Below are 115,343 nucleotides of genomic sequence, written 5' to 3'. Positions count from 1 at the left end.
ACGGTGGTGTCGGTGAAGAAGCCGTACGACTTGCCAGGCACGATCAGCGAGCCGGAGGTCAGCTCGCTCTCGTTTCGCATCACCCGGTCGAGGCTGGATTGCGTGTAGTCCTGCAGGCGGGCGTGCATGTCCACGATGGCTGGCTCCTCAAGGGTGCAGGGACGTCAATTGCCGGACGCGTCAGCGACCTCGATGGACTTCGCAACCATACCGATGATGTTCCGCGGCTGCATATAGGTGACCCGTACACGGGCCTGTGTGTGCTGCAGCGGCGCCAGCTGCTCGGGCTCCGCCATCGAGCCGTGGCCCAGGGTGAACAGGTGCGATACGCCGTTCTCGTCGGTCAGTTGGAAGCGGCTTTCCTGCACGATCGTCACCTTCCCGGTCATCGTCGGCATCGTCACCACTCCTTGCGCGGCCACACGTCTCACCTGTCCGTGCGTCGGGCGCGAACAACTCGTGATAGCCGATCCAGTTGCGATCCGGCGTGGAAACGTGCAGCGTCGGTGGGCAATCGGCAGCACGGTGACGTGCCTGTTGGATTGGCTGGATTGGGAGACCGCGGGTGAAGAGGCTCAACAAGGGGATCGGCGCCCGCACCCGGGACTTCCTGCGCGACTGGAGCCTTCCCCGCCAGCTCGCCGGCGAGAACCTGTTCACCGACGCCTCGCGCAGCCACGCCTCCGACACGCTGCGCCCGCGCCTGGAAGAGGCCGACCGTGTCGGGACGAGCGTGTGCCCGTACTGCGCCGTCGGATGCGGCCAGCTGATCTACGCCAAGAACGGCAAGCCGATCCATATCGAGGGCGATCCGCGCAGCCCGGTGAACCAGGGCACGCTCTGCCCCAAGGGTGCCGGCACGCTCGGCATGCTGCTGTCGCCGGAGCGCGTCGCGACCACGATGTATCGCGCCCCCTACTCCGACACGTGGGAAGAGAAGCCGCTCGACTGGGCGATGGAGCGCATCGCGCAGCTCACCAAGGAAACCCGCGACGACACGTTTGCCGAGACGCTGCCGGATGGGCGGGTGATCAACCACACGCTGGGCCTCGGCTCGCTCGGCGGCGCCACGATGGACAACGAGGAAAACTACCTCATCAAGAAGTTGTTCAACGGCGGCCTGGGAATGGTCTGTATCGAGAACCAAGCCCGAATTTGACACTCCTCATCGGTGCCCAGTTTGGGTACCTCCTTCGGCCGCGGCGCTGCCACCATGTCCCTGTGGGATCTGGAAAGCTCCGACTGCATCGTCGTCATGGGCTCCAACATGGCGGAGAACCACCCGATCGCCTTCCGCTTCGTGGTGGAAGCCAAGCGTCGTGGTGCGACCATCATCCATGTCGATCCGCGCTTCACCCGCACGTCGGCACTCGCCGACATCCATGCGCCGATCCGCACCGGCAGTGACATCGCGTTCCTGGGTGGCATCATCCACTACGTGCTGGAGAACGATCTCTGGTTCAGGGAATACGCGCTGAACTACACCAACATCGCCCACATCATCGAGGACGGCTATCTCGGGCCGGACGATAATGACGGCGTGTTTTCCGGCTTCAACGAGGCGAACGGCTCCTACACGACCGACACCTGGCAGTACAAGGGCAAGATCGTGCCGTCCGCGGTGTCCGAACATCGGGCGCACGAGGAGCACAAGAACGAGGACGGCGAGTACGAGGCGATGACCGAAAGTCGCCCGCCGGTCGACATGACGCTGCAGCACCCGAACTGCGTGTACCAGATCCTGAAGCGGCATTACGCACGCTACACGCCCGAGATGGTCGAGCAGATCACGGGATGCCCGCAGGAGACATTCCTGCGAGTCGCCGACAGTCTTGCGCGCAATTCGGGCCGCGAGCGCACCGGCGCGTTCTGCTACGCGGTCGGCTGGACGCACCATTCGGTGGGCGTGCAGATCATCCGTGCCGCGACGATCGTGCAAAGCCTGCTGGGCAATGTCGGGCGTCCCGGCGGCGGCATCATGGCGTTGCGCGGCCATGTCAGCATCCAAGGCTCGACCGACATCCCGACGCTCTACAACATGCTGCCGACCTACCTGCCGCAGCCGAACGTGATGCAGGAACACGGCACGCTCGAGAAATACCTGCACACGGAAACCCCCACCACCGGCTGGTGGGCGAACATGCCGAAATACATGGTGAGCCTGCTAAAGGCCTGGTACGGCGAGGGCGCCACCGCAGAGAACGAATACGGCTACCAGTATATCCCCAAGCTGACCGGCGACCTCTCGCAGGAGCCGATGACGCTCGCGATGTCGGACGGGATGGTGAAGGGACAATTCATCCTGGGCCAGAACCCGGTGGTGGGCTCGGTCAATTCCGACATGGTGGTGAAGGGCTTCGCCAAGCTCAAATGGATGGTCGTGCGCGACTTCGCCATGACCGAGACTGCGAACTTCTGGAAGGACAGTCGCGTCGTGCAGCGCGGCGAGCTGACGCCGGACCAGATCGGGACCGAGATGTTCTTCCTGCCGGCGGCGATGCCGGGCGAGAAGGACGGCACCGTCACCAACACCAGCCGGCTGGTGCAGTGGCACGACATGGTCTGCGAGGCGCCTGGCGACAGCCGGTCCGACCTCTGGTTCATCTACCATCTCGGGCGTCGGCTGAAGGAGCTTTATGCCGACAGCACCGAGCAGCGCGACCAGGGTCTGCTTGCGCTGACGTGGGATTATCCGGTGCGGGGCGAGCGGCTAGAGCCCGATCCGGACGCGGTGCTGCGCGAGATCAACGGCTACACCGTCGCCGACCGCAAGCAGGTCGCCGGCTTCACCGACCTGAAGGATGACGGCAGCACGGCCTCTGGCGGCTGGGCGTATAGCGGCATCTATCCGGCCGACGGCCAGAACCTCTCCCGCTCGCGCAAACCGGACCTGCCCGGTGGACCGAACAGCCATGCCGGCTGGGCGTACTCGTGGCCGTCGAACCGCCGCACGCTGTACAACCGCGCGTCCGCCGACCCCGAGGGCAATCCCTGGTCGGAGCGCAAGAAGAGCGTCTGGTGGGACGAGGAGAAAAAGACCTGGACCGGTAACGATGTTCCGGATTTCCAGAAGGACAAGCCACCCAGCTACCGGCCGGACTGGAGCACGCGTCCGCACGGCATGGACGCGCATAGCGGGGCCGACCCGTTCATCATGGAAGCCGACGGCAAGGCCATGATCTTCGTGCCGAGCGGCCTGAAGGACGGCCCGCTGCCGGCGCATTACGAGCCGGTCGAAAGCCCGGTGAAGAACCTGATGTATGTCACCAGGTCGTATAATCCGGTGGCCAAGCTGTGGGAGCGGCCAGGCAACGAGATGCACGCCGCCGAGGATCCGGACTACCCGTACATCTTCACCACATACCGTCTGACCGAGATGCATTGCGGCGGTATCGCGACGCGGGTGATGCCGCACACGGCGGAGTTGCAGCCGGAAGCGTTCGTCGAGATCTCGACCGAGCTGGCAGCGATTCATGGCCTGAAGAGCCTGGACTGGACCGTGCTCTCGACCAAGCGGGGCGAGATCGAGGTCAAGGCGCTGGTGACCGAGCGGATGCGCGCCTTCAGGCTGGGTGGCCGTCTGGTGCACCAGATCGGGATGCCGTGGATGTACGGCCACGAAGGCTACGCGACCGGCGACATCGCCAACGTGTTGTTCGCCATCAGCGGCGATCCGAACGTCAGCATCCACACCACCAAGGCGATCACGGTCAATCTGAGGCCAGGCCGCCTCTCCCAGAAGGGAGGTCACGCGCATGCCGGATGAGCGCGTCGCCGAAGCGGTCGCGCTGCTGGACACGGCATTGGCGGCCGCTCCGAAACGGGACGGTGCCTCGCTGTCACGCGCCGTCGTCCTGCTGAGCGCGCTGCGCGACGAGATGGCGGCACGCGACGGTCGTCGAACTCCGGAGAGCCGCGACCGGCTGGTCCGGTTGAACGGGATCCTGAGCGCCATCCTGGCGGTGCATTTCCCACTCGGCGACCCGCCCTGGGAGGAACTCAGGAACGCCAAGACGTGGCTTGGTGAGCTCGAGGGCACGGCTCCGCAGGACAGGCAAGCCGCTCTGACCTGACCTGCAGCGGGTCGGTACCGGGCTGCCACTGCTTGAATTGCGCCAGCGCGAAGCGTCCGTGACGGCGCCGCGTTGGCCGACTGCCGCCGACACGTCATGATACGCGCATGACCGGACCCTGCTGCACGACCTTGCCTCACCAGCACCCTGCCCGGGGGGCAATCCGCCGATGATCCGCCGCCGTGATATGCTCTGCACGGGCGCGGCTGCCCTGGCCGTGGCACCGATCCAGGCGCGCGCCTCCGGCTCCGGTGCCAGGATGGCGCCGCACCCGCAAGCTGACACCGCCGGCTGGCGCGACTTCGAGATCACCACATCGGTGTCGCTGCAGGATGCACCTGGCGCAGCGCAGCTCTGGCTGCCTTTGGCGCAGACCGCCGGCGGCTACCAGGTCAGCCGCAGCGTGCGCTGGCAGGGCAACGGCACGGCGGCGATCACCCGCGATGACCATTACGGCGCCGGCATCCTGCGCATCGACTGGACAGCCGATGCGGCGACCGCGCCGAAAACCATCCAGCTCGTGCAGGTGGTGGCCACCCGGGATCGCGGCGCCGCCGGTCCGATGGTCGCCGCGTCCGAGGTGGAACGCCGGTTCTGGACCCAGCCCACCGACAGCCTGCCGACCGATGGCATCGTGCGCGCAACCGCGGAGCGCATCGTCGCCGGCCGCACCGACCCAAAGGACCGGTTGCGCGCCCTGTACGACTGGGTCGTGGACCAAACCTCGAGGGACCCGAAAACCCCGGGTTGCGGCACCGGCAACATCCGGTCGATGCTGACCAGCGGCCATCTCGGCGGCAAATGCGCGGACATCAACAGCCTGATGACCGGGCTTGCCCGCTCGGTCGGCTTTCCGGCGCGCGACGTCTATGGCATCCGCGTTGCCGCCTCGACCCGTTTTCCGCAGCTCGGCGCCAACGGCACGGTGTCGAAGGCGCAGCATTGTCGCTCCGAGGTCTATCTCGAGGATGCCGGCTGGTTCCCGGTCGATCCTGCCGATGTCCGCAAGCTGATGCTGGAGCGGCACCTGCGACTGGACGACCCCGAGATCGTGGCAGCCCGCGAGCGGCTGTTCGGGAACTGGGAGATGAACTGGGTCGGCTTCAACAGCGCCACCGACATCGTGCTGCCGGGTGCGCCTGCCGGCCACACGCCGAACTTCCCGTTCCTGATGTATCCGTGCGCCTTGACCAGCGCCGGCCAGCCGGACTGCCTGGATGCAGACCGATTCCGCTACGAGATCACGTCGCGCGACGTGACTGCCTGAAGCGATGCGCACCGTCTCCATGCTCATGGTGCTGCTGCTCGCAGGCTGCGCGACCGCTGCTCCGGCCGTCACCCGGTTCGATGGCCGGTATGTCGGCACCGAGACACCGGATACGAGCGACCCCGTCTGCACCGGGGCGCCACGGCCGATCGTCTTCGACGTGGTCGGCGACACGATCCGGCTGCGCACCCACGCACGCTACCAGCTCGACGGCAACGTCCACGCCGACGGCAGCATCGAGATGGCCGACGGCACCGGCGAGAACGAGATCACCGGCGCCATCCGCGACGGCCGGCTGAGCGCCAACGCCTCGTCGAGGCCGCCGCATGGCAGGAGGGTGCATGCCGACGACGCCTCGCGCCCCGCCTGCCTGTCGACGATCGATGCCGTCCTCCAGCCCCCGGACCGGTAGTCAGGCAGGCGCTTCCCCGGCCTGATCGAGCGTCCGCCACCAGGCAGCCGTGTCGGTGAGCCCGCTTCGCAGGTCGATCGTCGGCTGCCAGAGATCGGCCGGCAGCTGCATCGTCCGGTCGGGTCGCCAGTCGCGATGCAGGATCTCGCGTGCCTTGCCGCGGCCGAACAAGGGTGCCTGCGCGATCACCCTGCCCCACAGGTCGCTCAGGCTGCCGGCGCCGAGGATCAATCCGTCCGGGACCGGCACGATACGCGGCGTCTGGCCGAGCAGCCCGGCCGCCAGCGTGATGATCTCCCGCCAGGCGTGGCCGTCCAGGCAGCCGTCGCAAAGCTCGAACACGGCTCTCGACGGACCGCCGGCGCAGACGGCGACGATGGCGGTGGCAGCGTCACGCGCGTGGATCATGGCGATGCGCGGCTCCGGCGCCGCCGAAACCGGGATCAGCCTGCGCCGGACGAGGCGGGAGAGCGCTATGCCTTCGCGGTCGCCCGGCCCGTAGATCACGCAGGGCCGCAGGATGATCCAGTCCAAGCCGGCAAGTTCGGCAACCACCGCGTCCTCGGCCGCGCGTTTGCTGGCGGCATAGGCCGAGAGCGAGGGCTCGCGCGCGGCCTGCGACGACACCAGGATGAAGCGGGCGGACGGGGCCTGGCGACGCACGATCCCGGCCAGCCGCGCCGTGCCATCCCGGTTGATCGCCATGAAGTCGGCCGGACGCGGCGCCTTGGTCAGGCCGGCGACATGCACCACCACCGCCGCATCCTGCACCAGCCGGCCGAGCGCTGCCGCATCGTCGAGATCACCCGGGACCGGTTCCACGCCATGCTGGGCCTGCGGCGGCGCGAACAGGTCGTGCCGCATCAGCACGCGGACGACCCACCCGGCTTGCAGCAGTGCCGCCACCACATGGCGGCCGAGGAACCCGGTGCCACCCGTTACGGCGGCGATCTTCTGCATCGATGATCGTGCCTGGTCGGGCTAGGCGAGCGCCGGGGCGTCCGGCACCGAAGCGGTCGGCAGAGTCCCGGCCAAATAGAGCTGGCGCGTGGCCGAACGGCTCAGCTTGCCCGACGAGGTGTACGGCAGCGCGCCGGGCGGCAGCAGCATCACCCGCCCGTCCAGCCCATGCTGCACCCGAACGTTGTCGCCGATGTCGGCGATCACCCGCTCGAGCCCGGCCGGGTCGGACACGTTGCGGGCGGCGACGGCCAGGATCAGTACCTCGCGACCATCTTCCTCGACCGAGAACGCCGCGACGTTGCCGGTGCGGACCTGCGGCACGGTCTGCTCGATGGTCCACTCGATGTCCTGCGGCCAGATGTTGCGGCCGTTGATGATGATCAGGTCCTTGGCGCGGCCGGCAACCACCAGCATGCCGTCGAGCCAGTAGCCGACATCGCCGGTATCGAGCCAACCGTCGGGCGACAGCACCGAAGCGGTCTCGTCGGGGCGGCCGTCATAGCCGCGCATCAGGCTGGGGCCGCGTGCAAAGACCCGACCGACGGTGCGGTCTGGCAGCCGGGCGCCCAGGTCGTCGCGGATCTCGATCTCGTGCCCGGGGATCGCCCGGCCGCACAGCACTAGCTCCCGGACCCGGGCATCCGGCTGCACGGGCGCCGCGGCGACACCATCCGCCTCGAGCCGGTCGAGGTCGACGAGATCCGTCTCGAAGCCGCGATCGATTGGCGCGAAGCTGATCGCGAGCGTCGCCTCGGCCATGCCGTAGCTCGGCAGGAAGGCCTCGGGCCGGAACCCGCGGGCGGCGAACATCTCGGCGAACCCGGTCAGCACGCCCGGCCGGATCATGTCGCCGCCGATGCCGGCAATGCGCCAGCATGACAGGTCGAGCTCGCTATCTTCGGCAGGCCGCTCCCGCCTGGCACACAGATCGTAGCCGAAGCTCGGGCTGTACGAGATGGTGCCGCGGCCACGCGAGATCAGCGACAGCCACAATTGCGGCCGGCGCACGAAATCCTGTGTCGCCAGCAGGTCGACGCTGACCTGGCCGGCCATCGGGGCGAGCAGGAAGCCGACCAGCCCCATGTCGTGATAGAGCGGCAGCCAGGACACCGCACGATCCTCGGGCCGGATATCCAGCCCGTGCGTCAGGATGCCGGCGGCGTTGGCCATCAGCGCGTTCTGGTGCACCACCACGCCGCGCGGGAAACGGGTGCTGCCGGACGAGAACTGCAGGTAGGCGATGTCGTCCGGTCCGATCGTCGGAAGCTCCGAATGCGCACTCGCCTGATCGGGCGCGACCCCGTCCCACAGCGAGGCGATCGTGCCGCAGATCCGCAGGTCGAGGTCGCCGGCCGATGGCGCGATCCAGCCGACCAGGGCCTCGGGCGCCAGCAACGCGCTCGCCCGGGCTTCGGTGACCAGCCGCCGCACATGCGACACGTAGGTGTCGCGGCCGGCGAACGCGACCGGCAACGGCAGCGGCGCCGGGATCAGCCCGGCGTACTGGCAGGCAAAGAAGGCGCGGACGAAATCCGGAGTGGTTTCGGCGATCAGCGCCACCCGTTCTCCACGCACCAGGCCGAGTGCGAGCAGACGATGTGCCAGCAGCCGCGCATCATGGGCCAGCTCGGCGTAGGGCAACGCCTTGGTCAGCTCGCCGCGGACCGAGTAGAAATCGAGGCCGCTCCTGCCGAGTGCCGCGTATTCGAGCGCATCCAGGAGAGTCGCGAAATCGCCTTTGCGCTGGATGAGACCGCTGATCGTTGCGGTGGACCCCGACATTCGGCTTCATCTCCCGAGGATTGGACGAGGGGCGCATCCTCCCGATAGGTCGCCTGCGCGATCCGCCATGCAGATCGCGATGTCGGCATCACTCGTTGGCTTAATCGGGGCGGTCGTGAGCGTCAACAAACCGGAAGCCTGGTCTCACGCGGCCGTGTGCGCTTCGAGGCGTTTCTCGTAGATCCGGTAGGTCTTGTAGGCATGGCCGCCGACTGCCTCGGCCAGGTGCCGCATCGGCAGGTTGTCCTCGAGGATCCACGACATCTCGACCGACTTCATGCCGACTGCCATGGCCTCGCGCCGCAACGCCTCGACCACGTGCAGCGACAGCAGCTGCCCGAGCATGCCGCTGCCGTAGCGGCGGCGCACACCCATCAAGGGCACCCGCCCGGTGGCGACCCCCGATCGCTTCAGCCGCCACAGCAGCTTGGCCCAGCCGAACGGCAGCAACCGGCCGGACAGGTCGCGGATCGCCTCGTTCAGGTTCGGCAGGCATAGCCCGAACGCCGCCGGCTCGCCATCGACCTCGGCGAACCAGACCAGGCGCTCCTGCAGCAGCGGCTTCAGCGCCTTGGCAGTATGCGCGACCTCCGCCTCGGTGATCGGGACGAAGCCCCAGTTGCCGGTCCAGGCGTCGTTGTAGATGTCGACCAGGGCTGCGACATCGCTCTTCAACGTTGCCATCCGCAGCGGCCGCAGCGTGACGTTCTTCGGCAAGCCACGCGCGACCATCGCCGCCGCGGTGGGTGGCAGGGCGGCGGTGGTGTCGCAGAGATAGGCATACACGTCGCGGACCTTGCCGTAGCCCAACGCCAGCAGCCGGTCGTTCACGTAGGGCGGATCGTGCGGCATCATCAGCATCGGTGGCGTGTCGAAGCCCGCCACCAGCAGGCCGGTCTCCTCGTTGATCGACAGGCTGAACGGACCCCGCATGCAATCGAGCCCGCGGGCAGCGAGCCAGGTTTCGGCGGTGGCGAGCAGGGCCGCGAACACCTCGGGATCGTCGATTGCCACCAGCATGCCGAAATTGCCGATGCGGCCGCCATCGTCGCCATGCGCCAGGTGATCCTCCTGGGCGCTGATCCGGCCGACATCACGGCCGTTCCGGGTGGCGATCCAGAGCGCCACGTCGGCATGCAGGAAGAACGGATTGCTGCGCGGCGTGAGGGCGGCACGGCGCTCGGCGCGCAGCGGGGCGATGTAGGAGGGATCGTCGCGGAGCAGGAATTCCGGCAGCCGGATGAAGCGCTCGAGCGCCCGCCTGCCGACGACGGGCACGATCTCGATCGATGAGGTCATCATCTGCAGCGTCGTCAAGCGGTCTCGCGGCGGCGCATCGCTGCGTCACCGGCCGACGCCTTGCCCGCGGGCGCATTGCCGGACGGCGGGCGATCGAGCGGCGGGCCGCCGGACAGACGCGCGACCCAGGGGAAACGCGTCGCCTCGCTGGCGTCATAGCCGAGATTGAACACGTGCGGCGACCGCTTCCGCTCACGCGCGGAGGCGTAATAGGTGCCGAACAGCCGATCGATCACGAACGAGGTAATGCCGTAATTGCCGACCTCGTCGTGGAAGTGATGCGCCAGGTGCAGCTCCTTCATCCGGCGCAGCAGGCGGTTGCGCGGCTTGAAGTTCAGGTGCTGGACGCAGTGGCAGAACTCGTAGGCGCAAGTGATGAGCAGCCCGGCGCACACCGCCGCCGCCGCGCCGCCCGCCCCGCCGCCGACCACCCAGCCGAGCGGGATCAGGATCACCAGGATGGTGGGCAGCGTGGTGACCGGCGAGCCGAACAGCACGTCCATCCGGTACGGATCCTGGTGATGATCGAAGTGGATCCGCTTCCACAGCGAGGCGGTCAGCGGCGAGCGATACAGGAACTTCGCGTGCAGCACGAAGCGATGCAGCAGGTACCAGGCCAGCGGGTAGGCAGCCGCAGTCGCCAGCACCGCCAGGATCGGGCGCCACGGACCGGAGCTTTCGCGGATCGCGACGGCGAGGCTGACCAGCGCGCCCAGCAGATACACATGCACCGCCGGATGCGTGCGATAGGCGGCGAACAGGTCCGACAGGGTCATCCGGCCGAGATCGAAACTGCGTCCATGGTGGCGCCAGCTTCTATACATCACGTACTCCTGGACGCCGTCCAAGTGGAGGGCGTCATCGAACGAAGTCAACAATCCCGGGTTGCACCCGGCGCCGTACTGCGCAAACTCCAGGGATCATGCACCAATCGTCCATGTCCGCTCAACGGGGCCGCCGGTCCCGCCTGCAATCCTGGCTGGTCGGAGGCGGTCTCTGGATCCTGTTCGGGCTGGCATCTCCCGCCGCCTCGCTGGCCGACCCCGCGTCACCCGCCCCGCCGGAAAGTGCCCCGCCTCGAAGCGCCCCTCCTGAAAGCGCCCCTCCAGAAAGCGCCAGAGCCTGCACGACGCCCGATGAGGCGGCGCCGGACCGGCTGCTGATCACGGCGATCGGGGTCAGGCGGGTCGCCGGCAACATCACCTATACTCTCTATGGCAACCGACCGGAGGCGTTCCTGGCGCATCGCGGCTCGATTGCCCTCACCCGCGTCATGCTGGCGGGCAGTACGGCCACCGCCTGCTTCGTTGTGTCGCGGCCAGGCACTTACGCGGTCGCCGTGTATCACGACGAAAACAACAACCACCATTTCGACCGATCGCTCATCGGCCTGCCGGTAGAGGGCTACGGCTTCTCGAACAACGCGTCGGCCTTCATGGCTCCGCCCCCGTTCAGCGCCGCGCGCTTCACCGCGGGACCGGGCGACACCAGGCTGTCGATCACTCTTCGTTACTAAAAGGCTTCAGCTGGCGATCCGCTGCAGGACCGGTTCCGCCTGGATGACACCGAGTTCGGCGCCGATGGTCGCAATGGCATCGACTGCACGTGCAATCTGCGTCGTGGTGTGCACGGCACTAACGCTGGTCCTCAGCAGGGACAGGCTCTGCGGTGTCGCCGGCGGCAGGGCCAGATTCACATAGACCCCGGCCTCGAGCAGCCGGTTCCAGAACGTCACCGCGGTCTCCGGATCGGCGAGGCGGATCGCGACGATCGGGCTGACGGTCGGGCCGAGCAGGAAGCCCGCCCCGGTCAGCCCGTCATAGAGCTGCGAGGCGTTCCGGTGCAGCCGCGTCCGGAGGTCGCCGCGCTCCTGCACCAGGGTCAGCGCCCGTGACAGCGCGGCCACCACGGCCGGCGGCAGCGACGCGGAGAACATGTAGGCGCGCGAGGCCAGCCGCAGCAGCTCGAAATCAGGCACGTCGGAGGCGCAGAAGCCGCCGATGCCGCCCATGCTCTTGCTGAACGTACCCACGATGAAGTCGGCATCCGCCTCGGCACCGGCCTCCTCGGCCAGACCGCGGCCATGCTGGCCGAGCACGCCGAGCGAGTGCGCCTCGTCGACCAGCAGGTAGGCACCGGTCTCGCGCTTCACCGCGGCCATCTCGCGCAGCGGCGCCACGTCGCCGAGCATGCTGTAGATGCCCTCGACGACTATCAGGTTCTCGCCGGGGCTTGCGGGATCGGTGCGCTCGGCCAGCAGGCGGAGGCGACGATAGAGATCGTCGGGGTCGTTGTGCCGGAACCGGGTCACCTTGGCGCCGCCGAGCCGGGCGCCGTCATAGATGCTGGCGTGGCTGTCCGCATCGAGCAGCAGGTTGTCGTCCCGACCGGCCAGTGCCGAGAGGATGCCGACATTCGCCTGGTAGCCGGTGGTGAACAGCATGGACTCGCGGCGTCCGAGGAAGCGCGAGATCTGCTCCTCCAGTGCTGCATGCACACCGTAGGTGCCGTTGGCGATCCGCGACCCGGTGGTGCCGGTGCCGTCCAGCTGCAGCGCCTCTGTCGCGGCCTCGATGCAGCTCGGATCCTGGGTGAGCCCGAGATAGTTGTTGGTCCCGAGCAGCAGGACGTCGCTCGATCCGAGCCTGGCCTCGGTCGGCGACAGGATCTCGTCGAACACTACCGCGAACGGGTCGCGGCCGCCGGTCAGCAACCGGGCGTAGCTCTGTTTCAGAGCGCTATATTTGCCAAGCATCGACTAGACTGGAACCTGTTTCAGAGCCGGCTGCAGGAGTGCAGCGAGATCACCGACCGTACGGACATCGGCAATGCCGTCGATCGGGATGATGGTGTCGAACCGGGTCTCGAGCGCCATGACGAAATCCATCACCGAAAGCGAGTCCAGCTTGAGGTCGCCGACGATGGTGGTTTCCTCCGTCAGATGCTCCGGCATGCCAGGAGGCCGTCCGGGGAGGGAATTCAGGACCTGGGAGATCTTCAGGATGGTGTCTTCGTCCGCCGCCAATGAACGCCTTCCTTTGCGGCCAACGAGCCATGTCTGGAGCATACCATGATCACCTCGATCCGCAACTCGACCGCGCCCGGGCGGCCTGCAGGATCCGGGGATACGAGCCCCGCCATGCGGCTGCGGATCCTGAGCTGGAACCTGCTCCGGACCCGTGGCGCCACCACCGCGGATATCGGGCGGCTGATCGAGCTGCACAACCCCGACCTGGTCATGATGCAGGAAGCGACTGCGGCGATCGACGGCCTGCCTGGGCTGATCGGCGGCCACTATGCCCGGGAGCCGATGCTGCGGCGCAGCCACGGGCCGGCTGTCTGGAGCCGGCAGCGGTTCGACGCGGTGGCCGAGACGCTGCCGATCGCCGGCCGGCTCGACCTGCCGGTGCCGATCTTCCGCGCGGTCTCCCCGCGCCTGGCGCTGGTCGTGCGACTCGGCTGGCTGCGGGCTGCCACGGTGCATCTGGATCATGGCCAGCGTGCCAACCGGCGCCAGCTCCGCCACCTGCTCGCCAGCCACCCACAGCTCGACATGGTGATCGGCGACTTCAACGCGCTGGGACCGACCGGCCTGCCCGGCTTCAGAGATGTCGGGCCGCGGGTCGCGACGCACCGCGCGCATGGTCTGCTGCCGCTGCGGCTGGATCGCTGCCTGGTGCGCGGGCTGCAGTGCACGGCGTCGAGCGCCCTCGCCTATGGCCGGTCCGACCACCGGCCGATCCTGCTCGATCTCGCGGCCGTCGCCTGAACAGCCGGTTCAGGCGGGATGCCAGAGCCGTGGCAGCGGACCGTCGGTGCCGACCAGTGGATCGCTGTGCGGGAACACCAGGTGCCGCATGCAGTCGAGTGCCTCGGGCGGCAACGCGCTGCGGCGGATGTCCCAGTGCTGGTCCGGCGGATAGGCACCCACCACGAGGAAGTCGTTGTCCGCGCTCAACCGGCAATGCCCGGTGCCGGCGGGCAGCACCACCACGTCGCCTGCCTGAACGGTGACCTGGCGACCACCTGGGCCACCGAGCATCAGCTCGGCAGACCCGCCGGCGAACCCGAGCACCTCGTGCGCGGTCGAATGGAAGTGGTGGAACGGATAGACGCCATTGCGCCATTGCGGCGGCCAGCCGTTGCGGGTGAACAGCGCCTCGAACGTCGAGGCCGGATCCCGGCCGGCCACCGGCACCGCACCCCGGTAGAGGATCACCGGCAGGTGCTGGTTGTTCGGCACCCAGTCGTTCGGCGGCAACAGGAAGTGCTCGACCTCGCCGTCCGCTGCCTCAGCGTGACCGGTGCCGGCAAGCTCGATCCCGAGGCCGGCAAGGAGAGCCTGGAACTGGCGGCGATCGAGATCCATGGCGGCGTGCTCCGGAGTCCGGACTGGAGGCTATTTCGGTGGGGTGGCGGGCGTCGGAGCGGCTGGCGCCGCGAGCACCTGGCTGGCTGGAGTGCCGGTGCCGGTGCCGAGATGGTTGCCCGGCCGATGCGGATAGAGCCACGCTGCGACTGCGCCCAGCACCGCAGCTCCGACAAAGGCCGCGAGCAGGATCGGAAGGTAGGGTTTCATTCCGCCATCCAGCCAGGACGATGCCAGCGCCGCCCTTATGGGGGTGTGCTCACATCACGTTGAGTGCCGTCCCGATCCGGAAGGCCCGCGATGGCCAGTGTGTCCCGCCATTGCCGAAAATCCAAGCGTCCGTGCCAGCCGTCGAGGCGACCAGTCCCGTAAAGATCGGCCGGCGGTCGCTGAACCCTGGACCGGGTGTCATCGTTCGCTCGGGCGATCCATCAGGAGAACCGCCATGACCGTCGACCCGCGCGACCGCTTCCCCAAGCCCCCCTTCAAGCCGCAGACGCAAGGGTTCCCCGGTCTGTCGGCGAAGATGCATCCGCAGCCCGATCACGGCGAAGCCAGCTACACGGGCTCCGGCAAGCTCACCGGGAAGGTGGCGCTGATCACCGGCGCCGATTCTGGCATCGGTCGCGCCGTGGCGATCGCCTATGCCCGCGAAGGCGCCGACGTCGCGATTTCCTACCTCAACGAGGAGAGCGAGGATGCGCAGGAGACCGAGCGCTGGGTCCTCGAGGCCGGGCGGCGCTGCCTGAAGCTGCCGGGTGACATTTCGCTGGTGCCGAATGCGCGCGCGCTGGTCGAGAAGACCGTGGCCGAGTTCGGCAAGCTCGACCTGCTGGTGAACAACGCTGCCTTCCAGGCTACCCGGAGCTCGATCGACGAGATCAGCGAGGAGGAGTGGGACCAGCATTTCGCCGTGAACATCAACGCGATGTTCTACATCACCAAGGCTGCGGTGCCGCATCTCAAGCCCGGCAGCGTGATCATCAACACCTCGTCGGTGAACTCCAAACATCCGATGCCGGCCCTGCTGGCTTATTCCGCGACCAAGGCGGCGATCGCCAACTTCACGCTCGGCCTGGCGCAGATGCTGGTCGAGAAGGGCATCCGGGTGAACGCCGTGCTGCCCGGCCCGATCTGGACGCCCTTCATCGTCACCGGAATGGACGAGGACAGCCAGAAGACCTTCGGCAGCCAGGCCCCGATGGCCCGCCCCGGCCAGCCCGGCGAAGTCGCCCCCGCGTATGTGCACCTGGCGGCCGACGAGAGCAGCTACACGACCGGCGCGCTGTATCCGGTGCATGGCGGCATGCCGATCTACTGAGGCTTCGAAGAGCCGCCCCGGGGAGCTATCCTTGGGGCGGTTCATGAGTCGGCGAAACCGTTATCCGCTCAGGTTCAGGGTATTGAACGAAGTAATGAACTCCGCCGGCTATTTCTGACCTGGTTGAACCGCGACGACTGTCACCCGTGGGAGAGAGGTTTCCCTCGTAACCTATTAATCGAAGAAAATGGCAGACTGACTGGCGTTCCGGAAAATGCCGGTGTAATTTATGACATGAGATACATGGCCGGCCGTAGATCAGCCGGCGGCGTGCCGTCATCTCCAGGACGCATGAATTGCGGTAAGAGAATGATCCGGTTTCCTGGCATAGGTCGCCTGTTCCAATAGTATCGGGTTTGCCTGGAAATTTTGGGGCGCATTACCGAGGAGCGTATGGCGGTCGTGGAGGCTTTTGAGGCACCGCAGTGACCGAGTAAGGCAGGTGCTGGCGCAGCTGCCGGCGACCGACCGCATTGCCGAGCTGGTGGTCGACGGGACCGGCGTTGGCGCTCCGGTGGTCGACGCGATGCGGGAGATGGACCTGCACCCGATCGCGGTCACGATCACCGCGGGCCGGGAGGTCCACGTGAAGTCGGGCAACACTGTCACGGTGCCAAAGTCGGTTCTGGCATCTTCGCTCGACATCACCCTGGCCGAGGACCGGTTCAACATAACGCCCAGCGCCATCGCGTCGGCAGCATTCAAGGCGGAGCACCGGGGCTTCGACGTCAAGATCAAGGCCGGCGCCAGGAACGAGAGCATGGAGGCTGGGCGCGAGGGCATCCACGACGACTTGGTGCTGGCCGCCGCGACGGAGATTTGGCGCGGAGAGAACCTGCCGCACCCGGCCGAGTGGATCATGATGCGGCGAAGCGTGTTCGAGCGCTAACGAATTGATAGCGGCCGACCAGCAGCCTCTTGCGGTGGAGGACCAACTACCTGAGGTTCAATAGTCCTAAGCTGCGACGCAAAGCAGGGGTAGGCGGGGCTAACTACGGTATCATGATGGGTTGAACTAGTTACCCTACATCTATCAGCGCAGTGAGGCGCCCGAAGGTTAGTTGATCAATACCACAGCCTATGGCGTTGACGACCAACTTGCGCTCGTCGCTATCTCAATCAACTCTTGTTCAGTGACAGACCGCGACGCGCCGGACACACAGATTCGCAAGTACTCTGGTCGCCAATTCGTGGGGATTTTTCGAAGTTGTGTTCCGGATATTCCCGTAATATGGTGGTGACACCGATCGCCATTTTCCGTGCACTGGTTCAGGCTGCTACCAGCGGGAAGGTTGGATTGGTCGAAGACCCAATAAACTGCCGGGGTCGACGCGATGACCGAATAGAAGTTGGCAATGTGGGCGCATACAGTTCCGCTGTCGCGTACTGCACACTCATGTTCGAAACAGGAAACTGCTTGCGAGCCATTCTCGGCTCGTTGAGGCCGGAATGCCAAGTCCTTAAATTGCTTCCTGTTAGAATCATAGTGGTGAACGGGATTGACGACTCTAACGAAGGCCATCGAACGGCTTCCACCTGCTCAGCAACAGTTGATAGAAGTTCGGCCGCCTGGTAAATCGACAGTCCTTCTTTATAGATCTTTTCTTCGTTCTCGACTTCGTAGACAAACCTTATCTTACCGTCGGTCTCTAGCGTTATTTCAACGTAATGGTCTCCCTCGTAAGCGGTGATCATGATCTCGCCGTCAGTTCCAGGAAAAGCATCAGTCGTTGGAAACCCGCAGTTTTGGTAAATGGAAACGAACGCTGTAGCCAGCGCTATAGCTCGACGCGTTGGTGCCACGCCTGCCCCGTAGTTCCAGCCAACAGGAAGGTTAGAAAAGCCTTCGAGCTTCTGAATTGTGGTCATGCTAGGAGCCTAAGTTCTTTTTTGACACTTCTTCGGCAGTCAACACTGGTGCGCCAGTAATGCGCTCGTAGTCCGCAACCCGGGCCATAAGAGCGACTGCTAAAGTCTTGGCCATTGGAGGGCTCATGATCATGAGCTGGAGAGGCCTCCCGCCTAAACGAACAACTGCCATGACCTCGGTTGCCGAACAGCTGGTTATAACGGAATTAAAAACGAAGTTCGGGATTTGTCCCATAGCGGCGATCTGCTCGACCTGCTCGGTCTCGAGACCACGATCTTCATCTACCAACTCGTCTACCATCGATCCGGCTCACGCCTTCCGCCTTGAAAGAGCATATTGCAGTGCTCTATCGCTCCTGCATAGCGGAGACCAACGCATCAGACGCTAATAGGATTAACCGATCATCTACGCCGTCTTCCACCATCTTATATGGTGCTGGCTGACGGCCCGCGGAAGGCTAGATGCTGCAACACACCCTTATACCTGCCCGTATACCACTTCCAAAACACCGCCTAAGTTCTTGATGCCATTGACACGGTGGCGGACCCGAAAGGATTCGAACCTTCGGCCTTCGCCTTCGGAGGGCGACGCTCTATCCAGCTGAGCTACGGGTCCCGCGCCCGCTGCATAACCCGAAGCGGTCCCGAATGCCAGTCCCCGGATGGGGGCCCGGTCAGCGCGGGTCGGGGGCCACCAGGCCGTCCAGGTTGCCCGGCAGCCACAGCGGCACGGTGTCGTCCCAGCCTTGCCCCGCGACCCAGCCGGCAGCGGCAATGTCGCCACCCGAGGGCAGCGCCTGGTCGGGGGTCAGGATCCAGGAGGCGACGTCGCCGATCACCGCCGAGCGGTTCAGGTCGCGCATCAGCAGGTGATAGCCGGATGGATAGAAGCTCCGGCGCACGTCGGACGGCAGCAACGCCCAGGTGGCGGCGGTCGATCGGGCCGGCACCAGCTGGTCGCGGCCGCCATAGGTCACCAGCATCCGGGCATGCACGTGGGCGGCCGCCTGCTGCGCCCGGCTCATCAGCTGCACCAGGCCCTGCAGCGTCGAGGCGCGGGTGGTGCGCACGGTCAGCGGGTCGTAGCCGAGGCGGTAGAGGGCCGCGAGGTTGTCGCTGGCGGTGATGTGCAGCGGCAGCTCGTGGCCGGTCAGCTCCCAGTCGGGGGCCAGGGTAGCGGCTGCCCAGAGCGACGCGGTCATCACCGGGTCCATCTGGTCGCGGCTCCAGACCGCCGGCGCCAGCAGGATGTACCCGGCAACCGGTGGCGCCTCGGGGCTGGCGGCCAGGCAGAGCAGCACCGCACCGCCCATGCTCTCGCCCATCAGATAGAGCGGCACCCCCGGCTCGCGGGCGGCAACCAAGCGGGCAAGTTCAGCGGCATCGGAGACCATACGGTCAGTGCCGGCCCAGCGACCGCGCAACGGCGCCTGGCCGAAGCCACGCTGGTCCGGCGCATAGAGACTGATCCCGCGCGAGGCCAGCACCGGTGCGGACAGCTCCCATGCATCGCGGCTGTCGTTGAAGCCGTGGAGGGCCAGGATCACCGCCTGCGGGCGACCACCCACCGCGGGCCACAGCCGCGCCGGCAGCCGGGCGCCATCGGCCAGCGTGAACACGAGGTCGGCCGGAACCAGCCGGCGATCGGCGGCATGCGCAGCCGAGGGGGGCACGTGGGGCCTGTGCAACGCCGTATTGCTGCAGGCGCCGAGCAGAAGTCCGCACGCGAGCGCAAGTCCAGCGTGCCGCTTGCGCAGCGTCCGGGACCACGTCCGGGGCAGCGGGCGGCCAGGGACCGCGCGGCATTGGAGGGCGTCGGTCTGGATCGGGGGCGGGATTGGTGTCAGGGGATCGGGACCGGCAGAGGTTTCAAAGCGGGACGGTCCTGCGTATCATCCTGCCTTCTCCCAGGCCAACCTTCGAGGCGACACGCATGGCGTTCGGCGCAGCCACTCCCACCCCACAGCTCGGGCCTGCCGCCATCGAGACCATCACCGTGACCAGCCGCGTGCTCGCCTGCGACGGCGGCGACGGCCCGCTCGGCCATCCGCGCGTCTGGCTGCGCATCACCGGGCAGCAGACCTTCTGCCCGTACTGCTCGCGTGTGTATGTGCTGGCGCCGGGCGCCGGCGAAGGCGACGATACCGGCCATTGACCAACTCTCCCGACCAGCCGGCTGTCGAGCCTGAGCCCGACGCCATCGACGCCGAGGCGTTGACCAGCATCGAGGACGGCGCAGTACCGGGCGAACCCGACGACGGTGGCGCGTCCCCCTGGGCCGGCATCCACCTGGTGCTGATCGACGGTTCCGGCTTCATCTTCCGGGCGTTCCACGCGCTGCCGCCGATGAACCGCGCCGACGGCACCCCGGTGAATGCGGTGTACGGCTTCACCAACATGGTCGCCCGCTTCCTGCGCGATCATGTCGGCACCCACCTCGCGGTGATCTTCGACGCCGGCCGCCTCACCTTCCGCAACGAGCTCTACGACCAGTACAAGGCGCACCGCCCGGACCCGCCGCCGGAGCTGATTCCGCAATTCGCCCTGGTCCGCGAGGCAACTGCGGCGTTCGGCATCCCGGCCATCGAGCTCGCCGGCTGGGAGGCCGACGACCTGATCGCCGCCTATGCCTGCAAGGTCGCCGCCGGGGGTGGCCGCTGCACCATCGTCTCGTCCGACAAGGACCTGATGCAGCTGATCCGGCCAGGCATCGACATGCTGGACCCGATCAAGCAGAAGCCGATCGGCGAGGACGAGGTGCGCGAGCGCTTCGGCGTCGGCCCCGACAAGGTGATCGAGGTGCAGGCGCTGATGGGCGACAGCGTCGACAACGTGCCCGGCGTGCCCGGCATCGGTCCGAAGATCGCCAGCACGCTGGTGCTGGAATATGGCGACCTCGACGGCATCTACACGGCGCTGAAGGCCGGGCTGATGAAGCCGTCGAAGCGGCGCGACGCGCTCGAGGCGCACGAGGCCAACGCCCGGATGTCGCGCGAGCTGGTGATCCTGCGCCACGACGCGCCGCTGCCGTTGCCGATCGAACAGCTCGGCTTCACCTCCCCGGATGCCGACCGCCTCGGCACCTGGCTGGGCGGCATGGGCTTCCGCTCGATCGCCCAGCGGCTGTCGATCGAGGCGCTCGAACCTGCGCGAAAGGCCGTGGCGGTTCCGGCCGCTTCGGGTACGGAGCCGACTGCGGACGAGCTGATCCCGCGCCACGATGCGCCATTCAGCGACTACGATACCGTCACCGACCTTGCCGTCCTGGCCGAATGGGTCGAGGAGGCGCGCCGGGCAGGCCTGTGCGCCGTCGACACCGAGACCAACGGCCTCGATCCGCTGCGTGCCGACATGGTCGGGTTCTCGCTGGCCACCAAACCCGGCCGCGCCTGCTACGTCCCGCTGCTGCACGAAGGCGATCTCGAGCATCCGGTGGGGCCGCAGCCGGACATGCGCGCCGCGATGGCCGTGCTGGCGCCATTGCTGACCGATCCGGGCGTGCTCAAGGTGTTCCAGAACGCCAAGTTCGATATCCTGGTGCTGGAGCGCGCGGCGGCGGGCCTGCTCGCCGGGCCGATCTCGCCGATCGACGACACCATGCTGATCTCCTACGCGCAGGCCGCCGGCGCGCACGGACACGGCATGGACGAGCTCGCGTCGCGCTTCCTCGGCCACACCCCGATCACCTACGACCAGGCCACCGGCACCGGCCGCAATCGCATTCCGTTCGCCCGGGTGAACCTCAAGGCCGCCACCGATTACGCCGCCGAGGACGCCGACGTCACGCTGCGGCTGTGGCACATCCTGCATCCGCAGCTGCGCACCAACCAGTCGCTGGCGCTGTACGAGCAGCTGGAACGGCCGCTGATCCGCGTGCTGGCCGGCATGGAAGCCGCCGGCATCAAGGTCGACGAGACCGAATTGCGACGGCTGTCCGCGGATTTTGCGGTGCGCATGGCGGTGATGGAAACCGAGATCCACGCGCTGGCCGGCCGGACGTTCAATCTCGGATCGCCCAAGCAGCTCGGCGAGATCCTGTTCGACGAGATGAAGCTGCCCGGCGGCAAGCGCATGAAGACCGGTGCCTGGGGCACCGACAGCGCGATGCTGCAATCGCTGGCGGAACAGGGGCTGGAGCTGCCGGCACGTATTCTCGAATGGCGGCAACTGGCGAAACTGAAATCCACGTACGCGGACGCGCTCGTCGACGAGATCAACCGCGAGACCGGGCGCGTGCATACCTCGTTCCAGATGGCGATCACCTCGACCGGGCGGCTGTCCTCGAACGAGCCCAACCTGCAGAACATCCCGATCCGCACCGAGGAAGGCGGCCGCATCCGGCGTGCTTTCGTGGCAGCACCCGGACACCTTCTGGTGTCGGCCGACTACTCGCAGATCGAGCTGCGGCTGCTGGCGCATGTCGCCAACATCCCCGCCCTGCGCGAGGCTTTCGCCGAGGGACAGGACATCCATGCGCGCACTGCGTCGGAGGTGTTCAACGTGCCGATGGAGGGCATGGACCCGCTTACCCGCCGGCGCGCCAAGGCGATCAATTTCGGCATCATCTACGGCATCTCGGCATTCGGGCTGGCGCGACAGCTTTCGATCTCGCCCGGCGAGGCACGCACCTATATCGACGCCTATTTCGCGCGCTATCCCGGCATCCGCGACTACATGGAGGCTACCCGCGAGGAGGCCCGTGCCAACGGCTACGTGCTGACCCCGTTCGGGCGGCGTTGCTGGGTGGCGGGGATCGCGGAAAAGAATCCGGCGCGGCGTGGCTATGCCGAACGCCAGGCCAGCAACGCGCCGCTACAGGGCGGCGCTGCCGACATCATCAAGCGGGCCATGGTGCGGCTGCCTGCGGTGATGGTGCGCGAAGGCATGCGGTCGCGATTGTTGCTGCAGGTGCATGACGAGTTGCTGTTCGAGGCACCGGACGACGAGGCGGAAGCGCTCGCCGAAACCGCCCGCATCGTGATGGAGGGCGCCGCCAGCCTGTCGGTTCCGCTGGTGGTCGAGACCGGCATCGGCCAGAGCTGGGCGGAAGCACATTGAAGAATTGGCGCCTGCTGCTCCCGGTCATGATGGTGCTGGTAGCGCTCGCGAGCATCGCCACCCGGCTGGACTGGTTCGGACTGGGCGGGCCGGAGAGCCAGGCGTTGCGGAACGCCGTTCCGGTGCCTGGAGGTGCCGACCTCGGCGCGCCGATCGAAATCGGCGGTCCGTTCCAACTCACCGATGCCGAGGGACGCACCGTCACCGATCGTGACTTTCTGGGCAAATGGATGCTGGTCTATTTCGGCTACACCAACTGCCCCGACACCTGCCCGACCGCACTCAACGACATCGCCAACGCACTGGACATGCTCGGACCGAAGGCCGCCGACATGGCGCCGCTGTTCATCACCATCGATCCGGCCCGTGATACCCCGGCAATCATTGGTGCCTACACTGCGAAATTCGACAAGCGCATCACGGGATTGACCGGCACGCCTACAGAACTCGCCCACGTGGAAAAGGAATACCGCGTGTACGCCTCCTCCACGCCGCAAGAAATTCACGGGCGTGCGGTTCTCGACCACAGTTCGGTCATGGTCATCATGAACCCGCAGGGTAAATTCGCCGGCGCTTTGAATGGCGATTCCAGCCCGGAAATCATCGCGGCCAAGCTGCGTGCGCTGGATCACTGACCTGATGACGACCAGACCCGCGTTCCGGCCGGTCGCCGGCATGGTGCTCGCTCTGCCGTTGCTGCTCGGCGCGGCTGCCCCGTCGCCGCCGGTCGCTGCTCCTGTGGCTCCCGCGGCTCCCAATGCGGTCCCCGCCGGACAGCCGACGACCGATGCCCCGGTCTTCATTGCTCCGGGCGGTGTCACGCTGGGCAGTCCGCATCGAGGCGGGACCCTGCGACTGACCGCGGACGCCGGTGCCGGTACCGCCGACCCGCAGATCAACTACAATTCGGAGATGATGGATCTCACGGTCGTGGTCTATGACGGCCTGACCGCATTCGCGAAACGTCCGCTCGCCGCCAGCAACACGATCGTGCCGGACCTCGCGGACGCGTTGCCGGCGCCGCAGGATGGCGGCCTGACCTACGTCTTCCACCTGCGCCGGGGTGTACGGTTCTCCAATGGCCAGGAGGTCGGGGTGCGCGACGTGGTGGCGTCGATGCAGCGCCTGTTCAAGGTGAACTCGCCGACCGCGGGCGGCTTCTATGGCGGCATCGTGGGCGCCGACGCCTGCCTGAAGGACGGGCCGCATTGCACGTTGGCGGGTGGCGTGATCGGCAACGAGGCAGACCGCACCATCACCTTTCACTTGACCCATCCGGATGCCGAGTTCTTCGACAAGCTCTCGTTCCCGCACGCCTACGTCCTGCCGGCCGACACGCCGCCACGCGATCTCGGCAATGACGCGCCGCCCGGCACCGGGCCGTACCGCATCGTCAGCTACGACCCGAACCACGCGCTGATCGCCGAGCGGAACCAGTATTTCAAGGTCTGGAGTTCCGAGGCGCAACCGGATGCTTACGCGGACCGGATCGAGTACAGCTTCGGCCTGACCGACGAGGCGGAGGTGACCGCCACCGAGAACGGCAACTCCGACTACATGTACGACAACGTGCCGCTCGATCGCTACGGCGAGCTCGGTGACCGCTTCGCCGACCAGGTGCACATCAACGACATTTTCGGCACCTACTACATCGCGATGAACGTGAACCTTCCCCCGTTCAACAACATCAAGGCCCGCGAGGCGGTCAATTATGCCGTCAACCGCCGTGCCATGCAGACCTTCATGGGCGGACCGGCGGCAGCCACCGTGTCGTGCCAGAACGTGCCGCCCGGATTGCCCGGTTTCGAACCCTACTGCCCCTACACCAAGGGTGCGGATTTCGCGCATCCGGCGGCCGTCTGGAAAGCCCCCGACCTGGCGCTCGCGAAGCGGCTGGTCGAGGAGAGCGGCACCAAGGGCATGCACGTGACGCTGGTGGTGCCGAACCGCGCCATCGAGACCGCCATGGGTACGACGCTGCAGAACACGTTGCGGGCGATCGGCTACGATGCGGACGTCAAGCCGATCGCCTTCGCCATCCAGTTCACGTACATCCAGAACACCAACAACAAGGTGCAGATCAGCCTGACCGACTGGAATGCGGATTATCCGGCGGCGTCGGATTTCCTGACCGCGTTGTTCGGCTGCGAGAATTTCCATCCAGGATCGGATTCGTCGGTCAATATCGCGGGATATTGCAGCAAGCCGGTCGAGGATGTGTTGAACCAGGCGGCGTTGACGAGCGTGACCGACAAGAAGGCTGGCGACGCCCTCTGGGCCAAGGCCGACCGCATGCTGATGCAGGACGCGCCGGCGGCTCCGCTGATCACGTGGAAGAAGATCGAGCTGGTGTCGAAGAGGTTGGGCAACTTCTACACGGTGAACCTCTACCACATGCTGTTCTCCCAGGTCTGGGTGCAATGAGCACTACGCTGTCGGGCGAACCGGTTACGCGGCGACGGGTGCAGGGGCCGTGGGAAGTGGCGCTGCGTGCGCTCGTGCGGATGCCGAGTGCGATGATATCCCTGGCCGTGCTGGTCCTGCTGGTGCTCGCGAGCCTGGCCGCTCCGCTCTATGCGAGCCTTGTCGCCCACACCGACCCGTTCGCATCCGATGTCGCGGCGACGGTGTCGATCAATGGCGAGGACGTGCCGGTGATGCAGCCCAACACCAACCGGCTGCATCTCGGGCTGACCCCGATCGGGCCGACCTGGCGCGCCGACGCCGATCTGCTCGGTGCCGACAGCCAGGGCCGCGACGTCGCCGCGCGCCTGCTGTACGGCGGCCGCAACTCGCTGCTGATCTCCGGGTCGGCGGCCATATTATGCATCATCATGGCGGCGGTGGTCGGCATCTGCGCCGGGTTCTTCGGCGGCATCGTCGACATCCTGCTGTCGCGCCTGATGGACATCATGTGGGCGATCCCGGTCTATCTGTTCGCGATCTCGCTCTCCATCGTCACCGTCAGCCAGGGCCTGCAGCTCGGGCCGTTCACCATCCGCTCCGACAACCTGATCCTGCCGATCGCCATCATCGCACTCGTTTACGTGCCGTATGCCGCGAGACCGATCCGCGGCCGCGTGCTGTCGCTGCGGCAGGCCGAGTTCGTGCTGGCGGCGCGCTGCCTGGGCGTGTCGCGCACACGCATCCTGCTGCGCGACATCCTGCCCAATGTCAGCACGACGCTGATCGTGCTGGCGCCGGTCATCATGGCGCTGGCACTGCTGGCCGAGAGCGCGTTGTCCTTCCTGTCGATCGGTGTGCAGGCACCGGCGGCGAGCTGGGGCACCATCATCGAGGACGGCCAGGGCCTGATCTACACGCGGCCGATGGTGGCGATCGCGCCCGGCCTCGCCATCGTGTTCACCGTCCTGGCCCTCAACATCCTCGGCGACGGCCTGCGCGACGCCCTCGACGTGCGCGAAACCAGCCGGCGGCGCACCTGATGCTGATCGCGCTGCTGAAGCGTCTCGGCCAGACCGTGCTGGTGCTGTTCGGCATCAGCGTGCTGGTGTTCCTGGTGTTCTTCGCGACCCCCGGTGCGGACCCGTCGGCGCGCATCGCCGGCCGCAATGCCAGCCAGGAAACGCTGGCCGCGGTGCGTCACCAATACGGCTTCGACCGTCCGCTGCCGGTGCAGTACGTGCGCCTGATGGAGCGCCTGTTCATCACCCGCGACCTCACATCATTCGTCGATCACGGCGAGCAGGTGGTGCCGGAAGTCATGCGTGCGGCCCCCGTCACCATTTCGCTGGTCAGCGGGGCGGCGGTGATCTGGATCGTGGTGTCGATCGCCATGGGCACCATCGCCACCGCCATGCGCGGCACCATCGTCGATCGCGGACTGATGATGCTGGGGCTGATCGGGATCTCCATGCCGGTATTCTGGCTGGGAGAAGTTACCAATCTCATAACGCAGAGCCGTTATCACGACACCTGGATGTTCTCCTGGGTCCCGGGACTGGGCTACGTGTCGCTGCTGTCCGATCCGATCGGATGGGCGCTGCATCTGGTGATCCCGTGGTGCGTGCTGGCGGTGCTGTTCATCGGCATCTATGGCCGCGTGCTGCGCGCCGACCTGGTCGCCTCGTACAGCGAGGATTTCATCCGCACCGCCAGGGCCAAGGGACTGAGCGACACCCGCGTGCTGCTGCGGCACGGCCTGCGGACCTCGCTGATCACCTTCGTGTCCCTGTTCGGGCTGGATTTTGCCCAGCTGGTCGGCGGTGGTGCGCTGCTGACCGAGGTGGTGTTCGGGCTGCAGGGCGTCGGACGGCTGACCTACCAGGGGCTGATCAACCTCGACCTGCCGCTGATCATGGCAACGGTGATGTATTCGGCGATCTTCGTCGTGCTCGCCAATGCGGTGGTCGATGTCGTGTATCTGTTGCTCGACCCGAGGGTGCGCGATGGCCGGTGAAACCTATCGCGCCGGCGACCCGCTGCTCGAGGTGCGCGACCTCACCATCACCCTGCCCGCCGGGCGCCGCGACACGGTGCGGATCATCGAGAACATCTCGTTCTCGCTCGGCGCGCAGGAGATCATGGGCCTGGTCGGCGAATCCGGCTCCGGCAAGAGCATGACCGCACTCGCCATCATGGGGCTGATCGACGCGCCGGGTGCCCGCATCACCGGCTCGGCGCGCTATCGCGGCCGCGAGCTGATCGGGCTGGACCGGCATGAGATGCGCGCGCTGCGCGGCGCCGAGATCGCCATGATCTTCCAGGACCCGATGACGGCGCTGACGCCCGTGTACACGATCGGCTGGCAGATCGACGAGCAGCTGCGCGCCCACAAGTCGCTGAGCCGCGCCGGCGCCCGTGCCCGCACCGTCGAGCTGCTCGGCGAGATGGGCGTGCCGGATCCAAGACGCGCTGCCGATCGCTACCCGCACCAGCTCTCGGGCGGCCTGCGCCAACGCGCGATGATCGCCATGGCGCTGTCCTGCAACCCGTCGCTGCTGATCGCCGACGAGCCGACGACCGCGCTGGACGTCACCGTGCAGGCGCAGATCCTCGACCTGCTGCGACGGCTGCGCACCGATTTCGGGTCCTCGGTGCTGCTGATCACGCACGACATGGGCGTCGTGGCAGAGACCTGCGACCGGACGACCGTGCTCTATGCTGGCAACGTTGCCGAACGCGGTCCGACGCAGGCCTTGTTCACCCGGCCCGGTCATCCCTACACCTCCGGCCTGCTCGACAGCATCCCACCGCTGCACGGCATCCGGCCGGCCCGCCTGCCCTCAATCCCCGGTGCCCCGCCAAACCCTGCGCAACGCCCTACCGGCTGCCCTTTCCTGCCCCGTTGCGGCTACGGGCACGAAGCTTGCGAGACCCGGCCGGCTCTCGCAGCATATCGCGAGCAGGACGTCGCCTGCGTGCTGCCGCTCGAAGGCCGGCCGCTGCCGCCGCGCATCCAGCCGGTGTTCGAGCCGACGATGCTGCCGTCATGAGTGACCCCGCTCCCGATCCTGACTTTCGCCAAGCCGGGGCTCCCATGCTCGGTGCCCCACTCATAGAAGCCAAACAGTTAACCAAGCATTACCGGGTCGGCAGTGCCCTGCGCGGTCGCCAGACGCTGCGAGCGGTCGACGGTGTTTCCCTTGCGGTGCGGCCCGGCGAGACACTTGGCCTGGTCGGCGAATCCGGTTGCGGCAAGTCCACGCTGGGCCGCTGCCTGCTGCGGCTGACCGACGTCACCGCCGGCGCCATAGCGTTCGAGGGCCGCGACATCACCCGCAGCAGCGAAGGCGCGCTGCGTCCGCTCAGGCCGCGCATGCAGATGGTGTTCCAGGACAGCTACGCGTCGTTGAACCCGCGCCGCCGCGTCGGCGACCTGATCGCCGAGCCGTTGCGCGTGCACCCCGGACCGCACGGGCGGCGCACCCCGGGCGAAATCCGCGACCGGCTGCACGAGCTGACCACGCTGGTGGGCCTGCCGGAGAGCGCACTGGACCGCTATCCGCACGAATTCTCCGGCGGCCAGCGCCAGCGCATCAACATTGCCCGCGCTCTCGCCCTGTCGCCGCGGCTGGTGGTCGCCGACGAGCCGGTGTCGGCGCTGGACGTGTCGATCCAGGCGCAGATCGTCAATCTTTTCGTGGACCTGCAGGCGCGCCTCGGCCTGACCTACGTGTTCATCGCGCACGACCTCAGCGTGGTGCGGCAGATCGCCACGCGGGTCGCCGTCATGTATCTCGGCCTGGTGGTGGAGCTTGGCGAGGCCGACACGGTGCTGCACAGCCCGGCGCATCCTTATACTGCGGCGCTGATCTCGGCGGTCCCGGAGCCGGTGGTCGGGCTGGCCTCCAGGCGCACGCTGCTCACCGGCGACGTGCCGAGCCCGATCGCGCCGCCACCCGGTTGCCGCTTCCACACCCGCTGCCCGATCGCGCAGGAGCGCTGCCGGGTCGACGTGCCGGAGCTGCGCGATCTCGGCCAGGGTCGCCGTGCCGCCTGCCACTTCCCGCTGAACGGCTGATCCGCCCAAGCGGCTTCGGGGTCAGCCGGTCGCGAATCCCGCCTTCCGCAGCCGGGCCACCGCCGTATCGAGCGTGCCCAGGAACGCCGAGCGATCCTTCTGCGAGAACGGCTTCGGGCCGCCGGTCATCTGCCCGGTGGAGCGGAGCTCGTCCATCAGGTTGCGCGTGGCCAGCGTCATGCCGATCGAGTCCGTGTCGAACCGACGCCCGGTCGGGCCCAGCACCTCGGCGCCGGTCTTCACGCAGCGCGACGCCAGCGGGATGTCGGAGGTGACAACGATGTCGCCCCGCTCCGCCCGCTGGGCGATCCAGTCATCGGCAACGTCTGGGCCGGCCTCCACCACAACCCGCTCGACCAGGGGCGAGATCGGAACGGCAATCAGGCTGTTCGACACCACCAGCACGCGCAGCCGGTAGCGGTCCGCCACCCGGTAGATCTCCGCCTTGACCGGACACGCATCGGCGTCGACGAAGATCCGGATCGGACGCGGTGGCTGGTTCATGCCGGACCGGTATCGCAAACGCGATCCGCGGGGAACAGGCCATCGATCGGCTGCTGGCGGCCGGGCGACAATCGTCGTCCACTGGACGTCATCGCCCTCGACCGGGCTGGATCAAGGACCTGCGCGCCTCATGCCCAACCGATCACCTGCCTGCCAGCGGTCCGGCAACCTGCTGCCCGCCTTCGTCCGAGCGAGCCTGGCCGTCTGCCTGGCCGTCCTGCCGGGCACAGCCGCCCGATCGCAGCCGATCGCATATCCGATGGAAGCCGGCACTTGGAGACCGGCGCCGCCGATCGCCTGGGTGGGCAACACGACCGGCGCGGCGAGCTTTGCACGCTACGAGGGGATGCCGACCGGCACCATGACGGTGAACGAGGCAGTCATCGAGTCCACCGGCGCACGCTTCTCGAACGGCACGATCGAGTTCGACATCAAGCCGCTCGGCTACAACGACGCCGGCATCATCTTCCGCCGCCACGGAACCGACTCCGGCGAGTTCTTCTATCTGCGGGCGAACCCGGATTGCCCGGCGGCGAACGACTGCATCCAGTACGCGCCGATCACCCACACACACATGCAGTGGGACATCTACGCCGACATGCAGCGCCCGGCGCAGATCTCGCCGACCGGCTGGAACCATGTCCGCCTGGTGGTCGCGGGCGAGAAGATGCTGGTGTTCATCAACCGCGAGACAACGCCGGCTTTGGTCATCCCGAAGCTGCAGGGCCTGACGAAGGATGGTGGGATCGCCTTCAAGGGCCCTGCAATCTATGCCAACCTGACAATCCGATCGGATTTTCCGGCGGCTCTCCCGGAGGTGAGCGAAGCCCCACCGGAGCCCGGCACCGTCACCACGTGGGATGCTGCGGCTCCAACGGTAGCGTCCGCTCCTGCCGTGCTCGCGACCGATATCCCGGGACCCGCCGCATGGCATCCGATCGCCGCCGAGGCGACCGGCCTGGTCAATCTGACCCGCGCCTTCGCGCGAGCTTCCGCGCCGATCTCGACCGGCTGGCTCAGGATGACGGTCACCGCCACGGCCGATACACGCCGGGCCATCCGGATCGGCTGGGCGCGGCAGGTGTCGGTGTTCCTGAACGGCCGCCTCGTGTTTTCGGGCGTCAACCCGTACCGCCCGTCGGACCATCGCCTGTCGCCGGACGGACGCCTCGAAGCGGACAACGCCAGCATCCCGCTCGACCTGCGGAAGGGGCGCAACGAGATCGTTCTCGCGGTCGGTGACAGCTGGCTGACCGGAGACGGGATCGTGAAGGCCAGCCCCTACGGTTGGGCCGCCGAGGCGCATTTCGACGATCTCACCGGGATCGCGCTCCGTTAACGGCGGCGCTCACCCGAACTGCTGGATCCGCGCGATGACCGCCTCGATCGTGCCCGCAATGGTGTCGTGCTCGACCACCTCGACCACCTGCTCGTCCGGCCCTGGTTCCTCGAACGTCGCCAGCTGGGTCGGCAGCAGGCTGCTCGGCATGTAGTGGTGCGGCCGATGCTCGAGGCGTTCGTGCAGCACGCTTTCCGGCACCTTCAGATACAGGAACCAGACGTCCGGGAGCCCCTCGGACAGGATGTCGCGATAGCTTCGTTTCAGCGCCGAGCAGGTCAGCAGCGCGGTCTCGCCGGCATCGTGACGCGCATGGATCCAGGCGGCGCAGGCTGCCAGCCACGGCGCGCGGTCGGCGTCGTCAAGCGGGATGCCGGCCCGCATCTTGTCCACGTTGGCCTTCGGGTGCAGCTCGTCACCCTCCTGGAACGGCCAGCCGAACTTCCGGTGCAGGCCCTCCGCGATGCTCGACTTGCCGCTGCCGGACACACCCATCACCACCCAGATCCGCGACATCGTCAGCCAACCTCATAACGTTCGACACCGGTCTTGCCGGCAACCAGGGCCAGGCTCGCGCGCCCGATGAACAGGCCGCACTCGAACACGCCGACGATGGCACGGATCGCCACCTCGGTGGCCGCCGGATCCTCGAGCTGCCCGAGAGCGCAATCGAGGATCATGTTGCCGCCATCGGTCACGAACAGCCGGCCCATGCGGTCGTGACGCGGCGCCACCCGGGCACCCATTTCCCCCAGCTGGCGCGCCGTCGACTCCCAGCCGAACGGCGACACTTCGACGGGCACCGCGGCATGCTCGCCGAGCCGCTGCACCAGCTTGCTCTCGTCGGCCACCACGACCATCCGGTTCGACGCCGCCGCGACGATCTTCTCGCGCAGCAACGCGCCGCCCAGCCCCTTGATCAGGTTCAGCGTGCCGCGCTGGATCTCGTCGGCGCCATCGATGTTGAGGTCGATCACCGGATGCGAGCCGAATCCCACGATCTCGATCCCGAGTGCCTTCGCCCGCGCCGCACTGCGTTCCGAGCTCGGGATCGCAACGAAACGCAACCCCGTGGCCCAGCGCTCGCCGAGACTGTCGATCACGTAGTTGGCGGTCGAGCCGGTGCCGAGCCCGACGACCATGCCGTCCTCGACCAGGGCCGCCGCCGCGACGCCGACCTGGCGTTTCAGATCGGCAGCCGGATCGTTTTCCACGGGCTCAGTCATCGGCGCCGGCCGCGTTGCCGGCGGCGGCACGATCGAGCATCCAGATCAACTCGCCCTCGGTGGTGATATGCGTCGACGGCTGGGCCGCGTCACCACCACGCACCTTCGCCACGATATCGGCCTTGCCAGCGCCCGCCACCAGGAACAGCACGAAGCGGCTGCTGGCGATCGCCGGGTAGGTCAGTGTCAGGCGGGTGTGCGGCGCATCGTGTGGAACGCAGGTGCCGACCCAGGCCTGGGTCTCGTTCAGCACATCGGTGCCGGGAAACAGCGACGCGGTGTGGCCATTCTCGCCAAGACCCAGCAGCACCACGTCGAACAACGGACGGCCGGGCTCGAGGGTGTCGGCGCCGTATGCGGCCTGCAGCTCGCGCTGGTAGCGATGCGCCGCATCCGCCGGATCGCCGTCCGTGGGCATGCGATGAACGTTGCTGGATGGCACGGGCACCTTGCTCAGCATCGCCACGCTGCTCATGTGGTAGTTGCTCGATTCATCTTCCGGGGAAACGAAGCGCTCGTCGCCGTAGAACAGCTGCACCCGGTCCCAGGGAAACTTCGCCGCATAGGGTGATGCCGCGAGGATCTCGTACAGACGCTTCGGTGTCGAACCACCGGACAGCGCCACCATGAACGCGCCTTGTTTTGCCAGCGCCTGCTCGGTCAGGAACTCGGCCGTGCGCTGTGCCACGGCTTCCGGATCGGCCAGGATCTCTGCGCGACCCGTCGTCGCATCCTGGGTCATGCGGCCTCTCCCAGGACATGGCGCTCGATGGCCTTGGCAAACCCCTCATCCTCCGAGGAGTCGCTGACATAGGTCGACTGGCTCTTCACCTCGTCGCTAGCCTGCCCCATGGAAATCGACATGCCGCTCTTCTTGTACATCAGCACGTCGTTCGGCTGGTCGCCGAGCGTGGCGATTTCCGACGCCTTGACGCCGAGCATGCGCTCGAGTGCCGTGACCACGCCGCCCTTGTTGGCGTCCGGATGTGTCACATCGAGATAATATGGCTGCGATCGGGCCGCCGACGCGGTATTGCCGAGGGCTTCCTGCGCGTCCTTCTCGACCTTCTTCATGAGTTCGAGATCATCACTGACACCGACGATTTTCACCGCGTGCTCCAGCGCCGCGTCGAAGTCCTTGGTGACCTTGGGCGGGAACTTCACGGTCCATTCCTCGCGTGCGACGTGCGGACCCTTGCCGTCGGGCACCAGCCAGTCCTCACCGCTATAGACCCACACATCCACCTTATGATCGCGCAGGATCTGCACGGTCTTCTCAGCCGCATCCCGCGGCAACGTCTTGGCCTCGATGATGGTGAGATCGGGCTTCACGAATAGACCGCCATTGAAGCCGGCAATCGGCTCGACGATATCGAGCGGCTTGATCAGCATGCTCATGCCCTTCGGCGGTCGACCGCTGGTGATCGCGAACCGGATGCCCCGCTCCCGGAGTTTCTGGACGGCGCGAATGGCGCGCTCGGTCAGCAGTTTCTCCTTGGTGACCAGCGTCCCGTCCACGTCTGCCAGCACCAGGCTAATCTTTGCCGGATCGGCCATCATGTCTCTCCCGTCGTTTCGATTATGACGCGGTTGCGATCTAGCGGGCGGCGCGCGGCAGGATCAGCGTCTCGACGGCCTGCGCCCAACCGTCCTGGTCGTTGGTTCCTGTGATGAAATGCGCCGACTCCGCGACCTGCTCCGGCGCATTGCCCATCGCGATCGCCAAAGCTGCCGTGCTGAGCATCGAGATGTCGTTATCCATGTCGCCGATGCAGGCCACTTCCGACGGATCGACGTCGAGCAGTGCGGCGAGCCGGCGGGCCGCACGACCCTTGTTCGCCTTGGGATGGGTCACATCGAGATACCAGGGCGAGGACCGACGCGAGTTCACCCGATCACCCAGCATCGCCTGCAGCTCGATCTCCATGCGCTCGAGCAGGGGATAATCGTTTGTCGCACCCATGATCTTGCCGATCCGGTCGATGTAGGGCTCGAACGATGACACCACTGTCGGATCGAACTGCACCGCCCTGCGCTCGCGCGGAACGTAAGGTGCGGCAATGTCGCGGATCAGCCATTCGCGGCCGGTGAAAGCCCATGCATCGACGTGGTTCGTGGTGAGTGTCTCGACGGTAAGGCGGGCCGCCTCCGCATCGAGCGATTGCGTCTCCAGCACTTCGCCCGCGGCATCGACGATCTCGCCGCCATTGAGCCCGGCGGACGGCGTGTCGTTCCCGATCTGTTGCAGATACATCTGCATGCCGCGCACCGACCGGCTGCTGACCAGGCAGAGCCTGATACCGGCCTCGCGAAGCCGGGCCGCCGCGGCCAAGGTTGCCGGCGTGAGCTCCTTGTTCCCGTTGATCAGGGTCCCGTCGATGTCGGATACGAGAAGGCTGACCCGCGATGTTGCAGGGGCACGCGGGGGAATGATCATCCGTTCAACCTCAACCAGTGGCGTCCATCGCGGGCGAGCAGCTCGTCCGCGGCCTCGGGACCGGCCTTCCCGGCCGGGTAGAACTGCAACGCGCTTTCGGGGCAATCGTCCTTGTCGCGCCAGGCATCGAGCGCCGGCTGCACGACGCTCCAGCCGCCCTCGACGTTGTCCGCTCGCTGGAAAAGCGTCGCGTCGCCGATCAGGCAGTCATAAATCAACGTCTCGTATCCGGTGCTCGGACCTTCCTGGAACCAGTCCGCATAGTCGAATTTCATCCGCACACCGCCGAGTTTCACTGTCGGACCTGGCATCTTTGCGGAGAACTGCATCGTCACGCCCTCGGTTGGCTGGATCTGCAGCACCATGATGTTCGGCGTCAGTTTCTCGACCGGTGTTTCGCGGAACAGCGCGTATGGCGCCTGCTTGAAATGGATCGCGATCTCGGTCTTGCGTAACGCCAGCCGCTTTCCGGTGCGGACGTAGAACGGCACACCGGCCCATCGCCAGTTATCGATAGACAGCTTCATGGCGATGAAGCTCTCGGTGCGACTGTCCGGCGCCACGTCCGGCTCCTCGCGATAGCCGGCCATCGCGCGACCTGCGATACTGCCCGCGGTATATTGCCCCCGGACGACGTCCTTGGGTGCGAGCCCATGCACGGCTGCCAGCACCTTCGACTTCTCATCCCTGACTGCGTCGGCATCGAACGAGATCGGGGCTTCCATTGCCACCATTGCCAGCAGCTGCATGATGTGGTTCGGGACCATGTCTCGCAGCGCGCCGGTGGTCTCGTAGAACCGGCCGCGCTTCTCGACGCCAACGGTCTCGGCCGCCGTGATCTGCACGTGATCGATATTCTGCCGGTTCCAGAGCGGCTCGAAGAAGCCGTTCGAGAACCGGAGTGCGAGAATATTCTGGACCGTCTCCTTGCCGAGATAATGGTCGATCCGATAAATCTGGCTCTCGTCGAGGACGTTTCGAAGCTGCGCGTTCAGTGCCCGCGCCGACGCCAGATCCGAGCCGAATGGTTTCTCGACCACCACGCGTCGGTATCGACTTTCGGTCTCCCGAGTCAGGCCCGCCGCCTCCAACTGGCCGACGATCGGCGCAAAGAACCGCGCCGCGACCGCCAGGTAGAACACGCAGTTGCTGACGCCGCAGAGGCTCGACAATGCCTGGTAGGTCTGTGTGTCGTCGAAGCCGCCGCGCAGGAAGGTGATGCGCTGCGACAGCCATGCCCAGTCCGCCTCGTGCAACTCTGAGGCGCTCGCGCGGCGCTGCGCCACGAAGCTCTGCATGGTTTCGTATAACTGCGCGCGGAGACTGTCGTTATCGAGATCCGACCAGTCGACGGCTATGATCGAGAAGCCTTCGTCCAGGAGCTGCGCACCCACCAGGTTGTAGATCGCAGGCACGAGCAGCCGGCGCGTGAGGTCGCCACCACCGCCGAAAATCACCATCGTGCAAGGCGGCGCCCGACGCGGCGGAGAATGCTCCGCTGCGTCATCATCCGCAGGTCCCTGCAGGCCTTCGATCGTCGCGCGAGCAGACGCCCGGCCCGAGGGGCCGCCATCCAGTTCCAGGAAGGGCGCCGACATGCCTACTCCTTCTTCTCGGATACCTCGCTGCCGTGCTTCTTCTCGGTATGCGTCTGTTCGATATGGCCACCGAACTGGAAGCGCATCGCCGAGAGCAGCTTCTCGCCGAAATTGTTGCCCGACCGGCTGCGGAAGCGCGTGAACAGCGCCTGGCTGAGCACCGGCACCGGGACCGCCTCCTCGATCGCCGCCTCGATCGTCCAACGGCCTTCACCAGAATCCGCGACCTGCCCGGTGTAATCGGAGAGGGTCTCGTTCTTGGCCAGGGCGTTCGCGCAGAGATCGAGCAGCCACGACGACACCACGCTACCACGGCGCCAGACCTCGGCGATGTCGGCAGTGTTGAGGTCGAAGCGCTGGTCCTCGGGAAGATCCTCGGAGTTCTTGCTGCGCAGGACATCGAAGCCCTCGGCGAAGGCCTGCATCATCCCGTATTCGATGCCGTTATGCACCATCTTGACGAAATGCCCGGAGCCGGCGGGGCCGCAATGCAGATACCCCTGCTCGGCGCGCGGATCGAGACCGTCGATATCGCGACCAGGCGTGCGTTCGACGTCTCCGGCGCCCGGTGCAAGCACCGAGAGGATCGGATCGATATGATCGACCGCATCCTTGGCGCCACCGATCATCATGCAATAGCCACGATCCAGGCCATGCACGCCACCGGACGTTCCCACGTCGACATAGTGGATGTTCTTCTCACGCAGCATGCTGGCACGCCGAATGTCGTCCTTGTAGTAGCTGTTGCCGCCATCGATGATGATGTCACCGGCCTCAAGCGTCTCCGACAGCGTCGCGACAGTTTCTTCAGTGATCTTGCCGGCCGGCAACATGACCCAGATCACGCGAGGTGACGTGAGCTTCGAGACGACATCCCTCAGATCATGCGCAGCCCGGCTGTTTTCGGCGCGTCCCTGAACGTCCGACACGACTTTTGGGTCACGGTCGAACAGGACAACCTCGTGGCCGTGGCGTGCAAGCCGGACGGAGATGTTGCCGCCCATTTTTCCAAGTCCGATGATGCCGATCTGCATGAAAGGGTCCTCGCTGGTCATCACGTTGCTGCTGGAACGCGGCCTACGCGAATTGATACATCAGGAAAAGGCCGGGGCACTGCGGACCGGTCGATCCGCGGTGCCCCGGCGACAGGGTCAACCGACCGCTGAAATTATCGCGTTGCCAAGCCGCTCCAGGCCGACTGCAAGGTTGCCCTTGATGTGAACGCGCAGGGCCCGACGGCCCCGTTCGGCGAGCACGTCGAAGTCGCCGCGCGCCTGCGCCGCCTTCACGACGCTGAAGCTGTAGGTCTCGCCAGGAACCTTCAGATCGGCTGCGTCGTCGGCAGTGATCTGCAGGAACACACCGCTGTTGGGTCCACCCTTGTAAGCCTGGCCGGTGGAATGCAGGAACCGCGGCCCGAACTCTGCTGCGGTCGCCACGTGCTTCGCGTCACGGATCGCAAGCCGCGCCTTCTGGATCCACGCGATCGTCTTGTCGTCGCGCTCGATATACGCGAGCAACGCGACGTAGTCGCCAGCCTTGATGCGCCCGAACTGCGCTTCCAGGATCGCATCGAGCCCGTCACCCTTCAGCGCATCGGCGTTGCTCGCATCTGCGAAGAACGAGAAGTCGCCGTCCGTGGCAAACGCCTTTTCGTCGGGCAACGTGCCACTCTTGGTGTAGGCATCGGTGAGTTTCCGGGTCTCGATCTTGCTGGCCTCGACGTCAGGCTGGTTGAACGCGTTGATGCCGATGATCGAGCCGGCCACCGCGGTCGCGAACTCCCAGCGGAAGAACTCCTGCGCAATCTGCATCTTCGAGGCGAGCGAGATGGTCACGACTGGCTGCCCGGCCTCCTCGAGCATCTTGATCGCTGCATCCTGCGAGGCGTCCGGGCTATCGGTCAGGCGCAGATAGGCGAACACCCGGTCGTTGCCGTAAACCGACGGCGCACCGATGGCCTCGCCCTCGATCGGGATCAGCCCCTTGCCGATCTTGCCGGTGGACTCTGCCAGCAGCTGCTCGAGCCAGGCGCCGAGATCCGCAATACCCGGTGATGCCTCGATGGTCACCTTGTCGCGGCCAAGCTTCGCACCGACGCCGAGCAGGGTGCCGAGCAGGACACCCGGGTTCTGGGTCGGCGGCGTGCCAGCCGAGCAGGCCTTCGCCATCCGCTCGGCGTTGGACAGGAACTCCGGCAGATCGAGGCCGATCGCCGCTGCGGGAACCATCCCGAAATTCGAGAGGACCGAGTAGCGACCGCCGATCTGCTTGTCGCCGTGGAAGATCTTCCAGAAGCCGTCCTTCGTCGCGACGTCTTCCATGTGCGAGCCCGGATCGGTGATCGCCACGAAATGGCTCGCTGCCTTCTCCCCGACCACCTGCTTCATCTTGTCGAAGAAGAACGCCTTCAGGATGTTCGGCTCGAGCGTGCCGCCGGACTTCGAGCTGACGATCACCAGCGTGCGAGCCAGATCGACCTTGCCTTCGAAGGTCGCCACCTGCTGCGGATCGGTGCTGTCCAGCACATGCAACTCGGGGAATCCCGCACGCTGGCCGAACGTCCTGCCGAGCACTTCCGGCCCGAGGCTGGAACCGCCCATGCCGAGCAGGAGCACGGAGCTGAAGCCGCGCGCCTTGACCTCGTTCTGGAACGCGGTCAGCTCGGACAGACCCTCGATCCGGTCCGAGACGATATCAAGCCACCTGAGCCATTTCGCCTCGTCGTCACCGGTCCAGACCGACGCCTGACGCTCCCACAGATCGCGCACCTTGCCCGACTTGCGCCACTCCTCGAGGCTCGCCTTCACGGCGTCATCGACATCCTTGGGCAGCTTGAACGAGCTTGTCGCAACCGTGTCGCCGGCAAGCTCAGCCTTCTTTGCTGCCACCGCGCCGAGCAACGCATCGAACGAGTCGGAGAACGAACTCACCCCGTCTGCGACGAGCTTGTTGGTGACCCCGGTCAGGTCGAGTCCGAGGCGCTCGGTCTCCGCCAGCACGTGCCGGGCGCCCTCGACATCCTCGGTGAGTGCATTACGCGCGGTGCCGTGGTCACGGAACGCATCCATCGTCGCCGGCGGCATCGTGTTGACGGTGTCTGCGCCGATCAGTTCCTCGACGTAGAGCACGTCGCTATAGGCCTTGTCCTTGGTCCCGGTGGAGGCCCACAGCAGGCGCTGCGGATTGGCGCCGGCCGCCTTCAGAGCCTGCCAGCGCGGCCCGGCGCTGACCTCGAGATAATGCTGATATGCCAGCTTGGCGTTGGCGATCGCGACCTTGCCACGCAGCGACTTCAGCGTCTCGCTGTCCTTGTCGTTGGCGGCGAGGCGCTTGTCGATCTCCTTGTCGATCAGCCCGTCGATGCGGCTGACGAAGAAGCTGGCCACCGACGCGATATGGCTGATATCGCCGCCGTTCCTGTGCCGCTCCTCGAGACCCGAAATGTAGGCTTCCAGAACCTTCTTGTAGGCGTCGATCGAGAATAGCAGCGTGACATTGATGTTGATGCCCTCGCTGATCACCTGGCGGATCGCCGGCACACCCTGCTCGGTGCCGGGAATTTTCACCATCAGGTTCGGCTTGCCGACCGCTTCCCAGAGCCGCCGTGCCTCGATGATGGTCGGCTCGGTGCGAAGCCCGAGATAGGGCGACACCTCGAGACTGACATACCCGTCGAGACCCTCGGTCTCGTCCCATACCGGCTTCAGCACATCGGCGGCGGCGCGGATATCGTCGATCGCCATCGTTTCGTAGATTTCGGAGGCGTCGGTGTTTCCCGCCTTCACGATCTCCTTGAACTGGTCGTCGTAGTCGGTGCCATGACCCATCGCCTTTTCGAAGATGGACGGGTTCGAGGTGACGCCCTTCAAGCGGTCGTCGCGCACAAGCTTGGAAAGGCTGCCATCCGCGATGAACGAGCGCTGGATGAAATCGAGCCAGGGCGACTGGTGGAACTTCTCGAGCGCCTGCAATGGATTGCCGGCATCCTGCACACCTGGTGTCTTCTGCACGACGTTCATGGCTTTCTTGCTCCTGGAGTTTTTATCGTATTCAGGCTCTGAGACGGGTCCGGTCGGCCTCGAGCTTCAGCAAATTCCTCTTCGCCCGCACCCGGCGGACGACATCGGCTGCAACGTCACGCCGGGCAGGACCATCAGAGAGGCCACCGGCATCGATGCATGGCCGGCCGACAGCGCCAGGCGGTCGAGGCTCGGCCGGTCAGGGTCATGGCGGCGCCGCCTGTTCCATTTCACGCAACCCGACGGCGCGAGGAAGATCGCCGCCGCCGGAGAGCCCAAGTTCGGCGTTCGCACCGCGGTCATCGTCAAGATCCGCATCGTTTCGGTGCCGTGCTGGCGAACGGGTGTCCAGCAGTCGGTCCGATGGGCGCCGTTACGAACTGGGTCCGGCTTGGTCGCATGAAGTCTGTCCCTCGGTCGTCATGTGAGGAGCGCCCAACTCATCCCGCAGTCAGCCAAGCGATTGCGGTCGGTCCACCAGACTTTCGCGCGCTCTCGCTCCTGCGAGCAACGCCTGCCGGCCACCCCAGGTCACAAAGCCAACGATCACGAAAACTCGATCGAAGGCAACCCTCCTACGCCGACGCGATGATCCCCGCTAGTCCGCGCCGTCTGCCAACACCCTCAGGACGGACGATGGTCGTCAGGTGTCTCCGGACGCCGCATGGAGGGATCGCCCTCGCCGGTCCCGCCATGGCCGGCGCCACCTTCCGGCAGGCTCGCGTGCGGCGCAATCCCCACCTGCTTGTGCGCCCATTCGCGTATCGTCTGGAAGGTCACGTAGAGCATCGGGATTATGAAGATTCCGATGCCGCTGGCCGCCAGCATGCCCGCGAACACCGGCGTGCCGACGTCGCGGCGACTGATCGAGGCGGCACCGGTGGCGGTCACCAGGGGCAGCAGCCCCAGGATGAAGGCGACCGAGGTCATCATCACGGCGCGGAACCGCATGTGTGCGCCCTGCCGCGCCGCCTCGCGGATGGTCTCGCCGGCCTCGCGCCGCTCCTTGGCGAACTCCACGATCAGGATGCCGTTCTTGGCGGCCAGCGCGATCAGCACCACCAGCCCGATCTGCGCATACAGGTCGAGCGACAGCCCGGACAGCCGGATGCCGATGAAGGCGCCCAGCACGCCGACGGCAACCGACAGCAGCACCGGGATCGGGATGATCCAGCTTTCATACAGCCCGACCAGGAACAGGAACGCGAACAGCAGTGACATCGCCAGGATGATGCCGGTCTTGCCCGACGCCTGGACCTCCTGGTACGCCGTGCTGGTCCACTCGTAGTCGTAGCCGCTCTGCAGCGTGTTCGCCGAGATCCTGGCCATGTCCGCGAGCGCCGTGCCGGACGATACACCCGGCGCCGGCGTGCCGTTGATGGTGATCGCGCGGTAGTTGTTGTAGCGCGTGATCGCCTGCGGCCCGGTGATGATGTGCAGCGTGGCCAGAGCCCGCAACGGCACCGTGCCGCCGGTGCTGTTGCGGATATAGATCCGCCAGAGGTCGTCGATCTGGCTGCGGTTCCTTGCCTCGCCCTCGACGTTCACCTGCCATACGCGGCCGAACAGGTTGAAGTCGTTGACATAGATGCCGCCTAGCGTTGCCTGCAGGGCGGTGAAGATGTCGTTGATGTTGACGCCCAGCGCCTGCGCCTTCACGCGGTCGATATCGAGGAACAGCGACGGGTTGGTGGCGGTGTAGGTGGTGAACACGCGCGCTAGGTCCGGGCTCTGGTTGGCCTGGGCGATCAGCCCGTTCAGCTCCGCGCTGAGGTCGGCCGGACTCTGGCCCTGCAGCGCCTCGAGCTCGTACTCGAAGCCACCACCGGGCGAGAGGCCGATGATCGGCGGCAGGTTGAACGGGAACACGGTGGCCTGGCGGATCGACTGGGTCTTGCCGTAGAGCCCGGCGATCAGCTTCATCGCGTTCTCGTTGGCCGCGGTCCGGTCGGCGAACGGCTTCAGCCGCACGAATACGAAGCCGGCGTTGGGCTCCTGGACGGTGTCCAGGAACGAGTAGCCGATCACCCCGAAGGAATGCGCGGCACCCGGCAGCCCAAGCGCCAGCTTCTCCACCTGGGCCACGACGCCGCTGGTCCGCGACACCGACGCGCCGTCGGGCAGCTGCACGTTGATGAAGAAGCCGCCCTGGTCCTCCTCCGGCAGGAAGCCAGCCGGCAGCCCCTTCTGCAGGAAGGCGATGAGCAGGCCGCAGACGATCACCACCAGGACGCCACCGACGGCGAACCCGAGCAGCCGGTTGACGATCCGCGAGTAGCCGTTGCGGACGCTGTCGATCGCGCCGAGCACCCGCCCCATGATGCCGCGCCGCTCGCCGCTATGGCGTAGGAACACCGCGCACATGGCCGGCGACAGGGTCAGCGCATTCAGCGCCGAGATCAGCATGGCCACGCAGATCGTCACCGCGAACTGCTTGAACAGCACGCCGGACAGGCCGGGGATGAAGGCAATCGGCACGAACACCGATAGCAGCACCAGGGTGATGGCGATGATCGGGCCGGTGATCTGGGTCATCGCCTTCTTGGCGGCGTCGCCGGGAGAGAGGTCCGGCTCCTCGCTCATCACCCGCTCGACGTTCTCGACCACGACGATCGCGTCATCGACCACGATGCCGATCGCCAGCACCAGCGCCAGCAACGACACGGTGTTGGCCGAGAAGCCCAGCGCACTCATGCCGGCAAACGCGCCGATCAGGCTGACCGGCACCGCGATGGTGGGAATGATCGTGGCGCGCACGCTGCCGAGGAATACGAACACCACCAGCACGACGAGGACGAATGCCTCGATCAGCGTCTTGAGCACCTCGTGCACGGTGTCGCGCACGAAGTCGGTGCTGTCGTAGGTGATGTTGAAGGCGAGGCCGTCGGGAAAGCGATGCGACAGCCGCTGCACCAGGCCGGTGATGGCGTTGGCGGTGTCGAGCGCGTTGGCGCCCGGCGAGAGGTAGATCGCCAGCGCCACCGACGGCTTCTGGTCGAAGCGTGATTCGGAATCCAGCGTCTGCGCCCCGAGCTCGACGCGCGCCACGTCACGCAGCCGCAGCACCGAGCCATCCGGCTGGGCCCGGATCACGATCGCGCCGAACTGCTCGACCGTGACCAGCCGGCCCTGGGTCTGCACGTTCAGCTGGTACTGCTGGTCGGGCCCGACCGGACGTGCGCCGATGCGGCCCACCGCCGCCACGGTGTTCTGCGACGAGACCGCGTTGATGATGTCGGTGGGCGAGAGGTTCAGGTCGGTCAGCCGGTTGGCGTCGAACCAGATCCGCATCGAGTATTTCTGTCGCGACAGCAGCGACGCCTGGCCGACGCCCGGCGTGCGCGAGACCGCGTCGATCACGTTGATCGTCAGGTAGTTGGCGATGAAGAGCGGGTTGAACTTGCCGGACGGGCTGTAGAAATTGATGAACTGCAGGATCGCCGACGAGCGCTTCTGCACCGTCAGGCCTTCGGACTGCACGATGGCCGGCAGCTCGGCGTTGGCGGTCTGCACCCGGTTCAGCACGTTGACGGTGTTGATGTCGGCGTTGGTGCCGAGCTGGAAGCTGACGGTCAGGTTGTACGAGCCGTCATTGCCGCTGACCGACCGCATGTAGATCATCTTGTCGACGCCCACGACCTGGGCCTCGATCGGCTGCGCCACCGCCTGCTCGACCACGGTGGCCGAGGCGCCCGGATAGGTCGCGGCGACCTGCACCTGCGGCGGCACGATGTCGGGGAACTGTGCCACCGGAATGCGGGTCAGGCCGACGACGCCTGCCAGCGTGATGACGATCGCGATGACGAGCGCCAGCCGCGGCCGATCGATGAAGACGCCGGAGATCATGCCGCGGCTCCTAGCGCTGCGACGGCGCGGTGCCGGCCGGCGGCGTGGGACTGCCCGCAGTGCCGGCAGCCGCGTTCTTGGCCCCCTGGGTCGCCCCCGTTGCGGCACCCGGCGCCTGGGCTGTCGTGACGTTCTGGCCCGGATCGGCGACCACCGGCTGCGGCGCGGATGGCGTGACCGTCTCGCCAGCATGCAGGCGCTGGATGCCGTCCACCGCGACCTGCTGGCCCTGCCGCAGACCCGACAACACCACCACGTCGGCGCCGACGCTTTCGCCAAGCTTGACGTCGGCGCGGATCACCTTGTTCTGCGCGTCCGGCGAGAACACGTAGTCGCCCTGCTGGTCCGAAAGCACGGCGGCGCGCGGGATCACCATCTGCTGCAGCGGATGCGGGTCCTGCACCGTCACGGTGGCGAACTCGCCATCCACCAGCTCGCGGGTGGTGACGCCGCTCGAGTTCGAGGCCGCACCACGCTTGGGGTTGGCGACGGTGGCGCGCAGCGTGATGGTGTCGGTCTGGGTCGCCACCGTGGGCGACACGTAATCGAGCTTGCCGACCTGGTCGTAGGCGGTGCCGTCGCTCAGCGTCAGCTTGATCGCCGCCGATCCGAGCCCGCCGACGGCCGCGTACTTCTTCTGCAGCGTCAGCAGGTCGCGGGTGGCGACCGGGAACGTCACGTACATCGGGTCCTGGGTGACGATCGTCGCCAGGGTGCCGCTGCTCGGGCTCACCACGTTGCCCTCGTTGACCGAGGTCGCGGAAATCCGCCCATCCACCGGCGCGCGGATCTCGGTGTAGCCGAGCTGGATCTGCGCAGACTGCAGGTTGCCCTGTGCGGTCAGCACGTTGGCCGCCCCACCCTGGGCGCTGGCCTGCGCGTTGTCGTACGCCTGCTTCTGGCCGGCGGGGGTGCGCAGCAGCTCGGCCTGGCGCTGGAAGTTGATCCGGGCATTGACCACGGTCGACTGCGCCTGCGCGAGTGCGCCCTGCTGGGCGAGCACCTGCGCCTGGAACGGGCCCTGCTCCAGCACATAGAGCAGGTCGCCCTTCTTGACCTCGGAGCCCTCGTCGAACATCCGCTTGTCGAGATAGGCGGTCACGCGCGCCACCAGGGCGACGCGGTCGATGGCGGCGATGCGGCCGATATACTCGGCCGACGAGGTGACCGCCTGCATCCGCACCGGCTCCACACCGACCGGCGGCGGCGGCGGTGCACCTCCCGCCGGAGGTGCTGCGGAAGCGTGCCCCGGTGCGACGACCAGACCACCCGCGGACAGCAGCGCCGCCAGGCAGAATGGGGCCAACCGGAAAGACACCCGCTGGGAGGGGGCGTGCTGGGGAGAGGACAGACGGAGCGGGGCCGACCGATGGGCGACGCGCGTCGCCGCCGACGCCAGGAAGCGCTGCATCGAGGATTTCCTTAACTCATCGGCTGGCTCATGGAACGGCCAGCAGGTCGGCGGCCGACTGGTTCGGCCGGTCGTGTCGAGCGCATGCCACCCGGAGGCACCGGTCACTGACCGCTCGGTCACCCTGTTACCCGTTCAGGCCCTCCCTGTGCAACCGCGCTGGCTGAAGCGTGCTTGATATTCCCGTCATGCAGCCGCCTGCGCACCATCCAGGCGATGAGGTGGTGATCGATGGCAGATGCAGTTCTTCGGGAACCGGCCGCTCCGGCAGGCCTCCCGGACTCCCCGGGCACTCACAAGGTAGTGATCGTCGGTGGCGGCTTCGGAGGCCTGGCAGCGGCGCAGGCGATCGTCCGCCGCAAGACCGCGGACCGCTCGATCCACGTCACTCTGATCGACCGCAACAACCACAACCTGTTCCAGCCACTGCTGTATCAGGTCGCCACCGCGGCGCTGGGCTCCAACGACATCGCCTTGCCGATCCGCGCGGTGTTCCGCAACCGGCGCGGCGTCGAGATCATGATGGCGGACGTGACCGGGATCGATCGTGGCCGCCGAATGGTCGAGCTCGCCGGCCTGGCGCCGGTCGCCTATGACACGCTCGTGCTGGCCACCGGCTCGATCTATTCGTGGTTCGGCCACGACGACTGGGTCGCCCGCGCGCCGGCGCTCAAGACGCTCGACGACGCCCTCGGTCTGCGCAACCGGCTGCTGGACGCCTTCGAGCGGGCCGAGCTGTGCGACGACCCTGCCGAAACGCGCCGGCTGCTGACCTTCGTCGTGGTCGGAGCCGGCCCGACCGGGGTCGAGATGGCCGGCGCGATCGCCGAGCTCGCACACACTACGCTGGACCGCGATTTCCGCCGAATCCGCCCCAGCACGTCGCGTATCGTGCTGTGCGATGCCGGCCCGCATGTGCTTGCCGCCTTCCCGCGGCGTCTCTCGGACTACGCGGCACGGCGTCTTCAGTCGCTCGGGATCGAGCTCCGTCTCGGTGCCGGCGTGGAGGCGATCGATGCCGGCGGGGTCACTGCCGGCGGCGAGCGGATCGAGGCGGAGTGCGTGTTCTGGGCAGCCGGCACCGAGGCGACGCCGGTGGCAAAATGGCTGGGCGTCGAGGCGGGCCATCACGGCCTGGTGGCGGTGCAGCCGGATTGCAGCCTCCCCGGGGACCCCGCGATCTTCGTCATCGGCGACGCGGCCTCGCTCGCGGGGCCGGATGGCCGTCCGCTCCCCGGGCTAGGCGCGGTGGCCAAACAGCAGGGGACCTATGTCGGCCGGCTGATCGCAGAGCGGCTGCGAACGGCCGGGGGGCGGGGCAGTGCTGCGCCCGCAAAGCCGTTCCGCTACAGGAATTGGGGGCAGCTCGCGATGGTCGGGGGTTCCTCGGCAGTGGCGGATTTCGGTTGGCTCCGGCTGACCGGCTTCGCGGCCTGGCTGGTCTGGAGTGCGGTGCATCTCATGCTGCTGGTGAGCGCCCGGAGCCGGGTCGTGGTTTATGTGAACTGGGTCTGGGCGTGGCTGACCTACAGCCGTGGCGCGCGTGTCATCACCCGGTTGCCGCCGTCGGATCGGCCGGGTGCCAGAGCATGAGCCGCCCCAGGTTCCCGGTCTCGGACCATTGCGACGGCGAGCACTTCCACAATCCCGCCATGGCCGGCGATGCCGGACAGCCGGAGCCCGCACGCGGGCTCATGCCGATCCTGCGCTGGCGGTTCGGCGGCACTCGGGTCCGCTGGCCGGAGCATGTGACCGATCCGCCGCCCGCGGGCGACCCCGGGACCGCGCCTCCCCCGGGCGGCATCGCCCTCACCTTCATCGGGCATTCGAGCTTCCTGCTGCGTCTCGGCGGTTTGACCATCCTGACCGATCCGATCTTCAGCCAGCGCTGCTCGCCGGTGCAGTGGCTGGGCCCGCAGCGTGCCCGGCCGCCGGGCCGCAGGTTCGAGGATCTGCCGCGGATCGACCTCGTCCTGGTGTCGCACAACCATTACGACCATCTCGACCTGGCCAGCCTGCGCGCGGTGGTCAGGCGCGACGATCCGGCCTTCATTACCCCGCTCGGCAACCGGCATCTGCTGGCCAAGGCCGGCGCCGCGTCGATCACCGAGCTGGATTGGTGGCAGCAGCACACATTGCGGGATGCCGTGGTCACCGCAACACCGGCGCGGCACTTCTCCGCTCGCACCCCGTTCGACAGGAACGCCGCCCTCTGGTCGGGCTTCATGATCGAGCACCAGGGCTTGCGTGTGCTGTTCGCCGGCGATTCCGGGGACGGTCCACACTGGCTCGAGATCCACCAGCGGCTGGGCGCGCCCGATCTGGCGCTGCTGCCGATCGGCGCCTACGATCCGCGCAACCTGATGGCCCCTGTGCATATGGATCCGGAGGAAGCCGCCGGTGCGCACCGGGCGCTGCAGGCGCGACGGTCCGTCGGCATACATTTCGGCACCTTCCAGCTCACCGACGAGCCGATCGACGAGCCACCACGGCGCCTGGCCGCGGCACTTCTCGCCCAAGGGATCGACCGCGACGCGTTCACCACCCTGGGCTTCGGCGAGACCAGGGAGTTCGGCGGGTAGCAGCCGCTTTGTCCGGCCTACGGAACCGGGTGACCTGATCCGGGTTCTTGGGCGGCGCGTGTGCTCGTCATCTCTCGTTGGTTTAGGAATAACAGTGGCTGTTTTTGCAAAGAACAGGCTCCGCGAGGGCCTCCCCTACCCGCGTGGCGCCACCTGGGACGGCAAGGGAGTGAACTTCGCCTTGTTCTCGGCCAACGCGACGAAGGTCGAGGTGTGCCTGTTCGACCCGACCGGCACGACCGAGCTCGAGCGGATCACGCTGCCGGAATATACCGACCAGATCTTCCACGGCTATCTCCCCGACCTCGCCCCGGGACAGATCTATGGTTTCCGCGTGCATGGGCCGTACGCGCCGGATGCCGGCCACCGCTTCAACCCGAACAAGCTGCTGCTGGACCCGTATGCACGCGCCCATAACGGCGAGCTGATCTGGGACCACGCGCTGTTCGGCTACACCATCGGCCACCCGGACGATGATCTGAGCTTCGATGATCGCGACAGCGCGCCGTTCATGCCGAAGAGCGTGGTCATCGACCCGGACTTCGACTGGAAAGGCCAGGCCACCCGCAATCCGATCGCCTGGGACCGCACGGTCCTGTACGAGACGCACGTGCGCGGCTACACCATGAAGCACCCGAAGGTGCCGGAGGCGCATCGCGGCACCTACAAGGGCATGATGGAGCCCGCGGTGCTCGACTATATCAAGTCGATCGGCGTCACATCGATCGAATTCCTGCCGATCCATAGCTTCATTCTCGACAGCAATCTGCTCGAGAAGGGCCTCACCAATTTCTGGGGCTACAACTCGATCGGCTTCTTCGCACCGAATACCCGATACGCGCATGAGAGCGAGCAGTCGCTGCGCGAGTTCAAGGAGATGGTGGCGGCGATCCACGAGGCCGACCTCGAGGTGATCCTCGACGTGGTCTATAATCATACCGCCGAAGGCAACGAGCGCGGACCGACCCTATCGTACAAGGGCATCGACAACGCCTCGTATTACCGCCTGACCGCGGACAACCCGCGCTACTACGTCAACGACACCGGGACCGGCAACACCGTCAATCTGAGCCACCCGCGGGTGATCCAGATGGTGACCGACAGCCTGCGCTACTGGGCCAACGAGACCCACGTCGACGGCTTCCGCTTCGATCTCGGAACGATCCTGGCGCGCGAGCCGAACGGCTTCGACAACCAGTCCGGCTTCCTGAAGGCCTGTTCGCAGGACCCCGTGCTGGGCACCGTGAAGCTGATCGCGGAACCCTGGGACTGCGGGCCTGGCGGCTACCAGGTTGGCGAGTTCCCGCCTGGCTGGGCCGAGTGGAACGACAAGTACCGTGACGAGACGCGCGAGTTCTGGAAGGGCGACCTGACCGCCGGGAAGCTGGCGCCGCGCCTGCTCGCCAGTCCGCAGGAATTCGACCACCAGGGTCGCAAGCCATGGGCATGCGTGAACTTCATCACAGCCCATGACGGCTTCACGCTGAACGATTGCGTCACCTACAACGAGAAGCACAACGAGGCCAACGGCGAGGACAACAAGGACGGCTCGTCCGACAACCGCTCGTTCAATTACGGCGTCGAGGGTCCGACCGACGATCCCGAGATCCAGCGTGTCCGGGCGCGGCAGATCCGCAACATGCTGTCGACGCTGTTGCTGAGCCAGGGCACCCCGATGCTGCTCGCCGGCGACGAGTTCGGTCGCACCCAGCAGGGCAACAACAACGCCTATTGCCAGGACAGCGATATCAGCTGGGTGAACTGGGATATCGAGGAGAAGGGCCAGAGCCTGATCCGGTTCGTGAGCCGGCTGACCGCCCTTCGCCGCCGCTTTCCGATCCTGCGCCGCGGCCGGTTCCTGACCGAGGCCTATAACGAGGAGCTCGACATCAAGGAGCTCACCTGGGTCAATGCCGGGGGCGGCGAAATGGGCATCGACGACTGGTCGACGGCGCAGTGCTTCGGGCTCATGCTGGATGGTCGCGCACAGCCGACCGGTATTCGCAAGCGCGGCATCGATGCGACCCTGCTGCTGGTGTTCAACGCCTGGCACGACCTGGTCGAGTTCAAGCTTCCGCCCGCCACAGAGCAGCAATGGAAGCTGCTGATCGACACCAACCTCTCCGAAGAGGAAGAGGAGAAGGAGAGCGGGATCTTCACCCCGGAGCACATGTATGGCGTGACCGGGCGCTCCTTCCTGATGTTCGAACTCGAGCCGGCCGCACACACATGACAAAATCGTCCCAGCATCTGTCGCAAGGTGCGGAATTGCAGGCCGACGGGGTGAATTTCCGCCTCTGGGCACCGGGTTGCGAAACCGTCTCGGTTGTCCTGGAGCAGGACGGGGTGGCGCGTCCGATGCAGCGCCAGCCTGATGACTTCTTCGACCTGCTCGTCGCGGATGCCGGTGCCGGGACGCTGTATCGCTTCCAGTTGCCGGACGGCATGAAAGTGCCGGACCCGGCATCGCGGTTCCAGCCGCAGGACGTGCACGGACCGAGCGAGGTGATCGATCCGAACGCCTATGACTGGACCGAAAACTGGAACGGCCGCCCGTGGGACGAGGTCGTGCTGTATGAACTGCATGTCGGCGCCTTCACTCCCGAAGGGACTTTCCGCGCTGCCATTGGCAAGCTGGATCACCTGGCCAAGCTCGGCATCACGGCGATCGAGATCATGCCGATCTCGGATTTCCCCGGCGGTCGCAACTGGGGTTATGACGGCGTCCTGCCGTATGCGCCGGACTCGAGCTACGGCCGTCCGGAGGATCTGAAGGCGCTTGTCGAGGCGGCCCATACGCGCGGCATCGCGGTTCTGCTCGACGCCGTCTATAACCACTTCGGGCCGGACGGGAACTACCTTCCCGTTTTTGCGCCGGGGTTCTTCACCGATCGCCACGAGACGCCCTGGGGCGCCGCTGTCAATTACGACGGACAGCACTCCAAGCCGGTTCGTGAATTCATCATCGGCAACGCACTCTATTGGATCCAGGAATTCCACCTGGACGGTCTGCGCTTCGATGCCGTGCACGCGATCATCGACGATGGTGACAAGCATGTTCTTGAGGAACTTGCGGAGCGTGTTCGCGCCTCCACAAATCGGCCGCTGCACCTGCTGCTCGAGAACGAGGATAATGACCCGGCGTTGCTGAGCCGCCGCGGCCGCGACCCGGTGCATTACACCGCGCAGTGGAACGACGACGTGCATCATGTGCTGCACACAGCGGCCACGCACGAGCGCACCGGGTATTACGCCGATTACGAGGGCGACACCGACCTGCTCGGTCGCGCCCTCGCCGAGGGTTTCGGCTACCAGGGCCAGATGATGCCGTATCGTGGCAGCATGCGTGGGCACCCGAGCGCTGGGTTGCCGCCGGGCGCTTTCGTCGCGTTCATCCAGAACCACGACCAGATCGGCAACCGCGCCTTCGGCGAGCGACTGAACATGATCGCCAGTCCGGAGGCGATGCGGGCGTTGGCGGCGACCTACCTGCTGTTGCCGCAGACCCCGATGCTGTTCATGGGCGAGGAGTGGGGCGCCACCAGTCCATTCCCGTTCTTCTGCGACTTCGAGGGCGATCTCGCCGAGGCCGTCCGCACCGGCCGGCGCGAGGAATTCTCGCGCTTCCCGGAGTTCCAGGATCCCGAGCAGCGCGACCGGATCCCGGATCCGCTTGCGCCAAGCACCTTCGAGATGGCCAAGCTCGACTGGGACGCCATGGATAGTCGTCGCCTCGAGCATTACCGCGATCTGCTCGAAGTCCGGCGCAAGCACATCGTGCCGTTGCTGCCCGATATCGGCCATGGCGGCAGCGCCACTTCCGTCGGGCCCGAGGCGGTGCAGATCCGGTGGCAGGCGGGTGCCAGCATACTCGTTCTGGCCGCCAATCTCTCCGCTGAGACCGTAGATTTCCCCGCCGCCACCGGCCACATCCTCTGGACCGAAGGCGACGCCACGTCGTCGCTCGGACCGTGGGCGGTCCGCTGGACATTGGAGACTGCATGAATTCGTCTGACACCGTGCCGGCGATCGTCCCGCGCGCGACGTATCGCCTGCAGTTCCACGCCGGTTTCGGGTTCCAGGACGCCGCTGTGATCGCGCCGTATCTCGGGCGGCTCGGGGTCAGTCACGTCTATGCCTCGCCCTACCTCAAGGCGCGTCCAGGCAGCACGCACGGCTACGACATCACGGACCACCAGGCGCTCAATCCGGAGCTCGGCACCGAGGCCGATTTCTCCGCCATGGTGGCTGCCTTCAGGGGTGCCGGGCTCGGCCAGATCCTCGATTTCGTGCCCAACCACATGGGGGTCGGAGGTTCCGACAACCCATTATGGCTCGACGTGCTGGAGTGGGGCCCGGACTCCGAACATGCAGGCTGGTTCGATATCGATTGGGATCCGGACCGCCGCTATCTGCTGAACAAGCTGCTGGTGCCGTTCCTCGGCGACCAGTACGGCGTCGAGCTCAAGGCTGGCAACCTGAAGCTGAAATACGACGAGGCCGAGGGCTCGTTGGCGATCTGGGCCTATGACAGCCACAAGCTGCCGATCTGCCCGCTGTTCTATGACCGCGTTCTCGCGCACGAGGACGCCGGACTCGATCGCCTGAGTGACCTGTTTTCCGACCTGCCCATGTGGCGCCCCCAGGTGGCCGAGCGCGCCCTCGTGCTCAAGCAACAACTCGCCACCCTCTTGCGCGACAACGACACCAGCCGCGCTGCGCTCGACATCCAGATCGAGTCGCTGAACGCCGACTGGGAAGCGCTCGATGCGCTCATCCAGCAGCAGTTCTGGCGGATCGCCTATTATGGCGTTGCCGGCGACGACATCAACTACCGCCGGTTCTTCAACATCAACGACCTGGCCGGCTTGCGCATGGAATTGCCGGAGGTTTTCCGGCACGCGCATGCCCGCATCATGCCGATGGTCGAGGACGGCACGCTCGACGGCATCCGGCTCGACCATGTCGACGGATTGCTCGACCCGAAGCGCTACTTCGACGACCTGCGCGCGGCCTCGACGCGGCCGTTCTATCTCGTGATCGAGAAGATCCTCGCGGCTCACGAGCAGCTCCGCGAGGACTGGCCGGTCGACGGCACCACCGGCTACGATTTCACCAACCTGGTGCTCGGCGTGATGATCAATCCCGCTGCCGAGGAAAGCTTCACCCGCACCTACCAATCCTTCACCGGGCTGGTCACGCCCTTCGCCGACATCGTCCGTGAGTGCAAAATCCGCATCATGGAGAACGAGATGGCGAGCGAGCTGAACGTGCTCGGTCGCGATGCCGGCCGTGTGGCGCGGCAGAACCCGATGACCGCCGACTTCACCCGCCACATCCTGCAGCGCGCGATCAAGCAGATCGTCGCCCACTTCCCGGTCTATCGCACCTATATCGACATGGACGGCGCGCAGGAGGATGCGGATCGGCGTGACCTCGACTGGGCGGTGGCACAGGCGCGGCGCGGCGACAAGAACATCGATCCGTCGGTGTTCGACTTCCTGCATGGCGTGCTCTCCGGCGAGGCCGTGGCTGCACCGAAGAGCGGCTTCAGTCGCACCGCCGTGCTGCGGTTCGCGATGAAGCTGCAGCAATATTCCGGCCCGGTGATGGCCAAGGGTCTCGAGGACACCACCTTCTATCGCTACAACCGTCACGTGGCGCTGAACGAAGTCGGTGGCGAACCGGACCGCTTCGGCATCAACGCCAACGCGTTCCACAAGGCGAACGGGCAGCGCGCGCGGAACTGGCCGAACACCATGCTCGGCACCTCGACGCACGACACCAAGCGCGGCGAGGATACCCGCGCCCGCCTGGCAGTGCTGTCCGACATGCCCGAGGAATGGAGCCGCCAGGTCACCACCTGGAGCCGGCTGCTGCGGGCCCGTCGTGGCGATGTCGAGGGCAATGCACCGCCGGATCGCAACGACGAATACCTGCTCTACCAGCTTCTGGTCGGCTCATGGCCGGTCGAGATGCTGGAGCAGATCGACGAGGCGGCGCTTCAGGTTTATGGCGAACGTCTCAAGGGCGCGCTCGAGAAGTCGATGCGCGAGGCCAAGCTGCATTCCACCTGGACCTCGCCCGATACCGCCTACGAGGAGGCGATGCAGGCCTTTACCCGTGACGCTCTGGATGCCAACCGGGGCGGCTTCCTGGCTAGTTTCCTGCCATTCGCCCACCGTGTCGCGCGTCTGGGCGTGCAGAACAGCCTGATCCAGACCGTGATGAAGCTGACGCTCCCCGGGATGCCCGACATCTACCAGGGCTGCGAGTTCTGGGACCTGAGCCTGGTCGATCCGGATAACCGACGCCCGGTGGATTACGCGGTGCGCGAGGCCGCACTGGCCGAACTTCAGCCGCGCCTGGAAGCCCTGGCGGATCGCGGCCGGCTGCTGTCGGAGCTGCTGCAGAGCTGGCATGACGGGCGCATCAAGCTGGCGGTGACCTTGCTGCTGCTGAAGCTCCGCACCGACCTGGAGGCCCTGTTTGCCGGCGGCTCCTACGAGGCGATCGCCATCGAGGGGACGAAGTCGGACCAGGCCCTGGGCTACCTGCGCGCCCGGGACGGCGAGCGCCTGGTGGTGCTGGTGGCACGCTTCCCCGGGCTTCGCGAAACCGATCCGGACTGGGAGGACACGACGGCGCAACTGCCCGAAGGTGGCTGGACCGACTGGCTGAGCGGGCGGCACATCGAGGGTGGGGCGGTCTCTCTCGGCATGCTGTTCGAGACCCTGCCGGCGGTCGTCCTGCGGCCTGACCCGGTTTCCCGCTGACTTTTCCGGGCATGGGCGCTAACCTCTGGGACCGAGACCCAGGGGCTTCCCGACATGTCCAACCAGCAGGCCGATCAGAGCCCCGTCCCGGCACCCCCGGCCGGCTTCACCTACGAGCAGATCGAGGCGCTGTATTTCAATGCGGCTCGCGAGGGCCAGGACGACCTGCTGGAGCAGTTCCTGGATGCCGGCGCCGACATCGAGCGTACCGATGGCAAGGGCTACAGGCCGCTGATCCTGGCCTCCTATAACGGCCACCTCTCGGCCACCGCCCTGCTCCTGAGGCGCGGCGCGTCTCCGGACGCCCGCGACGCCAAGGGCAACACGGCTCTCTGCGGCGTCGCCTTCAAGGGCGACATCCCGTTGGCACGGCTCCTGATCGAGGCGGGCGGCACCGTCGATGCCGTCAACAATGTCGGTCGCACGCCGCTGATGTTCGCGGTGATGTTCGGCCGCGAGGCGATGGCAGCCTACCTGGTCGAACAGGGCGCGGACGTGGATCTGGTCGATGGAGAAGGCATCAGCGCCCGCATGCTCGCCGAACGACATGGCAACCACAGCCTCTCGCAGCGAATGGCCGAGCGGCGCTAAATTCCGACCGCACTTGGGTAGAGCGGAGCCTTTGGCAGTTATCGAACTGTAACATCGGCACGAACCGACGGATGAAACAGCTCTACATCCCGGCATTGTGAGGCACAAATCCGATCCGCAAGATCATTGATGTGATCTTCAAAGTCTTCTTGTGCACGATGCATCTCGATTTGCTTGTGCGCCCTTCTACTTGACAGTGCGGCAGGAACCGGGAACTGCGGTCGCTTCTTCGCGTCCCATATGTAGCAGTTTATCAAAAATGCAGCCTCGTCGATTTCGTCGGGGGACTGCGTCTGGGAGTTCTGAATGCCGCCATCGACCAAGCGTCTGTCGCCGACCGGAAAGGCAATCAAGAGGCCGGTTGGTCGGCCCGCGACTGCCGGCAAGCCCGGTTCGGCAAAGTCCGGACAGGCCGGCCGTATCGCGACCGCTTCGCCCAAGCAGAGCAAGGACGAGTTGCGTGCCCGGGTGGAAAAGCTCGAGCGTGCCAACACGATGTTGCGGCTCAAGAATCGCACCGTGCAAGCGGCGGTGCATGATGCCAACGACCGTGTCGCAGAACTCGAGGAGGACGTTGCCAAGCTGCAGCGTCACCTCGCCGCCGCAGCCGATGCGGCTCCGGCCCGAACGACCCGGGCCAAGGCTTCCAGCAATCCTGCAGCTGCGGAACCTGCGGCCCGGGTACGTCGCGCGACGTCGAGCCGCACAAATCACCACCGCCCGGATCGGAGTGGCGTCAATCAGGACGACAACGCCGACCTGGCGTCTTCCTGAAGTAGGCTTCGGTGGCAGCGGGCCGAACCCGCTGCCATTCTATGCCGGCCTGATCAGGTCCGCCGATAGGTGCCCACCAGGGTGCCGCGAGCGATGACATGCCCGCGCAGCGCGTCGACCAGTGCGCTTCGCCCCGGGCAGCTGCGGAACTCCGGCGCATGATCGAGAGCGAACATCTGGAACACGTAGCGGTGAGCTCCATGGCCGCGCGGCGGGTCAGGCGGCAGCCACGCACGCTGCATGTAGGAGTTGCGCCCCATGCCGAGATCCTGGCCCTCGTGACCCGGGCTCGGTAGCGCCCCGGCTGCCAACTCACCGTCCGTGGGCTTCAGGTTCGCGAGGATGGCATGCACGAGTGGACGCGGCGTCGGGCTGTCCTGGTCCTCGATCAGCAGCACCAGGCTCTCGGCTTCGGGCGGGACCCCGATCCACACCAGCGGCGGCGAAATGCGCTCACCGTCCTCGGTATAGATCGACGGGATCTCACCGTTCTGGGCAAAGGCGGGAGAGGTCAGCTGGATCACCTCGGGCACCGACGCGAAGGCCTCGTCGGCGCTCACCAGGTCGTCCGCACTGCCGCGCAGGCCTTGGAGCGCTCGCCCCACACCGGGCGGAACATTCTGCAGCATCGGTCTCTCCTTGAAATCGCAGTGAACGTCGAACTCAGGACCGACGCCTGAACCGCCGGCTGGTTCAGGGGCTCGCGACACCGTGCGCCCGGCGCCCTATATGAACCCATCATCCGACCACCCCCATTCCCTCGAACCACCCGGACGTTCGCATGAGCCGCTTCTGGACCGACCGCGTGCACGCGCTGACCCCCTACGTGCCGGGCGAGCAGCCGAAGCAGGCCGGCCTCGTCAAGCTGAATACCAACGAGTGCCCATACGGCCCGTCGCCACGCGCGCTCGACGCAATCCGGGCGGCGACCGACGACACCCTCAGGCTGTATCCGGACCCGAACAGCGCCCGGCTGCGGGGCGCCCTTGCCCGCCAGCACGGCGTGGCCCCGGAGCAGGTGTTCGTCGGCAACGGCTCCGACGAGGTGCTGGCGCACGTGTTCCAGGGCCTGCTGCAGCACGATGCGCCGCTGCTGTTCCCCGACATCACCTACAGCTTCTATCCTGTGTATTGCGGGCTGTACGGCGTCGAATACCGCACCGTGGCGCTGGACCGGGAGCTGCGCGTGCGGATCGAGGATTACCGGCAGCCGTGCGGCGCCATCATCCTGCCCAACCCGAACGCGCCCACAGGCACCGCCCTGGATCTCGACGACATCCGCACCCTGCTCGAGGACCATCCGGCCCAGCCGGTGGTGATCGACGAGGCCTATGTCGATTTCGGCGGTGACTCGGCGGTGCGGCTGATCGCCGACTATTCGAACCTGCTGGTGGTGCAGACGCTGTCGAAGTCGCGCGCCCTGGCCGGGCTGCGGGTGGGATCGGCGATCGGACATCCGGAGCTGATCGAGGCACTGGTCAGGGTGAAGGACAGCTTCAACTCGTATCCGCTGGACCGGCTGGCCGAGGCCGGCGCCACCGCGGCGATCGAGGACGCCGGCTGGTTCGAGGAGACGCGGAGCCGCATCATCCGCAGCCGCGACCGGCTCAGCGACGGGTTGCGGGCGCGGGGCTTCATGGTGCAGCCCTCCTCGGCGAATTTCCTGTTCGTGCGCCATCCGGACCATCGCGGCGCCGAGCTGCACGCGGCCTTGCGGGCGCGAGGCGTGCTGGTTCGCCACTTCACCGCGCCACGCATCGCAGATCACCTGCGGATCAGCATCGGGACCGACGCCGAGTGCGACATCCTGCTCGACGCGCTCTCCGGGATCCTGGGCAGGAACGCGGCCTGACCCTCGAGGCCTGCTGCGTCAGTGACCGGTGTGGCGCCACGCACGCAGCCGGCCGGTCATGACGCAGAGCAGTGCCAGCGGCGTCAGCAGTCCGCTGGCGAGCAGGATCCAGCCGGCGCCGCCGCACCAGATCACCGGCGGCACCAGCAGCATCATGTCGTCCGGGTCGAAGGGGCGAGACACCCGCCCGGTCGGCGGGGAACGGCTGAGCTCGGTGAAGGTCAGACCGACCGAAACGGCCGCCGACAGTCCCAGCAGCGGTCCGGCGATCGGCTGCCATTCGGAAGGCAGCGGCAGCATCGACCGCACGCCGATTCCGAGCCCGGCAAAGATCGCCATCGTCGCCACGCAATCCGAGACCAGGTCGAACCGCGGCCCGAAGCGGCTGAACCTCCGGCTCTGGCGCGCAAGTTCGCCATCGGCGCGATCCAGCAGCGCCGACAGCAGGAACAGCCCGGCACCGACCTCGAGCAGCACCCCGGCATGCGCAAAGCAGAGTGCCGCTGCCAGACCGGTGGCCAGCCGCAGCATGGTCAGCGCATCCGGGGTGATACGGGTGTCGACAAGCAGGGCGACCGGCGGGCGCATCGCCCGGTGCAGGAGTGTGTGGTGGCTCAGGACGGGTTCCCCGTGGAGGGGGGCAACCTCTGCGCGATCACCCGACACCGCAAGTCCTGCCTGGCCGTGATCCAGGAGCTACACGACCAACTGCTTGGCCAGACTCAGGCGTGTGTCGTAAAGCTCGAACCGGGCGCCCTGGCGGAACGTTTGATACAACGGGACGCCTTACCAGGCCCAAGACCCACAATAATCAGAAGCTCGGACGCAAAACGCGCCGGGACCATCGGGAGAACAACGTGCGCGCCTTCCAGGGACAATTTTCCGACAACCAGCCGATCCGCCGCAACGTGGTGGAGAAGCAGAAGCAGCTGCGCGACCTGCGCGAAACCCTCGCCACGATGAAGGTGCATACCGCTCCGGCGCTGCGTGACAGCGTGCGCAAGCGGATCGCCGAGCTCGAGGTCGAATTGCGCGGCACATCCAACGGCACACCCCCGCCCCGCCGGCCGGCGGGCTGAACCACCCGCGCGCCGATGCCTCAGCCTGATCCTATGCCGACCGGAGCGGGCCAGCTCGAGACCGAGCTTGCCCGTCTTCGTGAGCAGGTCGAGGCGTTCGAGGCGGTCAACCGGGTCGGCAGCCGACTCGCGGCCGAGCTCGACCCGGCGCGGTTGGTGCACGCCTTTCTCGAGGCGGTGACGCTGCTGACACACGCCGCCTACGGCGCCTATTTCGAGAACATCGCCGCACACGGCGAAACCAGCTGGCACCTGGCAAGCCTGGTCGGCGCACCGATCGAGGCCTTCACCAGATTCGGGTTGCCGCGTGCCACGGCACTGTTCGGTCCGACGTTCGCGGCGGAGGGTGTGGTGCGCAGCGCCGACGTGCTGGCCGACCATCGCTATGGCAGCCATGGCGGGATGCCGGCCGGACACCTGCCGGTGCGGAGCTACATGGCAATCCCGGTGGTCTCGCGGTCCGGCATCACACTCGGCGCGCTGCTCTTCGGACATGGCCAGCCCGGGGTATTCGGCGAACGTGAGGAACGCCTGGCGACCGAGCTTGCCTGGCAGGCCGCCACCGCAATCGACAATGCGCGGCTGTTCCAGGCGTCGCAGAACGAGGTCGCCGAGCGAGCGCGGGCGCAGGCGGAGCTGCGTGCGCTGAACGAGACGCTGGAGAGCCGCATCAGCGAGCGCACGGCCGAGCTCATGCGTGCCGAGGAACAGCTGCGCCAGAGCCAGAAGATGGAGGCGGTCGGCCAGCTGACCGGCGGGCTGGCGCATGATTTCAACAACCTGCTGACCGGCATCACCGGCAGCCTGGAGCTGCTGCAGACACGGGTCGCGCAGGGCCGGGTCAGCGAGATCGACCGCTACGTGGTGGCGGCGCAAGGCGCGGCCCGGCGCGCGGCCGCCTTGACGCACCGGCTGCTGGCCTTCTCCCGGCAGCAGACGCTCGATCCCAAGCCGGTGGACGTCAATCGCCTGGTCGCCGGGATGGAGGATCTGGTCCGCCGCACCATGGGCCCGGCGATCGCCATCGAGACGGTGGCCGCGGCCGGTCTGTGGCCGACATTGTGCGATCCGGGCCAGCTCGAGAATGCGCTGCTGAACCTGTGCATCAACGCCCGCGACGCGATGCCGGATGGCGGCCGGCTGACTATCGAAACCGGCAATCGCTGGCTGGACCGGCGCGCCGCCGCCGACCGCGACATTCCGCCGGGCCAGTACGTTTCGTTATGCGTGAGCGACAGCGGCACCGGCATGACGCCCGAGGTGGTCGCGCGCGCGTTCGACCCATTCTTCACCACCAAGCCGATCGGCGTCGGCACCGGACTCGGGCTGTCGATGATCTACGGCTTCGCGCGCCAGTCCGGCGGCCAGGTGCGGATCTATTCGGAGCCCGGCGACGGCAGCCTGGTGTGCATCTACCTGCCGCGCCACGTCGGCCATGCGGCGACGCCGGAGGAGCCCGCCGACCCCGGTGAGCTGCCACGCGCCGGCGAGGGCGAGACCGTGCTGGTGGTCGATGACGAGCCCACCGTGCGCATGCTGGTGGCCGAGGTGCTGCAGGACCTGGGCTACACGGCGATCGAGGCGGCCGACGGTGCGGCCGGTCTGGCTGTGCTGCAGTCGGACGCGCGAGTGGATCTCGTGGTCACCGATGTCGGGCTGCCGGGGGGCATGAACGGACGCCAGATGGCCGACGTGGCGCGGGTGCAGCGGCCCGGCCTGCAGGTGCTGTTCATCACCGGCTACGCCGAGAACGCGGTGCTCAGCCACGGCCATCTCGACCCCGGCATGCACGTCCTGACCAAGCCCTTCGCCATGGAGGCACTCGCCACCCGCATCAAGGAACTGATCACCGGCTGCTGAGACCGGTGCGCGCGATCAGTCGAACTCGGTCGGCAGTTCAGGATGTGCGCGATGGACGAACAGGCGCGCGATCTGGTGCGACAGCACGCGGCCGGTCGAGAGGTCCTGCGGGATCTCGCCTTCGCCAAAGAACCGCGCCTCGCTGGTCTCGATATTGGCCGCCGCCGCGGGGTCGGGCGTGTCATCGAGCAGCTCGCACAGGAAGAACAGCTTGTAGATCGAGAACGGCCCGGTCGGATGGTGGCCCTGCCGACCGCGGTCATGCACCAGCGCCAGCTTCGAGGCGCGCACGCTGTAGCCGGACTCCTCCGCCACCTCCCGCTCGGCGCACTCCGAGGCGGTCTGGTTGACGTCGGCCCAGCCGCCCGGGAGCGTCCACCGTCCCTGGTCGGCCAACTCGCGCACCATCAGCAGACGGCCCTGGCGGTCGAACACGGCACCGCGCACATCGACCTTCGGGGTGGCATATCCCGTCTCCGCGGCGAACAGCCGGTGCAACGTGTCGGCATTGCCGGCGCTGGGATCGGAGGCCGCCATCATCCGTGCCGCCAGTGCGGTCAGCGCCTGGTAGCGCTCGACATCGTAGGGGTCGCGGGTGAAGGCGAGCCCACTCTGCGCCACCGCCTGCACCTCGCGCGCCCACAGCAGCCAGTCCGGTTCCGGCACGCCTGCATTCGCCCGTTCATCCATGACCGCTCTCCCCATCCAGCACGACGATCGACACCGTCTTGACCAGCGCCACCAGGCACGCCCCCGGAGCCAGCCCGAGCCGTCGCACGGAATCGCCCGTCACCCGGGCCAGCAGAGCCGCCCGCGTGTCCGGCCCAGGTGGCGCATCGGGTTCCAGCACGACCAGAGCCGTATCGGCGGAAGCAGGAGCGACCGACCGCACCCGCACCGCAACGACGTTCTGGGCGCTGGTCAGCAGCGTGTCAGGGGCGGCCAGCCGCAGCAGCACGACCTCACGCGCCGGCACCGTCAGCCGCAGCCGCGCGCCCACCGGATGCCCGGTGCCTGCCACCATCAGGCTGAACCCGCCCGCCTGCACCAGGCTCAGCCCGCGCTCCGTGTCGTGTGCCCGCACCTCCGCCTCAAGCAGCGCGCCGGCATCGTCGCGATCCGCCAGGCCGGCGCCTTCCTGCAGCAGCAGCGTCGCCACCGGCCCGCAGGCGCGGATGGCGCCATCCTCGACCAGCGCCACCGTGTCGCAAAGCCGCATCACCTCGTCGAGCGCGTGCGTCACGTACAGGATAGGTAGCCGCAGCCGGTCGCGCAGCCGGCCGAGATAGAACAGGATCTCGCGGCGCCGGGCCGCATCCAGCCCCGACAGCGGCTCGTCCATCGCCAGCAGCACCGGCCGCGACAGCAGCGCCCGCCCGATCGCCACCCTCTGCCTCTCGCCGCCGGACAAAGCCCGGATGCGGCGCGCAAGCAGCCCGTCCAGCCCAAGCAGCGACGCCACCTCGTCGAAGCCGGGGTGATCCCCGGGGCCCGCCGGAGCCCGGCGCGCACCATAGCGCAGGTTGGCCTCGACGGAGAGATGCGGGAACAGCCGGCTGTCCTGGAACACCATGCCGATGCGACGCGCCTCCGGCCTGACCCAAACGCCCGGCCCCGACAGCACCCGGTCGCCGATCCGGATCTCGCTCCAGTCCGGCCGGAACAGCCCGCACAACGCCGCCACCAGCGTGCTCTTGCCAGCCCCGGACGGGCCGAACAGCCCGACGATCCCGGGCAGCGGCGCCTGCAGCTGCATGTCCAGCACACGGCCGGTGGCAAAGCGGTGCCGCATCGCGAGCGAGAGCGTGCCTGCTGCGGTGCCGTCGGTCACACCCGGCCGAGCCCGCGCGGCGGCGTCTGCAGCTGCATGTCAGGGGCGCGAGCGGCAACGAACCGGTGCCGCGGCGCCACCGAGCACGGGCCTGGCCCGGGGGTGTCCGTCACACCCGGCCGATCCCGCGCAGCCGGCGCATCAGCAGCTCCGAGACCAGCAGCCCGGTAAGCGCCAGCATGAGCGACACGGTGGCCAGCCTCGCCGCGATCGCCTCGCCGCCCGGCACCTGCAGTGCGGCATAGATCGCCAGCGGCAGGGTCTGGGTGCGGCCGGGGATGCTGGCGGCAAAGGTAATGACGGCACCGAACTCGCCGAGGCTGGCGGCATACCCGATCGCCGCCGCAGCCAGCACGCCGGGCGCTGCCATCGGCAGGGTGATCGTGACGAACCGGTCGAGCGGCCGCGCCCCCAGCCCGGCCGCGGCATCGAGCAGCCCGGGATCGATCGCCTCCAGCGACAGCCGGATGGTGCGCACCATCAGCGGCAGCGTCATCACGCCCGTCGCCAGCGCCGCACCCGCCGTGGTGAACACCAGCCTGGCGTGGAACAGCCGCCAGAGCAGCCCGCCTACCGGACCGTGCAGCCCGAACACCAGCAGCAGCAGCCAGCCGGTCACCACCGGCGGCAGCACCATCGGCAGGTGCACCAGTGCGTCGAGCAGCGGCCGGCCGGGCAGCCGCGGCCGGGCCAGGATCCAGGCCAGCAGCAGCGCCACCGGCAGCGTCCCGCCCACTGCCATCAATGCCACCCGGAGCGTCAGCCGGACTGCGATCCACTGGTCCGGCTCGAGCACGCTAATGGGTGTCCAGCACCGTGAAGCCGGCATTGCGGAATGCCTGAGCCGCCGCCGGCGTGCGCAGGAACGCCAGGAAGCGCCGCGCCTCGTCTGGGCTGGTGGCAGTGGCCAGCAAAGCCTCCGGATACAGGATCGGATCGTGGCTGCTCTCCGGGAACGTGCCGGCAACGGCCAGGCCCGGGGCGGCGGCGACGTCGCTGCCATAGACGATGCCGGCCGGTGCTTCGCCGCGCTCGACCAGCAGCAGGGCCGCGCGCACGTTCTCCGCCGGCGCCAGATGCGGTGCGACCGCATCCCACAGATGCAGCCGGGTCAGCGCCTGCTTCGCGTAGATCCCCGCCGGGACCGACGCCGGGTCACCGACCGCGAGCCGGCCGCCTGCCCCGAGGATGGCAGCGAGATCGAGGCCGGGCGCTATCGTCACCGGCTTCAGCCCGGCGCGGGGCTCGACCAGCACCAGGCTGTTGCCGAGCAGGTTCGCCCTGGTGTCCGGCAGGACCAGGCTTTTCGCGGCCAGCCAGTCCATCCATTTCAGGTCGGCCGAGATGAACACGTCCGCGGGCGCGCCCTGCCCGACCTGTTGCGCCAGAACCGAGCTGGACGCGAACGACAACCGCGGCGCCGCATGACCCTGGGCCTGCCAGAGTGATGCCACGTGCTTCATCGCGTCGGTCAGGCTGGCGGCGGCGAACACGGTCAGCGCCGGTGCCGCGCGGGCGCCCCCGGTCGGGCCAAGGAGGAGAGCCGTCGCCAGCAGCCACCCGAACAACTGCCGGGCTGCGGAGCCGGTCTCGCGCGATGTCATGCCTCGTCCCCTGGGTTGCCGCGCGCCACCTTAACCGAACCGCGCCCGGCGCCCATCTTCGCGTCCAGCCGCCAGGAGATCCCGCATGACACCATCCTCAGCCACGCCGGATGCCGACCCCACCGACCCCGCCGACCCGATGACCGGGGCCGCCGTCGCCGAAACGCTGCGCCGGCTGCGGGAGCGGGCGCCCCTGGTGCACAACATCACCAACCTGGTGGTGACCAACACGACTGCGAACGCCCTGCTCGCGGTCGGTGCGTCGCCGGCGATGGTGGAGGCGATCGAGGAGGTGGCGGAGTTCGCCCGCATCGCGGACGCGCTGGTGATCAATCTCGGCACCATGGATGCGGCCCGGGCGCTTGCCATGCCACGTGCGGCCGCCTCGGCCCGCGAGGCCGGGACACCCTGGGTGCTGGACCCGGTCGCGGTGGGAGCGCTCGGGTTCCGGTCGGGCCTGGCGGTCGAGCTGCTCGCGCACAGGCCGCAGGCGATCCGCGGCAATGCCTCCGAGATCCTGGCGCTGGAGGCGTTGTCCGGTCCGCAGGCATCCGGGAGCGGCAGCGGGCCAGCCGGCCGCGGCGTCGACAGCGCCCACGGCCCCGAAGCCGCACGCGACGCCGCGCGGCGGCTGGCGGCCCGAACCGGGGCCGTGGTGGCGGTGAGCGGCGCCACCGACCTCGTCACCGACGGACATCGCGTCATCGGTATCGCCAACGGACACGCCATGATGACGCGCGTGACCGGTCTCGGCTGCACCGCGACTGCGCTGATCGGCGCGTGCCTGGCGGTGCAGCCGGACCCGCTGGTGGCGTCCGTGCACGGCATGGTGCTGATCGGCCTGGCGGGCGAGATCGCGGCACGCGGCGCTGCCGGGCCCGGCTCGCTGCAGGTCGGGCTGCTCGACGCGCTCTACCGGATGGACGATGCGACGCTGCGTGCAGGTGCCGCGATCCTCGAACCGGTCATGGCTGGAGCCGACCGAAGCTGACCGCCGGCAGGAGGCGTCCGGCGCCGACGGCGGTTTGACAGGAGCGGCGCGGCCGTGGTGGGTGCACCCCTCCCGATCGGCAGGATCCATCCGGAACGGGGTCACGGGGAGAACGGAGGCCGGACATGGAACGATGCGAGCGTGGCGACCTGCCATCGGCGCAGGGCCTGCCCAAGCGCCGGAGCCGCGTGCGGATGGTGCTGCTTGCCACGATCCTGGCCGCCCAGACGTTGCTGTCGCCGGCACTTCCCGCGATCGCCCAGGACCGGAACGAGGACCGGAACCAGGACCAGACTCAGGACCAGACTGGGAGCCCGAACCAGGTCCGCGTTCCTGATCAGGCCGCACCAGGCGGCGACCGCGCCGGCAGCCTCGATGCCCTGACCCCCGCGGAACAGCGACGCCTGCGGGCACTGCTCGACCAGCCGGCGCCGCGGGACGTGTCTGTGACCGATCGGCGGGCGCCCGCACCGGCGGTCGTGGCCGCGCATCCGGCAGCCAAGCCTGCCGCGCCGGCTCCCGCACCTGCCAACGCGACTGCCGCCGCAAAGCCGAAGACGGTCAGCCTGGCGCCGGACAGCCTGGCTGCCGAAGTGCTGGCGCAGGCGGCAACCGTGCAGAAGGTGCTGGTGTTCGAGGGCCAGAGCTTCGGCGCGTTGTTCGGCGACATGGCGCTGACCGGGCGCTGGCTGCATCGCGAGATGGTCGACCCGGACGCGCGGGCGGCGCTGCTGGACGCGCTGTGGCGCGGCACCGCCGTGGTGGTGGTCGGTCTCGCCGTGGAACACCTGCTGCTGCTGGCACTGCGACGCCCCCTGCGGGCCCTTGGACGCGACGCCAGGGTGACCGAGATCGAGGAGGAAGAGGCCACCGGGGAAGCGCCGTCGACGCTGGCAGGGAGCGCGTCGCCGCTGGGAGAGCCGCCCGGACTGGTGCAGGCCGGACCGCCGGCACCCGCTCCGGCCACGCTGCAGAATCCGACGCTCTCACCCACGCCGCAGCCCGGCGCCATGCTGCCCGGCAGCCCAATCCTGCCGACCGCCCCGCAGGTCGTGCCCCCCGGGCTCGGGGCGGGAACAATCGACCCTATCGTCCTTGCCGAGGCCGCCGAGCGCAGTGCCAGGCAGGCCGAGGCGCGCTCGCGGGATGCAGCGCACCGTCGCCAGACACTCAGGCTGTTCCGGCGGCTGCCCTATGCGGTGCTGCGGCTCCTGCTCAAGCTGCTCCCGCTCTGCGCCTTCCTGGCGATCGGGAATTTCGCCGCCACCAGCATCGCCGACCGGCCGCGCACCCAGCTGATCATCGTCACGGTCACCAACATCTACGGTATCGGGCGCGCGCTGTGGCTGCTCGCCGATATGCTGCTGGCCCCGAAAGCCCCCGGGGTCCGGCTGGTCCGCGTCGCTGACGAGCAGTCGCGCTTCCTCAGCCGGTGGTGGAGCTGGCTGGTGGCGGTCCCGGTGGTGGCGATCTGCAGCACCGACATCGGCCGCATCCTCGACCTGCCGAACCGCGCCGGCATGGCCTTCACCCGGGCCGTGGTGCTGGTCGAGCACGTGCTGCTGGCGGTGCTGATCTGGCAGACCCGGCACCGGGTGGCCGCGGCACTGCATCCACCGAAACGCCTGCGCGCACGCAGCTTCGGCCGCCTGCTGGTCCGGCTGGCCGACTACTGGTGGATCGCGGCACTGTTCTTCGATGGCGCGCTGTGGGTGGTGTGGGCAGCCCAGATCCGCGGCGGCTATTCGCTGATCTGGCACCTGTTCCTCTCGAGCGTGCTGATCATCGGTGCGTGCCGCCTGGTCGGCATCATGCTGCTGGGCGGGCTGGACCGGGTGTTCCGGATCGAGCCGGACACCGAGCTGCGCTACCCGGGCTTCGAGCGCCGGGCCAGCCGCTACTACCCGGCGCTCAGGCGGATCGTGACCTGGGCGCTGTCGATCGTGTGCGTCGTGCTGCTGCTCGAGGCGTGGGGCGTGCCGGCGTTCGGCTTCTTCTCGCGCGGCTCGCTCGGGACCCACCTGCTCTCGGCGGTGATCACCATCCTGGTGACGCTGGCCGTCGGCGTGATCGTGTGGGAGCTGGTGAACGGCAGCCTCGACCGGCAGATCGCCCGCTTCGGCGACACCGGCCAGATGCCGCGCGCGGTCCGGCTGCAGACGCTGCTGCCGATCCTGCGGACGCTGCTGTTCGTGGTGCTCGGCGCGATCATGGTGCTCACCGTGCTGGGCGAGGTCGGCGTCAACATCGCGCCGCTGCTGGCGGGTGCCGGGATCATCGGCGTGGCGGTCGGCTTCGGCTCGCAGAAGCTGGTGCAGGACTTCATCACCGGCATCTTCCTGCTGGTGGAGAACGCGATGCAGGTCGGCGACAACGTGACGGTGGCGGGGATCAGCGGCGTCGTCGAGCATTTGTCGATCCGCACGCTGCGGCTGCGCGGCGGCGACGGCTCGATCCAGATCATCCCGTTCTCGTCGGTCTCGACGGTCGCCAACCTCAGCCGGGATTACGCGGTCGCCTCGATGTCGGTCAGCATCGGGTTCGCCGAGGATACCGACCGGGTGTGCGACCTGTTCAACGAGATCGGTAGCGCCTTGCGCACCGAGGAAGCGTTCGCCGGCATGACGCTGGCCGATTTCGGACTGAACGGCGTCGACAGCCTCGGTGAGTATGCCGTCGCCATCAGCGGCACCATGAAATGCACCGTGGCCGGGCGCTGGCCGGTGCAGCGCGAGTTCAACCGCCGGCTGCGCGCCCGCATGGTCGAGCTCGAGATCACCCGGCCGATGGCGCACCAGTCCATCGACCTGCCGAAGCTCACAGCCATGCTCGAACGGCGGCCGCCCGCATATGCCGAGAGCAGAGAGACCCCATCCGAGGCCCCCGCCGCCAAGGAACCGGAGCACCCATGACAGACCTGTCCGCCGCATCCAGGCTCGCCGCCGACGGCTACGCGTTCCTGCCGGCCGCCGAGATGGCCGGGCTGCTCGAGGAGCAGGGTGCCCTGGATCGCTGGGACAGCTTCGCCGAAAGCTGGGAGCATCTCGGCATCGACCGCTACATGGCCGATGGCGGCCGCTACCGCCGGCGCCGGCACGCGGTGTTCGCCGTCGGCCGTGACGGGATCGAGCGCAAGCCGCACCAGCCGCACTACCAGAGCCGCGACTACAACGAACTGAATGGCGGCATCGAACGCTGGTTCACGCCGGTGGAGAACCAGATCGCCGACCATCCGGTCCTGCTGGCGATCCTGCGCACCTGCCACGCCTTGTTCGAGGGCCTGACGCCCACCGCATCCCGGCCCGAGCTCTGGCATGTCGAGCTGCACCAGTTCCGCATCGAGGCGCATGTCGATACGAGCGGGCAGCCAACCCCGGAAGGCTTGCATCGCGACGGCGTCGACTGGGTGCTGGTGCTGCTGATCGCGCGCGAGAACGTTGCCAGTGGCGTCACCAGCATCCACGACCTGCAGCGCCGGTTGCTCGGCAGCTTCACGCTCAAGGCCCCGCTCGATGCCGCCCTGGTCGATGACTCCCGCGTCTATCACGGCGTCACCGCGGTGACACCGCTCGACCCGTCGCTGCCGGCCTATCGCGACGTGCTGGTCGTCACCTTCCGCCGGTAGCTGCCCGCCCCGCCGCCATGTTGTTCAACAGCCAACCGTTTCTGCTGGTCTTCCTGCCGCTGGTGCTGGCGGCGTTCCATGGCTGCGCGCGGCTGCCCGGCGAGACCGGCCGGACGGCGCGCCAGCTGGTGCTGGTGACGGCATCGCTGGTGTTCTACGCCGCGTGGAACTGGCGCTTCGTGCCGGTGCTGGTGGCGCTTGCCCTGGCGACCTGGTGGATCGGCCGCCGCTACGCCGATACCGGCCGCGCCGTGTGGCCGGTCGCCGGCATCGTGCTCAACCTGGCCGTCCTGGGCGTGTTCAAGTACGCCAACTTCATCGCCGCGAACGTGGCGGCACTGGTCGGTGGCAGGCACGCCGCCTGGTCGATCGTGCTGCCGCTCGGCATCAGCTTCTTCGTGTTCCAGAAGATCTCGTATCTTGCCGACTTGAAGCGCGGCGGCCCGGAGTACGCACGCGCGCACCGCTACCGACTGCTCGACTTCGCCGAGTTCGTCACGTTCTTTCCGGCCCTCGTCGCCGGACCACTGGTGCGCCACAACGAGATCATCCCGCAATTCGCCGCCCCGGTGCTGACCGCGCGCACGTCGGAGAACCTGTCACGCGGCGCCATGCTGTTCCTGATCGGGCTCACGAAGAAGGCCGCCATCGCCGACAGCATCGCACCGATCTCCGACACGCTGTTTGGCAAGGCGGCCAGCGGTGCGGTGCTGAACGGCGCCGAAGCGTGGGCAGGCTCGGTTGCCTACACCCTGCAGATCTTCTTCGATTTCTCCGGATATTCCGACATGGCGATCGGGCTCGCCTTGATGTTCGGGCTGATCCTGCCGGTGAACTTCAACGCGCCCTACCGCTCCACCTCGCTGCGCGACTTCTGGCGCCGCTGGCACATCACGCTGAGCCGGTTCCTGCGCGACTACCTCTACATTCCGCTCGGCGGCAACCGCGCCGGGCTGGTGCGGCAATGCGTCAACCTGACCGCCACCATGCTGCTCGGCGGCTTGTGGCATGGCGCCGCCTGGACCTTCGTTGCATGGGGCGGCCTGCATGGCGTGGGCCTGGCCATGAACCACCTCTGGACCCGCGCCGGGATGCGCATGCCGGCGTGGCTCGGCTGGCTGGTGACGATGCTGTTCGTGATCGTCGGCTGGGTGCTGTTTCGGGCCCCGGATTTTACCACCGCCTGGCACATCCTGGGCTCGATGGCCGGGCTGCACGGCATCGGCTCCTTGCACCTGCGCAACGCCGTGGTGTTCTGGGCCGCGATCGGCATCGCGCTGATCGGGCCCAGCAGCCAGCGTGCGGCACTCGGGCTGCTGCGTCCCTCACCCTGGATCGCCGTTCCGGCGGCGGCGGCGTTCGTGTTCCTGCTGTTCCTGACCGGCGGCCGTGTTCCCAGCGAGTTCATCTATTTCCAGTTCTGAACCCCCGCCCGATCCGACAGGCTGGCGCCGCTTCCTCCGGATCTTCGCGGGCACGGCGCTCGGGCTCGGCCTGGCCGCGTACCTGTTCATCGTGACGGTCGATCCGTGGGGCATGCTGCCGCTGTCGCCGTCGCTGCCGCGTGCGCCGATCTCGACCAATGCGCGCTTCTCGATGCCGATGCTGGCAACCAGCCCGCGGTTCGACGCCGCCATCATCGGCACCTCGACCAGCCGGCTGCTGCGCCCGGCGGCGCTCGACCGGTTGCTCGGCGCGCATTTCGTCAACCTGGCGATGAACAGCGCCACGCCCTGGGAGCAGGGCCGCATGCTCGCCTTGTTCGCCCGGCACCATCCGGACCCGAAGGTGGTGGTGATCGGCCTCGACAGCGCCTGGTGCCTGGCCCGCGCAGATTCCCCCCGCCTCACCGGCCGGCCATTTCCAGAGTGGATGTACGGCGACAACCGCTGGCGCGGCTACCTGCACGTGGCCAACCTCTACGCGCTGCAGGAGGCGGCCAACCAGTTCATGATGCTGGTCGGCGCCAGGCGCTCGCACTATGGCGCCGACGGCTACACCGACTTCCTGCCGGCCGAGAACCGCTACGACGCCGCGCGGGTGGATCGGATCTTCCGCCAGTGGGGACAGCCTTCCACGGACCCTGCCGCCAGCAGGCCGACCGATCCGGCCGCGCTGTCGATCCTGGCACGGCTGCTGCCGACGCTGCCGAGCGACACCATCAAGATCCTCTACATGCCGCCGATCGCAGACGAGGAACTCGGCACGCCCGGCAGTTGGATCGCCGCGAAATGGCAATCATGCCGTGACGGTGCGACCCGGATCGCGCAGGCGACCCCGAACACTGTCCTGGTCGATTTCGCCTACCGCGATCCGGTCACCACCACCCGCTCGAACTTCTGGGACCCGGTGCATTACCGCGTGCCGATCGCCGACCGGGTGATGCAGGCGATCGCCCAGGCCGCCACCACCGGCGACGCCGCGCCGGGCGACATCGACCGCGTGCTGGTGTCACGGTCGCTGGTGCAGGAAGGAGACCGGAAATGACGGACAGCTTCAGCGAGACGCTGCGGCAGGCGAGCCAGCCTGCGTGGGACGAGGCGGTGCGGCACCGGTTCGTGCAGGAACTGGGCGCCGGCACGATCGCGGACGGGGTGATGGCGGGCTACCTGATCCAGGATTACCGCTTCCTCGACAGCTTCCTGGCGCTGCTGGGCGCAGCACTCGCCACTGCCGACACGCTGCCGGCGAAGCTGCGGCTGGGCCAGGCGCTCGGCTTCATCTGCGGGCCGGAGAACACCTATTTCGAGCGTGCCTTCGCAGCCCTCGGGGTGGACGAGGCGGCACGGCTGGCGCCCCCCGACACCGCGCCGACCGCCGGATTCAAGGCGATCATGCGGGAGGCCGCCGCGAGCCGCAGCTACGGCGCCGCGCTGTCGGTGCTGTGCGTGGCGGAATGGCTCTACCTGGATTGGGCTTCAGCCGCGCCCCGCCCGCTACCCGCCACCTTCGTGCACGCCGAGTGGATCACGCTGCACGACAACGAGGGCTTCCGGGATTTCGTGGCGTTCCTGCGCCATGAGCTCGACCGTGTCGGGCCCGCCGAGGCGACGCTGAACCGGGACCTGTTCGTGCGCGCGGTCCGGCTGGAGCAGGAGTTCCTGGACGCGGCCTATCCCGACCTTGGTAGAACCTGACACGGGCGGCACCTGGTCCCAGGCATGTCGGAGGCGGCGATGTCCACACTGATCCTCGTCACGGGTGACACCGGAGCAGGCCACCTCAAGCAGGAGAGGCGCGCCGACCAGGTCCTGACCTTCAGCCACCGTTTAATGACCGGTCCGGTGCCTGCACGGGGGGCGCCGGAGGATTTCTTCCGGCGGCGGCGGGCAACCTGCGAGGCAGAAGGCCTGTGTAGCGGATCCTGGCGGTTCGGCGCCGAGGATCCCGGCGACGAGATTTCTCCGTTGCGAAGCGTCTGGCACCCGCTGCCGGACATGTGCCGCGCGCATGACCGGGTGGAGCTCTGGATCGACCCGGACCCGAACGCGCAGCTGGTGCTCGTGCAGTTGCTGGACTGGCTGGGGCACCGCCTGGAGATCGCGCCCCGGCTCTGGCTGAAGCAGGCAGAAGCGGCACTCGGCGAGCGTCGTCCGGGCGACTGGGTTTTCCCTCCACGACCTGTCGACGCAGCGGACGTGGCGCTGGCGAGCCGGGCATGGGCGGCATTCGGCGCCTCGACACCGGCAGCCTGGGCCGCCATGCGGAATGACCCGGAGCTGCATCGGCTTGCGGGACTGAGACGCGCCGTCGAGCAGAGCCTGGACCAATTGCCGGACCACACCGGCCTCGGCGCCACGGCCCGGCGCATCCTCGGCCTCATCGAACGGCAGGGCTGGTGGACCGAAGCGGACGGCCGTGGCGAGGGCTTCTCCAGTCGGCATCTGTCTGACCCGGAGCGCTGCGTCTCGCCTCTCATGCAGCGCATCCTCCGGTGGGGAGAACGCTGTCCCCTCTCCTACTTCGAGATCGGCGAGACGCTGTGCGAGCTCGCCGCGGCGCCCGTCCCCGCACTGACCGGCGTGACGGAGCGCCACTTCGATCCGGACATGCACCACGACACGGAGCGCCACCGTCGCTTCCGCGAGAGCCCGATCTCGCTGACCGAGCTCGGACACCGTCTGGTGGCAGGGCGGGATGACTGGTCGCTGCACAACCCGGTTCATCGATACCTGGGAGGCACGCGGCTTACGAACGATATGCTGTGGCGGTGGGATGCGTCGCAGGAGCGGCTTCTGGAACCGCGACTCCTGCCCTGACGCGTGCGCTGGTCGATCCCCATATGCCGCTCGATGCGGCTCTCTTCCATCGGATCCACGACGGGGACTCTTCCCGGTGGGGTGCGCCGCCCCGGAAACATGCGCAACGACGCCCTGGTGAAAGCCGCCGATGCCCGAGACCACCACCTCCCCCCGCATCCAGCTCGAGCTGAAGGTAGAGCGGCCGCGTCTGCACAAGGTCATGCTGGTCAACGACGACTTCACGCCGCGCGAATTCGTGGTGCTGGTGCTGAAGGCGGAATTCCGCATGGATGAGGGCCAGGCCGGCCGCGTCATGATGACGGCGCATCAACGTGGGGTGTGTGTGGTCGCCGTCTTCACGAAGGAGATCGCCGAGGCCAAGGCGACCAACGCGACCGACCTCGCGCGCAAGAAGGGCTACCCGCTGCTGTTCACGACCGAGCCCGAAGAATAGCACACGGTTCGGCAGGACCGCGGCACCGGTCAGCTAGCGCAGGCTGCTGCTCCCGAGCAGGCGGGTGCCGGGCCTGACCGTCGAGCGGACCACCATGAAGCGGCTGAGCATGTCGAACCAGAACGGCGCGCCCAGCATCACGGCAAAGGCGGTCACGGTCCAGCCGATCAGCATCTGCAGCAGCGCCAGCCAGTCCAGCCGTGCCGCGGTCGCAGGCCATGTCGAGGCCACGCCCGGCGGCTCAACCGGGGCGGTGGTCTCCTCAGGGCGCCATAGATGCTGCGGTGGCGGCTCCCAGCCGGTCGGGAACTGGATCTCGTCGAGGTCGCGCTGCAGCACCATGAAGGCATCCTGGGCCTGGGCCTGGTCCTGGGCCTGGGCCGGCAGCGCGTGCTCGGTATCGCGCGGCAGCAGTTCCGAGGCCTGCGCCACGGCGCCGTCACGCAGCGCCTTGTCCTGGAACAACGCCCGGCCGACGCTGAACGCATCGATGTTCATCACCCCGGCCAGCAGCAGCCCGAGCAGGAACAGGATCACCTGCGTGCGCTGCTTGTACCGGCCCGAAACCCGCTCCATGCAGGCATCGAACCAGACCTCGAGGGCGAGCTGCACCCGCGCAAGGTCGCCCTCGGCGGTGTCCAGCGCGCTCAGCAGCGCGCGTCGGATGCGGCCGTCCGGCATGTCTCGTGCGATCGCCTGGAGCGCTTCCGGCGACATCACCGGTACCACCGCCGCGGGCCCGCTCGGTGCGGTGCCGACCGGCCCGCGCAGGATGATGTCGAGGAACGCGCGGGCGAAGTTGGCGGCCGGAATATAGGCAGGCAGGTTGTGCCGCGCACGGACCGGCATGCACAACCCGACCCTGCCGCCGAGCAGGCTGCGATGCGGCCGCAGCAGTTCCGGCTCGTACGATCCGGGATAGAGCGAATAGACCAGCGGATGCGCATACAGATCGCGCGCGGCGCCGATGCCCTCCGGGTCGTCGAGCAGTTCGCGCACGCCGCGTTCCAGGTCGGCAGCCCGCATGCTGAGCACCGTCTCGATCGCCTCGCGGATCGCCGAGCAGATCAGGCTCACGAACAGGAACAGCAGGCTGAGTCCGATGGCCACGTCCAGAACCACAGATCCGAACATTGCCGCAGCCTCCCGCCAGGAACGCCGCGAAGTCTGGCTGTCCCCATTGCGGCACGCAACGACCGGATCCGCAAGAAGCCGGCCTACTGCCTGATGAAGTCGACGAAGGCGCGAAGCGGGACCGGGAGGTGGGTGCGGCCGGGGTAGTACAGGAAAGGTCCCGGAAAACTCTGCCACCACGGCTCGAGCACCGGTTCCAGCGAGCCGTCCTCGAGGTGGGGCCGCAGCCAGTCCTCGAACACATGGATGATGCCGACCCCCTGCACCGCGGCACTCACCGCCAGGTCGACCGCGCCGCCGAGCCTGACCAGCAACGGGCCGGTGGGGTCGACCCGGACCATCTCGCCATCCCGCTCGAATTCCCAGGCTGGAATGCTGCCGCTGGCGAACTGGCCGCGCAGGCAGGCATGCGCCAGCAGGTCGCGCGGATGCTCCGGCCGACCGTGCGTGGCGAGATAGCCTGGTGCGGCGGCGGTGGCGAAGCGCTGCACGCGCGGCCCGATCGGCACCGCGATCATGTCCTGCTCCAGCCGCTCGTCGTAGCGGACGCCGGCGTCGCAGCCTGCCGCCAGCACGTCGACGAAGCTCTCCTCGACCACCACGTCGAGCCGGATGTCCGGATAAGCCAGGAGAAAACCCGGCACGATCGCGGGCAGCACCAGGCGTGCGACACTGCCCGGCACATTCAGCCTGAGGGTGCCGGTCGGCCGGTCGCGAAACGCGTTCACCACATCGAGTGCTGCGTCGAGCTCACCCAGCATCGGCACCAGCCGTTCCAGCAACCGTCGGCCCGCCTCGGTCGGCGCCACGCTCCGTGTCGTCCGGTTGAGCAGCCGGACGCCGAGCCTGGTCTCCAGCCGCCTGACCGCCTCGCTCAAACCCGATGCGGACGCGCCGCTTTTCCGGGCCGCCTCGCGAAACCCGCGCGCCTGTGCCACGGCAACGAATGCAGCGAGTTCCTGGAGGTCTGTCGGCATTGTCCACCCGATCGCACGGCCTGTGCCGATTGTGGGGGATTATCGTGCGGCCGGCTCGGGTGCATATCGTCGATGCGACCTGGAGAGAAGACACATGGCAAAGCTCGGCAACGCCGGCACGTATCGGCTCGGCGACCGGACGGTCAATCGCCTGGGCTACGGCGCGATGCAGCTCGCCGGACCTGGCGTGTTCGGACCGCCCAAGGATCACGACACCGCACTGGCCGTGCTGCGCGAGGCCGTGGCGAGCGGCGTCAACCATATTGACACCAGTGACTTCTACGGTCCGTACGTCACCAACCGGTTGATCCGCGAGGCGCTTCACCCCTACCAAGATGACCTGGTGATCGTGACCAAGATCGGTGCCAAGCGGGGTGCGGATGCGTCATGGAACCCGGCGATGTCGGCGCCCGAGCTCACCAGTGCGGTACACGACAACCTGCGCAATCTCGGCCTCGACGCACTCGACGTGGTCAATCTCCGGATCCTCGGTGGCGACGGCCACGGCCCCAGCGAAGGCTCGATCGAGGCGCCGCTCACGGCCCTTGCGGAGCTGCAACGCCAGGGCCTGGTGCGGCATATCGGGTTGAGCAACACCACGCCCACGCAGCTGGCGCAGGGTCGCGGCATCGCCGAGATCGTCTGCGTGCAGAACCACTACAACCTCGCCCACCGCGAGGACGACGCGATGATCGACGCCCTTGCGGCGGACGGCATCGCCTACGTGCCGTTCTTTCCGCTCGGCGGCTTTACGCCGTTGCAATCGACGACGCTGTCGGACGTGGCGGCCCGGATCGGCGCGACACCGATGCAGGTCGCACTCGCCTGGCTGCTGCACCGGTCGGCGAACATCCTGCTGATCCCGGGCACCTCGTCGCTCGGCCACCTGCGGGAGAACCTGGCAGTGGCCGATATCGCCCTTACTTCGGAGGCGATCGCCGAGCTGGACGGGATCGGCTCAGCCGGTCACTGAACGGGCCACCCGGCGGGTTTCGATCAGAGCCGGCGCCCGACCCGCCGCGCCACCAGCCCGGCGACGATACCGAACAGCAGGTGGAACATCCCGTGCTGGGCGATGCTCGACCGGGTGTCGCGCCAGAGCGGCGGGCTCACCCCTGCCGCCGGGCCCGCAACGCCGTATGCGAGCAGATAGAACACGCCGCCGAAGATCGACCCTGCGACCAGCGGCGACGCTTCCTCCGGTGCCAGCGCGCCATACAATGCGCCGCTGACCCCGGACAGCAGCATGTGGCCGCCATGCGCCACCAGCTGCTCGGCACCATCCGGATCGGCCTCATCGGGGACCTCCGCAAGCCCGAGACTGGCGTCAAGGCGGCGCCTGAGCTTGACCAGGTCGGAGGGTTCGCCGCTCGCCGCTTCCAGTCCCACCATGATCGCCGATAGCAGCAAACCCGCCGCGAGACCGCCGACGGTGCCGGCAAACACGCCGCGCAGACCCTTGTTCAGCGGCTGGCCGACCGCGCCGGGACGGGCGTCGGGCGTGTTCGGCCGGCGTCCCTCACGACCGGGCATGCGGCCATAGGGGCTGGCGGCGGCCTTCGACAGCGCCATCGTCGCCTCGGGCTCATGGATCGGGCAGCCATTGCGCGACGCCCGGAACGCCGCCGACATGGCATAGGAGTCCCTGCGCGCCCGGTTGATCGAGCCGAGCGGCTGATGCTCGAGGAGGCCGTGCCACGGGCTGAACGACAGGCCGTCATCCGCCTGCACCGCGCGCTCCTCGCTCCAGGCAGGCTGCGCCGGCACCCTGATGCGGGCCACCGCGACATACGGGCTGCGGTCCTCCGGCCATGGCACCGAGGCGTCCTCGATCGGCATGGAGCGCGGGTCGGTCCGCAGCTGCACGCGGAGCTCCCACTCGGCGCCATGCTCGCGAAAATACGCGATGACCGCGCCGCGGAGCCCGTTCGGCGCGCCGGCGAGGTCGACCGGGCTGTCGGTCAGACGCTGCATCTCGTGGCTGATCGGCGCCAGCGACAGCTTCGCGACATGCGCGCCGTAGCGGTATGGCGTCTGGGTGTAGAACGTCTCGCCGAGCGGATGGGTCAGTGGCTGGCCGCCGAGCGCCTTCAGCTTGCCGGCATCACCGCCCGCTGCCGCCACCGCTACCGCAGCGCCGCGCAGGGCCGCGGACAGCGCCTTCTTCCAGAGCTGGCCGGTATCGGTCGTTGCCGCCAGCAGCCTGAGGCTCGTGGCGAAACTGCCGGCATCCGGGGCCACGAAGGCGGGTGCGTTGGCCATGACGAAGTCCTGCGTGCGCCTGGCTTCGGAACCCGGCAGCCGCTCGCCCTCCACGCCGATGACCTTGATGGCCATGCCGCGCGGCACCGACACCGTGTCGTCGAGGATGTCACCGGGGTTGGTGGAGATCCGCATCACCACCGGATAGACGGCCGGCTGCGCGAACATGCCCTGGGCCAGCTCCGGCGGCAGTCCACCCAGCACCTGCATCTCACCCTGCAGCAGGCCATGACTCTTGGCATGGACGCCGCGCACGGCGTGTCCGTAGTCGCTCCAGGTGGTCTCCAGGATGCCGCGCATCAGCCGGTTGATCGAGGCCTCGACCTGGGAGTCGCCGGGATGCGGCTGCTCGAGCTCGGCGGAATACGGGAGCGGAGTGGAGGAAGAGGTCATGGGCGGCTCCGTTGGCAGGGCCGGATGTGGCCGGCCTTGTTCAACGGCGAGGTGTCGCAGCCGGTTGCTGTGCCGCTAACGCCGGGGAGCCGCCGGGAAGGGCGCCATGTGGCCCTGCTCCTCGTCCCAGAGCGCATAGCTCGGAGCCCGCAGCGCCTGTCGCAGGTTCAGCACCGTCACCGCTCCGGTCACCTCCAGGCAGCCATCATGGCATGCCTGTAGTCGGTAGTTCGGGATGCCGGGGCGCAGATGGTGCACGTGGTGCAGGCCGATATTGCCGCTGAACCACTGCAGCACCCGCGGCAGCCGCAGGTAGGATGCGCCGTGCAGGGCGGCTTGGTCGTAGCGCCAGGTCTCCGAGGTCGCCCACTGGCTGTCCTCGAACCGGTGCTGCACGGAGAACAGCCAGATGCCGACGATGGCCGCGAACATCAGGGCCGGCAGATGCACCAGCAGCACGGTCCGGACGCCGAACACCATCATCAGGCCGGCGAACATCGCGACCAGCGACAGGTTGAGCAGCAGCACGCTGCGGCGCTCGACGCGGTTGGCGGCAGGGGTGTCGAACGGCACGCGGTACAGCAGGATGAAGATCACCGGCGGCAGCAGCAGGTGGACCAGCGCCGGATGATGGGTCAGCCGATACAGCCGCTGCTGCATCGGGCGGAGGGCGGCGTATTCCGCGCTGGTCAGGCAGTCGGAGAAGAAATCGGCCGGCACGCCGCGGCCGTCGAGATTGTTCCAGCCGGCATGATGGCGGGCATGCAGCCGGCGCCAGTAGGCGAACGGGGTAAGCGTCGCCAGGCTGCACAGGGCACCGACGATGCCGTTGACCCGGCGGGTGCGGAACAGCGAGCCGTGCCCGCAATCGTGCTGCAGCATGAAGATGCGAACGATCAGCCCGCCGGCCGGCACCGCAAGCGCCAGCGTGAGCAAGACCGACAAGCTGGAGGCGGCATACATCGCGACGACCAGCGTCAGATACAGCCCGAAGGTGGTCGCAGTCTGCCAGGCGGCCTGGCGGAGGCTGGAGGACTGGTATGGCTTGAGGATCGAGAGCTGGAGCGTCTCGGCAGCGGCCGTCATCGGAAACCTCGCTGCCGGCCGCACATCGCGCCGGCCTGGCCGAGACCCTCAGGTGCGGGCTTTTGGCGACCGCGACAGTCTGCGTCTGGAATCTCGATAAGCCGATCGATATCAGCTTATGAAGACGGATGCACGACCTGTTTCGTATCCGGCCAGGACCGCGCCGGAATGTGGGGCCTGTCGATCTACCGACAATAGGCTCGGAAGAGTGGTCCCGAGGCGAAGCAGGTCCGCGCACCGATCACATGAAGCGTGACGACAGTCGCGGTTCCGGAATATCGGCACACGAGATAGGGATCGATCCGATCAAGATCCCAGACGTCACGTCGGCCACGAACAGCCGGCTCAAGGTCCACCTTGTTCACGGGAGGCGTGTCGAAGAGGGACGCATTGTCCAGCACATGATCCTTGCCGTGATCAGCGACAATCTGCGGGCACCGGTTCGGCGCCATTCCCATGCATGACAGGAGCAGGAACATCGCTACCGGAACGAACCTGGTCGGCGACATGTCGTGCAAGCCGACCTCCTACGCGCGCCCCAGCAGAAACAGCGCCTGTTCGCCGAACAGGTTGGCCATCTGCAGCGAGCGTTGCCAGGGCGTGCGGGCGCCGTTCTCGTCGACCGCCATCCAGCGCTGCACCAGGTAGCCTTCCTCGGCGCACAGCGCGAAGAAGTCGCGGATCGTGCAGGGGTGGATGTTCGGTGTTTCGTACCAGGGACGGCCCCAGGCATCGGTCATCGGCATGCGACCGCGCAACAGCAGCTGCAGCCTCAATTCCCAATGGCCGAAATTCGGGAACGACACGATCGCCCGGGTGCCGATCCGCAGCATCTGCCGCAACACCTCGCGCGGCCGTTCCACCGCCTGCAGCGTGCGCGACAGCACCACGTAATCGAACGCACCGTCGGGATAATGCGCAAGATCGGTGTCGGCATCGCCATGCATCACCGGCAGGCCGTGCGCCACCGAGCGCGTCACCTCGCCCATGTCGAGCTCGATGCCGCGGGCGTCGCAATTGCGGGTGCGGAACAGGTGCTCGATCAGCGAGCCGTCGCCGCTGCCGATATCGAGCACGCGCGCGCCCGGCTCGATCATTTCCGCGATCAGTTTCTGGTCGAGACGCATGGGCGCTCAGGGCACCGTTGGGATGTCGGTGGTCGGCGTCGCCAGGCCGGCATGCTCAGCACAGCCCGACAGGAAGCCGCGGATGGTGCGGTCGAACTCCGGCTCGTCGAGCAGGAACGCGTCGTGCCCCTTGTCGGTCTCGATCTCGACGAAACTCACGTTCGCAGCCGCCTTGTTGAGGGCGCGCGCGACGGCCCGGCTTTGCGGCGTCGGAAACAGCCAGTCGGACGAGAACGATACGATGCAGAACCGCGTGCGCGTACCCACGAACGCCGCCGACAGGTCGCCGCCGTGGTCCATGGCGATATCGAAGTAATCCATCGCCCGGGTGATGGTCAGGTACGAATTGGCATCGAACCGGCGCACGAAGCTCGAGCCCTGGTGGCGCAGGTAGCTCTCCACCTCGAACATCTCGCCGAACAGGCTGAGCGGCGCACCGGCATCGGCCTTCGCGATCGGGTCGCGCTGCACCCGCCGGCCGAACTTGCGGGTGAGTGCCTCCTCCGACAGGTAGGTGATGTGCGCCATCATCCGCGCCACCGCGAGGCCGCGCGCCGGCACCAGCCCGTCCGCCCAGTAGCGGCCGCCATGCCAGTCCGGATCGGCGAAGATCGCCTGGCGGCTGACCTCGTTGAAGGCGATGTTCTGCGCCGAATGGAACGATGCGGTGGCGATCGGCAGCGCTGCGAACACCCGCTCGGGGTAGGTCGCGGCCCAGGACAGCACCTGCATGCCGCCCATCGAGCCGCCCACCACCGCGAACAGCCGCTCGATACCGAGGCTGCTGACCACCTTGGCCTGGGCCGCCACCATGTCGCGAATGGTCACCGGCGGGAACTCGGTGCCCCACGGCTCGCCGCCCGCGTCCGGCCGGGCTGAGCGCGGCCCGGTCGAGCCCATGCAGCCGCCCAGCACGTTGATGCAGATGACGAAGAAGCGGTCGGTGTCGATCGGCAAGCCGGGACCGACCAGGCGCGACCACCAGCCCGGCTTGCCGCTGACCGGATGGGTTTCCGCCGCATACTGGTCGCCGGTCAGCGCATGGCAGACCAGCACCGCATTGTCCGCCCGCGGACCGAGCCGGCCGTAGGTGCGATACGCCATGACCATCGGCGCCAGCACCACGCCACACTCAAGCTCCAGCCCCTCCTGGAAGCTGACGTGGCTGTGCTCATGCGGAGCCGCCGTCCCTGCCGTGGACGCCTGGTCCTGGACACTCCCGGGGCCTGGCGGCGTCTCGATCAGCGTGGCGGACTGGTCCATGGGCAGAGGGCGGCTCTTGACTGGATGGTTTGCATCGAGGTGGCGCGCACCATGCAACACGCCCGCCCGCGCGTCACGCCCCCGCGCTCCACGTCGCCGCGATGCGGATCAGCGTCCAGTGCGGGGCAGCCCTCATCGGGCCTCCGCCGCGCACCACGCCGCCCGGACGCCAGCCCAAGCCTTGTCGATCTCGAAACGAACTCTTGCCCAAGGAGCGGGCGACCGCGTATCTAACACAGATAACATTTTGTTAATCGTCCGGCCGATCCAGGATCAGACCATGCGTTCAGCCCGATGAGTGCCGCCCAGACTCCGGCTCCGCAGGCCATCGCCGGTGGCGGTATCCTGTCCGCCGCGCTGTCGTCCAGTGGCGGCCTGCATCTGCTCGGCCAGTCCGGGCTGTTCGACCTCGAGTACTACATCGCCTGCAATCCCGACATCGCCGGGCACAGGGCGGAGGCGATGGCGCACTATCACGACTATGGCTGGCGCGAGGGCCGCAAGCCGAACCTGTATTTCGATCCTGGCTGGTATCTCCAGCAGAATCCCGACGTGGCCGCAGAGACCATCGATCCGCTGCTGCATTACGTGCTGCGTGGTGAAATCGAGGGGCGCCGACCGAGCAGCTGGTTCGATCCGGTCTGGTACAGCCGCACCTACAGCGTCCCTGACGGCATGCTGGCGCTGCGCCACTACCTGCTGCATCGCGCCGGCGGCCAGGTCAGCGCGATGGCGGAGTTCGACAGCCCGTTCTACCTCAAGACCTACCCCGACGTCGCCGCCGCCGGCCTCGATCCGCTCGAGCACTACATGGTCCAGGGCTTCCGCGAGGCCCGGAAACCGTTCGCCGGCTTCGATCCGGCGTTCTATCGCCAGCGCTACCTGGGCGGCGAGACGGAACTCAACCCGCTGCTGCACTACCTGGCGCACCGCGACCGGCCGGGCATCCACCCCAGCCTGCCATCGGGCGAGACCACCCTGCCGCGCGAGGTCCGGCGCAACACCCAGCCCGGCCCGCTGTTCGAGACCCGCCGGATGCTGCCGGCCACGGTCACGCGCCGCGCCCGCGTGATTGCCTATTACCTGCCGCAATTCCACGCGATGCCGCGCAACGACGAATGGTGGGGCACCGGCTTCACCGAATGGACCAACGTCGCCCGCGGGCTGCCCCGTTTTGCCGGCCACTACCAGCCGCGCATTCCGCGCGACCTCGGTCACTACCGCCTCGAGGGCACCAGCGTGCTGCGCCAGCAGGCGGCCATGGCGCATGCGGCCGGCATCGACGGGTTCGTGTTCTATTTCTACTGGTTCAACGGCGAGCGCCTCATGGATGGTCCGCTCGAGGCGCTGCTCGGCGACACGTCGATCGAATTGCCGTTCTGCCTGATGTGGGCGAACGAGAACTGGACCCGGCGCTGGGACGGCTCGGAGGAGGACGTCCTGATCAGCCAGGATTTCCGCCCCGAGGACGAGCTGCCGCTGATCGACTGCTTCGCCCGCCACTTCACCGATCCGCGCTACATCCGCGTCTGCGGCCGACCGCTGCTGATGATCTACCGCATCGGCGTGATCCCCGACGCCGCCGAAACCATCGCCCGCTGGCGCACCCTGTTCATGGGCCGGACCAACGAGGACCCGCTCTTCGTGATGTCGCAGAGCTTCGGCGACAACGATCCGCGCCCGTACGGGCTGGACGGCGCGATCGAGTTTCCGCCGCACAAGCTGGTCAACGGGCTCGCCACGATCAATCCGTCGCTCAACGTGCTGGACACCGACTTCAGCGCGCAGGTCTATAACTACGACGACGTGGTGCGCTCGGCCCTGGCCGCTCCGCCGGCGCCGTTCCCGCTGATCCGCACCGCCTCGCCGTCCTGGGACAACGACGCCAGGCGACAGGGCAACGGGCTGGTGCTGCACGGCTCGACGCCCGCCAAGTACGAGGCCTGGCTTGAGGGGCTGGTCAGGGCAGCCGGCGCGCAACCGTTCCATGGCGAGCCGATCGTGTGCGTCAATGCCTGGAACGAGTGGGCCGAGGGCGCCTATCTCGAGCCCGACCTGCATTTCGGCGCCGCCTACCTGAACGCCACCGGCCGCGCCGTCACCGGCTTCGGCAAGCCCTCGGCGCAGGGTCGCGTGCTGCTGGTCGGCCACGATGCGTTCCAGGCCGGCGCACAATCGCTGCTGCTGCATGTCGGACGCCAGCTCAAGCGCGGCCATGGGGTCGAGATCGCCTTCCTGCTGCTGGGCGGCGGCGCCATGCTCGACGGCTACGAGGCGGTGGGCCGCACCAGCATCATGGCCGCGGACGACCCGCGGGTTCCGGCGCACCTGGAGGCGCTGCGGATCGCCGGCTTCTCCAGCGCCATCGTCAACAGCTCGGCCTCCGCAGGCATCGGACGCCTGCTCGCCCAGGCCGGCATCCCGTTCATCCTGCTGGTGCACGAGCTGCCCGCCCTGCTCGGCGAGAAACACCTGCTGCCGATGCTGCGTGACGCCGCGACCCATGCCCGCAAGGTGGTGTTCCCCGCGACCGCGGTGCATGACGCGGTGCGTGCCCTGGTGCCGATGCCGGACGAGCGCGCGGTGCAGCTGCCGCAGGGGCTGTACTCGGCTGCGAAATTCTCCGCCCGGCATCGCGCCACACTCCGCCGACAGTTCGGCGTCGCCCCGGACGACCTGCTGCTGATCGGCATCGGTTATGCCGACATGCGCAAGGGCTTCGACCTGTTCCTGCAACTCTGGCGCCTGCTCGCCAGCCGGCCCGTGACCGATGGTCGCCAGAAGCGCAGGCGCCAGCGCCGGCCGCATCGCCGTGTGCACTGCCTGTGGCTCGGCAACATCGATGCGATGCTGCAGACCTACCTGCGTGGCGAGATCGAGGCCGCCTGCGCCACCGGCACCTTCCATATGCCAGGCCATGTGCCGGACGCGCCCGACCATCTCAGTGCCGCCGACTGCTTCGTGCTGACCTCGCGCGAGGACCCGCTCCCGAGCGTGGTGCTGGAAGCGCTCGCGTGCGGCCTGACCGTGGTGGCGTTCGGGAACAGCGGCGGCATCCCCGAGCTGCTGCGTCGGTTCGAGGTGGGCGCGCTGGTGCCGCTTGGCGATGTCGGGGCGATGGCGCGTGAAACGCTGGCACTCGGCCAGGAGTGCCACGATGCACGCAGCGTCGATCGCGCCCGCGCCGGCCGCCTGGCCGCCCGCCAACTCGGCTTCGACCGCTACGTGTCGGGGCTGCTGGCGCTGGCGCAACCGACGATGCGGCGCATTTCGGTCGTCGTGCCCAGCTACAACTACGCCCGCTACATGCGCCAGCGCCTGGCCTCGATCTTCGCGCAGGGCCATCCGGTGCTGGAGGTGGTGGTGCTTGACGATGCCTCCGCCGATGACAGCGTCGCCCAGGCCCGCGCGGCTGCCCTGGAGTGGGACCGCCAGGTGCGCGTGGTGGCGCAGACGCGCAATTCCGGCTCGGTGTTCCGGCAGTGGCAGCGCGCGGTGAACGAGGCCAAGGGCGACTGGCTATGGATTGCCGAGGCCGATGACGCCGCCGATCCACGCCTGCTGGAAACCCTGGTGCAGGCGCTGGAGAATGCGCCGCGCGCCGTGCTGGCGTTCTGCGACAGCCGTGCCGTGGATAGCGACGGCCTGACCGTGTCGGAAAGCTACAAGCCATACTACGCAACGACTGCCGGCACGATCCTGGACGCCGACGGGCTGCATGAGGGCCCGGCGTTCGTCAACAGCTGCCTTGGCGAGCGCAACCTGATCCTGAATGCGAGCGGCGTGCTGTTCAACCGGCAGGCCTTGAAGGAGGCGCTGTCCCGCTGCAACGAGGAGCTGATGAGCTTCCGGGTGGCCGGCGACTGGCGGCTGTATATCGAGCTGCTGAGCCAGGAGGGCGCGCAGGTCGCCTACGTTGCCGAGCCGCTCAACATCCACCGGCGGCACGGCGACAGCACGACGCAACGGCTGGCGGCGCAGAAGCATCTCGGCGAAGTGGCGCGGATCCACCGGCTGATCGGCAAGCAGCCGGCGATCCTGGACGAGCACCGCACGCGCCAGCGGATCTATCGCGCGCAGCTCGCCGAGCAGTTCGGGCTGAAACTCGCCGGGGAGTAGGGATCGGTCGCTGCCCTGGCCCGCGCTTGCGTTCAGGTTCTGCTGCTGGTCGGCGACGGTGCCGGCGTCGACCGGCGAGGCGGCGGTCCCTCGGCTGTTGCGGCTATCGTTGACCACGGCAGCAACCTGCGCGTCCCGACATCATCCAGCCGAATGCGGGCATCGCCGGTGATGTCGGGGCGCCGTCGCTGGCCGCAGTTCATGAAGCCCGGGAACGACGCGGATCAGCGCGGCTGGCTCGCGCCACGGGGTCGGCGGCGCGCCGGCCAGCGCGGGAACCGGCGGGTGACGCCCTCCCCGTGCGGGGCCTGGCTGGCCGGGCACCCTTCCGCATGGATTACAGTGGCAGTCCGGATTTCCGCATCGTTGGCCTTAGGCGCGTCGCCATCCCGCACCCGCTTGCCCTGAAGTCCATGCAAAAACCATTCCTGCTTCTGTCCGGCCATGCTTTGATACTCTTTCAACGCCAGGACAGCCCGATGATGCCGTGCCGCAAACGACCCGCCTTTCGATCCATCCTGCTGCTCTCTAGCACACTTGCGCTGGCTCCGGCGCTTGGCCGTGCCGCCACCGCCGCGGGCCCCGCTGTCGGCAGCAGCAACGTGGCGTCGATCGAGCCTCCCTCCGTGCCGCATCCGGCCGAGACGCCCTGCAGCGTGCCGCTGTTCAGCAACGCGAGCTTCGGTGGCAGCGCGGTCCCGTTCACCTACCAGCCGCCCGCCGCCTGCCCCGGCCCGTGGGCGAAAGTGGTGCTGAGCACCGACATCTCGCTCGATGCCGGCCAGCAATATGACCGCACCGCCACGATCTTCATCGGCGGCGTCAACATGCTGTTCGGCACCACCGCCGAACCGCGCGCCGCGCTTGCCCCCGCCTGGCACGTCGAGCGCGACGTCACCGACGACACCGCCCTGCTCCGCGGAAGCCTTCCCGGCACCGCGCTGATCGCCAACTACACCAACAGCACCGACACCAGCACCATCACCGCGAGCTCGACGCTGCTGTTCTACCCGGCGACGAAGCAATATCCGGCGCCGGCCACGCCCGACCTGGTGGTCCCGCTGAGCAGCGACCCCGCCGGCGGCACCACCTCGCTCAGTGACGGCACGCAGTCGTTGAGCCGCACCGGCACCCTGCCGCGCAACATCGAGAAGGCGCGCCTCGACGTGCTGCTGCAGAGCCAGTCCTCGGACGAGTTCTGGTACACCTGCGTGCCGAATGCGCTGTCCACGGCATTGGAAACCTGCGGCGGCGGCGCCTTCCGCGAGGGCCAGGTGGCGATCGACGGCGTGGCAGCCGGCGTGGCCCCGGTCTATCCGTGGATCTATACCGGCGGCATCGACCCCTATCTCTGGGAGCCGATCCCGGGCGTGCAGACCCTCGCCTTCAAGCCGTATTCGGTCGAGCTGACGCCGTTCGCCGGCGCGGTCGATGACGGCCGCCCACACACCATCTCGCTGTCGGTCGCCGGTGCCGATAATTATTTCTCGGTCACCGGCACGCTGTACCTGACACTCGACCATGGCAGCCAGACCGTGCGCGGCGCCGTCACCCGCAACACGCTCGGAGCGCCGACGCCGGTGGTGACCAATACCATCGTCCAGAACGGCAGCACCGCGACCGGAAACGTGCTCACCACATCGACCCATGATTACGAGATCAGCGGCTACGCGGTGACGTCGCACGGTCTGGTGACAACCACCGTCGCGCAGAGCTCGCATTTCTCCAACAACCAGAGCTTCGACGTCACCCCGACCGTCGATGACCAGACCATCGCCCAGCGCACCGATACGCTGAGTGCCGTCACCACCGCGACGCCCACCGGCCAGACCGTCGTGCAGAAGGCGTTCTCCTATCCGCTCGACCTGCGCTACGCCTACATCGTCAACAGCGACGGCAGTGCGGCACAGACCACGGCGGTGACGCAGTCGCTGGAAACCGGTCGGGTGCGGCTGATCGACGGCCTGCCGGTCGAGGCCTCGGCGGTGCACGAGATCGTGGCTCCAAGCGACGTGATCAACTTCACGGCGGCCGGTGCGGTGTCCTCGCATGTCGGCAACAGCAGCGCCGAGTATCTTTTCGGCGATACCGCCACCGGCTGCGTCACCCGGCGCGAGACCTCCACCAACAGCGTGCTGTCGACGGCGAGCAGCACCGCCGCTTGCGACCTGCAGGGGTTGCTTCCGTAACTGCCGGGCCAATGCGGGGGCGGGCTCAACCCGTCCCCCAGTGGCTTGAGTTTCTTGACAGGCGGGCGTGTCCCGCACATCGATCGCGGTGGTCAATCACCCCGCTGTGATCTCCACCTTTTACTCCGTATTAACCACTTCGCCGTCATGGTCACGACGCCCGCCAAGGGCCTGTGTGAACCATCGACCGTCGTCGCTTCGCGTCGGGCAGATCGAAACGCGAGGGGCGATCCCATTCATGGCAGATCCGAACGCCACAACGGTGCACGCCTTTTCCCGGTTCGGGTTCGGCGGCAGGCCGAGCGACGGCGCACCCACCGACATCCGCGCATGGCTGACGGCGCAACTCTCGGGGCCGGATCCGCTGGCGTATGCGCAGCCGACAACCGACCAGGCGCTCGACCTGTTCTACAACGTTGTCTCGGCGGCCACCCCGGCACTACAACTCCAGCTGCAGACGCAATTCATCACGCAATACCAGACGGAAATCAACAACCTCTATGTCGCTGCGGTGACCACACCGATGCCGTTCCGCGAGCGGCTGGTGTGGTTCTGGACGAACCATTTCGGAATACTCCGGAACCGCGGCGCGACCATGGGCACCGCGGGGCCATTCGTTCGCGAGGCGATACGGCCTTTCGTGACCGGCACGTTCGCGAGCCTGCTTCAAGCCGCCATGCACCACCCGGCGCTGCTGTACTCGCTCGACAACGTCATGAATGTCGGGCCGGACAGCCCCGATGGTGTCCGGGTCACCAAGGCCGGTCGGCCAGCTCTCAGCATCAACCAGAACCTCGGCCGCGAGACGCTCGAGCTTTTCTCGGTCGGTGTGAGTGGCGGCTACGCGCAAACGGACGTCCTCGCCCTGTCGAGTCTGCTGACCGGCCTGCAGGTCAACATGGCGTCCGCGCCCCGAGGGTATGAATACAACCCGCTGACAGCCGAACCTGGCAGCCAGATCCTGCTCGGACAGTCGTTCAACGGAACCGCATCCGGCTGTACGGCTGCGATCCAGATGCTTGCATCACACCCGGCCACCTACCGTCACCTGGCAACCAAGCTGGTCACCCACTTCGTCTCCGACACACCCTCGGAGACAGACGTGCAGACGATCGCCGGAGTGCTCGCGAGCACCGGTGGCAACCTCGGCGCGGCTTCTCTCGCAATCACCGAACTGGCGAGCGCCTGGGCTCCACTCGAGAAGGTCCGCACTCCGTCCGAGCATGCAATCGCCATTCTTCGTGCCATGAATGCAAGCGTTGCCGAAACAACGACCCTGATCGATGTCGTTCAATCCTCGATCAACCTTCCGTGGAATTCGAAATTCGCAAACGGCTGGTCCGATCAGGCGATCGACTGGATCGGGCCGGCGCAAATGGAGAAGCGGCTCTGGGTCGGCTCGGTGCTGGCGAACGCCCTCGCCAAGTTGCGAGCCAGCCAGACCGGGGTTGTCGCGATTGCCGGGAACGCCAGCGTCTTTCCGTTCCTGACACCAGCCGTCACCTCGGCCATCGCATCGCTCAAGGGCGGCGTCGCGAACCAGCTCACCGTGCTCTTCACCCTTCCGGAGTTCCTGCGGCGATGATCCACGCAACCAGACGTCAGGCACTCCTCGGCTTCGGCTCGGTCTGCTATTTCGGGATGAGATCGCAGGCGCGAGCGGCCTCAACCGCGTCGCCTCGGCTCGTTGTCATCAACATGACAGGCGGGGTCGACGGACTTTCCATCGTGGCACCCTACGGCGATCCCTATCTCGCAAAGCTTCGGGCGCCGATCATGGATAGTGCGGTCGGGACCGCAGGCGGCATGTTCGACCTCGGTGGTTTCTACGGGCTGCACCCGTCGATGCCGAACTTCAGGACTTTGTTCGTGAACGGGCAGGCGCTGGCGGTGCATGCGGTCGGCAACGTGGCCTATACGCGCAGCCATTTCGACGGCCAGGATTTCCTGCAGGCCGGCTCCACGACACTGCGCGACAACGGCTGGCTGAACCGCGTCGCCGCACTCATTCCGGGGACCGGGAGCATGCAGTCCAGCATGGCGATGGGATCCAACGTACCGCTGCTGCTGCAGGGCGCCGCGCCGGTTGCGGGTTGGATGCCCGGCCTGCTCGGTGGCATCCCGTCCGCCACCCTGGCCATGGCGGCGGCGCAGATTGCGCGCGACCCGGTGCTCGGTCCAGCGATGGCCGTGGCGCTGAACGACTACACGACCGAGTGTGCCATCCGGTCCCAGGCCACCGCCGCGCCCGCGGGCCTCGGTCCCGTCGCGTCGGTCGCCTACTCCGCCGCGATCGCTCTTGCTGCACCCAGCGGCCCCTCGATCGCATCCTTCGAGAGCGGGAATGTCGATACCCATGGCAGTCAGATGGCGACCCTGAAGACCAGTCTCGCTGACCTCGACAACGCCTTCGATGTGCTTCGCAAAAACCTGGGGGCCGCCTGGGCGAACACCGTCGTTGTCACGATCACGGAATTCGGACGCAAGGCTGCATCGAACAGCAGCGCCGGCACCGATCACGGCACCGGCTTCGCCATGCTTCTTGCAGGCGGTGCGGTCGCTGGGGGCAGGGTTGTCGCGACCTGGCCAGGATTGTCCCCGACCGCGCTCTACCAGGGCCAGGACCTTTACCCGACAGTCGACGTGCGCTCGGTCCTGTCGGGAATTCTCACCCAGCACATGCGTTTGCCGGCGTCGTCCATGTCGACGATCTTCCCGGGTGCCGGTGGCATCAGCCCGTTGAAGGGGCTGGTCGCGGCCTGATCCTGACCGCTCTCATCCTGCGTTTTCGTAAGCCTCCCGGTCGCCCGCTCGGCACCGGGTTACTGATCCGGCTCAGCGTCGACCCCGGGGTGGGCGGTGGGCGGTGCCAGCAACCACTGATCAACGCGAAAAGCTCCGCCCGACTGCGTACAGCCGTTTTTGCTTGCCTATACAGCTGCAAGTCACTATGTGGGCCCCGTGAGGTGCACTGCGCAGCGCCTGACGCCTCCTTCATGAAGGACGGTCCGGCGCAGAGGGCCAGTTTCTTCCGGAAGAGTGACGCCTCACCAAACCATCCCTGCGATCTGATCCAACGAGCCAACCGGCACCGCCTCAACGTGGGTCCGGCCCATTAACTCGTCCTTCATTCATATCAGCGATCTTCCCCGACGCGGCCATGGCCGCCGGCAGGATCAGGCGCCAGGAGGCGCCCACCCGCTCATGACCACTTTCGTAGATCTGAAACTCGCCGAACCTCTCCTGCGTGCCCTGACCGAGGAAGGCTATACCGAGCCGACGCCGATCCAGGCCGGCGCGATCCCCTACCTGCTGGCCGGCCGTGACCTGCTCGGCCTGGCCCAGACCGGCACCGGCAAGACCGCCGCCTTTGCGCTGCCGATCCTGCATCGCCTGGCGCAGCATCGCATCCCGCACACCCCCAAGGGCCCCCGCGTCCTGGTGCTGGCGCCGACCCGCGAGCTCGCTGCACAGATCGATGAGAGCTTCGTCACCTACGGCCGCCACATGCGCCTGAGCCACGCGGTGATCTTCGGCGGCGTCGGCCAGGGCCGTCAGGTCGAGGCGATGCGCCGCGGCGTCGACGTGCTGGTGGCCGCCCCCGGGCGCCTGCTCGACCTGGTGAACCAGGGCCATATCAACCTGGCGAACGTCGAGGTGCTCGTGCTCGACGAGGCCGACCGCATGCTCGACATGGGTTTCGTGCGCGACATCCGCCGCGTCGTGTCGATGCTGCCGAAGGAGCGCCAGACGCTGCTGTTCTCGGCCACCATGCCAAAGAGCATCGCCGAGCTCGCCGGCGGCCTGCTGCGCGATCCGGCCCGCGTCGAAGTCACTCCGCCCTCAACCACCGTCGAGCGCATCCGCCAGGCGGCGATGTTCGTCGACGACGCCGACAAGCGTCAGGCAACCCTGATGCTGGTGCAGTCGCCGAAGGTCGTGCGCGCCATCGTGTTCACGCTGATGAAGCACGAAGCCAACAAGGTCGCCGAGTTCCTGGTCAAGGAAGGCATCGCCGCCGAGGCCATCCATGGCAACAAGAGCCAGGGTGCCCGTGAGCGCGCAATGGCCGGCTTCCGCTCCGGCGCCGTGAAGGTGCTGGTCGCGACCGACATCGCGGCGCGCGGCATCGACGTCGACGAGATCAGCCACGTCTTCAACTACGACCTGCCGAACGTGCCGGAGAGCTACGTCCACCGCATCGGCCGCACCGCGCGCGCCGGTCGCGAGGGCTGGGCGGTCTCGCTGTGCAATGCCGAGCAGCGCCAGTGGCTGCGCGACATCGAACGCGAGATCGCCATGCCGTTGCCGGTGTTCATGGACCATCCGTATCACTCGGAAGCCGCCGCCAATTCGACCATGCGCCCCCCGGTGCTGGGTGCCGGCGGACGTGGTCGCCAGGGTGGCGGCCAGCATCAGGGCGGCCAGCGGTCGGGTGGTCAGGGCGCGCCGCGCTCGGGTTCCGGCGGACGTCCCTCGGGTGGCGCACCTGGTGGTGCCAATCGGAACGGCGGCAATCGTCGTCCCTCCGGCGGTGGCTATCGCGCCGCCTGATCCGAAGCGGTCGGGCCGGCCTCACCCAGGCTGGCCCACCATCTCTGCGGCTCGTGCCAGATCCACCGACAGCACGCGGCTCACCCCGCGCTCCTGCATCGTGACACCGTAGAGCCGGTCCATGTGCGCCATCGTCAGCTGGTGGTGCGTGACCACCAGGAACCGGGTGCCGGTCTCCCGCACCATGTCCTCGAGCAGCGCACAGAACCGCTCGACATTGGCATCGTCGAGCGGCGCGTCGACCTCGTCCAGCACGCACACCGGCGCCGGATTGCAGCGGAACACCGCAAAGATCAGGGACAGCGCGGTGAGTGCCTGCTCGCCGCCTGACAGCAGCGACAGCGTGGCGAGCTTCTTTCCGGGCGGCTGCGCGTAGATCTCCAGCCCCGCACTCAGCGGATCATCCGACCCGACCAGTCCCAGATGCGCCCGCCCGCCATTGAACATGCGCGCGAACAGCGCCTGGAAGTGCCGGTCGACCGCCTCGAATACCTCGGTCAGACGCTCCCGCCCCTCGCGATTCAGCTGGCCGATCTGGCCGCGCAGATGGGCGATCGCGGTTTCTATTTCCTCCGCCTCATGCAGGATGACGGCGATCCGCGCTTCCGACTCCTGCAACTCCAGATCGGCGCGCAGATTGACCGGCCCGATCTCGTCGCGCTCGCGGTTCAGCCTGGCGATACGGCGGCGCAGGCCGGTCTCCGTGGTTTCCGACAGATCGACCGCCGCATTCCCGGGCAGATCGGGGGGCTCCGACGTCTCTGCCAGAAGCTGCGCCAGCATCGCCTGCGCCTGCTCCTGGCGAGCATCTGCACGCAGCACCGCCTCCCGCCCGGCCACCAGCCCGGCTTCGGCCGCGCGACGTGCAACCTGCGCCGCCTGCAGCGCCGCCTCCGCCTGGGTCAGCACCTCCCGCGCACCGGCGGCAGCGTCCTCCGCCAGCCGCGCCGCTTGCTCACGCTGGCGCAGTTGCTCGGCACATGCATCCGGCGCCGCTTCATGAAGCGCCTGCTCCGCAATCGCCTGGGCAAGCCGCGCCTCGGCAGCTTCGAGCGAGGCCGCAGCAGCGATCCCGCGTGACAGCCAATCGGCAAGAGCCGCCTGGAGCGGTTCCCGCCTGGCATCGAGACCGGCCTGCTCGGCACCCAGAGCCGCGCGTGCCTCGGCGGCCCCTGCCTCCGCGGCGCGCGCCCGTTCCAGCGCATCGCGCGCGGCAGCAGCAGCCGCAGCGGCTGCAACCGGATCCGCCAGCCGTGCGCCAGCTTCCGCCAACAACCGCACTGCCCCATCGGCCTCGTCATGCTCGTGCAGGCTCGACTGCCGACGCGCGGCAAGCGCCTCCAGCCGACTCCGCTGCTCGAGAAACGCCGCCGCTGCCTGCTCCCGCTCGGTCCGGCAAGCACCCAGCCGGATCTCCGCGGCACGCCTCTGCTCACGCGCCAGCTGTTCCGCATGCGACGCCGCATCGGCACGGTCCTGCGCCTCCGAACGTGCACGGTCTGCCGCTTCCGGCGCCGGTCGGGCCGCAAGCACCTCCGCCGCCAGGGTCACGGCACCGCGCGCGGCGGCAACCTCATCCCGCGCCCGGACCAGCAACGGCGCCAGTGCCGCGCACGAGCCGGTGCTTTCGGCGTGACGGCCAAGCTGTGCCGCGGCCGTGGCGCGTACATGTTGCAGCGTCGCCTCGGCACGGCGTCTGCCGGCACGCGCCTCCTGTTCAGCCTCGACCGCCTGCGCCTCGCAGAGCGCCGCCGCACCATGCTCGCGGGCGAGCTCGCCTGCATCGACGAGCGCTGCGCGTGCTGCATCGGCCTCGCGAGTTGCCGCATCGGCCTCCGCCAGGGCAGCCTCGGCGCGCTCGAGCTGCGGTGCCAGCGCGTCGAGCCGGGCGCGCGCCTCGGACTCGAGTCTGGCCAGGCCCGCCTGCTCATCACGTGCCGCACGAAGCGCCTGTTCCGCCGGAGCGCGCGCCGCCCGTGCCGCCTGCGCCTCCGCCAGCGCCACATCGCAAGCCGCGGCACATGACATCGCCTGCTGCTCGAGTGGCACCATCGCCGCCTCGACCAGGTCCAGCCGGACGCGGATCGCGCGCAGTCGGGACCGCAGTTGCAGGTGACGCGCCGCAGGGCTCGGCAAGCCGGCCATCACGCGGTACCCGTCCCAGCGCCAGAGCGCACCCTCACGCGTCACCAGGCATTGGCCCGGCTGCAACAGCGCCTGCAGCTGATCCGGGCGGTTCGCCACGTCGATCAACCCCACATGCGACAGCGCCCGGATGAGCGGCGCCGGGACGTCGAGCATGTTGGCCAGCGAAACCACGCCATCTGGCAGCGGAAGCGGGGGCGAGAGCGGCGGAAGGTCGAGCCAGGTGCGCGGTGCGTCGGGATCGAGTGCCGCGTCCAGCCCGTCCGCGAGGCAGGCGGCCAGTGCCGCTTCCAGTCCCTCGGGAACGTCGAGCTGGTCCGCGAGGGTGGCGACACCTGCATGATCCGCGTCATCATCGGCAGCCAGGGCTTGTGCCAGCCCATCCCGCTCGGCCGCGAGTCGAGCGGCCGCCTCGCGATGGTCAGCGAATGCAGACGCTGCCAGCCGAGCTGCCTCGAGTGCCGCCTCAGCCGCCCGGTCCGCATCCACCAGCCGCGTCTGCGCCGCCTCCAGGGTCGCGTCGGCTTTCATGCAGTCGACGCGAGCCGCTTCGAGTTGTGCGGCCGGGGGGATCGCGGCCCGCGCTTCGACGTGTTCCCTCGCCAGCATGTCGTGCTGTGAGGCCGCCCGCACCCGTGCCGCCTGCGCTTGCGCGAAAGCGGCCACGGTCTGGTTCCGTTGTCGTCCGGCATCCTGAACCCGTGCCGCAAGTTCCAGCCTCGCCGAGACCGCTTCCGCACGGGCAACCTCCGTCTGGTCCAAGGCTGCCGTCGCTTCCGCCAGCGCCGCCTCTGCCGCCGGGACCGACCCCGACGCCGCATCGAGCTCGGCTTCGGTGAGCAGGCCGCTCTCTGCCACCTGCCGTCGCTGCTCCAGCGTCTGGCAGTCCTTCGCCTGGCGCCGAAGCCGTTCCTCCGCATCCTGCAGGGCCTGCACCGCGGCCCGATGCAGCCGCGTCGCCTCGGCCGCCTCGATCCGCGCCGCATCCGCCACGCGTGCGGCGACCGCATGAGCCTGGCTTGCAGTATCCAGTGCGTGCGATGCCGCATCCAGCGCGAGCGCGGCCTGCTCGCACGACCGATCGTGGTCCTGCATCACGGCCGGATCGGGGAGTGCGGCCTTGGCCAGCTGCAGCTCATGGTCCAGCTGCGAGAGGGCGTAATGTGCACGCTCCAACCGGGCCGTGGCCGCGGCACGATCGCGAGCGAATTCGGCGCTGATGGTGTGGGCCGACGCGGCAGCCTCGGCGGCCTCTTGCGCGTCGCGCTCGGCCGCCTGCAGTGTCGCGCGCAATCGGGCGGCTCGCTCCGCCTCGGCGTCTCGTCTGATCGGCAGCGCCGCCGCGGCCGCCTCCAGCGCCTCGCGTTCGACCTCCAGCCGTGTCGCCGCGTCGCGTGCATCGGCCAGGCGGGCGCCGGCCTCCTCGCGGTCCCGCCTGGCGTGCTGCAGCCGTGCCGCAGCCTGCTCGGCCTCGCGAACCGCACGCTCGCCATCCAGCGCCGCCGCTTCCGCCTCCACCCGCCGCCGTTCGGCCACGCTGCGGGCGACGGCCTCGGCATCGCGCAGGCCCGGTATCGCCGCCTCGGCCGCCTGCTCGTCCGCCACCGCACGCGCCAGGCGTGGTTCCACCGCCTCGAGCACCGCCCCCGCATCGCGACGCGCCTCGTCGGCCACCTGCACGGCATGCCTGGCGCGAGCATGCAACAGCGCCAGCAGCAACGCCTCGGCCGTGCGCAGCTGCAACGCCACCTCGCGGTATCGCGCGGCCTGCTGCGATTGCCCGGACAGCGCCTGCACCCGCGCATCGAGCTGCCGGCGCAGATCCTCGACACGCACCAGGTTGCCCTCGGTGGCGCGCAGCTTCAGTTCCGCCTCGTGCCGCCGGGCATGCAGCCCGGTGATCCCGGCTGCCTCCTCCAGGATCGACCGGCGCTCCTCCGGCCGGGCACCGACGATCGCCGCGACCCGTCCCTGGCTGACCATCGCCGAGGAGCGCGCGCCGCTGGCGAGGTCCGCAAACAGGGTCTGCACGTCGCGCGCGCGCAGCTCCCGGCCGTTGACCCGGTAGAAGCTGCCGGCGCCACGCTCGATGCGGCGGCTGATCTGCAGCTCGTGGTGCTCGTGGAACGGCGGCGGCGCGAAGCCCAGCGCCTCCTCCAGCGTCAGCACCACCTCGGCCAGGTTGCGCGCCGGGCGGGCGGCGGTGCCGGCGAAGATGAGATCATCCATCTCGCCGCCACGCAGCGACCGTGCGCTGCTCTCGCCCATCGCCCAGCGCAGCGCCTCGACGACATTGGACTTGCCGCAGCCGTTCGGCCCGACGATGCCGGTCAGGCCGGGCAGGATCTCCACCGAGACCGGCTCGGCGAAGCTCTTGAAGCCGGTGATACGGAGGCGGGCAAAACGAACCGGCATGCGGGCACCGGACACTCCCGGCAGCGATGGGGGCGCGGAGACGGCCGCCTCCGACACCAGGTCAGGCCGCCGCTGCGTTCACCTTCTGCAGGAACGTGTCGTATTCCATCTCGCCTGAGAACAGCGTCTTGCCGAAGATGAACGAGGGCGTGCTGTCGATCTTGTACTTCGCCTGGCCGGCATTCTGCTCGTCCAGGATCGCCTGGCGCAGGCCCTGGTCAGCGACCGTCTGCTGGAACACGTCGTGCGACATGCCGGCCAATGCCGCCATCTTGGCCAGCTCGACCTGCGGGTCGTTGCTCTGCGAGAACGCCCATTGGTCCTGGCTGGCAAACAGCGCCTGCACGAACGGCTCGTAGCGCTCCGGTGGCAAGGCGCGCGACACCATTGCGGCCGTGAGCGCCACCTGGTCGAGCGGGAAGTCGTGGTATTCGTAGCGGATCCGCCCGGTGTCGATCAGCTTGCTCTTCACCTCCAGGAACGCCGTCTGGCTGAAGCGTGCGCAATGCGTGCAGGTCAGCGAGAACCATTCCTGCACCACCACCTTGGCGTCCGCCGGTCCGAGCGCCCGCACCGCCATGCGCGGATCGGCGGCGGCCGCAAAGGCGGACCCGGGCACGGCGAGATCCAGCAGCGCGCTCGCGGGCAGGCCGATACCGGCGAGGATCAGGGTGCGGCGAAACAGGCTCATCGGCGACGACTCCGGCACGACGTGGTTTGACACCCCCGGGATACCCCCAACCAAGGTCGCTCGGACAGGGGCTGCCGATCAGGCATGGGCGAGTGCTGCATCGACGGCGGCGGCGAACTCGGCATAGGTCGTGACCGGCCCGGCCTTGGTAGCGCCGAAGATGAAGGTCGGCGTGCCCTCGATGGTGTACTGCTTCTGGCCGGCATCCTGTTCCGCCAGGATCTCGTCGCGCAGATGGTCCTGCGAGAGCGCCTTGAAGTCGGGATACGACATGCCGGCGAGCACCGCCTGGCGGCCCAGAGCGGCGAACGGATCCTCCACGAAGGCCCACTTGTCCTGCGTCGCGAACAGCTGCTCGACGAACGGCAGGTAGCGGTCGGGCGGCAGTGAGCGGGCCACCGCCGCGGCCAACAGCGCCGTCTGGTCGAGCGGGAAGTCGCGGAAGACGTACAGCACCCGCCCGGTATCGATCAGCTTCTCCTTCACCTCGGGGAACGCGGTCTGGCTGAAATGGGCGCAATGCGTGCAGGTCAGCGAGAACCATTCCTGCACCACCAGCTTGGCGTCCGCGCGACCGACCGAGCGCGTATCCATCCGGGCATCGGCCCGCTGTGCCAGCGCCGGACGGATGAGGGACGGCATCAGCAGGCCGACGGGAGCGGCGGCAAGCAGGGTTCGGCGGCGGATCGGCATCGTCAGGCTCCGGGATGGCTGGTGTGACGTGGTCAGGAACGCGACCGGCTGGCGATGCGGCCGCCGAGCCGGGCCAGCGCATCGTGCAGCGGCCCGTCCGGCAGGCCGCCGATCGCCACCGGCACCGGTTCGGGCGCTGCCACCTCCGGCGCTGCCGAACCGGCGCCCGTGATGGAATCATCCTGCACGAAGCGCAATCGCTCGACGACCTGCCGACCCAGGGCCGAGTTGATACGGGCGATCAGCTGCGTCGCCAGGTGCTGCAGCTCGAGTGCCGTGACGCCGCTCGCTGCCAGCGTCAGGGTGCCGCCGGAGAATCGCCGTGGCGAGGTGACCGCGGCGGTGACCGGACCGACCAGCGCCGGCCAGTCGCTCATCAACTGCGCCGCGGCGGGCGAGCGTGACTTGAAGGCCGGCCTGGTGATCGGCGGCAGCAGCGTCGCCAGGGTGCGCGGGCCATAGACGTGGCGGCCCGGAGTGCGCGGACCGAGGTCACGCGGCGCTCCCGTATCCGCCACCGGCTTGCCGCCTGCACCGTCCTTCGCCATAGACCCCTCGTGCCTCCCGAAGCCCGCGACCTGCTGCACTGGTACGATCGTCACCGGCGCATCCTGCCCTGGCGTGCCGCCCCGGGCGAGACCGCCGATCCCTACCATGTCTGGCTCAGCGAGATCATGCTGCAGCAGACCACGGTAGCGGCCGTACTATCCTACTACCGGCGCTTCCTGGAGCTGTTCCCGACCGTCGAGGCTCTGGCCGCCGCACCAGAGGAGCGCGTGATGCAGGCCTGGGCCGGGCTCGGCTACTACGCCCGGGCGCGGAACCTGCACGCCTGCGCCAAGGCTGTCGCGGCGCGCGGCGGGTTTCCCGACACCATCGAAGGCCTGCGCACCCTGCCCGGGATCGGTGGCTACACCGCACCGGCGATCGCCGCGATCGCGTTCGGCGTTCCCGCGGTGCCGGTGGACGGCAATGTCGAGCGCGTGGCGGCACGGCTGTTCGCCGTCGAGACGCCGCTGCCGGCTGCCCGCAAGGCCCTCGGCGTAGCGGCGGCGACACTCGGCCAGGACCCGGATGCCCGCGCGCGGCCGTCGGATTTCGCACAGGGCCTGTTCGATCTCGGCGCCACGATCTGCACCCCGCGACGGCCGGCCTGCGCGCTGTGTCCGTGGCGTGACCCATGCCGGGCGCGCGCACTCGGTATCGCCGCCGACCTGCCGCGCAAGACCCCGAAGCCGGTGCGGCCGGAGCGGCACGGCGTGATGTTCCACGTGACCGACCGCGATGGCGCGGTGCTGCTGCAGCGCCGGCCACCGGAGGGCCTGCTCGGCGGCATGACCGAACTGCCCGGCACACCCTGGCGCGAGACGCCCTGGACCCAGGCCGAGGCTATGGCCCTGGCGCCGCTGGTCGCGGACTGGCGTCAGGCCGGCACCGTCAGGCACGTCTTCACCCACTTCGCGCTGACCGTCGAGGTGTGGCGCGCGCGCGTCCCGCGGATCCCGCCCGGAACCGGCACCCGCGGTTTCCTGCGCGCGGCCGACACGCTGGCGGACGAGGCGCTGCCGACGCTGATGCGCAAGGCGCTGCGTGTGGCGGAGGCAAAGCACCCGCTCTGACGGCCGGCACCGCCCGGGTGTATGATCCGGCCGATGCGATTCGTGCACACGTCCGACTGGCAGATCGGCAAGAGCTTCCGCTTCGCCGACGACGACACCCTGGCGGTGCTGCAGAACGAGCGGCTCGAGGCGATCGGGCGCATCGGCCTGCTGGCCCGCACGCAGGGCGCCCGCGTGGTGCTGGTGGCGGGCGACGTCTGGGACAATCCCGGCCCGAGCGACAAGACTCTGCGTCAGACCCTGGAGCGGATGCGCCGCTTCCCCGACCTGCACTGGCACCTGATCCCCGGCAACCACGACCCCAACCTGCCAGGCGGGCTGTGGGAACGGCTGCTGCGGCTGGGTCTGCCGGACACCGTGCACGCGCATCTGTCGCCGCAGCCGGTGCCGCTCGAGGGAGCGTCCGATCGGGAGGTCTGGCTGCTGCCGGCGGTGCTGGACCGGCGCCATGCGTTCGGTGACCCCACTGCCGGAATGGACGAGGTGGCGACGCCGGAGGGCGCGCTCCGTATCGGCCTGGCGCACGGTTCGGTACGCAGCTTCGGCTCCGACCCGTCGGCAGCGCACAACCTGATCGCTGCCGACCGTGCGACCCGCAGCGGCCTGGCACACCTGGCACTCGGCGACTGGCACGGCATGGTCGCGGCCGGCGAGCGCAGCTGGTACTCGGGCACGCCTGAACCTGACGGGTTCGATCGCGGTGGCGACGGTGGCGGCAGCGCGCTGCTGGTCTCGCTGGAGGGTGCCGTGCCGGTGGCGACGCCGCATCCGGTCGGCCGCTTCGTCTGGCGCCGGGAGAGCGCGATGCTGACCGGTCGCGCCGACATCGACGCCCTGGAGGAGCGGCTGCGTGGCATCGACCGCGACGACCCGAGCCGGGTGCTGGCGTGGCTCATCGTCGAGGGCGCGCTCGGACTCGAGGATCATGCGATCTTCCGGGACCGGATCGAGGACGGCGTCGGCAGCGCGCTCCGGGCTCTTCGGATCGACGCATCACGCCTGCAGCCGGTGGCGACACCGGACGACCTGGCCGTACTCGGCACCGCCGGCGCGTTGCGTGACGCGGCCGACCGGCTGGCTGCCCTTGCCGGCGATGGCTCCGAGGCCGCATCGGATCCCGACATCGCCCGGGCCGCGTTGCAGCGCCTCGTGTACATGATCGCGCGCGAGGGAGCGTCGTCATGAGGCTGCGCACGATCGAGCTCGACCAGTTCCGCAAGTTCGACCGCAAGGTCCGGATCGAGGGGCTGCATGATGGCGTCAACGTGCTGTGCGGTCCGAACGAGCACGGCAAATCGACGGTGCTGGCGGCGTTGCGGGCGGTGCTGTTCGAGAAGCACGGCTCGAAGAGCGACGCGATCCGCAGCTACCAGCATCATCGCGGCAACACCGCGCCGACGGTCTCGCTCGAATTCGAGCACGAGGGGATGGCGCACCGGATCGAGAAGCGGTTTCTCTCGCGAGCCGGGGCGCGGATGATTTCCGGCGGCACGGCGTATGAAGGCGACGCTGCGGAGGAACGGCTGGCCCGCCTGCTCGGCGTGTCGGTGGCCTCGCGTGCCTCGAAGGATGCTGCGGCGCAGACGGCCTCGATCTGGGGTGCGCTGCTGGTGTCGCAGGGCGAGAGCTTCGCCCAGGCCCGGCTCGGCGAGGGTGCCCGCAGCACGTTGTCGGAATGCCTGGAGGCCGAGCTCGGCAGCGTCAGCGGCGGCGCCGTGATCGGTCGGCTGCTGAAGCAACTGCAGACACCGATCGCGGCATTGCTGGACGGCTACGGCAAGCCGCGTGACCGCTACAAGGCGGCGATCCTCGACCGGGACGCTGCAACCGCCGCGATCGAGACGCTGCAGCAGCGTCGCCATGCGCTTAGAGCCGACCTGGCGGCAGTGATGACGGCCAGGCGGGAACTGCGTCAGGACGAGGACCCGGTGCAGGCGGCGCGCGCTGTCGAGGCGCTGGCTGCGGCACGGCGGCATCGCGACGCGGTGCTGGGCAGCCGGGCGCAGCTGGAGAAAGCGGAGGCTGCGCTCCGGTTGGCGGTGTCGGCGCATGCCGATGCTAGCGCCGAACAGGACCGTCGCACCCAGCGGGCTGCACGCCTGGCCGAAGCCGCGCGACAGCTCGACGGGCTTGGCGGGACCGAGGCGCAGGCGCGATCCCGTGTGCAGGCGGCACAGGCTGCCCGGGAGGAGCGTCGCCAGGCCTTCGACGAAGCCGGCCGCCGCCAGGATGCCACCGAGCGTGATCTGCGCGCGGCCGTATCCCGCCTGGACGTCGCGGAACAGGCAGCGGCGCGCGACGTCGCCCTCGCCCGTCTGGCACAGGCCGAAACAGAGGCCGCACGCGTGGCCGACCTGTCGTTGGCGCTGTCCCGGCTGCGGCTCGACGAGGAGGGATTGCGTGCGCTGCAGCAGGCCGAACTGGCGCATCGCGGCAACCAGGCGGCGCTGCTCGCGCAGGCCACCACGGTTGAACTCTCGCTCGAGGTCGCGGCGGAGCTGCTGGTGGAGGGCGAGCCGGCGCACGCGGTGGCGCCGGGCGACACCCGGCTGAGCCTGACCCGTCCCGCCGAGCTGGTGATCGCCGGCATCGGACGCATGCGGATCCTGCCGGCAGCGCGGGACCAGGATCGGCTGCACGCCGCCGCGCAGGAAACCGCCCGGGTGCTCGCGCGCGCCCTGGAGGTGGCAGGGTGTGCCAGCCTGGTGCAGGCGGAACAGGCGGTGGCCGAGCGTCGTCGTGTGCAGGCCGCCCTCGACCAGGCGCAGCGGGGTCTGGCGGAGTGTCTGTCGGGCGCGATCACGGGAGCGGCGGAAGGCAAGACGAGGCCGGATATCGTGGCACTCCGCCAGCATGTGGCAGGGCTTCAGCTCGGGGTGTCGGAGCGGCTCGCGGCACTCGGGATTGGCGCGCCACCGGATCTGGCAAGTGCCCTGACGGATCGGCTGGCTGCGGCGACCTGCGAGGACCAGGCGCGTCAGGAGGCAATCCGGTCGCGCCACGCACTGCTTGCCCCGGACGCCGATCTCGGGATCGCCGAGGCGGAACTGCGCGAGGTGGAGTTCGCGCGACGCGACCGTGAGGCCGAATGCCGGCGCCTGTCCGACGAGCAGGCGGCGGCCGAGGCGGCGGAACCGGCGGAGGCGCTGGCACGAAGGTCGTCGCGTTCGGCAGAGGCCGTGTCGCTGCGGCGGCTGGAGCGGGAGGCGCTGCTGGCATCCGGACCCGAGGGCACGGAGGACATGGCGAACGCCGCGATCCTCCGGCTGGAGCAGCAGCGGTCCAATCGCGAGGCGCGGATCGGGAGCCTGCGCGAGGAGATCGCCCGGCTTGAGAGTCGCATCGGCCAGGAGGAGGGCATCGGCCTCGACGAGCAGATCGAGAGCGCGACCCGCAGCCGCGACATCGCCAGCCGCGCACATGACGACTTCCGGCGCGAGGCCGCGATCCTGACCCTGCTGCGCGACACCCTGCTGCAGGCCGAACGCACGGCGCGCGAGCGCACCCTGGCGCCGTTGATGACGCGGATGAGCCCATACCTGCAGGCGCTGTTCCCGCGCGCCCGGCTCAGCCTGGCGGATGATTTCTCGATCACCGCCTTGTCGCGCCTCGACAGTCTCGGCCCCGCGGACGCGGACGGCGAGACCTTCGACTCCCTGTCGCACGGCACTCGCGAGCAGATCGCCATCCTGTCGCGTCTGGCCTTCGCCGACATGCTGCTGGCCAGCGGCCGCCCGGCGTTCCTGGTGCTCGACGACGCGCTGGCCTTCGCCGACCAGGGCCGCATGGAGCGCATGTTCGACATCCTGACCGATGCCGGCCGCCGCATGCAGATTTTGGTGCTGACCTGCCGCGAGGACGTGGCGAGCGGCCTCGGGGGCACCAGGCTGCGTCTGGCCTCCTGACCGGTCACGAAGGGTGTCGACCGCCCGGGCGTATCAATCCGCTTGTGTATTCCGGAAATAAGGTCGCGAAACTGCACGAGGTTGTTTCGGGTGCGCACCATGCCGGAAGGCGGGTTTTTCAGGAAGGTTCTCTCCGGAGGCGAGGAGGAGAGCCCCGAGGCCGAAATGCTCGCGTCGGGTGCCGATCCCGCAGCCGTCGGGATCGCCATGGACGCGGCTCGATCGGGTTGGGCGCCGGCGGAGAAAGCCGGTGTGGAGTATCTCGAAAAACAGGCGCGCTTCGTCGCCATCCAGTCCGAGCACCTGCACGAGCAGCGGGTGCTCCAGCTCTCGCACCTGCGGGTGCGCCGCTTCAGCGACCGGCTCCGTGTGGCCACGCAGATGTTCGTGTTCCTGGTCGCAGCCCTCATCGGGCTCGGCATGGCCGTCATGGTCTATGACGCCTTCACCGCCCGCTCGGTGATCGTCGACATCTTCGACGCGCCACCCGACCTCGCCGCGCGTGGCCTGTCCGGACAGGTCGTCGCCGGGCTGGTGCTTGACGAGCTGACCCGGCTCGGGACCGGCAAACACACGATCGTCAAGCGGGACGTGTCCAGCGCCTGGAGCAACGACATCAAGGTCGAGCTGCCGGAAACCGGGGTCTCGATCGGCGAGCTCGACCGCATGCTGAAGTCGCGCTTCGGCCACGAACTGCATATCGGCGGCACCCTGCTGCAGACCGAGACCGGCGCCCTGGTGCTGATGGTGCGCGGTTCCGACGTGCTGGCCCGGAACTTCACCGGCGCGGCCGGCGATCTTGGCCGATTGACCACCGAAGCAGCCGAATATGTGTACGGCGAGTCGCAGCCGCCACTTTACGCGTCGTATCTCGAGTATTCCGATCGCGAAGACGAGGCGATCGCGTTCATCAAGTCCAAGCTCTCGGAAACATCCGGCAAGAACCGATCCTTCCTGCTTTACTTATGGGGTCTGGCGCTCAGGCGCAGCGGCGGATCGCCCGAGCTGCAGATCGAGCTCTTCCGCCAGTCGCTGAGGTTCGATCCTGCGAGCTGGGGCGCCTATGAATGCATTGCCTTGAACCAGATCGTCCTCGGGAATGAGGAGGGCGCCTGGAAAACCAGTGAGGTCATGCGCAACCTGGCAGGAGGTCGTCCCGGGAGGGTTGATGAGCTGGTCTATAAACCCTGGGACTTTATGACCTGGAACCTTTCGGCCGTGCGCGCGGCTCTGGTGGCCGACTCGTCCGATGGTGTGGGGAGAAACGTAGTCGCCGACGGGCCGGCGATCGCCAATGCCGACATCAGGATGCACGACGCGGCAGATGCCCGCCTGCAGCTCGCGACCTCCAGGGTCGGAGCCGGAGACTCGAGCCTGGAGGTCGTGGCGCCCTTCGTTGCCGGCTTCCAGGCCATGGAAAGCGGCGATGGACCACGTGCCGCAGCCGAGATGGAAGCACTCGGCAGGGCCCTCTCAAACAGGAGCAGTGCTGCCCACTTCGCCGGCATCGGCTGCTGGATCGCCCCCGCCGAGGAACTGGCCGGCCATCGGGCACAGGCCGACGCCGCGCTGGCTGCCGGTGGACACTTTGTCGACTGCGCGCGTTTCCGCGGCGACATCCTGGATGGCCGCGGCGACTGGCCCGGCGCGCAAGAGGCCTATGCCGAGAGCGTGGCGATGGCACCGGACCTCCCCGCCGGCTACTACTCGTGGGGGGTGGCCCTCGCCCGCCACGGCGATCTCGCTGGCGCCACTGCCAAGCTCACCGCCGCCCATGCCCGGGGCCCGAATTGGGCCGATCCGCTCAAAGCTTGGGGTGACGTGCTCGCCCGGCAGGGCAAGTGGCGGGCGGCTCTGACACAATACGATCAGGCTCTGGCCGACGCACCCGCATGGGTTGCGCTGCACACGGCACGCGATACGGCTGCCAACAGGATCTGAACGGCGCCGAGGCCTTCAGCCGCTCTTCTTGCGCAACGCCCGCGAGAAGCGGCTGCCCGCTTCGGTGAAGCCGGTGGCGAGGCAGAACGCGCGCAGATCGGCGTGATCCGGTGGCGCCAAAAGCTCCAGCGTATCGCTGCCGGCAACCCGCGCTGCCTGTGCGCCGGCCTTGACCAGCAGCCGGCCGATCCCGCGGCGACGCGCGTCTTCGTCGACCAGCAGCGTCGTGACCTGGGCGATCGGCGTCGCGAACTCCAGCGTGCGATACCAGTGGACCACAACCAGCCCGCTCGGCGGCCCCCACTCGAGCGCGATCAGCGCCGTGCCCGGCTCCGCGCGCAAAGCGTCGAGCCGCTCGGCGAGGATGCGCGGCTCCACCGCATGGCCGTAACGGCCGAGCAGGTCGGACAGTCCAGGCGCATCAGCCGCGGCGGCAGCGCGGATTTCCAGTCCGTAGCGGCTGCTCACGAGACGTCTTCGGTCGTGAAAACTTGAAGCCGGGCCGGACCTGCATCTGCGTGTTCCCGAATCGCTCCAATGACGAGCACGACGACGCCTCGACATGCCTTTGCACGGGGCACGGACGTCCGGGTTGCAGGTCGTTCGAAAGCAGATACCGGCCCAGATGATTCAAGCGGCTGATCAGCCAAGAGAAGTCCTTTTTTCCATTCTGACTTTTTAGACAATGCCATCGTCAATTGCGAACTCTCCGCCTGAGGAAAGTTCCGAACAAGACGCGCTTAACAAGCCCGATGAGCCGGTCTAGAAACGTCTGACGGCAAATCCGGAGCATGGGCGTGGCGATCGTGATGTCGGCTGACTGGGGCCCGTATGCCAACGCCCACGATGCCCAACTCAACTTGAGCCGATTTGTCGACAGGGCATTTTCTCCGGATGTCGGGGTCGCGTGGGCAGCGAACGGGAGTGTCTATCCGCTCCGGGCGCCGCGTCGGGACGGCGATGGATATGGCGACGTCGCGGTCTTCGAGTGGCGGCCGGACGCCAGCCCGGTCGTCCCCGCCCGGCCGAACACGTTCTGGGAGGAAACCAAGGCGGTGGCTTTGCAGGCACTCGATCGTCTCGGGAAAGCCGAACTGGCACAATCCGACGCGCAGCTTGCATTCGGCAAGGCACTCGCCGCTCCGCTCATGCGGGTGTTGTCCCAGAACCGGGATGACGCAGCCGGAGTGGCACTGGACGTTCTGTGCGTCGCGTTCTCCGTCGGGCTTCTGGTGACCGGCATAGGAACACTGGGAGGCATTGCAATTTTCGGCGGCTCCTTACTACTCCTCCTCGATGGGACCGCCTACGGCCTGGAAATGGCCGGAGACCAGGAGCGGGCTGAAGGACTTAAGAAGAGAACCGAGATTATTCGGTTGGTGGCGACGCTGGCAACATTGCCGGATCTGGCCTGGGGCGGGCTCAAGGCAATTCGAGAGTATCGCGAAGTCAGGGATTTGGCAGAAGTTTCGAAGAAAACGGCCCTGGCTGCCGATGCTCTGGCAGCAAGATCTGCGAGCGCCGAGCGGGCAAAGCGTTATGCGGAAATTGCCGAGAAAGCGCGGCTGCGATCACAGATCAGGGCTGAGCAGCTGAGGGGGCTCCGGCTGCACGAGATGATCCCGCGCGGGTCCGGCACAGGCTCGATCTTCCTGCTGTTGAAAGAGGAGTTCACGACCGACCAGAGCGTGCTCAACAGGTTCCTGCGGGGTCTGCAGATCCATTGCGTCGCGGTGCATGCATGATTGACACGACGCGCGAGCCATCACCCAGCTATTTCATAAGTTTCGCCTTCGCCTGCACAGGAATAGCATGCGCTGGGATTGGGCTGTGGGCAGCCGTAGCGGGGGTCGTCGGGGCTAACCCGCTCGATGGCGTCAACGACGGGGGTTCGATTAGTACCGTGCTGGGGTTCGCGACCATGTTCAGCGAGCGGGCAACGCGATGGGAGCGGTTACGGCCGGAGGTTCGGCGCTCGATCCTGGCGGTTATCATCGGCGTGCTGGCGGGATCGTTCCTGGCGACGCTGGTCTGTCTGTTCCTGGCAGTAGCGCGTCTGGGCCTTCCCGATATCGCCATGATATTCGGGGTGGCGGCAGCCGTGTGTCAGATCAGTGCGGCATACTGGTTGCTCAAGCTCAGAACCTGACTCCGGCTTTCAAGCATGTCCGTTGCTCAGAGACCACATCATTGCCCAAGCCGCGAATCCTGAATGAACGATCCGTCCGGGGCGCGGTGCATAGGTGATCGAAACCAAACATCGGCCGCCACCTGGCTATTTCATAAGTTATGCCTTCGCTTTTGCAGGAATAGCATTCGCCGGCATTGGACTTTGGGCAGCGGTTGCCGGGATGTTCGGGAAGGACACGATCGATAGTGTCGGGCAGAGCGGTGTTATCTGCACGGTGCTGGCGCTCGCAATCGGGTTCAGTGAGCGGCTGACGCGGTGGAGTCGCCTGGGAACAGGCATCCGACGAGCGGTCCTGGCTGTGATTGTTGCTGTCCTCATGGCATCGCTCTTTGCAACGCTGGTCTGTCTGTTTCTCGCAATCGCGCGTTCAGGTATGCCGTTTATTCCGACATATTTTGGGTTGGCCGCTGCCCTGTGCCATTTCCCTGCAGCATATTGGCTGCTCCAGCTCAGAACCCGTCCCTGAATTCGAGCTCGGGCACACCTGATCTAGCGCCGCATGGCCCCCAGCCATACATGCTCTATCGGCAGTCGCTCCAGGCTTCCAAAGCCGGAATGAACTCCATGCCGAAACCCCTCCTCCCGCTGTTCCTCGATCTCGACGGTCGCCCTGCCCTGGTCCTTGGTGATGGCGAGGCTGCCGACCGCCGCGCCACGACCCTGCGCGCCTGCGGTGCCGACGTGCGGCACATCCCGTCCGGGTTCGAGCCGGCGATGCTGGATGGGTGCGTCATCGCGGTCGGTGCCGAGGCGCCGGAGCCGGACCTGCTGGCGATGACCACCGAAGCCCGTCGCCGCGGCATCCCGTTCAACGTGGTCGATCGTCCGTCGCTGTCCGGCTACTCGACGCCGGCGGTGGTGTCTCGTGCACCGTTGCAGATTGCCATCGCCTCGGGCGGTGCCGCACCGGTGCTGGCGCGGCTGCTGCGGGCGCGGATCGAATCCCTGGTGCCGCCCGGGTTCGGCAAGCTGGCCGCCCTCGCCGACCGCATGCAGGCGGAAACCAGGCGCATCCTGCCGGACGTGCTGCGGCGCCGGCGCATGCTGGAGGCGGCGTTCAGCGGCCCCGTTGCCGAGCTGATGCTGGCCGGGCGCGAGGCCGACGCGGAGGCGGCCTATCGCGACGCACTCGGCGCGGCGGCCGAGGCCGGCAAGCATCCGGAACAGGGTATTGCCTACCTGGTCGATCCGGGCCCGGGCGACGCCGACCTGGTGACGCTGCGGGCCCTGCGACTGCTCGGCGAGGCCGACATCATCCTGTATGAGGCCAGCGAGAGCGCTGCCGTGCTGGAACTCGCCAGGCGCGATGCGTCGCGTCTCGAGATCACGGCCGGGGATGCGGTCGTGCGGATCGTCGAGTTGGCGAGCCAAGGTGCCAAGCTGGTGCGCCTGTCGCCGCACCCCGGTGAGGCAGCCCTGGTCCGCGCCGCCGGTCACGTCTGCGTCGAAGTGCCGGGTGTTCGCCGTACCGCGGATTGACGTGCGCCCCGCCAGGTTGCTCATGTCGGCGCCATGTCCCGTCTCGATCTCTCCCGAACCTTCCTTCCCGTCCGCATCGCCGTCCTGACCGTGTCGGACAGCCGCACCGCCGCCAACGACACCTCCGGCGACATCCTCGCTGCCCGTGTGGAGGCTGCCGGTCACGTGCTGGCCGACCGCGCGATCGTGCCGGACGATGCCGGACGCATCGCCGACCGGTTGCGCGGCTGGATCGCCGACGCTTCGATCGACGTGGTGATCAGCACCGGCGGCACCGGCGTGACCGGCCGTGACGTGACCCCGGAGGCCTACGACCAGGTGGTCGAGAAGCGCATCGAGGGCTTCGGCGAGCTGTTCCGGATGCTGAGCTACCAGAAGATCGGCACCTCCACGATCCAGTCGCGTGCCATCGCCGGGGTCGCCAACGGGACCTACCTGTTCGCGCTGCCGGGCAGTTCCGGGGCGGTCAAGGATGGCTGGGACGACATCTTGGTGTGGCAGCTCGACAGCCGCCACGCGCCCTGTAACTTCGTTGAGCTGATGCCCCGCCTGAAGGAGCACATGCCGCCTTCAGCCTGACGCGCGTAGCAGGCGCTCGAGGTAGCGCACCGTCTTGGCACCGTCCGCTGTCGTGGCCCGGCCGATCTCGGTGAAGCCCATCCGGGCATGGAACGCGTCGGAGCCGGGGTTCGGCGGCAGCAGGTTGACCTCGCACAGCACCCGGTCGTGGCCCGCATCGGCTGCGGCCTCGAACAGGTCGCCATACAACCCGGCGGCCAAGCCACGCCCACGCGCTTCCGGCGCGGTGACGATCCGGTCGACATAGACGAAGCGGTCGTGACGTGCCCGCAGCCACAGGAAATTGGGGCTCGCGTAGGCCGCGTCCTGGTCGAATGCGATCAGGAACGCATCGAGCGCGCCTACCGTGGCGACCCGGAACGCCATCTCCAGCATCTGCCGCAGCCGGGCGGCATCCAGCAGCGAGGTCTGCTCTGCATGGGCATTATTGAGCGCCAGCATCCGGGCCTCATTGACCGCGGCCGGCGGTCCCCGTTCTATCGGTTCAGGCATCGGGATCACACCTCATGACGACGCGTGCGGAACTGACCGAAAAGATCGTGCGGATCAAGATCGAGCGCGACCTGTCCTGGACCGAGTTGGCCGCACTCGCCGACGGGCTGTCGAAGGAGTTCGTCACTGCCGGTCTGCTCGGGCAGATGACGCTCCCGGCGCAAGCGGCGGAGGCGATCGGCGACACGCTCGGCCTCGATCCGTTCGAGATCAAGCTGCTGCAGGTGCCGCCCTACCGCGGATCCCTGCCCACCGCCGTGCCGACCGATCCGCTGATCTACCGGTTCTATGAATTGGTCTCTGTGTATGGCACGACCTTCAAGGCATTGATCCACGAGGAATTCGGCGACGGCATCATGAGCGCCATCGATTTCCGGATGGACATGCAGCGAGAGCCGAACAATGCCGGCGACCGCGTCTCGATCACCATGAGCGGCAAGTTCCTGCCCTACAAATCCTACTGAACGCGCCTTGAGGATAGACCTGATGACGAAGCTGCCCAAACTCCCCGCGGCACTGGTGGCCGGCGCTCTTGCGGCCCTGCCGATCTCGATGCTGCCGGGCGCTGCCGCGAACGCTGCCCCCGCCGGCAGCTACACGCTGGGAAAGGTCACGTTCGTCGGCAACGATCAGGTGCCGACCGCGGACCTGCAATCGGCATTGCCGATCCAGCCGGGCGAGAAGATCGACGAGGCCGGCATGAGCCAGGAAACCGATGCCGTGGAGCAGGTGTATCGAAAGCACAACGTCGGCGCGTCGCTGAGCATCCGCAAGACCATCACGCCGCGCAAGGTTGCCCTGCTCACCTACACCTTTACCGAACAGGCGCCCGTCGCACCGACCGTCACGCATATCGGCATCACTGCCGACCACGTCGGCGTCGCCGGCAACAAGAAGATCAGCACGGACAAGATCCTCGCCGCCGCAAACCTGCATCCGGGCGACACCCTGACCAACGAGAAGATCGCCGCTGCCCAGACCGCGATCCTGGCGCTCTACAAGAAGGCCAATGTCGGGGCGACGATCAACAGCGGCTGGACCAACACGACGCCGCAGCATGTCGACCTGGTGTTCACGGTGGTCGAGAAAACCTCGTGAGCACCGACGTTCACCTTTTGTTAGGGCGAGGGCCGCTATAACCGGTGGGTGACGCGGCGCTTCCGGCAGCATCATCCACGGCTCAGCACCCCCGTCGATCAGACGCCAGTGGGCCATGCGGACCTCACTCCGGAAGCGCCGCCATCACGCCTGCCCCGCTCACCCGGCCGGATGGCGGCGACTATTCCGCGCCGTTCATCGGGGCGCGAGATTGCCGGACGCGTCGGATCCCTTGCAGTGTGTGCCGCACGAGTGCCGCCCGGGATGCGGCGTTCCGGCTCCCACCCACCGTCCGACGTGAGCGAAGGAAACCCCGATGCCCAAGACGCTGCACGTCAATCTGTTCGAGATGAACTGCGTCAGTCACATCATGCACGGGCTGTGGGTGCATCCGGACAATAACCGCCACCGATTCAACGATATCGAGTTCTGGACCGAAACCGCTCAGCTGGTCGAGCACGGCATGTTCGACGCGGTGTTCCTGGCCGACGTCATCGGCACCTATGACGTGTTCCGCGGCGGCCCCGACATCGCGCTGCGCGAGGCGATGCAGATCCCGGTCAACGACCCGCTCCTGGTGATCCCGGCAATGGCGGCGGTCACCCGCAATGTCGGATTCGGGGTCACGTTCTCGACCACCTACGAGCCGCCCTTCGCATTTGCCCGCCGCATGTCGACGCTGGACCATCTCACCAAGGGCCGCGTCGGCTGGAATATCGTGACGTCATACCTGCCGAATGCAGCCGCCAATTTCGGCCATCCGGCGGAGGTGCCGCACGACCATCGCTACGAGATCGCCGACGAGTATCTCGACGTGCTCTACAAGCTCTGGGAGGGATCCTGGGACGACGATGCGGTGATCCAGGACCGCGCGCGGCGCATCTACACCGATCCGTCGAAGGTCCGCTACATCAACCATGTCGGTGAAAACTACCAGGTTGCCGGACCGCATCTTTCGCAGCCGTCACTGCAGCGCACCCCGTTGCTGTACCAGGCGTCCGGGTCCACCGCCGGGCTTGAATTCGCCGCCCGCCATGCGGAGGTGCTGTTCATCGGGGGCCACAGCCAGGTTGATGTCAGGCGCAATATTGCGCGCGTGCGAGAGCGGCTGGTGGCGCACGGACGGCAGCCGGATGCGGTCCGGTTCGTCGTCATGGCGGGCATCATCGTCGGGCGCAACGATGTCGAGGTCGCGGACAAGCTCGAGAGCTACCGCAAGCTGGTCAGTGTGGACGCAGCGCTGGCGCATGCGCTGACCGCGATCGACCTGCCCGCCTACCCCCGTGACCGGCTGCTCGGCAGCCTGATCGATGATGGCGTGCCGCGCGCCACGACGCTGCTGCGCCGGTTCAGCCGCGACCAGACCGTGGGACAGGCGCTCGACCAGATGGCGAGCCTGCACGAGGACCGCTTCTTCGTCGCCGGCACGCCCGACATCGTTGCCGACCAGATCGAGATCTGGCTCGACGAGGACGGCATCGACGGGATCAACCTGCGGCAATATCTGAGCTTCGAAACCGCGCGCGACTTCATTGAGCTGGTAGTACCGGAACTGCGCCGGCGCGGCCGCTACCGCACGTCCTACACCGACGGCGAGACGCTCCGCGAACGCACCTTTGGCGCCGGCCACGCGCGACTTCCGGACGAGCATTTCGGCGCTCGGTATCGCGATCCGGCTGCCCTCGCCGCCCCTGCCGACCGGTTGCGGTTCCCCGCACCGGCCAGCATCCGGACGCCTGCCTGAGCGCGGATCAGCCCTCGATTTCGGTGCCGTCCTGGCTCCAGCGGATGTGGAACGAGCCAGGCTTGTCGGTCCGGCGATAGGTGTGCGCGCCGAAATAGTCGCGCAGGCCCTGCAGCAGGTTTGCCGGACCATGGGCACGACGCAGCCCGTCGAAATAGGCGAGCGACGACGCGAAAGCCGGCACCGCAACACCGGTCTCTGCCGCCAGCATCACGACATCGCGCCAGGCCGGTTCCGCCTTCTTCACCGCGTCGGCGAAATACGACTGCAGCAGCAGGCTCGGCCGGTCACCCTCGCTCGCATAGCCCTCGCGGATGCGATCGAGGAAGGCTGCGCGAATGATGCAGCCGCCGCGCCAGATGGTCGCGATCATGCCGAGATCGAGGTTCCACTTGTAGGTCTCGGACGCCACCGCCAGCTGCTCGAACCCCTGCGCATACGCCACGATCTTCGAGGCCAGCAGCGCGTCGCGGATCTTGTCGATTTCTGCCTTGCCGGCAGTGCGCACCTCGCCGCGGATGCCGCCCAGTGCCGCCTCTGCCGCCTGGCGCTGCTTCGGCCGGCCGGAGAGCGCGCGCGCGAACACCGCCTCGGTGATGGCGGTGATCGGCACACCGAGTTCGAGTGCCGATTGTGCGGTCCAGCGGCCGGTGCCCTTCTGCTCGGCCTCGTCGACGATCACATCCACCAGCGCGCCCGTCCCCGACGGATCCTGCTTGCGCAACACCGCCGCGGTGATCTCGATCAGATACGAATCGAGGTCGCCGGTCTTCCAGTCGCCGAAGATGTCGCTGATTTCGCCGGCGCTCTTGCCGTACACCGTGCGGAGCAGGTCATACGCCTCGGCGATGAGCTGCATGTCGGCATATTCGATACCGTTATGCACCATCTTGACGTAGTGGCCGGCGCCGTCCGGACCCATCAGCGCGCAGCACGGCGTGCCGTCGACCGACACCGCCATTTTCGTGAAGATCGGCGCGACCCGATCCCAGGCTTCCTTGCGGCCGCCCGGCATCATCGATGGCCCGAGCAGCGCGCCCTCCTCGCCGCCGGACACGCCCATGCCGACATAATGCAGCCCGGCCTCGGACACCTTCTTCTCGCGGCGCCTGGTATCCTCGAACAAAGCGTTGCCGCCATCGACCAGGATGTCGCCCTTCTCCATCAGCGGCAGCAGCTCGTCGATCACCGCGTCGGTCGGCTGACCCGCCTTGACCATGATCAGCACGACGCGCGGCTTCGCCAGCTTGGAGATGAAGTCCGCCGAGGTCGTCGATCCGACGAACGCACCCTCCGACCCATGCTCCTCGAGCAGCGCGTCGGTTTTTGCCTGGGTGCGGTTATGCACTGCGACCCGGAACCCGTTGCGCGCCGCATTCCGCGCCAGGTTCGCCCCCATCGTTGCGAGCCCGGTAACCCCAAGATCCGCCAATTCCGTCATGACCATTTCCTCCTTGGTTTGTTCTTGTCGGCCCACGAAGCGAGACCGTTCGAGACTATGCTACGGCGAGTCAGAGACGCCCCTCAGCGCCGCCCGTGTGGCTCTGTAAGCACCGTCGCGCAGCAAAGCCGCATCGGATGACCGCCGTAGCGCATGATCGAGCGCCCTCTCAATCGAAGGGGCTGGCGGCGGACGGCCGGCTCAGCATCGCCAGCAGCTCCTTCCGCGTGTCGGAGTTGTCGCGGAAGACGCCCAGCATCCGGCTG

99 protein-coding genes and 1 tRNA gene (2 of these 100 running past the window's edge) are annotated in these 115,343 nt (G+C 67.7%); 52 read left to right on the top strand and 48 right to left on the bottom strand.

Translation table 11 applies throughout. The features are described 5' to 3' along the window. A protein-coding gene (locus ACOEQ2_RS12165; protein ID WP_419731212.1) for a 4Fe-4S dicluster domain-containing protein crosses the window boundary here: on the bottom strand, positions 1–128 show its start. Its footprint begins 928 nt before the window's first position; only the first 128 of its 1,056 coding nucleotides appear in the window; its start codon is at positions 126–128; its stop codon lies off the left edge, out of view. A gap of 36 nt (positions 129–164) precedes the next feature. Beyond that, positions 165–398 (bottom strand): hypothetical protein, encoded by a 234-nt coding sequence (locus tag ACOEQ2_RS12160; protein ID WP_419728240.1) that lies wholly within the window; start codon positions 396–398, stop codon positions 165–167. Positions 399–565: 167 nt separating this feature from the next. Between ACOEQ2_RS12160 and fdh the strand changes: the two genes are divergently transcribed. From fdh to ACOEQ2_RS12140, 4 genes are all read left to right on the top strand, one after another. Then, positions 566–3,766, top strand: coding sequence for a formate dehydrogenase (fdh, locus tag ACOEQ2_RS12155; protein WP_419728239.1), 3,201 nt, complete (start codon positions 566–568; stop codon positions 3,764–3,766). Then, positions 3,756–4,073, top strand: a complete 318-nt coding sequence (locus tag ACOEQ2_RS12150; protein WP_419728238.1) for a hypothetical protein — start codon at positions 3,756–3,758, stop codon at positions 4,071–4,073. The genes fdh and ACOEQ2_RS12150 overlap by 11 nt, the downstream gene beginning before the upstream one ends. 169 nt (positions 4,074–4,242) lie before the next feature. After that, positions 4,243–5,340: a transglutaminase-like domain-containing protein gene (locus tag ACOEQ2_RS12145; protein WP_419728237.1), complete on the top strand. Its 1,098-nt coding sequence runs from the start codon at positions 4,243–4,245 to the stop codon at positions 5,338–5,340. Positions 5,341–5,344: 4 nt separating this feature from the next. Next, on the top strand, positions 5,345–5,752 hold the full coding sequence (locus ACOEQ2_RS12140) for a hypothetical protein (protein WP_419728236.1): 408 nt from the start codon (positions 5,345–5,347) through the stop codon (positions 5,750–5,752). Here ACOEQ2_RS12140 and ACOEQ2_RS12135 read toward each other — a convergent pair whose 3' ends face one another. From ACOEQ2_RS12135 to ACOEQ2_RS12120, 4 genes are all read right to left on the bottom strand, one after another. Next, positions 5,753–6,712, bottom strand: coding sequence for an NAD-dependent epimerase/dehydratase family protein (locus ACOEQ2_RS12135; RefSeq protein ID WP_419728235.1), 960 nt, complete (start codon positions 6,710–6,712; stop codon positions 5,753–5,755). It lies immediately after the preceding gene. A 21-nt stretch (positions 6,713–6,733) separates the two neighbouring features. Beyond that, positions 6,734–8,497 (bottom strand): fatty acyl-AMP ligase, encoded by a 1,764-nt coding sequence (locus ACOEQ2_RS12130; protein WP_419728234.1) that lies wholly within the window; start codon positions 8,495–8,497, stop codon positions 6,734–6,736. A 144-nt stretch (positions 8,498–8,641) separates the two neighbouring features. Further along, complete coding sequence (locus tag ACOEQ2_RS12125; protein WP_419728233.1) at positions 8,642–9,814, bottom strand: N-acetyltransferase family protein; 1,173 nt, start codon at positions 9,812–9,814, stop codon at positions 8,642–8,644. Continuing rightward, complete coding sequence (locus ACOEQ2_RS12120; RefSeq protein WP_419728232.1) at positions 9,811–10,620, bottom strand: sterol desaturase family protein; 810 nt, start codon at positions 10,618–10,620, stop codon at positions 9,811–9,813. The genes ACOEQ2_RS12125 and ACOEQ2_RS12120 overlap by 4 nt, the downstream gene beginning before the upstream one ends. 113 nt (positions 10,621–10,733) lie before the next feature. On the opposite strand from ACOEQ2_RS12120, the gene ACOEQ2_RS12115 reads away from it, so the two are divergent. Next, complete coding sequence (locus ACOEQ2_RS12115; RefSeq protein WP_419728231.1) at positions 10,734–11,312, top strand: DUF2141 domain-containing protein; 579 nt, start codon at positions 10,734–10,736, stop codon at positions 11,310–11,312. Between the two features lie 6 nt (positions 11,313–11,318). On the opposite strand, the gene spt is transcribed toward ACOEQ2_RS12115, so the two are convergent. Both spt and ACOEQ2_RS12105 read right to left on the bottom strand, forming a co-directional pair. Next, positions 11,319–12,551 (bottom strand): serine palmitoyltransferase, encoded by a 1,233-nt coding sequence (gene spt / locus ACOEQ2_RS12110; RefSeq protein WP_419728230.1) that lies wholly within the window; start codon positions 12,549–12,551, stop codon positions 11,319–11,321. A 3-nt stretch (positions 12,552–12,554) separates the two neighbouring features. Then, entirely contained in the window at positions 12,555–12,863 is a 309-nt protein-coding gene (locus tag ACOEQ2_RS12105; RefSeq protein ID WP_419728229.1) for an acyl carrier protein, read from the bottom strand. Positions 12,864–12,866: 3 nt separating this feature from the next. Between ACOEQ2_RS12105 and ACOEQ2_RS12100 the strand changes: the two genes are divergently transcribed. Continuing rightward, a complete protein-coding gene (locus tag ACOEQ2_RS12100; RefSeq protein WP_419728228.1) occupies positions 12,867–13,565 on the top strand; it encodes an endonuclease/exonuclease/phosphatase family protein in 699 nt (232 codons plus the stop codon). Positions 13,566–13,574: 9 nt separating this feature from the next. Here ACOEQ2_RS12100 and ACOEQ2_RS12095 read toward each other — a convergent pair whose 3' ends face one another. Next, a complete protein-coding gene (locus ACOEQ2_RS12095) occupies positions 13,575–14,165 on the bottom strand; it encodes a cupin domain-containing protein (RefSeq protein WP_419728227.1) in 591 nt (196 codons plus the stop codon). 30 nt (positions 14,166–14,195) lie between these two features. Continuing rightward, positions 14,196–14,375 carry a hypothetical protein gene (locus ACOEQ2_RS12090; protein ID WP_419728226.1) on the bottom strand — a complete coding sequence of 60 codons (180 nt, stop codon included), beginning with the start codon at positions 14,373–14,375 and terminating at the stop codon, positions 14,196–14,198. 235 nt (positions 14,376–14,610) lie between these two features. Here ACOEQ2_RS12090 and ACOEQ2_RS12085 point away from each other — a divergent pair, with 235 nt between their 5' ends. Then, entirely contained in the window at positions 14,611–15,486 is an 876-nt protein-coding gene (locus ACOEQ2_RS12085) for an SDR family oxidoreductase (RefSeq protein WP_419728225.1), read from the top strand. A 442-nt stretch (positions 15,487–15,928) separates the two neighbouring features. Next, on the top strand, positions 15,929–16,375 hold the full coding sequence (locus ACOEQ2_RS12080) for a hypothetical protein (RefSeq protein WP_419728224.1): 447 nt from the start codon (positions 15,929–15,931) through the stop codon (positions 16,373–16,375). 380 nt (positions 16,376–16,755) lie between these two features. Here ACOEQ2_RS12080 and ACOEQ2_RS12075 read toward each other — a convergent pair whose 3' ends face one another. From ACOEQ2_RS12075 to ACOEQ2_RS12060, 4 genes are all read right to left on the bottom strand, one after another. Continuing rightward, positions 16,756–17,355 (bottom strand): hypothetical protein, encoded by a 600-nt coding sequence (locus tag ACOEQ2_RS12075; protein WP_419728223.1) that lies wholly within the window; start codon positions 17,353–17,355, stop codon positions 16,756–16,758. Between the two features lies 1 nt (position 17,356). Then, complete coding sequence (locus tag ACOEQ2_RS12070; RefSeq protein WP_419728222.1) at positions 17,357–17,656, bottom strand: hypothetical protein; 300 nt, start codon at positions 17,654–17,656, stop codon at positions 17,357–17,359. 238 nt (positions 17,657–17,894) lie between these two features. Beyond that, positions 17,895–17,971, bottom strand: a tRNA-Arg gene (locus ACOEQ2_RS12065). A gap of 58 nt (positions 17,972–18,029) precedes the next feature. Beyond that, the gene (locus ACOEQ2_RS12060; protein ID WP_419728221.1) at positions 18,030–19,028 is read right to left on the bottom strand and encodes an alpha/beta fold hydrolase; all 999 of its coding nucleotides are present in this window, start codon (positions 19,026–19,028) and stop codon (positions 18,030–18,032) included. Positions 19,029–19,288: 260 nt separating this feature from the next. On the opposite strand from ACOEQ2_RS12060, the gene ACOEQ2_RS12055 reads away from it, so the two are divergent. The 8 genes from ACOEQ2_RS12055 to ACOEQ2_RS12020 all read left to right on the top strand — a co-directional run bounded on the left by ACOEQ2_RS12055 (position 19,289) and on the right by ACOEQ2_RS12020 (position 28,897). Beyond that, a complete protein-coding gene (locus ACOEQ2_RS12055; RefSeq protein ID WP_419728220.1) occupies positions 19,289–19,510 on the top strand; it encodes a zinc-finger domain-containing protein in 222 nt (73 codons plus the stop codon). 128 nt (positions 19,511–19,638) lie between these two features. After that, on the top strand, positions 19,639–22,413 hold the full coding sequence (gene polA, locus ACOEQ2_RS12050) for a DNA polymerase I (protein WP_419731211.1): 2,775 nt from the start codon (positions 19,639–19,641) through the stop codon (positions 22,411–22,413). A 26-nt stretch (positions 22,414–22,439) separates the two neighbouring features. Then, positions 22,440–23,048: an SCO family protein gene (locus tag ACOEQ2_RS12045; protein ID WP_419728219.1), complete on the top strand. Its 609-nt coding sequence runs from the start codon at positions 22,440–22,442 to the stop codon at positions 23,046–23,048. 4 nt (positions 23,049–23,052) lie between these two features. Then, positions 23,053–24,837 carry an ABC transporter substrate-binding protein gene (locus ACOEQ2_RS12040; RefSeq protein WP_419728218.1) on the top strand — a complete coding sequence of 595 codons (1,785 nt, stop codon included), beginning with the start codon at positions 23,053–23,055 and terminating at the stop codon, positions 24,835–24,837. Continuing rightward, positions 24,834–25,859: an ABC transporter permease gene (locus ACOEQ2_RS12035; RefSeq protein ID WP_419728217.1), complete on the top strand. Its 1,026-nt coding sequence runs from the start codon at positions 24,834–24,836 to the stop codon at positions 25,857–25,859. Before ACOEQ2_RS12040 ends, ACOEQ2_RS12035 begins: the two co-directional genes overlap by 4 nt. Continuing rightward, the gene (locus ACOEQ2_RS12030; RefSeq protein ID WP_419728216.1) at positions 25,859–26,833 is read left to right on the top strand and encodes an ABC transporter permease; all 975 of its coding nucleotides are present in this window, start codon (positions 25,859–25,861) and stop codon (positions 26,831–26,833) included. The genes ACOEQ2_RS12035 and ACOEQ2_RS12030 overlap by 1 nt, the downstream gene beginning before the upstream one ends. Further along, positions 26,823–27,869, top strand: coding sequence for an ABC transporter ATP-binding protein (locus ACOEQ2_RS12025; protein WP_419728215.1), 1,047 nt, complete (start codon positions 26,823–26,825; stop codon positions 27,867–27,869). Before ACOEQ2_RS12030 ends, ACOEQ2_RS12025 begins: the two co-directional genes overlap by 11 nt. 44 nt (positions 27,870–27,913) lie before the next feature. Beyond that, on the top strand, positions 27,914–28,897 hold the full coding sequence (locus tag ACOEQ2_RS12020) for an ABC transporter ATP-binding protein (RefSeq protein ID WP_419731210.1): 984 nt from the start codon (positions 27,914–27,916) through the stop codon (positions 28,895–28,897). A 21-nt stretch (positions 28,898–28,918) separates the two neighbouring features. On the opposite strand, the gene ACOEQ2_RS12015 is transcribed toward ACOEQ2_RS12020, so the two are convergent. Continuing rightward, complete coding sequence (locus ACOEQ2_RS12015) at positions 28,919–29,401, bottom strand: YaiI/YqxD family protein (protein WP_419728214.1); 483 nt, start codon at positions 29,399–29,401, stop codon at positions 28,919–28,921. Positions 29,402–29,660: 259 nt separating this feature from the next. Between ACOEQ2_RS12015 and ACOEQ2_RS12010 the strand changes: the two genes are divergently transcribed. Then, positions 29,661–30,740 (top strand): hypothetical protein, encoded by a 1,080-nt coding sequence (locus ACOEQ2_RS12010; RefSeq protein WP_419728213.1) that lies wholly within the window; start codon positions 29,661–29,663, stop codon positions 30,738–30,740. A 9-nt stretch (positions 30,741–30,749) separates the two neighbouring features. On the opposite strand, the gene ACOEQ2_RS12005 is transcribed toward ACOEQ2_RS12010, so the two are convergent. The 11 genes from ACOEQ2_RS12005 to ACOEQ2_RS11955 form a co-directional block, all read right to left on the bottom strand. After that, positions 30,750–31,256: a gluconokinase gene (locus tag ACOEQ2_RS12005; protein ID WP_419728212.1), complete on the bottom strand. Its 507-nt coding sequence runs from the start codon at positions 31,254–31,256 to the stop codon at positions 30,750–30,752. A gap of 2 nt (positions 31,257–31,258) precedes the next feature. Further along, positions 31,259–31,966 (bottom strand): ribose-5-phosphate isomerase RpiA, encoded by a 708-nt coding sequence (rpiA, locus tag ACOEQ2_RS12000; RefSeq protein WP_419728211.1) that lies wholly within the window; start codon positions 31,964–31,966, stop codon positions 31,259–31,261. After that, a complete protein-coding gene (gene pgl, locus ACOEQ2_RS11995) occupies positions 31,959–32,708 on the bottom strand; it encodes a 6-phosphogluconolactonase (protein ID WP_419728210.1) in 750 nt (249 codons plus the stop codon). Before pgl ends, rpiA begins: the two co-directional genes overlap by 8 nt. Continuing rightward, entirely contained in the window at positions 32,705–33,523 is an 819-nt protein-coding gene (locus ACOEQ2_RS11990) for a Cof-type HAD-IIB family hydrolase (RefSeq protein ID WP_419731209.1), read from the bottom strand. Before ACOEQ2_RS11990 ends, pgl begins: the two co-directional genes overlap by 4 nt. 40 nt (positions 33,524–33,563) lie before the next feature. Continuing rightward, positions 33,564–34,403 (bottom strand): HAD family hydrolase, encoded by an 840-nt coding sequence (locus tag ACOEQ2_RS11985; RefSeq protein WP_419728209.1) that lies wholly within the window; start codon positions 34,401–34,403, stop codon positions 33,564–33,566. Continuing rightward, positions 34,400–35,863 carry a glucose-6-phosphate dehydrogenase gene (gene zwf / locus ACOEQ2_RS11980; protein WP_419731208.1) on the bottom strand — a complete coding sequence of 488 codons (1,464 nt, stop codon included), beginning with the start codon at positions 35,861–35,863 and terminating at the stop codon, positions 34,400–34,402. Before zwf ends, ACOEQ2_RS11985 begins: the two co-directional genes overlap by 4 nt. A gap of 140 nt (positions 35,864–36,003) precedes the next feature. Then, positions 36,004–37,035: a phosphogluconate dehydrogenase (NAD(+)-dependent, decarboxylating) gene (gnd, locus tag ACOEQ2_RS11975; protein ID WP_419728208.1), complete on the bottom strand. Its 1,032-nt coding sequence runs from the start codon at positions 37,033–37,035 to the stop codon at positions 36,004–36,006. Between the two features lie 117 nt (positions 37,036–37,152). After that, on the bottom strand, positions 37,153–40,023 hold the full coding sequence (locus ACOEQ2_RS11970) for a bifunctional transaldolase/phosoglucose isomerase (RefSeq protein WP_419728207.1): 2,871 nt from the start codon (positions 40,021–40,023) through the stop codon (positions 37,153–37,155). 66 nt (positions 40,024–40,089) lie between these two features. Next, positions 40,090–40,326 (bottom strand): hypothetical protein, encoded by a 237-nt coding sequence (locus ACOEQ2_RS11965; RefSeq protein ID WP_419728206.1) that lies wholly within the window; start codon positions 40,324–40,326, stop codon positions 40,090–40,092. Between the two features lie 321 nt (positions 40,327–40,647). Beyond that, complete coding sequence (locus ACOEQ2_RS11960; protein ID WP_419728205.1) at positions 40,648–43,869, bottom strand: efflux RND transporter permease subunit; 3,222 nt, start codon at positions 43,867–43,869, stop codon at positions 40,648–40,650. 10 nt (positions 43,870–43,879) lie between these two features. After that, on the bottom strand, positions 43,880–45,280 hold the full coding sequence (locus ACOEQ2_RS11955; RefSeq protein WP_419728204.1) for an efflux RND transporter periplasmic adaptor subunit: 1,401 nt from the start codon (positions 45,278–45,280) through the stop codon (positions 43,880–43,882). 231 nt (positions 45,281–45,511) lie between these two features. On the opposite strand from ACOEQ2_RS11955, the gene ACOEQ2_RS11950 reads away from it, so the two are divergent. From ACOEQ2_RS11950 to ACOEQ2_RS11925, 6 genes are all read left to right on the top strand, one after another. After that, complete coding sequence (locus ACOEQ2_RS11950; protein WP_419728203.1) at positions 45,512–46,873, top strand: NAD(P)/FAD-dependent oxidoreductase; 1,362 nt, start codon at positions 45,512–45,514, stop codon at positions 46,871–46,873. Continuing rightward, positions 46,870–47,862 carry an MBL fold metallo-hydrolase gene (locus ACOEQ2_RS11945; protein ID WP_419728202.1) on the top strand — a complete coding sequence of 331 codons (993 nt, stop codon included), beginning with the start codon at positions 46,870–46,872 and terminating at the stop codon, positions 47,860–47,862. The genes ACOEQ2_RS11950 and ACOEQ2_RS11945 overlap by 4 nt, the downstream gene beginning before the upstream one ends. 94 nt (positions 47,863–47,956) lie before the next feature. Then, positions 47,957–50,095 (top strand): glycogen debranching protein GlgX, encoded by a 2,139-nt coding sequence (glgX, locus tag ACOEQ2_RS11940; RefSeq protein ID WP_419728201.1) that lies wholly within the window; start codon positions 47,957–47,959, stop codon positions 50,093–50,095. Beyond that, a complete protein-coding gene (gene treZ / locus ACOEQ2_RS11935; RefSeq protein WP_419728200.1) occupies positions 50,092–51,867 on the top strand; it encodes a malto-oligosyltrehalose trehalohydrolase in 1,776 nt (591 codons plus the stop codon). Before glgX ends, treZ begins: the two co-directional genes overlap by 4 nt. Continuing rightward, positions 51,864–54,638, top strand: a complete 2,775-nt coding sequence (gene treY / locus ACOEQ2_RS11930; RefSeq protein WP_419728199.1) for a malto-oligosyltrehalose synthase — start codon at positions 51,864–51,866, stop codon at positions 54,636–54,638. Before treZ ends, treY begins: the two co-directional genes overlap by 4 nt. 54 nt (positions 54,639–54,692) lie before the next feature. After that, complete coding sequence (locus ACOEQ2_RS11925) at positions 54,693–55,229, top strand: ankyrin repeat domain-containing protein (RefSeq protein ID WP_419728198.1); 537 nt, start codon at positions 54,693–54,695, stop codon at positions 55,227–55,229. A gap of 38 nt (positions 55,230–55,267) precedes the next feature. On the opposite strand, the gene ACOEQ2_RS11920 is transcribed toward ACOEQ2_RS11925, so the two are convergent. Both ACOEQ2_RS11920 and ACOEQ2_RS11915 read right to left on the bottom strand, forming a co-directional pair. Beyond that, positions 55,268–55,738: a hypothetical protein gene (locus tag ACOEQ2_RS11920; RefSeq protein WP_419728197.1), complete on the bottom strand. Its 471-nt coding sequence runs from the start codon at positions 55,736–55,738 to the stop codon at positions 55,268–55,270. A gap of 318 nt (positions 55,739–56,056) precedes the next feature. Then, on the bottom strand, positions 56,057–56,632 hold the full coding sequence (locus tag ACOEQ2_RS11915; RefSeq protein ID WP_419728196.1) for a YbhB/YbcL family Raf kinase inhibitor-like protein: 576 nt from the start codon (positions 56,630–56,632) through the stop codon (positions 56,057–56,059). 152 nt (positions 56,633–56,784) lie between these two features. On the opposite strand from ACOEQ2_RS11915, the gene hisC reads away from it, so the two are divergent. Beyond that, on the top strand, positions 56,785–57,855 hold the full coding sequence (gene hisC, locus ACOEQ2_RS11910) for a histidinol-phosphate transaminase (RefSeq protein ID WP_419728195.1): 1,071 nt from the start codon (positions 56,785–56,787) through the stop codon (positions 57,853–57,855). A gap of 18 nt (positions 57,856–57,873) precedes the next feature. Here the strand turns inward: hisC and ACOEQ2_RS11905 are convergent, their stop codons facing one another. Continuing rightward, positions 57,874–58,443 carry a CDP-alcohol phosphatidyltransferase family protein gene (locus tag ACOEQ2_RS11905; RefSeq protein ID WP_419728194.1) on the bottom strand — a complete coding sequence of 190 codons (570 nt, stop codon included), beginning with the start codon at positions 58,441–58,443 and terminating at the stop codon, positions 57,874–57,876. Positions 58,444–58,712: 269 nt separating this feature from the next. Between ACOEQ2_RS11905 and ACOEQ2_RS11900 the strand changes: the two genes are divergently transcribed. Together ACOEQ2_RS11900 and ACOEQ2_RS11895 are read left to right on the top strand one after the other, a co-directional pair. After that, the gene (locus ACOEQ2_RS11900; protein ID WP_419728193.1) at positions 58,713–58,934 is read left to right on the top strand and encodes a hypothetical protein; all 222 of its coding nucleotides are present in this window, start codon (positions 58,713–58,715) and stop codon (positions 58,932–58,934) included. Between the two features lie 33 nt (positions 58,935–58,967). Then, the gene (locus ACOEQ2_RS11895) at positions 58,968–60,794 is read left to right on the top strand and encodes a response regulator (protein WP_419728192.1); all 1,827 of its coding nucleotides are present in this window, start codon (positions 58,968–58,970) and stop codon (positions 60,792–60,794) included. 15 nt (positions 60,795–60,809) lie between these two features. On the opposite strand, the gene ACOEQ2_RS11890 is transcribed toward ACOEQ2_RS11895, so the two are convergent. The 4 genes from ACOEQ2_RS11890 to modA form a co-directional block, all read right to left on the bottom strand. Continuing rightward, on the bottom strand, positions 60,810–61,460 hold the full coding sequence (locus ACOEQ2_RS11890; protein WP_419731207.1) for an NUDIX hydrolase: 651 nt from the start codon (positions 61,458–61,460) through the stop codon (positions 60,810–60,812). A 16-nt stretch (positions 61,461–61,476) separates the two neighbouring features. Then, on the bottom strand, positions 61,477–62,625 hold the full coding sequence (gene modC / locus ACOEQ2_RS11885) for a molybdenum ABC transporter ATP-binding protein (RefSeq protein WP_419728191.1): 1,149 nt from the start codon (positions 62,623–62,625) through the stop codon (positions 61,477–61,479). Positions 62,626–62,734: 109 nt separating this feature from the next. Continuing rightward, positions 62,735–63,421, bottom strand: coding sequence for a molybdate ABC transporter permease subunit (modB, locus tag ACOEQ2_RS11880; RefSeq protein WP_419728190.1), 687 nt, complete (start codon positions 63,419–63,421; stop codon positions 62,735–62,737). A 1-nt stretch (position 63,422) separates the two neighbouring features. Continuing rightward, the gene (gene modA / locus ACOEQ2_RS11875; RefSeq protein ID WP_419728189.1) at positions 63,423–64,229 is read right to left on the bottom strand and encodes a molybdate ABC transporter substrate-binding protein; all 807 of its coding nucleotides are present in this window, start codon (positions 64,227–64,229) and stop codon (positions 63,423–63,425) included. 85 nt (positions 64,230–64,314) lie between these two features. On the opposite strand from modA, the gene thiM reads away from it, so the two are divergent. From thiM to clpS, 8 genes are all read left to right on the top strand, one after another. Further along, positions 64,315–65,220, top strand: a complete 906-nt coding sequence (gene thiM / locus ACOEQ2_RS11870) for a hydroxyethylthiazole kinase (protein WP_419728188.1) — start codon at positions 64,315–64,317, stop codon at positions 65,218–65,220. A 125-nt stretch (positions 65,221–65,345) separates the two neighbouring features. Continuing rightward, positions 65,346–68,132, top strand: a complete 2,787-nt coding sequence (locus ACOEQ2_RS11865) for a mechanosensitive ion channel domain-containing protein (RefSeq protein WP_419728187.1) — start codon at positions 65,346–65,348, stop codon at positions 68,130–68,132. After that, positions 68,129–68,845 carry a 2OG-Fe dioxygenase family protein gene (locus tag ACOEQ2_RS11860; protein WP_419728186.1) on the top strand — a complete coding sequence of 239 codons (717 nt, stop codon included), beginning with the start codon at positions 68,129–68,131 and terminating at the stop codon, positions 68,843–68,845. Before ACOEQ2_RS11865 ends, ACOEQ2_RS11860 begins: the two co-directional genes overlap by 4 nt. A 17-nt stretch (positions 68,846–68,862) precedes the next feature. Beyond that, a complete protein-coding gene (locus tag ACOEQ2_RS11855) occupies positions 68,863–70,269 on the top strand; it encodes an MBOAT family O-acyltransferase (RefSeq protein WP_419728185.1) in 1,407 nt (468 codons plus the stop codon). Next, the gene (locus ACOEQ2_RS11850) at positions 70,235–71,332 is read left to right on the top strand and encodes a hypothetical protein (RefSeq protein WP_419728184.1); all 1,098 of its coding nucleotides are present in this window, start codon (positions 70,235–70,237) and stop codon (positions 71,330–71,332) included. The genes ACOEQ2_RS11855 and ACOEQ2_RS11850 overlap by 35 nt, the downstream gene beginning before the upstream one ends. After that, complete coding sequence (locus ACOEQ2_RS11845; protein WP_419728183.1) at positions 71,329–71,982, top strand: TenA family protein; 654 nt, start codon at positions 71,329–71,331, stop codon at positions 71,980–71,982. Before ACOEQ2_RS11850 ends, ACOEQ2_RS11845 begins: the two co-directional genes overlap by 4 nt. A gap of 39 nt (positions 71,983–72,021) precedes the next feature. Continuing rightward, the gene (locus tag ACOEQ2_RS11840; protein ID WP_419728182.1) at positions 72,022–73,104 is read left to right on the top strand and encodes a hypothetical protein; all 1,083 of its coding nucleotides are present in this window, start codon (positions 72,022–72,024) and stop codon (positions 73,102–73,104) included. A gap of 130 nt (positions 73,105–73,234) precedes the next feature. Next, positions 73,235–73,540: an ATP-dependent Clp protease adapter ClpS gene (gene clpS, locus ACOEQ2_RS11835; protein WP_419728181.1), complete on the top strand. Its 306-nt coding sequence runs from the start codon at positions 73,235–73,237 to the stop codon at positions 73,538–73,540. Positions 73,541–73,573: 33 nt separating this feature from the next. On the opposite strand, the gene ACOEQ2_RS11830 is transcribed toward clpS, so the two are convergent. Continuing rightward, entirely contained in the window at positions 73,574–74,650 is a 1,077-nt protein-coding gene (locus ACOEQ2_RS11830) for a hypothetical protein (RefSeq protein ID WP_419728180.1), read from the bottom strand. 107 nt (positions 74,651–74,757) lie between these two features. Continuing rightward, a complete protein-coding gene (locus ACOEQ2_RS11825; RefSeq protein ID WP_419728179.1) occupies positions 74,758–75,651 on the bottom strand; it encodes a LysR family transcriptional regulator in 894 nt (297 codons plus the stop codon). A 94-nt stretch (positions 75,652–75,745) separates the two neighbouring features. Here ACOEQ2_RS11825 and ACOEQ2_RS11820 point away from each other — a divergent pair, with 94 nt between their 5' ends. Beyond that, on the top strand, positions 75,746–76,624 hold the full coding sequence (locus ACOEQ2_RS11820) for an aldo/keto reductase family oxidoreductase (RefSeq protein WP_419728178.1): 879 nt from the start codon (positions 75,746–75,748) through the stop codon (positions 76,622–76,624). A gap of 23 nt (positions 76,625–76,647) precedes the next feature. Here the strand turns inward: ACOEQ2_RS11820 and ACOEQ2_RS11815 are convergent, their stop codons facing one another. The 5 genes from ACOEQ2_RS11815 to metX all read right to left on the bottom strand — a co-directional run bounded on the left by ACOEQ2_RS11815 (position 76,648) and on the right by metX (position 81,782). Continuing rightward, complete coding sequence (locus ACOEQ2_RS11815; RefSeq protein WP_419728177.1) at positions 76,648–78,306, bottom strand: catalase family protein; 1,659 nt, start codon at positions 78,304–78,306, stop codon at positions 76,648–76,650. A 75-nt stretch (positions 78,307–78,381) separates the two neighbouring features. Continuing rightward, positions 78,382–79,392 (bottom strand): fatty acid desaturase, encoded by a 1,011-nt coding sequence (locus ACOEQ2_RS11810; protein ID WP_419728176.1) that lies wholly within the window; start codon positions 79,390–79,392, stop codon positions 78,382–78,384. Positions 79,393–79,577: 185 nt separating this feature from the next. Continuing rightward, positions 79,578–79,901 (bottom strand): STY0301 family protein, encoded by a 324-nt coding sequence (locus ACOEQ2_RS11805; protein WP_419731206.1) that lies wholly within the window; start codon positions 79,899–79,901, stop codon positions 79,578–79,580. A gap of 18 nt (positions 79,902–79,919) precedes the next feature. Beyond that, positions 79,920–80,519, bottom strand: coding sequence for a methionine biosynthesis protein MetW (metW, locus tag ACOEQ2_RS11800; protein ID WP_419728175.1), 600 nt, complete (start codon positions 80,517–80,519; stop codon positions 79,920–79,922). 6 nt (positions 80,520–80,525) lie between these two features. Then, positions 80,526–81,782 (bottom strand): homoserine O-acetyltransferase MetX, encoded by a 1,257-nt coding sequence (gene metX / locus ACOEQ2_RS11795; RefSeq protein ID WP_419728174.1) that lies wholly within the window; start codon positions 81,780–81,782, stop codon positions 80,526–80,528. Between the two features lie 294 nt (positions 81,783–82,076). Here metX and ACOEQ2_RS11790 point away from each other — a divergent pair, with 294 nt between their 5' ends. The 5 genes from ACOEQ2_RS11790 (at position 82,077) to ACOEQ2_RS11770 (ending at position 92,644) form a co-directional block, all read left to right on the top strand. After that, positions 82,077–85,901 (top strand): glycoside hydrolase family 99-like domain-containing protein, encoded by a 3,825-nt coding sequence (locus tag ACOEQ2_RS11790; protein ID WP_419728173.1) that lies wholly within the window; start codon positions 82,077–82,079, stop codon positions 85,899–85,901. Positions 85,902–86,380: 479 nt separating this feature from the next. Next, positions 86,381–88,090: a peptide-N4-asparagine amidase gene (locus ACOEQ2_RS11785; RefSeq protein ID WP_419728172.1), complete on the top strand. Its 1,710-nt coding sequence runs from the start codon at positions 86,381–86,383 to the stop codon at positions 88,088–88,090. Between the two features lie 67 nt (positions 88,091–88,157). After that, positions 88,158–89,675: a DUF1800 family protein gene (locus tag ACOEQ2_RS11780; RefSeq protein ID WP_419728171.1), complete on the top strand. Its 1,518-nt coding sequence runs from the start codon at positions 88,158–88,160 to the stop codon at positions 89,673–89,675. 113 nt (positions 89,676–89,788) lie between these two features. Beyond that, on the top strand, positions 89,789–90,853 hold the full coding sequence (locus ACOEQ2_RS11775) for a DUF1501 domain-containing protein (protein ID WP_419728170.1): 1,065 nt from the start codon (positions 89,789–89,791) through the stop codon (positions 90,851–90,853). 441 nt (positions 90,854–91,294) lie between these two features. Next, positions 91,295–92,644, top strand: coding sequence for a DEAD/DEAH box helicase (locus tag ACOEQ2_RS11770; RefSeq protein ID WP_419728169.1), 1,350 nt, complete (start codon positions 91,295–91,297; stop codon positions 92,642–92,644). Positions 92,645–92,665: 21 nt separating this feature from the next. Here the strand turns inward: ACOEQ2_RS11770 and ACOEQ2_RS11765 are convergent, their stop codons facing one another. From ACOEQ2_RS11765 to ACOEQ2_RS11750, 4 genes are all read right to left on the bottom strand, one after another. Beyond that, positions 92,666–97,204 carry an AAA family ATPase gene (locus tag ACOEQ2_RS11765; protein WP_419728168.1) on the bottom strand — a complete coding sequence of 1,513 codons (4,539 nt, stop codon included), beginning with the start codon at positions 97,202–97,204 and terminating at the stop codon, positions 92,666–92,668. A 61-nt stretch (positions 97,205–97,265) separates the two neighbouring features. After that, a complete protein-coding gene (locus ACOEQ2_RS11760) occupies positions 97,266–97,895 on the bottom strand; it encodes a DsbA family protein (RefSeq protein WP_419728167.1) in 630 nt (209 codons plus the stop codon). 78 nt (positions 97,896–97,973) lie between these two features. Beyond that, positions 97,974–98,588, bottom strand: a complete 615-nt coding sequence (locus ACOEQ2_RS11755) for a thioredoxin domain-containing protein (protein ID WP_419728166.1) — start codon at positions 98,586–98,588, stop codon at positions 97,974–97,976. A 32-nt stretch (positions 98,589–98,620) separates the two neighbouring features. Next, complete coding sequence (locus ACOEQ2_RS11750) at positions 98,621–99,136, bottom strand: DUF721 domain-containing protein (RefSeq protein WP_419728165.1); 516 nt, start codon at positions 99,134–99,136, stop codon at positions 98,621–98,623. 9 nt (positions 99,137–99,145) lie between these two features. Between ACOEQ2_RS11750 and ACOEQ2_RS11745 the strand changes: the two genes are divergently transcribed. From ACOEQ2_RS11745 to ACOEQ2_RS11730, 4 genes are all read left to right on the top strand, one after another. Beyond that, positions 99,146–100,207 (top strand): A/G-specific adenine glycosylase, encoded by a 1,062-nt coding sequence (locus ACOEQ2_RS11745; protein WP_419728164.1) that lies wholly within the window; start codon positions 99,146–99,148, stop codon positions 100,205–100,207. Positions 100,208–100,240: 33 nt separating this feature from the next. Further along, the gene (locus tag ACOEQ2_RS11740; RefSeq protein ID WP_419728163.1) at positions 100,241–101,392 is read left to right on the top strand and encodes a metallophosphoesterase family protein; all 1,152 of its coding nucleotides are present in this window, start codon (positions 100,241–100,243) and stop codon (positions 101,390–101,392) included. Continuing rightward, positions 101,389–104,112 carry an AAA family ATPase gene (locus ACOEQ2_RS11735; RefSeq protein WP_419728162.1) on the top strand — a complete coding sequence of 908 codons (2,724 nt, stop codon included), beginning with the start codon at positions 101,389–101,391 and terminating at the stop codon, positions 104,110–104,112. The genes ACOEQ2_RS11740 and ACOEQ2_RS11735 overlap by 4 nt, the downstream gene beginning before the upstream one ends. Before the next feature lie 90 nt (positions 104,113–104,202). Beyond that, a complete protein-coding gene (locus ACOEQ2_RS11730; protein WP_419728161.1) occupies positions 104,203–106,053 on the top strand; it encodes a hypothetical protein in 1,851 nt (616 codons plus the stop codon). 15 nt (positions 106,054–106,068) lie between these two features. On the opposite strand, the gene ACOEQ2_RS11725 is transcribed toward ACOEQ2_RS11730, so the two are convergent. Continuing rightward, entirely contained in the window at positions 106,069–106,521 is a 453-nt protein-coding gene (locus ACOEQ2_RS11725) for an N-acetyltransferase family protein (protein ID WP_419728160.1), read from the bottom strand. 329 nt (positions 106,522–106,850) lie between these two features. On the opposite strand from ACOEQ2_RS11725, the gene ACOEQ2_RS11720 reads away from it, so the two are divergent. The 5 genes from ACOEQ2_RS11720 (at position 106,851) to moaB (ending at position 110,302) form a co-directional block, all read left to right on the top strand. Continuing rightward, on the top strand, positions 106,851–107,798 hold the full coding sequence (locus tag ACOEQ2_RS11720; protein ID WP_419728159.1) for a hypothetical protein: 948 nt from the start codon (positions 106,851–106,853) through the stop codon (positions 107,796–107,798). Further along, positions 107,795–108,202 (top strand): hypothetical protein, encoded by a 408-nt coding sequence (locus ACOEQ2_RS11715; protein ID WP_419728158.1) that lies wholly within the window; start codon positions 107,795–107,797, stop codon positions 108,200–108,202. The genes ACOEQ2_RS11720 and ACOEQ2_RS11715 overlap by 4 nt, the downstream gene beginning before the upstream one ends. 94 nt (positions 108,203–108,296) lie before the next feature. Beyond that, on the top strand, positions 108,297–108,710 hold the full coding sequence (locus ACOEQ2_RS11710) for a hypothetical protein (RefSeq protein WP_419728157.1): 414 nt from the start codon (positions 108,297–108,299) through the stop codon (positions 108,708–108,710). 98 nt (positions 108,711–108,808) lie between these two features. Beyond that, positions 108,809–109,723: an SAM-dependent methyltransferase gene (locus ACOEQ2_RS11705; RefSeq protein WP_419728156.1), complete on the top strand. Its 915-nt coding sequence runs from the start codon at positions 108,809–108,811 to the stop codon at positions 109,721–109,723. A 33-nt stretch (positions 109,724–109,756) separates the two neighbouring features. Then, complete coding sequence (gene moaB / locus ACOEQ2_RS11700; RefSeq protein WP_419728155.1) at positions 109,757–110,302, top strand: molybdenum cofactor biosynthesis protein B; 546 nt, start codon at positions 109,757–109,759, stop codon at positions 110,300–110,302. On the opposite strand, the gene ACOEQ2_RS11695 is transcribed toward moaB, so the two are convergent. Continuing rightward, positions 110,294–110,794, bottom strand: coding sequence for a GNAT family N-acetyltransferase (locus ACOEQ2_RS11695; protein WP_419728154.1), 501 nt, complete (start codon positions 110,792–110,794; stop codon positions 110,294–110,296). The two genes, moaB and ACOEQ2_RS11695, sit on opposite strands and share 9 nt — an antisense overlap. Before the next feature lie 14 nt (positions 110,795–110,808). Here ACOEQ2_RS11695 and cynS point away from each other — a divergent pair, with 14 nt between their 5' ends. The 3 genes from cynS (at position 110,809) to ACOEQ2_RS11680 (ending at position 113,636) form a co-directional block, all read left to right on the top strand. After that, positions 110,809–111,258, top strand: a complete 450-nt coding sequence (gene cynS / locus ACOEQ2_RS11690) for a cyanase (RefSeq protein WP_419728153.1) — start codon at positions 110,809–110,811, stop codon at positions 111,256–111,258. A gap of 22 nt (positions 111,259–111,280) precedes the next feature. Then, entirely contained in the window at positions 111,281–111,892 is a 612-nt protein-coding gene (locus ACOEQ2_RS11685) for a POTRA domain-containing protein (RefSeq protein ID WP_419728152.1), read from the top strand. A 316-nt stretch (positions 111,893–112,208) separates the two neighbouring features. Then, positions 112,209–113,636: an LLM class flavin-dependent oxidoreductase gene (locus ACOEQ2_RS11680; RefSeq protein WP_419728151.1), complete on the top strand. Its 1,428-nt coding sequence runs from the start codon at positions 112,209–112,211 to the stop codon at positions 113,634–113,636. Between the two features lie 7 nt (positions 113,637–113,643). Here ACOEQ2_RS11680 and gndA read toward each other — a convergent pair whose 3' ends face one another. Continuing rightward, positions 113,644–115,077 (bottom strand): NADP-dependent phosphogluconate dehydrogenase, encoded by a 1,434-nt coding sequence (gndA, locus tag ACOEQ2_RS11675; RefSeq protein WP_419728150.1) that lies wholly within the window; start codon positions 115,075–115,077, stop codon positions 113,644–113,646. A gap of 169 nt (positions 115,078–115,246) precedes the next feature. Next, positions 115,247–115,343: the 3' end of a GTP cyclohydrolase I FolE gene (gene folE, locus ACOEQ2_RS11670; protein ID WP_419728149.1), read on the bottom strand. 563 nt of this gene lie beyond the right edge of the window; 97 of the gene's 660 nt are visible here — the last part of the coding sequence; the start codon falls outside the window, past its right edge — the gene reads right to left on this strand; it ends in the stop codon at positions 115,247–115,249.

The organism is Lichenicola sp. (genome assembly GCF_965198575.1).
GTDB lineage: Bacteria > Pseudomonadota > Alphaproteobacteria > Acetobacterales > Acetobacteraceae > Lichenicola.
The sequence above is the reverse complement of the archived record's forward strand: the minus strand, read 5'-3'. Positions and strand labels throughout refer to the sequence as shown.

Bases quoted from the DNA above. Each gene is read 5' to 3' on its own strand.
- ACOEQ2_RS12160 (WP_419728240.1), bottom strand. From the start codon at position 398: ATGCCGACGATGACCGGGAAGGTGACGATCGTGCAGGAAAGCCGCTTC.
- ACOEQ2_RS12150 (WP_419728238.1), top strand. From the start codon at position 3,756: ATGCCGGATGAGCGCGTCGCCGAAGCGGTCGCGCTGCTGGACACGGCA.
- ACOEQ2_RS12145 (WP_419728237.1), top strand. From the start codon at position 4,243: ATGATCCGCCGCCGTGATATGCTCTGCACGGGCGCGGCTGCCCTGGCC.
- ACOEQ2_RS12140 (WP_419728236.1), top strand. From the start codon at position 5,345: ATGCGCACCGTCTCCATGCTCATGGTGCTGCTGCTCGCAGGCTGCGCG.
- ACOEQ2_RS12135 (WP_419728235.1), bottom strand. From the start codon at position 6,712: ATGCAGAAGATCGCCGCCGTAACGGGTGGCACCGGGTTCCTCGGCCGC.
- ACOEQ2_RS12130 (WP_419728234.1), bottom strand. From the start codon at position 8,497: ATGTCGGGGTCCACCGCAACGATCAGCGGTCTCATCCAGCGCAAAGGC.
- ACOEQ2_RS12120 (WP_419728232.1), bottom strand. From the start codon at position 10,620: ATGTATAGAAGCTGGCGCCACCATGGACGCAGTTTCGATCTCGGCCGG.
- ACOEQ2_RS12115 (WP_419728231.1), top strand. From the start codon at position 10,734: ATGTCCGCTCAACGGGGCCGCCGGTCCCGCCTGCAATCCTGGCTGGTC.
- spt (WP_419728230.1), bottom strand. From the start codon at position 12,551: ATGCTTGGCAAATATAGCGCTCTGAAACAGAGCTACGCCCGGTTGCTG.
- ACOEQ2_RS12105 (WP_419728229.1), bottom strand. From the start codon at position 12,863: ATGCTCCAGACATGGCTCGTTGGCCGCAAAGGAAGGCGTTCATTGGCG.
- ACOEQ2_RS12100 (WP_419728228.1), top strand. From the start codon at position 12,867: ATGATCACCTCGATCCGCAACTCGACCGCGCCCGGGCGGCCTGCAGGA.
- ACOEQ2_RS12095 (WP_419728227.1), bottom strand. From the start codon at position 14,165: ATGGATCTCGATCGCCGCCAGTTCCAGGCTCTCCTTGCCGGCCTCGGG.
- ACOEQ2_RS12090 (WP_419728226.1), bottom strand. From the start codon at position 14,375: ATGAAACCCTACCTTCCGATCCTGCTCGCGGCCTTTGTCGGAGCTGCG.
- ACOEQ2_RS12085 (WP_419728225.1), top strand. From the start codon at position 14,611: ATGACCGTCGACCCGCGCGACCGCTTCCCCAAGCCCCCCTTCAAGCCG.
- ACOEQ2_RS12075 (WP_419728223.1), bottom strand. From the start codon at position 17,355: ATGACCACAATTCAGAAGCTCGAAGGCTTTTCTAACCTTCCTGTTGGC.
- ACOEQ2_RS12070 (WP_419728222.1), bottom strand. From the start codon at position 17,656: ATGGTAGACGAGTTGGTAGATGAAGATCGTGGTCTCGAGACCGAGCAG.
- ACOEQ2_RS12055 (WP_419728220.1), top strand. From the start codon at position 19,289: ATGGCGTTCGGCGCAGCCACTCCCACCCCACAGCTCGGGCCTGCCGCC.
- ACOEQ2_RS12045 (WP_419728219.1), top strand. From the start codon at position 22,440: ATGATGGTGCTGGTAGCGCTCGCGAGCATCGCCACCCGGCTGGACTGG.
- ACOEQ2_RS12040 (WP_419728218.1), top strand. From the start codon at position 23,053: ATGACGACCAGACCCGCGTTCCGGCCGGTCGCCGGCATGGTGCTCGCT.
- ACOEQ2_RS12035 (WP_419728217.1), top strand. From the start codon at position 24,834: ATGAGCACTACGCTGTCGGGCGAACCGGTTACGCGGCGACGGGTGCAG.
- ACOEQ2_RS12030 (WP_419728216.1), top strand. From the start codon at position 25,859: ATGCTGATCGCGCTGCTGAAGCGTCTCGGCCAGACCGTGCTGGTGCTG.
- ACOEQ2_RS12025 (WP_419728215.1), top strand. From the start codon at position 26,823: ATGGCCGGTGAAACCTATCGCGCCGGCGACCCGCTGCTCGAGGTGCGC.
- ACOEQ2_RS12020 (WP_419731210.1), top strand. From the start codon at position 27,914: ATGCTCGGTGCCCCACTCATAGAAGCCAAACAGTTAACCAAGCATTAC.
- ACOEQ2_RS12015 (WP_419728214.1), bottom strand. From the start codon at position 29,401: ATGAACCAGCCACCGCGTCCGATCCGGATCTTCGTCGACGCCGATGCG.
- ACOEQ2_RS12010 (WP_419728213.1), top strand. From the start codon at position 29,661: ATGGAAGCCGGCACTTGGAGACCGGCGCCGCCGATCGCCTGGGTGGGC.
- ACOEQ2_RS12005 (WP_419728212.1), bottom strand. From the start codon at position 31,256: ATGTCGCGGATCTGGGTGGTGATGGGTGTGTCCGGCAGCGGCAAGTCG.
- rpiA (WP_419728211.1), bottom strand. From the start codon at position 31,966: ATGACTGAGCCCGTGGAAAACGATCCGGCTGCCGATCTGAAACGCCAG.
- pgl (WP_419728210.1), bottom strand. From the start codon at position 32,708: ATGACCCAGGATGCGACGACGGGTCGCGCAGAGATCCTGGCCGATCCG.
- ACOEQ2_RS11990 (WP_419731209.1), bottom strand. From the start codon at position 33,523: ATGGCCGATCCGGCAAAGATTAGCCTGGTGCTGGCAGACGTGGACGGG.
- ACOEQ2_RS11985 (WP_419728209.1), bottom strand. From the start codon at position 34,403: ATGATCATTCCCCCGCGTGCCCCTGCAACATCGCGGGTCAGCCTTCTC.
- zwf (WP_419731208.1), bottom strand. From the start codon at position 35,863: ATGGTGATTTTCGGCGGTGGTGGCGACCTCACGCGCCGGCTGCTCGTG.
- gnd (WP_419728208.1), bottom strand. From the start codon at position 37,035: ATGCAGATCGGCATCATCGGACTTGGAAAAATGGGCGGCAACATCTCC.
- ACOEQ2_RS11970 (WP_419728207.1), bottom strand. From the start codon at position 40,023: ATGAACGTCGTGCAGAAGACACCAGGTGTGCAGGATGCCGGCAATCCA.
- ACOEQ2_RS11965 (WP_419728206.1), bottom strand. From the start codon at position 40,326: ATGACCGCGGTGCGAACGCCGAACTTGGGCTCTCCGGCGGCGGCGATC.
- ACOEQ2_RS11960 (WP_419728205.1), bottom strand. From the start codon at position 43,869: ATGATCTCCGGCGTCTTCATCGATCGGCCGCGGCTGGCGCTCGTCATC.
- ACOEQ2_RS11955 (WP_419728204.1), bottom strand. From the start codon at position 45,280: ATGCAGCGCTTCCTGGCGTCGGCGGCGACGCGCGTCGCCCATCGGTCG.
- ACOEQ2_RS11950 (WP_419728203.1), top strand. From the start codon at position 45,512: ATGGCAGATGCAGTTCTTCGGGAACCGGCCGCTCCGGCAGGCCTCCCG.
- ACOEQ2_RS11945 (WP_419728202.1), top strand. From the start codon at position 46,870: ATGAGCCGCCCCAGGTTCCCGGTCTCGGACCATTGCGACGGCGAGCAC.
- treZ (WP_419728200.1), top strand. From the start codon at position 50,092: ATGACAAAATCGTCCCAGCATCTGTCGCAAGGTGCGGAATTGCAGGCC.
- treY (WP_419728199.1), top strand. From the start codon at position 51,864: ATGAATTCGTCTGACACCGTGCCGGCGATCGTCCCGCGCGCGACGTAT.
- ACOEQ2_RS11925 (WP_419728198.1), top strand. From the start codon at position 54,693: ATGTCCAACCAGCAGGCCGATCAGAGCCCCGTCCCGGCACCCCCGGCC.
- ACOEQ2_RS11915 (WP_419728196.1), bottom strand. From the start codon at position 56,632: ATGCTGCAGAATGTTCCGCCCGGTGTGGGGCGAGCGCTCCAAGGCCTG.
- hisC (WP_419728195.1), top strand. From the start codon at position 56,785: ATGAGCCGCTTCTGGACCGACCGCGTGCACGCGCTGACCCCCTACGTG.
- ACOEQ2_RS11905 (WP_419728194.1), bottom strand. From the start codon at position 58,443: ATGCGCCCGCCGGTCGCCCTGCTTGTCGACACCCGTATCACCCCGGAT.
- ACOEQ2_RS11895 (WP_419728192.1), top strand. From the start codon at position 58,968: ATGCCGACCGGAGCGGGCCAGCTCGAGACCGAGCTTGCCCGTCTTCGT.
- modA (WP_419728189.1), bottom strand. From the start codon at position 64,229: ATGACATCGCGCGAGACCGGCTCCGCAGCCCGGCAGTTGTTCGGGTGG.
- thiM (WP_419728188.1), top strand. From the start codon at position 64,315: ATGACACCATCCTCAGCCACGCCGGATGCCGACCCCACCGACCCCGCC.
- ACOEQ2_RS11865 (WP_419728187.1), top strand. From the start codon at position 65,346: ATGGAACGATGCGAGCGTGGCGACCTGCCATCGGCGCAGGGCCTGCCC.
- ACOEQ2_RS11860 (WP_419728186.1), top strand. From the start codon at position 68,129: ATGACAGACCTGTCCGCCGCATCCAGGCTCGCCGCCGACGGCTACGCG.
- ACOEQ2_RS11855 (WP_419728185.1), top strand. From the start codon at position 68,863: ATGTTGTTCAACAGCCAACCGTTTCTGCTGGTCTTCCTGCCGCTGGTG.
- ACOEQ2_RS11845 (WP_419728183.1), top strand. From the start codon at position 71,329: ATGACGGACAGCTTCAGCGAGACGCTGCGGCAGGCGAGCCAGCCTGCG.
- ACOEQ2_RS11840 (WP_419728182.1), top strand. From the start codon at position 72,022: ATGTCCACACTGATCCTCGTCACGGGTGACACCGGAGCAGGCCACCTC.
- clpS (WP_419728181.1), top strand. From the start codon at position 73,235: ATGCCCGAGACCACCACCTCCCCCCGCATCCAGCTCGAGCTGAAGGTA.
- ACOEQ2_RS11825 (WP_419728179.1), bottom strand. From the start codon at position 75,651: ATGCCGACAGACCTCCAGGAACTCGCTGCATTCGTTGCCGTGGCACAG.
- ACOEQ2_RS11820 (WP_419728178.1), top strand. From the start codon at position 75,746: ATGGCAAAGCTCGGCAACGCCGGCACGTATCGGCTCGGCGACCGGACG.
- ACOEQ2_RS11815 (WP_419728177.1), bottom strand. From the start codon at position 78,306: ATGACCTCTTCCTCCACTCCGCTCCCGTATTCCGCCGAGCTCGAGCAG.
- ACOEQ2_RS11810 (WP_419728176.1), bottom strand. From the start codon at position 79,392: ATGACGGCCGCTGCCGAGACGCTCCAGCTCTCGATCCTCAAGCCATAC.
- ACOEQ2_RS11805 (WP_419731206.1), bottom strand. From the start codon at position 79,901: ATGTCGCCGACCAGGTTCGTTCCGGTAGCGATGTTCCTGCTCCTGTCA.
- metW (WP_419728175.1), bottom strand. From the start codon at position 80,519: ATGCGTCTCGACCAGAAACTGATCGCGGAAATGATCGAGCCGGGCGCG.
- metX (WP_419728174.1), bottom strand. From the start codon at position 81,782: ATGGACCAGTCCGCCACGCTGATCGAGACGCCGCCAGGCCCCGGGAGT.
- ACOEQ2_RS11790 (WP_419728173.1), top strand. From the start codon at position 82,077: ATGAGTGCCGCCCAGACTCCGGCTCCGCAGGCCATCGCCGGTGGCGGT.
- ACOEQ2_RS11785 (WP_419728172.1), top strand. From the start codon at position 86,381: ATGATGCCGTGCCGCAAACGACCCGCCTTTCGATCCATCCTGCTGCTC.
- ACOEQ2_RS11775 (WP_419728170.1), top strand. From the start codon at position 89,789: ATGACAGGCGGGGTCGACGGACTTTCCATCGTGGCACCCTACGGCGAT.
- ACOEQ2_RS11770 (WP_419728169.1), top strand. From the start codon at position 91,295: ATGACCACTTTCGTAGATCTGAAACTCGCCGAACCTCTCCTGCGTGCC.
- ACOEQ2_RS11765 (WP_419728168.1), bottom strand. From the start codon at position 97,204: ATGCCGGTTCGTTTTGCCCGCCTCCGTATCACCGGCTTCAAGAGCTTC.
- ACOEQ2_RS11760 (WP_419728167.1), bottom strand. From the start codon at position 97,895: ATGAGCCTGTTTCGCCGCACCCTGATCCTCGCCGGTATCGGCCTGCCC.
- ACOEQ2_RS11755 (WP_419728166.1), bottom strand. From the start codon at position 98,588: ATGCCGATCCGCCGCCGAACCCTGCTTGCCGCCGCTCCCGTCGGCCTG.
- ACOEQ2_RS11750 (WP_419728165.1), bottom strand. From the start codon at position 99,136: ATGGCGAAGGACGGTGCAGGCGGCAAGCCGGTGGCGGATACGGGAGCG.
- ACOEQ2_RS11740 (WP_419728163.1), top strand. From the start codon at position 100,241: ATGCGATTCGTGCACACGTCCGACTGGCAGATCGGCAAGAGCTTCCGC.
- ACOEQ2_RS11735 (WP_419728162.1), top strand. From the start codon at position 101,389: ATGAGGCTGCGCACGATCGAGCTCGACCAGTTCCGCAAGTTCGACCGC.
- ACOEQ2_RS11715 (WP_419728158.1), top strand. From the start codon at position 107,795: ATGATTGACACGACGCGCGAGCCATCACCCAGCTATTTCATAAGTTTC.
- ACOEQ2_RS11705 (WP_419728156.1), top strand. From the start codon at position 108,809: ATGCCGAAACCCCTCCTCCCGCTGTTCCTCGATCTCGACGGTCGCCCT.
- moaB (WP_419728155.1), top strand. From the start codon at position 109,757: ATGTCCCGTCTCGATCTCTCCCGAACCTTCCTTCCCGTCCGCATCGCC.
- ACOEQ2_RS11695 (WP_419728154.1), bottom strand. From the start codon at position 110,794: ATGCCTGAACCGATAGAACGGGGACCGCCGGCCGCGGTCAATGAGGCC.
- cynS (WP_419728153.1), top strand. From the start codon at position 110,809: ATGACGACGCGTGCGGAACTGACCGAAAAGATCGTGCGGATCAAGATC.
- ACOEQ2_RS11685 (WP_419728152.1), top strand. From the start codon at position 111,281: ATGACGAAGCTGCCCAAACTCCCCGCGGCACTGGTGGCCGGCGCTCTT.
- ACOEQ2_RS11680 (WP_419728151.1), top strand. From the start codon at position 112,209: ATGCCCAAGACGCTGCACGTCAATCTGTTCGAGATGAACTGCGTCAGT.
- gndA (WP_419728150.1), bottom strand. From the start codon at position 115,077: ATGACGGAATTGGCGGATCTTGGGGTTACCGGGCTCGCAACGATGGGG.